Genomic DNA, 115,343 nt, shown 5'->3' with positions numbered 1-115,343 from the left:
GCCATTCGCGCAGGCGTGATTGTTCACCCACGTGTTTTTCCCGAGCGCATACCCACCTAATGCTCAACCAAGAAATTCGAAGGAAGCGCATTTCAACAGAGCAGCCGGTTCGAGTCAGCGCGAATGCTCCGCACGAAAACAACAGCCGTTCGGAGCACGACCATGACTGGATTCAGGACCTTTGTTATTGCAGCGATGATGTCGATTGGCGCGATAAGCTCTGCAAGCGCCCAGTGCCCATTGTGGGCGACTCAACATCCAGATTTGTTTCAGGCGCAATATCCCGATCGGGATGTGTTGAACGACTGCGAATTGACGCCAGCAGGCAGAATGGGCCTGGAACGCCCTGGCGGCGCGGCTCCCTTGTTTGGGCCCAACAGGGCCTACCAGACAACGCCTGGCGTTGCCCAGCACCGGGGCTTTCACCACCGATCGCGGTGAGTATCTGAAAATGGATCCGGATGGTCGGATTCCGGCGGAGAAACCGTAGCGCGCCAAGTCGAATGATCAGAAATCAATCCGCGCACCTTCGGTACGCGACCGTTTTCAGCGATTCCTGAGTGCTGTCGGGACCAATCAAATGCGAGTCGATTAAGTCATTGGTTTCGCGTCCGTCGCCAAAAGATCGCGAGTCGTTTTAGGTCAATTCCAAAGATCTGCTAGTCGAATGGGTGATGACGCTAGATCTTGGGTTGGATGCCGCGATTTGTTGTCCAGATGTCGTGGTCTTGTGGAGCTGGGTGCTGCGAGCGCGGCCCGCAATGAACAACCTGCTCGAGGAAAACCGTCGGGGCGAATTTAGTACAAGTCGTCTGAAGCGGTGGAACGCTATCGAGAGACCGATGTGCGATCGTCGAGCGCCGCGCCGGTCGAGGCTTTATAGTCGGAACGGGCGCACGGGAGCACGCAACAGCCTCCTCGATCGCGAGAGATGACCGAGGTTCCGCCTTAGCTATTCTGCGGTCGCGCAGACCACACGGCAGCGATTAGGCCGCCTTGCAGAAGTGCACGGAAGCACAGCGCGGGCAGCGCACCTCGGAAGAAGGAGGCGATGCTCACGAGCTTGCCGCAGGACGTGCTTGACGTGGCCAGGCGCGAATAGAACGACGCACTTCATCGACTCTATCCTCGACGCGAACGGCAATGCGTCCACGCTGCTCCAGACCAATGGTTGCTGAGTGTGGGGTTAGCTGCAGCTCAGCGGTAACGGCAGGTCGGGATGCAACTCGTACCAGTCGTAGCAATCTGGATAGGCGCCGTAGAATCCATAGCCGCCTCGGCGGAAGTGGTGAAACGCGTGCTGGCGCAGGCCTCCGTCATGACCACCGAAGCCAAGGTGCTCGCCGCCGAACCGGGCGCCGCCGGCAAAATCTCCCTCATGGCCCATGCCGCCGAAATGCGCGCCGCCGCCGAAGGCCGCATGTCCAGCGCCGAAGCCTGCATGTCCGCCGCCAAAGCCGCCACCGCCAAAACCACCGCCGTGGCCACCGCCACCACCGCCGCCATGGGCATTGGCCGCGCCAACGGCGAGCGTCGAGGCGAGTGCTGCTGTCGCCAGAATCATGATTGCACGTTTCATGGATGACTCCTCTTGTTGCGCTGTCCGGCCATGTTCCGCGCGAGGTTGCCGATGGCCGGGTCAGTGATGAGGGAGAGGTAGGTCCGGTACGAGGCGATCCAACTGAATTCGATGTCAGAATATCAGGCAAGCCGCTCGCGAAGAGCGTCTCGCGGATCGGCGCGACGCACGCGTAGGAGCGGGCCGACCAGCGCAGTCCGCTTCTCGTTATTGCAAAACGCGGCGAAGCTATAGGGCAGGCCGCGTCACCCAATCAGTACTAGCTGCCTGTGCCCGGCTCGCACGGTACGTTGTTGCCGGTCCACGGCGCGGTGGCAAAGGCGCCGACGCGCGGCGCCGGAACGCAGGCGCGCTCGCCCGGATAATGGAACGGCGTGGTCGCCGCGACTGTATCGGCGCCTACGTCGGGCCGCTGCGCGGCGCGCTGGTGCTCGCGCGCCATGACTGGGCCACCCAGCATTGCGGCCGCGATCAATCCTATCGACAATAGTTTGGACGTGGTCATTAGCTCTCTCCTCTGACGACATCAGGCCGATCAAGCCGGCTCAGCGACGATGTGTGAACGATCGGCCACGTTTCCAACGCACGTTTTGCTCACTGCATTTCAACCGCCCGAGAGCCGCTGCGGTGTCGCAACCACGATCGTGCGAATGCATAACATCCGTGGTCCCTGAGACGACGGCACGTGCGTTGACGGCATATGTTCGATCCAGTCGGTTGGCAGCGGAGCGCGGAAGATGATCATTGCATTTGTAACACGCGTGGTGCGGGTCCTCGTGCCGTTGGCGGCACGCACAGCCGACAACATGAACCGCAATTTAGTGGCGCGGTGCGCGCGGCAGAGCTACCTCATAGCGCAGCGGGCGACCGGCAACAGGCGGCATCAGCGACGCGCGTCCGACGTACGCGGGCACTGAGCATGACACGGCCCGACGCCGTACCCGTGCTGCCCAACCGCGCGTCGAGACGCCGTGGGAATTATGGTACGAGGCTCATGACCCGGATTCTCCTGATTGAGGACGACACTGAAACCGCCGAGGCGATCCTCGCCGAACTCGGCGATCGCGGCTTCGAGGTGCAGTGGGCCGGCAACGGCGTCGACGGTCTCGAGCGCGCGCGTGCGTCGAGCCCCGATGCCATGATCGTCGATCGCATGCTCCCGGGAGTTGACGGGCTGACCGTCATCGAGGTGCTGCGCAAGGAGCAGGTGAGGACGCCTGTGCTGGTGTTGAGTGCGCTTGGCGCCGTGAATGACCGGGTGCGCGGGTTGCGCATGGGCGGCGACGACTATCTCACAAAGCCGTTCGCGCTCATCGAACTGGTTGCGCGAATCGAGGCGCTGCTGCGCCGGCCGAGCGACAGCCGCGAAACCATCCTGCATGTCGGGCCCCTCGAGCTCGATCTGATCGAGCGCACCGCGCGACGCGGCGAGCGCAGGCTCGACCTGTTGCCGCGCGAATTCCGCTTGCTCGAGTACATGATGCGCCGGAGCGATCAGCTCTTGACGCGCGCGATGCTGCTCGAGGAGGTCTGGAACTACAAGTTCGTTCCGGCGACCACCAACTTGATCGACGTGCATATGGGCCGGCTTCGTCACAAGGTGGACGGTCCCGGGGAGACACAGCTCATCCACAATGTCCGAGGCTCCGGCTTCGTCCTTCGCTCGCGGTAGGAGAGACGGGCGATGCAGCAGACACAGTTGATCCGCTCCAGCACATTTCTCTGGGCTCTGGCCGTGGCGGCGTCCTTTGCGCTGTTCGTGGTCGCCTTGTTCGCCTTCATCTACTGGAAGCTCGATGCCTATCTGGTCGCGCGGTCCGATCGCATGATCACCACGCAGATCCACTTCGTCGCGGAATTGTCCCCGGCCCGCCGCGTCAGCGCCATCGCGGATCACCTCGCGCAGGATTCCAGGGGCGTTCAGTACGCGGGACTGTTCGATGCTGCCGGCAAAAGGCTGGCCGGGAATATCGACCGCCTGCCGCGCGAACTCGGGCTCGATGGGGCGGCGCAGGGCGTGCAACTCGATCTGCTGGAGAAGCCGACGGCGCATGGTCCCGTCGTCAGGGTGGTCGGCAGCCGTCTCGAGGACGGCGATGTCTTGGTGATGGGACGGAACGTCGACGAGACGCGCGAGATATCGAGCGTGGTGGGCCAGGCCCTGGCCCTGGGTCTGCTGCCGGCCTTCAGCCTCTGCCTGCTTGCGGGTGCCTGGCTGAGCTTGCGCGCCCAGCGACGCGTAGAGGAGGTCAACCAGCGGGTCCAGCGCATCGTGGCCGGCGAGCTGCGCGAGCGGCTTCCGGAGGGCGGGACGGACGACCCGTTTGCGCGGCTGGCCAGGATCGTCAACGGCATGCTCGACGAGATGGAGACGATGATCAATGCGCTCGCCGGCGTCGGCAACGACATCGCTCATGATCTCAGGACGCCGCTGACCCGCGTCCGTCTGGCGCTGGAGCGCGGCCGGACCCATGCGGCGACGCTGGAACAGCTGCAGGACGTTGCGGACAAGGCCATCGCCGGCATCGACCAGTCGCTCGCGATCGTCACGGCCTTGCTGCGCCTGACAGAGATCGAGAACAACCGCCGTATGGCCGGGTTTGGCGACGTCGCGCTCGACGAGATTCTGCGGGAGGTGTGCGACGTCTACGACCCGATCGCCGAGGACAAGCATGTCGGGCTCGGCGTCGTCACCGAGTGCAATGTGCAGGTGTGGGGTGACCGCGACCTGCTGTTCGAGGCAGTCGCCAACCTCGTCGACAACGCCATCAAGTTCACGCCGTCCGGCGGGCGGGTGGACCTCGCCCTGCAGGCGGAGGACGAGACCGCGCTGGTGCGCGTTAGCGATACCGGGCCCGGCATCAGCGAGCAGGAGCGCGAAGCAGTGCTGCGGCGGTTCTACCGCTCCGACAAGATGCGCAATACGCCGGGCGTCGGGCTTGGACTGAGCCTGGTGGCGGCGATCGTCAAGCTGCACGGCTTCCGGCTGATCATTGGCCCGGCTCCCGGTGGGCGGATCGAGATCCTCGCCTGGACCGGGAGTGCGGGCAGGCCCATCGCGCGCCGGTCACGCGCATTGCTGCACGCAGAGGCCGGCCAGATGGGATGAGCCAAATGACGTGCGGTGCCTCCGAGATCAATCAGCCGGCCCGGACTATAGGAGTGACAAATGCAGACGAGCCATGAGGTGGTGTGCCGCGATCCTGTTGCCGTGCCGATCGCAGCGGTGTCGACGCCGTTCCTCACCGCCTATTCCGCCGCAATCCGGCGCTACGAGCTACTTGAATCAGGTCAGGAGCAGCAGCTGGCGCGTCGCTGGCAGGAAACGCGGGACCGGCGCGCCGCGGATGCGCTCGTCACCAGCCATCTTCGGCTCGCCGCCAAGTTGGCGAGGGGTTACAAGGGATACGGTCTGCCGCTGGTCGATCTGATCGCGGAAGCGAACCTCGGCCTCGTGATCGCGGCGTCGCGCTTCGAGCCCGGGCACGGCGCCCGATTCTCCAGCTATGCGATCTGGTGGATCAAGGCCACCATTCACGACTACATCCTGCGATCGTGGTCCCTGGTCAAGATCGGGACGACGGCTGCGCAGAAGAAGCTGTTTTTCAAACTCCGCGGCGAGATCAGGAAAGCCACCAGCAGTGCGATGGCCGGGCTCACACCCGACGTCGCCGAATTGATCGCCGGGAAGCTCGAGGTGACGGCGCGCGAGGTGATCGAGATGGACGCGCGACTCCACCGCGACATGTCGCTGAACGCGCGCGTCGGTGACGAGGACGGTGGAACCGAGCTGGAGGCCCTGCTGGTCGATGGTGCGGTCGACGCCGAGACGATGCTTGCCGATCACGACCAGACGGAGCAGCGCAGCAGGGCTTTGCGCGCTGCACTGGACGGGCTCGCGCCGCGGGAGCGTCATATCTTCGAGGCGCGGCGCCTGAAGGAATGTCCTGTTACGCGCGATCAGCTCGCCCGAGAGCTGTCCATATCCAGCGAGCGGGTTCGGCAGATCGAGATCCGTACCTTCGCCAAAGTCAAACGGGCCGTCGTGAACGCCGCGCATGATGTGTCACACGCCGCCGCGTGCAGCGACTGAATTCGTTTTCATTTGAACGGAGGCGCGGCCGCCCTCACTTGTCCGACGATCCTGCGTAACCCTGTTTCAGGCAGACCAATCATGGGAATTGTTCGCTTCGCGCTGCGGCTTCCGCATACTTTCTACGTGCTTGCGGCGTTGATCCTGTTCCTCGGCGGCATCGCAATTCGCTCGATGCCGACAGACATCTTTCCGGAGATCCGGATTCCCGTCGTCACTGTCATCTGGAGCTACACCGGCCTTTCCACGCCGGAGATGGAACAGCGCGTCAGCACCTACAGCCAGTATTCGATCAGCGCCAATGTCAGCGGTATCAAGAATATCGAGGCGCAGACCCTCAACGGCTTGTCGGTTCAGAAGATCTACTTTCAGCCGGACGTCAATCTCGATCTCGCGATCTCGCAGATCGTCTCGGCGACCAACGCCATCCGCGCCCTGATGCCTCCCGGCATCCAGCCGCCGATCATCGTGCAGTTCAATGCCTCAAGCGTGCCGGTGCTCCAGCTCAGCCTCGAATCGAACAACCTGAATGAGCAGCAGCTCTACGATTTCGGCATCTACCGGGTCCGCCAGCAACTGGCTCCCGTTCCAGGCGTGACCCTGCCCACGCCTACCGGCGGCAAATACCGCCAGATCATGGTTGACCTCGATCCGAACAAGCTGCTGGCGCGCGGATTGACACCGCTCGACATCGTCAACGCAGTGAACACGCAGAACCTGACGCTGCCGACCGGCACGACCAAGATCGGCGACACCCAGTACACCGTTCGTACCAACGCGACGCCGGCGACGATCCAGGATCTCAACATGATCCCGGTGAAGTTCGCGAACGGGGCGACGATCTTCCTGAAGGACGTCGCCCAGGTCCGCGACGGCGCCCAGGTTCAGCAGAACATTGTGCGCGAGGATGGCCACCGCGCCGTCCTGCTCAGCGTCATCAAGAACGGCAATGCCTCCACGCTGGCCGTCGTCAACGGCGTGAAAGCGGCCTTGACGTCGATCCGCGCGTCGGCGCCCGCGGGGCTGAAGGTGAACGAGCTGTTCGACCAGTCAATCTTCGTCACACACTCGGTCGATGGTGTGCTGCGCGAAGGCGCGATCGCGGCGGGCCTGACGGCATTGATGATTCTGGTGTTCCTGGGATCGTGGCGATCGACGCTCGTCGTCCTGATCTCGATCCCGCTGGCGATGCTGTCCTCGCTGATCGTCCTCTATTTCCTCGGCGAGACCCTCAACACCATGACGCTCGGCGGCCTTGCTCTTGCCGTCGGTATTCTCGTCGACGATTCGACGGTGACGATCGAGAACACGCACCGGCTCTGGACCGAGGAAGGCATGCCGCTGCCGGACGCGACTCTGCACGGAGCCGCCGAAATCGCCATTCCGACGCTGGTCTCGACGCTCGCGATCAGTTGCGTGTTCATCTCGGTCGTATTCCTCGAGGGCCCGGCCAAATATCTGTTCACGCCACTTGGCCTTGCCGTGGTGTTCGCGATGCTGGCGTCTTATGGCCTGTCGCGGACGCTGACGCCGATCACCATTGGCCTGCTCCTGAAGGGCGAGCAACGTCATGGCGAGGGCAATCGGCCGTCAAACATCCTCGCACGCGCCTCCGCGGCATTCGAGCGCGGTTTCGAACGCCTGCGCGACGGCTATTCCGATCTGCTGCTGAAACTGCTGCGGCACCGCGCAGTGATACCCGTCGTCGCCCTGCTGGTGCTGGCGCTCGGTGCCACGATGTTCGCCTATGTCGGCCAGGACTTCTATCCCCTGATCGACGGCGGCCAGATCCAGCTCCATGTTCGCGCCCCCGCGGGCACGCGGATCGAGCGGACGGAAGCGATCTTCCAGGCAGTTGAGGACAAGATCCGCGAGGTCATTCCCGAGCACGACCGGGCGCTGATCGTCGATAATATCGGCCTGCCGGCGCGGCCCTATAACCTTGCTTTCACGGACGGTTCCACCATCGGGGTGAACGACGGCACCATTCTCGTGTCGTTGAAGGAAGGGCACCAGCCGACGGCGGATTACATCAGGAGGCTGCGGCAGGTGCTGCCGAGGGCACTCCCGGAGGACACGTTCTATTTCCAGGCGGCCGATATCGTCACGCAGATCCTGAACTTCGGTCTCCCGGCGCAGATCGATGTCCGCACGGTCGGTTACGGCAACAACAATCTCGCCGTCGCCAAGGAACTGCAAAAGAGTCTCGCCGCGATCCCCGGCGTGGTCGATGCACATCTGCAGCAGGAGGTCGATGCTCCCGCATTCTACGCCGACATCGACCGCACCCGCGCCGCGCAACTCGGTCTCAATGCGAGCACGGTGGCAACCAACATCAATGTCAGCCTCTCATCGTCCGCGCAGGTCTCGCCGAACTTCTGGACGGATCCGACTTCCGGCATTCCCTATTACCTGGCTGTGCAGACGCCAGAGTACAGGACCAATTCGCTGAACGCGCTGGGCAATACGCCGGTTTCGGCCTCGCTTGCCGCAAGCGGGCAGACGGTACCGGGCCTGCTCAGCAATATTGCGACCTTCAAGCGGGGCACCGTTCCGACCAACTCGAACCAAGCCAATGTGCAGCCGGTTTACGATGTCTATGCGAGCGTGCAGGGCCGTGATCTCGGCAGCGTCGCGGCTGACATCGAGAAGGTGACGTCCACGCTGCAGAAGCAACTCCAGCCGGGCAACTCGATCCAGGTTCTCGGCCAGATCCAGAGCATGCACCAATCGTTCCGCGATCTCTCCCTTGGACTGCTGTTCGCGGCCATCCTCGTCTACCTGCTGATGGTCGTGAACTACCAGAATTTTGGCGATCCCTTTGTCGTCATCCTGGCACTGCCGGCGACATTCTGCGGCATCGTGACGATGCTGTTTATCACCGGGACGACGCTGAACGTGCCTTCGCTGATGGGAGCCATCATGGCGATCGGCGTAGCCTCCGCGAACTCCATCCTGCTCGTGACATTCGCACGCGACGAGCAATTGAAGGGGCATTCGGCATTCCAGGCGGCGCTGAGCGCAGGCCGGACGCGAATCCGGCCCGTGCTGATGACCGCGGCGGCGATGATCGTCGGCATGATCCCGATGGCGATCGGCGGGCCCGGCGAGGAGCAGAATGCAGCGCTCGCGCGGGCGGTCATCGGCGGTCTGCTGTTTGCAACACCGACCACCCTGCTGATGGTGCCTTATCTCTTCGCCATGCTGCGCAAAGGCAACGACGGCAAGCCTCATCATGGGGTATTCGAGGAGCAACCGGAATGAGTGACGTTCGCGCAAGGACCGATGACGACGGGGCGACACACCGCCCGGGGGCGGAGAGCCTCCGGATTGTGGAACTGCCGGGAAAGGGCCCTCGATCCGGACGCCGTTACGGCGGCGCGCTGCTCGGCGGAGGCGTGCTCCTCATGCTTGCGTGCGGTCTCGGCATCGGCGGCTGGCGGCACTATGAGGCCATGCGTGGCGTTGCCGCTGTGGCAGAGCAGGCTCGAACCAACCTTCCCGAGGTTCGGGTCGCGACGGTGAAGCCCGGAGGCGACATCATGAAGGTGAGCCTGCCGGCGACGACGACCGCGTTCGAGGCGGCCAACATCTTCGCGCGGACCAGCGGCTACATCGAGAAGCGCTACGTCGATATCGGCGATCGGGTCAAGAAGGGCGAGCTGCTCGTGGAAATCACTGCGCCCGAGCTCGACCAGCAAATCGCGCAGGCCCAAGCGACGCTCGCGCAGGACCAGGCCGCGCTTCAGCAGGCGGAGGCAAGCCGGGAACTGGCCGACGTGACCAACTCGCGCGACAGCAATCTCGTCAAGCAGGGCTGGTTGACGGCACAACAGGGCGACAACGATCGTCTCACCCTGCGCGCGCAGCAAGGCGCGGTGGGTGTCGCCCAGTCGAATATCACGGCGCAGGAAGCGCAGATCCGAGTTCTTCAGCAGGAGAAGTCCTATCAGCGTGTAGTGGCGCCATTCGACGGCGTGGTCACGCAGCGTAACGTGGACAACGGCAGCCTGGTATCAGCCGGGTCCACCTTCATGTTCACGCTGATGCATTCCGACGTGATCCGAACCCAGGTGTTCGTGCCACAGGACGAAGCGTTCGGCGTTGGCCCGGGCGTCGATGCGGATATCCGCGTCCCCGAGATTCCGGGGCGGACGTTTGCGGGCAAGGTCACGCGGATCGCAACCGCGCTGCAGCCGGGAAGCCGGACGCTGCTAACCGAGATCGACGTGCCCAATCCGGATGGCCTGCTCAGTCCGGGCATATATTGCACGGTCGAACTATCGATCCCGCGCAGGACAGCATCGACGACGATCCCATCCGATGCGCTCGTCTTCGACCAGAACGGCCTCCATGTCGTGGTTATGCGCAGCAACACGGTCCATTTTCAGCAGGTCTCGATCACCCGGGATTTCGGCACCACGGTGGAAGTGCGCGACGGCGTGCAGCCCGGCGACCAGGTCGTGCTCAATCCCGCGGTCAATCTGGCGGAGGGAAGCAAGGTCACCGTTCGCAAGAGCGAGGCGAGCTAGGACGCGAAAGATGATGCGAATTGTACTCGCAGCGGCGACGGCGTTGCTGCTCGGAAGCTCTGCTGGTCAGGCACAGGTCGCAACGACCGGCACTACTGCAATGGATCTGCCGACGGTGCCGGGCGCGATCGTGGTCTCACCGCTCAACAGTCCCGGGCCGTTTTCCGCAATGACCGTGTCAGGTGCTCCGGACACGACGCTGGCGCCGGTTCCGCTCGCGTCGGATCCGACGACGCCGGGGACGGTGGTCGTCTGCGCTCCGCCGTCGTCATCGCCGACGCCGGTGCCGGCGACGCCGACCGTATCGCCGACAGGCCTTGCACCACCGGACATCGCGGCGCCGTTGCTGCCGGTGATAAGGCGGAACAGCAGCGCCACCGGTACGATCTCCTCAGCTGTGCCCTCAGGAACAGGTACGACGGTCGGATGCAGCTCGACGCCGGGGGGAGAGGTGACGAGCGCTGCGTCCCTGCCATTGTCGATCCCGCAAGTGGCTACAAGCCCCGCACCTGGTACGATTCAGGCGGAAGCCAGTGGTGCCGGTGGGACGGGTATAGACCCGAACGCTGCGGTTGTGCCCAGCCCGAACAGCTCGGCTTGCATGGAAGGCGTCTCGATCAATCTCGGCTCGCCTGCGACTGTGCTGCCGGCGAACGCTTCAGGCGCAGCACCAACGCCCGGCGTGTCGCCGGTGCTGCCGCCCGGATGCTGAAGTCGGACGCAGATCGAACCCCTAGCGGCAGGTGCAAGACGCAACAAGCATCGCACTGAAATTCATCAAGAAGGCTCGGCGCGATCCCGGCCCGTGTGTGGCCTATTGTTCGATGAGTGCTGTTTATGCATGGAGAAGGCTCCACCTGATTGCATTGACATTAGAAACCTGCGCTCGGGCGGGTATTTCCAGAACGCACGTCCTGCTCCCACGGCTGCACGACCGCGTTGCGCGCATCGCCTTGCCTTCGACCCTTGAGCGGCATTTGCTATCTCAGGACGGCCCGCGCGCGTGCGATCTCCCGGCTGCACGCGTCGATGTCGCCGCTGCGATCGGCGGCGCGGGCGCGGTCGAGCGAATCAAGCGCGTCCGTGAAGCCGATGCCGTTGTCGCCCTCGGCTTTTGCGAGTGAGCGGGGGATGCCCACTTCCTGGCCGGGTATACGGGTGCGGACCTCGATCTGAAGTCCGCGATGGACGAGCAGCGGCTGCTTCCGTTGCCCGGCACCAACGCCGTCCTGGAAAGATCAGGTGGCTCGTCGTGATTGATGTGACTGTCTAGGACCGCCTCGCATTGCTGGATATGCCGCCGGCCTACTGGAATAACCGAGGGCAGCGCCGATGGTTCGGGCTGCCTCCATCACGTGAACCGAATATTCTTTTATCTGCTTGCGCTTGATGCGGCTGTCGGGCCCGGACATGCCAATCGCTCCCACGAGTTCGCCGGAACGACCGAGGATGGCACAAGCGCAGGCCGCGATGCCTTCGCGCCACTCGCCGTGCAGCACGGAGGAGTAGCCCTGCGCGCGTGCCAGCTCGATGTCCTCCCGCAGCTCCTCGATCGTCGTTCGCGTCGTTTCCGTGTAGCGCCTCAGATGCGGACGGAACCGTTCCAGGTAGTCATCAGGCATATGTGCGAGCATCGCTTTGCCTGTCGCCATGGTGAAAGCGGGTGCGCGCATGCCCACGCTTGTATGGGCACGGATATGGTGAGCGCTTTCGATCTTGTCGACGTAGACCACGTCGGTGTCCTCGAGCACCGACAGGTGAATGGTTTCGCCGGTGATCTCGGCAAGCTTCGTCATTGCCGGTCGCGCGACGTTGATGAGATCCATCCGATGGATGACATGGCTGCCGAGCGCCCAGATCTTGGTCGTGAGCTCGTAGGTGCTGTGCGGGGGGATCTGGCGCACATAGCCTTGAGACTGCAAAGTCATCAGCAGCCGATGCACGTTGCTCTTGGTGAGCTTCAGCTCGCTCGCGAGGTCAGTGACGCCGCGGGGCTGCTCGCTCAGAGCAAGTGCTTCCAGGAGACGCAGTCCCTTGGTAAAAGCCTTATCCATCCACCAGCCAAAATAGAATGATATTTCACTCGATCTAGCATGGCCGCGCGAACGGCAATAGCCCGGGTGTGGAATTAACCCCGATCCTTTCGGATCGGGGCTGATCAGCCTGCTTACTGGGCCAGCAAGGCGTTGAGCTTCTCCTGCCCGTACTCTTCATTGGTGGAATTTCCAGCCGGCGAAGTCGCGCCCCAATAATCCGGGCTCCATTCGATCGCTTTCGAGACGTTGTCCGGGTTGTTGGCCCAGTAGCGCGCGAGCTTCTTGTCGGTTGCGGCCTCGAACACGACCTGGGAGGGAAGGGCGACCGGGAAGGTCGAGGTGAGCTGCGCCGCGCGCTTGGGCTCGAGCCGCCAGGACAGCAGTTTCAGCGCGTTGTCGTAGTTCGGCGCTCCCTTGGGAATCGAGAAGAAGTCGTAGTAGATGAAGCCCTGATTGAAAGTCAGCTCGATCGGGGCGCCCTCCAGCGCGAGCTTGCTCATCGAACCGGTGTAGGCCATGCACATGTCGGCCTCGCCGTCGAGCAGGAGCTGCGGCGGCTGTGCGGATGTCGTCCACCATTTGGCAATGTGTGGCTTGATCTCCTTGACCTTCTTCAGCGCCCGCTCCATGTCGATCGGGTAGAGCTTGCTCTTCTCTACGCCGTCGGCCATCAGCGCCGCCTCGAAGACGAAACGCGGCCAGGCGGGCATGCAGCGCCGGCCAGGGAATTTCTTCACGTCCCAAAAGTCGGCCCAGCTGGTCGGCACGTTCTCGCCCTTGTACTTGTCCTTGTTGTAGACGAGGCCGACGCCGATCACCTGCAGCGCCACGCCCTTCTTGCGCTTCAGATTGTCCGGCATGGCCGCCAGCGTCTGCTTGGCCGCGTCGGACAGCTTGGAATAGTCGATGTCGGCGAGACAACAGTCGCCGAGCAGCTTGGTCTCCTGGTCGAAGATGAACGTCAGGTCCCATTGAGCTTTGCCGGCCTCGGCCTGAGCCTTGATGCGTGGGCCGCTACGCGCCTCCTGGACGGTGACCACCTTGATGCCGGTCGCCTTCTCGAACGGATCGTACATGACCTTGCGCAATGCATCGCCATATCCGCCGCCCGGGTCCTGCATGATCACGACGTTGCTCTGAGCCTGAGCCAGGCCCGTCCCCATCGCGATGCACAGGGCCGAGGCCAATACGGAAACCGACAGTCGCCAGCGTTTCATTCCCAGCATTTTCTCTTTCCTCCAGTTGAAATTGATCTGTGTCACGTTGCCTTCCGCGACGTGGCGAGAACGGGCCGTGCAAAGACGAGCCCTGCGACCACCAGCAGCACCTCCAGCGTCGAGACCACGGCCAGCACCGGATTGAGCCGGTAATTGATGTCGCCCCACAGCATGAGCGGGAGCGTCTTCAGCTCCGCGCTCGACAGGAACAGCGTCAGCACCAGCTCGTCGAACGAGTGCAGGAAGGCGAAGAATGTCGCGGCAGCGAGGCCCGGCATGATGGCCGGCAGCGTCACCAGGCGGAACACGGTCAGGGACGATGCGCCATGGACGGAAGCTGCCTGTTCGAGCCTGGTATCGACGCCTTGAAGCGATGCGGACAGGATCACCACGACGAGCGGAAGGCCGCCGATCGCATGCGCCGCGGCAAGGCCGAAGACGGAGCCGACCAGGTCGAAACGCAGGAACAGGCTGTAGAGCGACAGGCCGAGCACGACCGGAGGCACGATGATCGGACTTACGAGCAGCAGCATGATGGTGGACTTGCCGCGAATGCTGCTCCTGACGATGCCGAGGGCGGCCGACGCGCCCAGCACGATCGCGATTCCGGCCGACATCGCCGCGACGACCAAGGATGTCCAGAACGCCCGCATCCAGTTCGAATCGGAGAAGAACTGCTCATACCAGCGAAATGAGAAGCCCGGCGGCGGGAAGGTCAGATAGCTTGCGCTGCTGAAGGAAATGATCATCACCACGATGATCGGCAGGATGAGAACGGTAATGACCAGTCCGCCCAGAAGGCGAACTGTCCAGGTCCCGAAGCTCGCCGGCAGCCGCCCGAAAAGTCTCAGAAGCGGCCAGCCTATCAAGTCGGCAGCTGAGGCGCCGAAACTACGGCGGCCGTCATCGGCGGCGTAGCGGTTAGTCGTCGTCGGTGCGGCCTCGGTCAGCTTGCGGCCGCCCCAAATGAACTCGAAGCCGAGGAAGCGTCCGGCCACCGCGACCACCGCCAGCGTGATCGTCAGCAGCACCACGCCCAAGGCCTGCAGGAATCCCTCCGATGTGACCGAGTCCGCCTGCTGCGTGATATGCATGGCAAACATCTGGTCGCCGGGTCCCCCGAGCAGCGTGGGCGTAATGAAGAACCCGATCGCTGCGACGAAGACCAGCAGGAAGCCGGCGCCCATCCCGGGTAGGGTCAGCGGCAGCAACACGCGCCAGAACGCCGCAATGGGCCCGGCGCCGCTGGCCAGCGCCGCGCGCGTCAGGCTTTGATCGAGGCGCGCCACGCTGGAATAGATCGTCAGCACCATCAGCGGCAGAAGCACCGCGGTCATGCCGAGAAGCACCGTGCCGCGATTGAAGAGGAGCTGCACCGGCTCGCTCAATATTCCGACCGAAACCAGCAGCTTGTTGACCGGCCCGTTGCGGCCGAGCAGGACCATCCAGGCGTAGGTTCGGATCAGGATGGCGATGAAATAGGGCAGCACGATCGCGGTCGCGATCAGGGCCTGGGTCATGCCGCGGCTGCGGTGAATGAGCAGCGCCGTCGGATATCCGAACAGCAGGCACAGTCCGGCGACGGTGACCGAGATCTGCATCGTGCGGACGAGCGAATCCCAATAGAGCGGTATGGCGAATACCCGCTCGAAATAGGTCGACCACGACGGCCCGCTCACGCTGATGCGGATGAGATCGATCAGCGGGAGCAGATAGATGAAGGCCAGAAACGCGAGCGCGGGCAGGAGCAGCAGCGCCGGATCCTTCAACCTCCTGACGAGATCGAGATCCGCAGGACGGCCTGCCTGGGCGCCGATCGATGCCGCGGTCATGCAAGCACCCAGCAGTCCGCGGCGCCCCAGCTCACGTGCAGACGATCGCCGACGGCCGGCAGCGGCCGGTCGGCCATGTCGGTGCAGCGGATCAGGAGCGGATCTCCGCCCTCCATTTGCGCCTCGATCCGCAGGATCTCGCCGAGGAAGATGGCAGACGTGACGCTGACGGGCGTGGAATTCGCAGCCGGCTCGTTCGACACGGCGATGCGTTCCGGACGCACGAGCACAGTTGCGCGTCCGACGTCGATCGTGTCCCGGCTTTCGGCGCTGAACACGTATCCTGCACGGTTCTTCATCGTCAGTGTCGATCCGCGCTTCTGCAGGATCTCGGCCTCGATCAGATTGCTCTCGCCGACGAACGAGGCGACGAAGCGATCTGTCGGATGCCGGTAGATGTCCAGGGGGCGGCCGATCTGAACGATCTTGCCGGCGTTGAGTACCGCGATGCGATCGCTCATCGTCAGGGCTTCGCCCTGGTCATGGGTGACGAACAGGATCGTGCTGCCGATGGTCTGGTGAAGGTCGCGGATCTCGATCTGGATCTGCTCGCGCAACCGCCGGTCGAGGGCGCTGAGGGGCTCGTCCATCAGCACGACCTTGGGCTTCCTGACGATGGCGCGGGCAATCGCGACGCGCTGCTGCTGTCCACCCGACATTTGCGAGGGAGACTTCGTCGCATGCTCCGTCAGCCGCATGATCTCCAGCGTTTCGGCGACGCGCCGCTCCGCAGTCGCCCGGTCGACCCCCGCCATCCGAAGCGGAAACGCGACGTTCTGGCTGACCGTCATGTTCGGAAACAGCGCGTAGCTCTGGAACACCATGCCGAAGCCGCGCTTGTGCGTGGGTACGTTGTGGACCGGCTTGCCGTCGACGAGGATCTCGCCGCTGTCGAGGCTCTGGAATCCGGCGACAAGGTTGAGCAGCGTCGTTTTTCCGCTGCCGGATGGGCCAAGAAGCGTGATGAACTCGCCGGGCTCGATGTCGATGCTGATCCGGTCGACCGCATGAAAGTTGCCGTAAGCTTTCACCGCTTCACGGACGGCAATGCTCGATCCGAACGCGTCGCGGTCCCGGAGGCGGCCGGTCGGCAATGTCCGAACGTTCGCATCGCCAGAGCGCATCGCACGCTGAGCCGAAGGCTCGCCCATTCTATCCTCCCAGTATGTTCTATATTATAGAACGTCATTCCAATTATTGTTGGAGCAGCGCGTCGTCTTGTCAAGTCGCGCCGCCTGATCGCGGCGCAAAGGTGCGCTGCTGCGGCCGGCTGCGCGCGAAAGTCCTGGAAATGAAGGCTCCGCCGGCGAAGCCAGATTGACAGCATCGTCCAAATCCGCCTAACATAATTTGGAATTGCGTTCTACAATATAGAACAAAGCCGGGAGGATGAAGGTGTTGAGCGAGCCTCGCGTCATGGCGAAGCACATCGAGCCGGGCATGCGCGTCGCGCTGCCCGTCGATTACGCCGGCGTCTCCATGGCCATGACGCGTCCAATGATCGAGCATGGCGCGGGCGATCTCGATCTGGTCTGCGTGCCAACCGGCGGATTGCAGCTCGACCAGCTTGTCGGCGCAGGTCTGGTCCGGACGGTGGAGACCAGTGCGGCCTCGCTGGGCGAAGCAGGTGGAGCGCCCCGGTTCAACGCGGCGGTCAAGGAAGGCGCGGTTCGACTGAAGGACGCGACCTGTCCTGCCATCCATGCGGGCCTGATGGCGGCGCAGAAGGGCAGCCCCTTCATGCCCCTTCGCGGGCTGATCGGAACGGATCTGCTGCGCCACCGCGACGATTGGCGTGTCGTCGACAATCCGCTGGCGGATGGAGGCGATCCGATCGTGCTGATTCCCGCCATCAAGCCCGACGTCACGATCTTCCATGTGCCGATGGCTGATCGCTTCGGCAATGTCTGGATCGGGCGACGCCGCGAGCTTGCCGCAATGGCCTACGCTTCGCAGACAGTTCTCGTCACGGTGGAGCGCATCGTCGAGGAAAATCTGCTCGCCGACGAGATGAGCGCGGCCGGCGTGCTGCCGGCACTCTACGTCACGGCAGTCGCGCGCGCACCGAAGGGCGCATGGCCATACGGTTTATGGGGCGAGTATCCCGCCGATAGCGCGGAGATCGCGCGTTATGCGAAGGCCGCGCGAACGGCCGATGGCTTCTCGGCCTATATGGCGCAGGCGCAGATGGAGCCCGCGTGATGTCGGACGTTCTCCCTCGCGAAGTGCTGATTTGCACGATCGCGCGGCTGCTCGATGGCGTCAGGCATGTTGCCGTAGGCGCCTCCTCTCCGATTCCTGCCGCCGGCGCGATGCTGCTGCGTGCAATGAAGGAGGCGCGTGGCGCCGTTGGTCCACGCATCTCCATCCTCGGTTCTGTCGAGCATAATTTCTTCACCAACGGTTCGGCGGAGCTGTTCGATTGTGCAGGTCAGGGCCGGATCGACGCGTTCTTCCTCGGCGGCGGCCAGATCGACGGCCTTGGCAACGTGAACCTCGTCGGCACCGGTGACTATCCGCGCTCCAGCGTGCGCTGGCCCGGCTCGTTCGGGTCGGCCTATCTCTATTTCGTCGTGCCGCGGGTCATCCTGTTCCGCGAGGAGCATACGCCGCGCGTCTTCGTCGAGAAGGTCGACTTCATCAGTGCCCCCGGCGTCAGTCCCGAGGGAGTCTTCCGGAGCGGCGGCCCCGTGGCTCTCTTGACCGGCAAGGGACTCTTTCGATTCGACAAGACGCGGCCGGGGTTCGAGCTGGAGAGTGTTCACCCCGGGCACGATCTTGCGGAGATCAAGCAAGCGACCGGCTTTCGATTCGAGCATGAAGCCGAGCCGCGGCAGACCGCGCTGCCCGATCGATCGACACTCGATCTGCTCCGCGGCCGCGTGTTCGACGAACTCGCCGAGACCTATCCCGAATTCGCCGCGCAGATGCGGCGCGAACTTGGAGCGGTGGACGCATGAGCAGGATCAAACGGATCCCGCATTGCAGCCATTGGGGTGCGTACACGATCCTCGTCGAGGATAATCGCATCGTGGGCATCGAGCCGTTCCAGCACGATCCGGCGCCGTCCCCGATCATCCATTCTATTGCCGAATGGGCAAATCCCGAGCGGCGCGTGCTGCGGCCGATGGTCCGTTCCGGCTGGCTGGACAAGCGCGAAAAGAGCGATCGCCGCGGGCGTGGCCGAGAGAAGTTCGTTCCGGTCAGCTGGGACGAGGCGACGACGCTGGTTGCCGACGAAGTGCGCCGCGTCGCCGACGCGTTCGGGAACGCATCGATCTTTGCGGGCTCCTATGGTTGGACGAATTCGGGGCGCCTGCATCATGCCTCTTCGCTTCTGAAGCGCATGCTCAATCTGGTTGGCGGCTTCACCCGGCACGTCGATACCTATTCCATCGCGGCGGGTCCGGTGATCCTGCGCCACACGCTGGGCAACGACGACGCGTGTGGCGGCCGCGCCGATACGCTCGACACGATCGCGCAGCACACCGAGACGCTGGTGGTGTTCGGCGCTCTGTCGCCACGAACCGCGCAAAACGAGGCCGGAGGAATTGGCAGCCACCGCCTCGAGACTTATCTCAGGAAAATCGTCGAGCGTGGCGTCAAGGTCATCCACGTCTCACCGCTGAAGGACGATCTGCCGGACTGGGTCGATGCCGAATGGTGGCCGATCCGGCCTAACGCCGACACTGCGCTGATGCTCGGCCTCGCCGGCGAGATCGTGAAGGCCGGCCGGCACGACACGGATTTCCTTGCGCGCTGCACCAGCGGCGCGGATCGTCTTCTTCGCTATCTCGAAGGCAAGGCGGATGGCGGACGAAAGGACGCCTTGTGGGCCGCCGGCATCTGCGGGCTCGGTGCAGGCCAGATTGCCGAGCTCGCAAGGCGCCTGGTCGACACGCGGAGCATGTTGACGGTGAGCTGGAGTCTGCAGCGTGCCCATCACGGCGAACAGCCGTTCTGGGCGGCGCTCGGACTTGCCTCGATAATCGGCCAGATCGGGCTGCCGGGCGGCGGTGTCGGCTACGGCTATGCTTCGCTGGGAGGTGTCGGGGCCCCGCTCAATCTCGGCAAGTCTCCAGCCATTTCACAGCTGAAGAGGCCGATCGACAGCTTCATCCCGGTGGCGCGCATCAGCGACATGCTGCTCAATCCCGGTCGGCCATTCAGCTATGAAGGCGAGATCCGCTCCTATCCGGATACGAGGCTGGTCTATTGGGCGGGCGGCAATCCTTACCACCATCATCAGGATCTCAACCGCCTGTCGGAAGCCTGGACGAGGCCCGAAACGATCATCGTGCAGGACCCGATGTTCACCGCGACAGCCCAACGGGCCGACATCGTGCTGCCGGCAACCACGTCGATCGAGCGTAACGATCTTGCCGGCAACAGGCGCTCCGACTTCATCCTGGCCATGAAGAAGGCCATCGAGCCGCTGGGCGAAGCCCGCTCCGACTTCGATATCTTCAACGCGATTGCAGGCAAGCTCGGTGTGGCCGAGCGCTTCAACGAAGGCCGCGACGAAATGGGTTGGGTCCGGCATCTCTACGAAGCCTGCCGGGACGACGCTTCGAAGCGCTTTGGTTTCGCCATGCCGGAGTTCGATGCGTTCTGGGAATCCGGCTATGCCCACTGCCCGGTCAAGGCAGACCACACGTTCCTGGCCGACTTCCGCAACGAGCCCGAGGAACACCCGCTCAACACCGAAAGCGGAAAGATCGTACTCGGCAGCGAGATGCTTGCCAGGCTCGACTATCCCGACTGCCGCTCGCATCCTGCCTGGATCGAGCCCGCCGAATGGCTCGGCACTGCAGAAGCTGGCCAAATGCACCTCATCTCGCATCAGCCGGCTGGTCGTCTTCACAGCCAGCTTGAAACCGGCCCATCGAGCCGCGTCATGAAACGCAATGGCCGTGAACAGGCCCGTCTTCATCCTGACGACGCGGCTGCTCTCGGCATCGTCGACGGCCAGACGATCCGCATCTGGAACGACCGCGGGGAATGCCTTGCGACTGCTGAGGTCAGCGACGAGGTCCGCCGGTGCGTGCTTGTGCTCCCGACCGGCGCCTGGTTCACACCGACCGGCAATAGCGGCCTCGAGGTCGCCGGCAATCCGAACGTGCTCACGCTCGACATCGGCACGTCTGAATTCGGCCAGGGCTGCTCGGCCCATACCTGCCTGGTGCGGGTCGAGCCCTACGCCGCCGATCGGCGCGATGCGTTCGAGGCCTATCAGGAAACGCTCGTCGCGCTTGCGGCAGTCTAACAGGAGCTTGGAACATGTCTGCAACCGCGATCAGCCGCTTTCCCGTTCCCGATATCGCGACGCTGCCGGAGGATATCCGCGCACGGATCGAGGCCGTTCAGGAGAAGTCTGGATTCGTCCCGAACGTCTTCCTGACACTCGCGCATCGTCCGGACGAGTTCCGGGCGTTCTTCGCCTATCACGACGCTCTCATGGACAAGCCCGGGCCGATCACCAAGGCCGAGCGCGAGATGATCGTCGTCGCGACCAGCAGCGCCAACCAATGCCAGTACTGCGTGGTCGCGCACGGCGCCATCTTGCGCGTGCGCGCGAAGAATCCGCTGATTGCGGACCAGGTCGCCGTCAACTACCGCAAGGCCGATATCACCGCGCGGCAAAGGGCGATGCTCGATTTCGCGATGAAGGTCTCGGTGCGCGCCTATGAGGTGGACGATTCCGACCTCGTGGATCTCAAGGGACATGGATTCACCGAGGAGGACGTCTGGGACATCGCAGCCATCGCTGCATTCTTCGGCATGTCGAACCGCCTCGCCAACGTCACCAGCATGCGTCCGAACGACGAGTTCTTCGCGATGGGACGCTAAACGCCGCGAACGAGAGCTGCAATGGTATCGCTGGTCATCGACAGGCGCTTCCGGGGCCCACCCAGCTCCGGCAACGGCGGTTATGTATGCGGATGTCTCGCAAGGCACGTCAGTGGAGACGCCGAAGTGACGTTGCGCGCCCCGCCGCCGCTGGAGCGGTCGCTCGACGTGTTGACGGGGGCCGACGGCGGGATCGAGTTGCGCGAGAACGGCAAGCTGCTCGCGACGGTGCGTGCAACAGACATCGATGTGCCGGACGTTCCCAGGGTAAGCTACGAGGCGGCCGAAGAGGCGGCCGGCCGAACACCCTACGAAGAGCAGACCCATAACCTTCCGACTTGCTTTGTCTGTGGCCCCGCGCGTGGTCACGGCGATGGTCTGCGCATCTTCGCAGGCCCGCTGCAGGCGGGCGCTGTCCCGGGCAAGCCCGTCGTGTTCGCGGCCTCCTGGGTACCTCATGGGAGCCTGTCCGGTGCGGACGGCCATGTCGCGCCCGAATTCGTCTGGGCCGCTCTCGATTGCCCGACCGGCTATTGCAGTGTGGGCGCCCGCCATCTCGGATTGAATGGCGACGAGACGGTCCTGCTCGGACGCATGGCCGCACGGATCGAACGCCGGCCGCGTCCCGGAGATCGATGTGCGGTGGTGGCGTGGCCGACCGGGCGGGAAGGCCGCAAGTTGTTTGCCGAGAGTGCTTTGCTCGATGCCGAGCAGGAGGTGCTGGCGACCGCGCGAGCCACCTGGCTGTTGGTCGACCGTCAGGTCCAGCTCGGAGCAAGTGCATGAACCAGGGTGGAAGCAAGGTATGATCGGCCGCGAAGCAGAGCTCGAACTTCGTCAATCCATCATCGACGCGTGCCGCGAGATGGCGGCGCAAGGCATCAACCAGGGAACGTCCGGAAACATCAGCGTTCGAGCCGACGACGGCATCCTCCTGACGCCGTCCGGTCTTCCCTACGACCGCATGAAGCCCGAAGACATCGTGGCCATGAAGTGGGACGGCTCATGGACTGCATCGGCCGGCAATGTTCCGTCGACCGAATGGCGTTTTCACCTCGACATCCTCAAGTCGAAGCCGGAGGTTGGCGCCGTCGTTCACGCCCATCCGGTCTTTTGCACCATCATCGCGATCATGAATCGCTCGATCCCTGCGATTCACTACATGATTGCCGCGGCCGGCGGCAACGACATCCCCTGCGCGCCCTATGCGCAATATGGTACGGCCGAACTGTCGCAGGCGGCCCTGAACGCGCTTCGCTATCGCCGCGCCTGCCTCCTCGCACATCACGGGCTGATCGCCATCGGTCCCAACCTGCGCAAAGCCTTGTGGCTCGCGGTGGAGGTCGAGGTGCTCGCCAAGCAGTATCACGGCTGTCTTCAACTTGGCTCTCCTCCGCTGCTACCGGACGAGGAGATCGACAGCATCCTGAAGCGATGGGGGCATTACGGCCTGCGCGATAGCGAGGGCGCGCCCAAGATTACCCAGCTGTCGAGCTAGATCACGAATAATCCCCTGCCTTGCGAGAACTCATGGCCTACACTCACGACGTCAGCGTCTGCGGCACTTACATCCTGGATATTCTCGGGGTCCCCGTTACCGAGATCCCACCCGGAGGTGGCCGGTTGTTGATCGAGGAAATCCGGCTCGCGGTCGCCGGCACGGCCGGCGGAACGGTCGTTCCTTGCGCGCGGCTCGGCTTGAAGGCGCTCGCGGTTGGTGCCGTCGGCTCCGACGAGAAGGCTGATTGGATGCTGAACGCGCTGGAGCGCGAAGGCATCGATATCGCTCTGATGGAGCGAATGACCGGCGCTCCAACCTCTGCAACGATTTTGCCGATCCGGCCCGACGGCTCGCGTCCGGTCATGCATGCGAGGGGCGCCTCAGCCCGATGGCGGATCGCGCCCGAAACGCAAGTAGCCGCATGCCGGAGCAAAATTCTCCATCTCGGCGGGGTCGGCTCTCTGCTTGCGATGGATGGAGCGCCTTCCGTCGCATTGCTTCAGGACGCGAAAGCCGCTGGTTGCACGACGACGCTCGATCTCATCCAGGCGCGGCGTGAGACGCTGGCGCTGGTCGAGCCTCTGCTGCCTTACGTTGACTTCTTCATGCCGAGCATCGACGAGACCAACGCCATGGTGGGAACCGACGATCCCGCCGCATGCGCCCGGTTCTTCATCGACAAGGGAGCAGGGGCCTGCGCCATCTCTCTCGGCGCCGATGGTTCCTTCGTGATGACCCGCGACGGGCGCCAGTTCACGGTGCCGGCGTTCGACGTTGCCGTTCGCGATACGTCGGGATGCGGCGATTCCTATACGGGCGGCTTCATCGCGGGGCTGGCTCGCGACTGGGACCTGCTCGACTGCGCCAAGCTCGCGACCGCGACGGCCGCGATCGTCGCGACGGGGCTGGGTTCGGGCGCCAATCTCGTATCCTTCGAGGAAACCGTGAAGGCCATGAACACCTTGCCAGTCCGCAAGCCGGCTCGCGCCTGATCTTTTCAACGCCGGTAAAGAACCAACATTCATTGGAAATAACAGGGGAGAACGCAACATGGCCCGACATGCGATCGTGACGGGAGCAAGCCGCGGCATTGGCCGTGCAATAGCCATTGGGCTTGCAAGGCGAGGCTACGATCTCGCGCTGACCGACATCGCGGCCCAGGAGAAGGTTCTGCTCGAGACCGTCGCCGAGGTCGGCAAGCTTGGCGGCCGCTGCATCCCGGTGCTGGGCGACGTCAGCGATATCGGCGATTGCAGGCGTGCGGTGGCTGAAGCCGTCCAGGGTCTCGGGCACGTCGATGTCCTCGTCAACAATGCGGGCATCCTCAGGCTGGCGACGATCGACGAGCTGACGACCGAGACATGGGATCAGACCTTCGCCGTCAACACGCGCGGCGTCTTCCAGATGACCCAGGCCGTGGTGCCACATATGAAGGAGCGCAAATACGGGCGGATCGTCAACATCGCCTCGCTCGCCGCTCGAACGGGCGGTCCGGGACAGTCCCACTATGCTGCATCGAAGTCGGCGGTGGTCGGCTTCACCCGGGTGTCGTCCATGGAGTTCGGCGGCTACGGCATCACGGTCAATGCCGTATGCCCGGGCATCATCGTGACGGAGATGGGGATGAACAATCTCCGCGATCCCGAGCGTGTCGCCTATTTCGAGAAGGTCACGGACCTGCACCGGCTCGGGCAGCCGGAGGACGTCGTCGGGCCCGTTGCGTTCTTTGCGTCTGACGATTCTGCGTTTGTGACCGGCCAAGCCCTCAACGTCGACGGAGGCATCTTCTACAGCTAGCAACGGGGTCGATCCGCTCTAGCTAACCTATTTCGGCTCGATGCCGGCTGCCTTGATGATCCTTTCCCATTTGCCGATCTCAGCCTTGAGAAAGGCTTCAAGGGCTTCCGGCGTCGCGCGTTCGGGTTCAACCGGGGACATGCTGAGCTCACCAAACCGATTGATCAGGGCGGCATCCTTCAGCGCGGTCTGCAGCGCGCCGACGAGTTGGTCGACTACGGGCTTCGGCGTGCCGCGCGGGGCGTAGAGGCCATACCAGGTCGTCACGTCGAACGCGGGAAGGCCGGCCTCGGCCGAGGTCGGCACGTTCGGCAGCGTTGCGACCCGCTTCTTGCTCGTGATCGCGTAGCCCTTGATCGTGTTCGACTGAATATAAGGCGTCGGCCCGGTTGCAGGGTCGCAATAAACGTCGATGTGGCCGGCGATGACGTCGTTCAGCGCTGGGCCGCCGCCCTTGTAGTAGATCGGGGTGAGCTTGGTATCGGTGGTGCTCATGAACATCAAGCCGCAGAGCTGTGAGGCCGAGCCGAGACCGACATTGCCGAAGGTGATCTTGTCGCCGGCATTGCGGATCCGCGCAATGAGCTCGTTGAGATCCTTGGCAGGAAAGTTCGGCCGCGCCACGAGGATCATCGGGACGTCGGTGACGAGCCCGATCGGGGCGAAATCGCCGACCGGATCGAACGGCAGCTTGGCGTAGAGGGCCGGCGCGGTGGCCTGGCCGACATGCATCAGCAGCAGCGTGTAGCCGTCGGGGGCCGCCTTGGCGACACGGTTGGTGCCGAGCGTGCCGCCGGCGCCGACGACGTTTTCGATCACGATCGACTGTTTCAGCGTCGTACTCATGGCGCCGCCGAGGATGCGTGCGATCACGTCGCCGGGACCACCAGCTGAGAACGGCACGATCATCGTGACCGGGCGGGTGGGGTAGTCTTCCGCAATGGCTGCGCGGCAGGGATAGAGCAGGACAAGCAGGATCAGCGATCGTACGAGATACGTCATCGAACACTCCCTGGCGGCAATGTTTTAGTCGTCGGAAGGCGCCGCCTCCTTGGCTGCCGACGATTTTTCTATCATGTCGAGCGCGGCCACCGCAGCCGCATTGATGTGGTCGACGCAGCAGCGCTCGGCGAGGTCCGCATCGCCGTTCTGGATCGCGCGCCAGATCGCGGTAACCTCGCGCAAACTCTTGTTGATCCGCTTCGGCTGCGACATCGAGGTGATCCGCAACAGCTGGATTCGGTCATGCAGCGGCTTGAGCATGCGCTCGATGAACGCGTTGCGGCAGCCACCGATCAGAGCAGCGTAAAAGTCGGTCTTGGCTTCCAGGCATCCGACGAGGTCCTGCTTGGCTGCGGCTGCCTTCAGCCGGGTCAGGGCTTCCCCGATCCGGCGAGCCACTTCCGGGTCGTGAAGCCTGGCGCATTCACGGCCGGCGAAGCCTTCGAGCACCGCGCGGGCGGCGTAGAGCTGCCGGGCCTCCTCCAGGCTGATCGTGGAGACCACGGGGCCGCGGTGAGGGACCGTATTGACCAGCCCGTCGGCCTCGAGGGCGCGTAGCGCTTCCCGGATCGAGGGGCGGCTGACGCCCATCATCTCGCAGAGCTCGCGCTCGACCAGGCGCTGGCCCGGTTTCAACGTGCCGGACATGATCGCCTCGCGCAGCTTTTGCGCCACCATCGCTCGGACGGTCGGTACGTCATCGATGCGGAGTGTCGACTGCAATTCGCGGCGTCTTTCCATGTCCGGGCCTTGGTTGGAATGATTCAATACCGGTTTACAGGCAGAATCATCATTTCGGCAATTTGAACGTGGGCGGGCTGATCCAGGGCGAACACGATCGAGCGGGCGATGTCGGCCGGCTCGAGCGCCATCCTGAACTGGTCGAAATAGTCCTTTTCCTTCTGCTTGTCGCCGCGGTAGCGGGTCAGGATGATGTTGGTCCTGGTCAGGCCGGGCTGGAGCTCGGTGACCCGGATCGCGGTTTCCGCCAGTTCGCCCCGGAGGGTCTCGGTGAACATGTGCACGCCCGCCTTGCTGGTGCTGTAGGCCGCCATATCCGGGATTATACGGACGGCGTTGATGGAGCTGACGTTGACGATATGGCCGGCGTTGCGCTTGACCATGTCGGGGAGGATTGCGCGGGTGACGCGCATCAGGCCGATCAAGTTGGTCTGGATGATGCTGGACCAGTCATCCGCGGAGCCGACGTCGAAACGCGTCCGCCCGCCGATGTCATGGCCTGCATTGTTGATGAGAACATCGACCGGCTTGAAATGCGCCGGAAGGGACTCCGGCAGGCGGTCCACGGCCTTTGCATCGCTGACGTCGAGCTGAATCGGAAACACCTTGTCGCCGACGGTGGCCGCCAGCTGCTGAAGCGCCTTGGCGTCACGATCGACCAGCACGACGCGGCGGCCGCTGTCCAGCAGCGCCTTGGTGATGGCGCGTCCCATGCCGCCGGCAGCGCCGGTCAGGACGACGGTCTGGCCTGGTTGTTCGGTCATCTCAGCACTCCCATTCCAATGCTCTCATGCGATTGACCAGCCGCCGTCGATGGGCAGGCTGGCGCCGGTGATGTCATTTGCCGCGGTGCCGCAGAGAAAGATGACCATGGCGGCGACCGCATCCATTTCGACGAAGCGCTGCGTCGGCTGGCGCTCGCCAAGATATTCGCGGGTCACGTCATCGACGGGGCGTCCGCTATTCGCTGCCATCGTCGCGATCTTGTTCAGGATCGCCGGCGTCGGCAGCGTACCCGGGCAGAGCGCGTTGCAGGTGATTCCGCTGCGGGCGGTCTCGATGGCCACCGCGCGGGTCATTCCCAGAATTGCCGCTTTGGTCGTGACGTAGTCGATGCGATCTTCGACCGCGCGGCTCGAATAGATCGAGCCGATATTGATGATCCGGCCCCAGCCGCGCTGCTTCATCGCGGGCAGCGCAAGGCGGATCAGGTGGAACGGCGCCGACAGATTAACAGCGAGCGCCTGGTCCCAGCGATCGGGTGGAAACTGCTCGATCGTCGAGAAATGCCTGACAACGGCGTTGTTGACAAGGATGTCGATGGCTCCGCAGCGGTCGAGCAGGCCGACCATCATGCTCTCGATGTCGTCGCGCCCGGACAGATCGGCAGCGGCGGGGATGACCTCGACGCCGAAGCGGGCGCTGAGGTCGTCCGCGGGCTGCTTCGGCGCAACGAGGTCGTGCAGGACAATGTTGCAGCCCGCGCCGGCCAGGCCTTCCGCGATGGCGAGGCCAAGGCCTGCGGTCGCGCCGGTCACGAGTGCCCATTTGCCCTTCATCGCAGCCCGCCCGCCCTTATTTCTTGTCGAGCTCGGCGAAGACTTCCTTCGCGTTGCGGAACGCGTCCACGCCGGCCGGCACGCCGCAATAGATCGCGACCTGCATGAAGACCTCGCGGATCTCCTCTTTGGTCGCGCCATTGGCGAGGGCGCCGCGGACGTGGGTCTTCAGTTCGTGCGGACGGTTGAGCGCGCAGAGCATCGCCAGATTGAGGAAGCTGCGCGTCTTTCGCGTCAGCCCTTCGCGGCCCCAGACGTAACCCCAGCAATACTCGGTGGTCAGATCCTGCAGCGGGCGGTTGAACTCGTCGGCTGACGCGATCGCCTTGTCGACAAACTCGCTGCCGAGCACGCTCTTGCGGATTTCGAGGCCGCGGTCGTAGGTCGCCTTGTCCATTCTGTTCTCCGTTTCGCTTTCGAGCGGTATCAGGTCTTGGGCCAGAACGGCTTCGCCAGCGCAAGCTCAGGCGGGAACACCGTCACCGGCACGCCGGATTGCCACTGCACGATGGTCATGCCGGCGCCGACGCGGCGGCCTTTCTGGTCGAACTTGATCTCGCCCAGCGGGTAATATTTCGAGGGACCCGCATCCATGGTGCGCAGCGCTTCGCCGACGGCGACGCGGTCGGCCTTGCCGGCCTTCTCCAGCGCGTCCTTGATCACCCACATGTCGCCATAGGTGGAGATCGCATTCTGCGTCATCCACGGCTCCTTGTAGCGGGTCTTCAACTCGGCGATCAGCGCCTCGTGGCCCTTGGCGCCCCAGCTCGCAACGCAGGTCAGGACTCCCTGGAGCAGTTCCGGGCTCACGGTCTGCAGCATGTCAGGCTCGGCGATGGCGATGCCGAACGAGATGGTCGGCACCTTGCCCTGGCCGAGGCCGAACTCGTTCATCTTCTCGAGCAGCAGCTTGGCGTCGGAGATCACCGTCGGCAGGAAGAAGAGCAGGTCGGGCTTGGCCGAGCGAATCTTCTGAACCAGCGACGTCGCGTCCGCCAGCGGCGGCGTGAAGGTCTCGTCTACGATCAGCTGCAGCTGGTTCTCTGCCAGCAGGCCCTCGCGCATCGATTTCGCCGAGGCGATCGACGCGGCCGTGTTGTCGGTGAGGATCGCGACCGTCTTCGGCCGCTTGCCCGATGCCGTCTCGGCCAGCTTGATGATTTGCGGCAAGGCCTGACGGGCCTGTGAGCCTGCCGTGGCCGAGGTCTGGAACACGTATTTGAAGCCGCGATCCGTGATCAGGTCGGAATAGGAGAGGGTGAGGACGGGCAAGTTGGCGCGTTCCGTGACCTCGGTGACCGCGAGCGTGAAGGATGACAGGTAGGCGCCGCTTGCTGCGACCAGGTCGCTCTCCTGCGCCACCATACGCTGGGCGGCGTTCTTGGCCTTCTCAGTTGTGTCGCCGGAATCGAGCACCACGAGCTTCAGCTTGGCGCCGCCGAGCGCCTTGACTCCGCCTTGCGCGTTGATGTGCTCGACCGCCATCTCGGCGCCCTGCCGCATCACCGTTCCAGGACGGGCGTAGATGCCGGAGATCGGCACCAACAGGCCGACTTTCACCTCAGATGGCTGCTGGGCCCAGGCACGGGATGCGATCAGCGTGCCCGACGCGCCCGCAAGCAGTGTTCGACGGGTGATCCTGATCTTGCTCGTTGTTCTCATGACAATCCTCCTCCCTGAAAAGCGTGCGATGCTATTTCTTCGGCCAGAACGGCTGCGCCTGCGCGAGCTCGGGCGGATAGACGGTGACTGGCACGCCCGATTGCCATTGCACGATGACGACGCCAGCGCCGACCCTGCGGCCCTTCTCGTCGAACTTGAGCTGTCCGCCGGGATAGTATTTCGATGGTCCGGCATCCATGGTGCGGAAGGCCTGCGCGACCGCATTGCGGTCGGCCTTACCGGCCTTTTCCAACGCTTCCTTCATCAGCCACATGTCGCCATAGGTCGAGATGACGTTCTGCGTCATCCAGGGCTCCTTGTATTTCGCCTTGAGCTCGGCGATCAGCGCCTCGTGACCTTTCGAGCCCCAATTGGCGACGATGGTCATGATGCCCTGCACTGTCTCCGGGCTCACGCTCTGGAGCATGTCCGGCTCGGCGATGGTGATGCTGAAGGACACGGTCGGGATCTTGCCCTGGCCAAGGCCGAACTCGCTGATCTTCTCGAGCCCCAGCTTGGCGTCCGACACCGCATTCGGCATGAACAGCAGCAGATCGGGCTTGGCCGAGCGGACTTTCTGGATCAGCGGCGTCGCATCCGACAGCGGCGGGGTCCAGACTTCCTCGACGACGAGCTGGAGGCCTTCCTGTGCGAACAGCTTCTCCTTCAGAGCCTTGGCCGTGGCAACCGAAGTCGCGGTGTTGTCCATCAACATCGCGACCGTCTTCGGCTTCTTGCCCGAGGCGTTCTCCGCGAGCTTCATCAGAGTCGGCAAGCCGAGCTCGGACTGGCGGCTCGCGGTCGCGGCGGTCTGGAAGATGTATTTGAAACCGCGGTCGGTCAGAAGGTCCGAATAGGACAGCGTCAGCACCGGCAGCTCGGCACGCTCGGTCACCTCGGTGACCGCCAGCGTGAAGGACGACAGATAGGCGCCGGTGGCCGCGACGAGATCCGGCTCCTGCGCCACCATGCGTTGCGCCGCGTTCTTGGCCTTCTCGGTGGTGTCGCCGCAATCGATCACGACGAGCTTCAGCTTGGCGCCGCCGAGCGCCTTGATGCCGCCCTGCGCGTTGATGTGCTCGATACCCATCTCGGCGCCCATCTTCATCACCTGGCCGGGGCGGGTGTAGATGCCCGACAGCGGCACGATCAGCCCGACCTTGATCTCGGCCGGTGTCTGCGCGCGTGCCACGCCGGCAAGGCCCACGGCGGCGGCGCCGGACAGCACGGTCCGTCGCGAGAGTCCCTCCGATGTCTTGTTCATTTTGTTTGCTCCCTGGTCTTTTTATGGTTGTCACATGCCGAGATAGGCCTTGCGCACGCGGTCGTCGGCGCGCAGCGTGTCGTTGTTGCCTTCGAGCACGACATGGCCGGCTTCGAGGACGTAGCCGTGGTCCGCGGATTCCAGCGCTTCCGCCACGCGCTGCTCGACCAGCAGCATGGTCAGCCCGGACTGGCGGCGAATCTCGATCAGCCGATCGAAGATGAAGTCGGCGGTTGAGGGCGCCAGCCCCATCGAGGGTTCGTCCAGCATCAAGAGTTTCGGCGAGGAGGCGAGGCCGCGGCCGATCGCGAGCATCTGCTGCTGGCCGCCTGACATCGTGCCCGCGAACTGGCTGCGACGCTCCTTCAGCACCGGAAGCCATTCGAAGATGCGCTCGATGTTGCTCTGCCAGTCGCGTCGACCGCTCTCCGTCATCGCACCCATCTCCAGATTCTCCATCACGGTCAGTGACGGGAAGACTTGGCGGCCCTCGGGGACGTGGGCGATGCCGAGATGGGCGCGCTGTGGCGGCGGCACTGCGAGGAGGTCGACGCCGTCGAAGGTGATGGCCCCGCCGCTCGGCTTGACGATGCCGGAGATGGTCTTGAACAGCGTGGTCTTGCCGGCGCCGTTTGGCCCGACGATGGCGACGAACTGGCCGGCGCCGACATTGATCGAGATGTCGTTCAGCACGGGTTTGGCGGAATAGCCCGCGCTCAATCCCTCAATTCGCAGCATGGCCCACCCATTTCTTGCCGAGATAGGCCTCGATCACCCGGTTGTCGCGCGTCACCACTTCCGGCAGGCCTTCGGTGATGACGGCGCCGTGGTCGAGTACGACGAACCTGTCGACCAGCCGGACCATCGCCTGCATCGTGTGCTCGATGATCGCGATGGTCATGCCGTCGCGCGCGAGCTGCTGGATCACGGCGACGACCTCGTCCGCCTCGCCGTGGCCGAGGCCCGCGAGGGTCTCGTCGAGCAGCAGGATGCGTGGCTGGCCGGCGATCGCGCGGGCAAGCTCCATCAGCCGCAGCTCCTTGGTCGAAAGCTCGCCGGCGACACGGTCGGCGACGGCAGAGAGCCCGACACGGGCAACTGCATCGGCGGCAAGCTTGCGGGCTTCGTCGTCGGACCGCGCGCGCACATAGGCACCGACCACGACATTGTCGAGGATCGACATGCGCAGGAATGGTCGCATCACCTGGAAGGTGCGGCCGATGCCGGCCTCGCAGATCACGTGCGGCCGTTGGCCGGACATGTTGCGGCCATCGATCAAGACCTCGCCCTCGCTCGGTTTCAGGAAGCCGTTGAGGAGATTGAACAGCGTGGTCTTGCCGGCGCCATTGGGGCCGATGATGCCGAGGATCTCGTTCTGGTGCAGCTTGAAGCTGACATCCTGCACGGCCTTGAGGCCGCCGAAGGACCGCGACAGGTTCTTGACTTCGAGCATGACTTCCCCGGTGGCAGCCCGCTGTCGCGGTGCGGGCTTCAGCGTGGTGACGTTGGCAGCCGATGTTTCGGGCAGGTCGGAGGCAGGCGCCTTAGGCGCGATCCGTTTGCGCAGGAGATCGCGCAGCTTCCAGAACAGGCCTTCCGGGGCCAGCAGGATGACGCAGACGATGGCGAAGCCGAAGATCACGCCCTGGATGCCGGGGAAGCGCGCGCCGGCTTCGGCATGCAGTATCTCGGCGAGCGGGATCAGGATCACCGAGCCGATCACCGGCCCCCAGACCGTGCCGACGCCGCCGAACATCGCGACCGTCAGCGCCTGGGCCGACACCAGCATGCCGAACACCGATTGCGGCGTCACGACCAACAACACCTGCGCGTAAAAGCCGCCGATCGCCGCGGCAATGGCCCCGCTAAGCGTGATCGTGCGCAGCTTCCAGGCGAGCGTATTGATCCCGGCTGCCTCGGCGGCGGCCTCGTTCTGCTTGATTGCGAGCAGTGCCATGCCGAAGCGGGAGCGCTCGATGAATTGCGTCAGCACGATGGTGGCAAGCATGATTGCGAGTCCCAGCAGCGTGTAGATGCGCGGATCGGCGAATTGCATGTAGGCGACCGGCGCGTCGCGCTTGATCGGAAGCGTCACCTCCTGGAAGCCGAGCCACTCGAACACGTAGAGGATGGCAAGCGGGTAGGCGAGCATCGCCAGGGCGAAATAGTGGCCCTGGAGGCGGAAGGTGGGAAATCCGATCAGCAGCCCGGCGATGCCGCCGAGCACGGCGGCGATGGGGATCAGCAGCCAGGGCGATATGTCGAAATAGATCTGGCCAAGCGCGGTGGCATAGGCGCCAATGCCGAAGAAGGCGGCATGGCCGAACGAGATCAGTCCGGTGTAGCCGCTAAGCAGGTTCCAGGACAGGCCGAACACCGCCCACACCGGCACCAGCGTCAGGATCAGCTGGTAATAGGAATTGGTGACGCCGAGCGACAGCGCGGCATAGGCGATGGTGAAGAGCAGGGGAGGAAGAAAGGAGCGTATCCGGAGCATGATCACGTCCTCTCCACCATCCGTCCGAAGAAGCCTTGCGGTCGAAAGAAGATGATGAGGAGGAAGACGGCGAAGATCGCGGCGTTCTGCAGTTGCGTCGGCAGGATCAGCGTCGACATCTGCTGCACGAGCCCGATCGTCATGCCGCCCCAGAACGCGCCGATGATGCTGCCCATGCCGCCGAGCACGACGCCCGCATACATGACGATGACGTATTCGAGGCCGACGAACGGGTGGAACGGATAGTTCGTAGCGAGGAGGCCGCCGGCGATCGCCGTGATGCCGCAGCCGAGCGCGAAGGCGGTTCGGTGCGCGCGGTCGACGTCGATGCCCATATAGGTCGCGGCGGTCGGATTATCGGCAGCGGCGCGGAGCGATTTGCCGATCCGCGTGCGCGTGATCAGCAGCGAAAGCAGGATCATCATGATCAGCGAAACGATCATGTCGATGCTGCGGGCCTTGTTGAGAAAGATGCTCATGTCGAAGAAGGGGCCGAGCTCCCAGGCCGAGCTCGACAGCGGCGTGCGGATCGAGGCCAGCACCGAGCCGAACACGATGAGGCCGCCGTTCTGCAGGATCAGCGCGATGCCGAGCGTGAGGATCAGCTGGGCGTAGTGTCCCTCGCCTTCGAGCGAGGCGGTGCGCGTCCCCGAGACGTGCGAGATCAGTGCCCGGTGGACGAAGTAGCCGAATACGGCAAGCACCGGGCCGGCCAGCAGGATGGAGACGAACGGTCCGACGGCATTGCCGAAGAACGACTGAACGCCGGCGGCGGTGAACAGATAGAAGGCAGTGTACATGCCGAGCATCATGAAATCGCCATGGGCGAAGTTGATGACGCGCATGACGCCGAAGATCAGGCCGAGCCCGACGCACATCAGGCCGTAGACGGCGCCGATCAGAAGGCCCGCGGCGAGCGCTTGCAGAAATCCTTCCATCAGCTTCGCCTCCGCGCGGCTGACGAACCTAAGCGGGTCTCGAAGTCGACCATGTTTCCCCCGTACTCTCCGGCACTTCTTATGATGCCGATCGTAAAACCCGTTCCGCCGTGTCCAGGCGGCATAGTGCTGCGATATCGCCGGCGTTGCCGAGCCGTTCGCAGCTCTCGATGAGTTGCTCCAACCGGCACGCGCGGTCCTCACCGAGGACTCCCTGAGCGGCCGTGCGAAAGCGCGTGCGAATATCTGAAGGCGTTGCGGCGATGACGTCGGGTAGCGCGTGCCGGATCGTCCGGCCGCTCTGCAGATGCACGGTCACATCCGCGCCCTGCTTGTCGGGGAACGCGGTGGTGAAGCCGACATCCGGCTCAAGCTTCGTGATCGCAACCAGGCGGATGATATCGACATCATCGAGTTCGGCGTAGTTGCCTTCCTCGATCTCGCCCCTCACGAGGGTGGCCGCGACGCTGAAGGGAATGCTCATCTTGGCCTGGAGCGCGTTCCGATACGGGCCGGTGGAGGCGCACCCAGGATAGCGCACGGCGGCATCGGGAGCGCGAACGACGACGCGGTCGATCTCCTCGGTGCCGGCGAGTTCGTGCGAGACGCGAAGGGCCGCTTGCGCGGCGGTCTGCGCGAAATTGCAGGCCGGGACCGGCTTGTTGTAGACCGCCATGATCTCGCATTCGCCATTCGGGAACAGCGCGATGCTGTCGGGCGCGGCCCGGCGACCATAGGCGGCGAACAGGCCCGCTTCGCCTTCGAGGATCGTTTCGGAGCCGAAAGCGCCGGCTGCGGCGAGGCCGATTGCCTTGATCGCATTGCTGGCGGCGAAGCCCGGATGAAAATACATGTCGGAGCCGCCTGCATGCGGCCACTCGTTGAGACCGCTGGACGTGTTGGCTGCGATCGCGATGGCGCTGGTCGCTGCGTCTTCGGACAGGTTGAGCGCGAAACTTCCGGCGAGCGCCGCGCCCAGAGGGGCCACGAGGCCGGTCGGACGATAGAGCCGGGCGAGATCGGAGGTCAGCAACGCGCGGCCGATCCGCGCGCCGGTCTCATAGCCGATTATCGCGGCTGCGAGCAGCCTTGAGCCGTGCAGCTGCGACTGTTCAGACAGCGCGAGCAATGTGGGCCAGATCACCACGCCGTGGTGCGCAATGCTGGCGGCATGCATGTCTTCCCGCACGAGTCCGTGCCCCATCACGGCATTGGCGAAGGCGGCATCGGCCGGCAAGGAGAGTCGCGACATTCCGACGATGGTTGCGCTGCCGCCACCTTGTGCGATCGCGATTGCCTGACGACTCCAGGGATGATGGCCCGCCTCGAAGGCGCAGGACAGGAAGTCGAGCAGGCAGAGCTTGGCCTTGGCGACCACTTCAGGCCCGAAATCTCCGAGATCAACGGCAAGTGCGCTCCGCGCCATCTGGCGCGCGAGCGATACCTTGCCTGATCCGGTCGGGCTGTTCGTCATCGCAAGTGTTTCTCCCAAAGGCTCTTGCGCTCAGCCGCGCATCTCGACCCCGGCCCACTCCTCGAGCACCTTGGCGATCGAGGTGAAATCGGATGACGGGCCGTATTTGGCGTTGGTGATCGCCAGCATCTGCCGTACCACTGCGCCGCAGACCATCGGCACGCCCATGGCCTCGGCCTCGTCCACGCAGAGACGGACGTCCTTGTAGGAAAGGCCGGTGGCGAATCCGAAATCGAACGTGCCCGGCAGCACCGAACGGGGAAATTTGTCTTCGGAGGCGCTGTTGCGGCCGCTGCTGGCGTTGATGATATCGATCAGCACCTTGGCGTTGACGCCGCCCTTGACGCCCATGGCGACCGCTTCCGACGTGATCACCAGCGCCGCCGCCGCCATCAGATTGTTGGCTAGCTTGGCGGTCTGCGCCACGCCGGGCTTGTCGCCGGTGTAGAACAGCTTGCCGAAATTCTTCAGGATCGGCTGCACGATGTCGTAAGTCGCTTGCGGGCACGATACCATAACGGCGAGCGTGCCGTTCACGGCGCCCTTGATGCCGCCGCTGACGGGCGCATCGACCAGCGTCATGCCTTTGGCTTTCAGCCCTTCCGCAACGAGCTTCGCCGCGCCGGGACCAGAGGTCGAGAGATCAACGACGATCTTGGCGCGGTTGCCGCTGCTGATGCCGTCCTCGCCGAGAGTGACGGCCTTGACGATGTCGGGCGTCGGCAGACTGGCGAGCACGATGTCGGCGCGCGAGGCGACGTCGGCCGGCGACTTGCCGACCAAGGCGCCGCGCTTGACCAGCGGCTGCGTCGCGTCGGTCTGCGTGTCGTAGACGACGAGCGAATAGCCCGCGTCCATCAACCGCCCCGCCATGGGGCCGCCCATGCGGCCCGTTCCGATCACACCGAGCGTCTCTCCCGCCATCGTTAACTCCCTGTCGCGCGATCCCACGCGGGGCGCGCCGTCTTGATCTTGTCGTTGTCAGTTCGCCGGCCGGCCCTGACGACGCCGTCGTTGCGGCGGCGGGTTCCCGTGCCAGCGTGCCGGATTGTTATGATTGTCAGACAAGCTGTCAAGCATAACATTTGGGGTCGACAGTTTGCCGCGGATCGGCATAAGGTCCGAAAAACGAGGAAGACGCCCCGCGTGCCGCAAGACCCAATTCCCAGCGTGAGCAGGACGCTCGCCGATTTCGTCGCGGCGACATCGTGGGCGGACGTGGAGGCGCAGAGCGGCGAGGCGCGACGCTCGATACTGAATTTCTTCGCCACGGCACTCGGCTCCGCACGCGATCCGGTGGTGATGGCGGCGATGCGAACCCTGTCGCCGTTCAGCGGCGCCGCGACCGCGACGGTCATCGGTCATTCGCAGCCGATGGACGCGATGTGCGCATCGTTTCTCAACGCCATCTCGGCCAACCTGCTCGATTTCGACGACACCCATCCCGAGACGATCATTCATCCGGCGGCACCGGTCGCAGCTCCAGTCCTCGCACTCGCGGAGACGCATAAATTGTCTGGACGCGAATTGTTGACGGCGTTCATCCTCGGTGTGGACGTCGAATGCCGCATCGGCGCCGCCGTTTCGCCGCGCCATTATGCGCGCGGCTGGCACATCACTTCGACCTGCGGGATCTTTGGCGCCGCGGCGGCTTGCGCCAAACTAATGGGTCTGCCCGCGGAGGGCATTGCGAATGCGATCGGGCTCGCGGCGAGCCAGTCGGCAGGCAATGTCGAGAACCTGCCCAGTGCCGCGAAGAATGTCAGCGTCGGCAACGCGGCGCGCAACGGTTTGTTTGCGGCGCTGCTTGCAGAGCAGGGTTATGAGGCGGCCCCCCACGCCATTGAAGGCCCGCTTGGTTGGGCACGCACCATGGGTGACGAGCCGGATATTGCCCGCTTGCTTGATGGTCTCGGCAAGACCTTTGAGATCGCCAAGAACACCTACAAGCCCTACCCCGCCGGCATCGTTTTTCATGCGGTCATTGATGCCTGCCTTCAGTTGCGAGAGCAGATCGGTCGGCGATTCGACCAGATTGACACCGTGACCGTTCAAGGCTCGACGCTGCTGCTTGCGCGCGGCGACCGCCCCGTCAACAACGAGCGCGATGCGCGCGTCAGCATCCATCATTGCGTGGCGTGCGGATTGCTGCTCGGCAGAGCCGGCGTCGCCGAGTTTGCACGCGAGACGGTCGTCCGGCCCGATATTGTGCAGCTGCGGCAGAAGGTGAGGGCGGAGTGGGATGACGGGATGCCGGATGGTGCGGCACGCGTGACCGTGCGCCTGTCGTCCGGCGAGGTTTTCACCGAGACCGTCATCTCGCCGCGCGGCAGCCGGGCAGCGCCGCTTGAAGATCGCGATCTCGAGGCCAAGCTGCGCGAAAGCGTGCGAACGGGCCAGAGCAATTGGGACGCGGACGGTGTCATCGACGCCGTCTGGCGTCTCGATGCGGTGGCTGACGTCGCCGAACTGCTGCGATCGTTGCGGCCGCCCTCGGCGATGCGCCGAACAACTTCCAACTAGACTCTCGCAAGACCTGAAAGGGACGATCATGACCAAGACCGAACTGTTCGAAAAGGGCCTCAAAGTCCGCAAGGAGGTGCTCGGCGAGGACTACGTCAACAAATCGATCGCCGGTGCCGACGAGTTCACGCGCACGATGGCGGAATGGTCCACCGAATTCTGCTGGGGCGCGCTGTGGACGCGGCCCGGCGTCGACCGTCGCACGCGCTCGATCGTCAATTTGGCGATGCTCGGCGCACTGAACCGGCCGCACGAGCTGAAGCTGCACGTGAAGGGCGCGTTGAAGAACGGGCTGACCAAGGAGGAGATCAAGGAGATCCTGCTCCAGGTCGCGGTCTATTGCGGCGTGCCCGCCGGCATCGACGCTTTCCGCAATGCGCGCGAGGCCTTCAACGAGGTCGACGCGGCCGGCTCCTGAGCAAATCCATGGCTGACCCGATCTACGAACTCTTCGCCATCCGCTACGCAACGCGGGATGCGCAGCGGAGCGACCACTTCATCGGCGGTGATCCGCATGACGGACCGATGCCGATGGACTATTTCATGTGGCTGGCGCGGGGAGGTGGGCGCACCTTCGTCATCGATACCGGGTTCAACGCCGAAATTGCGGAGCAGCGCAGGCGGACATTCCTGCGCTGCCCGGTGGAGGCTCTTGGGGCGTTCGATATCGAGCCGGCCGAAATCGAGGACGTGATCCTCACGCATCTGCACTACGACCATGCCGGCAATTTCGACCGCTTTCCGAACGCACGATTTCATCTCCAGGAGCGCGAGCTTGCCTACGCCACCGGCCGCTACATGCAATATCCGAGGTTGTCGCATTCTTTCGAGGTCGAGGACGTCTGCGGCATCGTGCGGCTGAACTATGCGCGCCGAGTCCTGTTCTACGATGGCGATGCTGAGATCGCTCCCGGGCTAACGGTCCATGCGGCGGGCGGACATTCCGCCGGGCTTCAATTCGTCCGGGTCAACACGCGCCGCGGTCCGGTCGTGCTCGCTTCCGACGTCAGTCATTTCTACGAAAACCTGACCAGCGAGCGTCCTTTTACGACGGCGTTTCATGTCGGCGACATGCTGGCGGGGTTCGACAAACTGCGCGCCGCAGCGCCGGATGCGGACCACATCGTTCCAGGTCACGATCCGCTCGTCATGATGCATTATCCAGCGCCGACCCCGGATCTGGACGGGATCGCGGTCCGCTTGGACGTGGCGCCGTCCGGGCCTGCTCACTCCTAGGGCGGCGAGAGGACCACGCACCGCATCCTTGTCGAGCTTCCGCATCTTCAACTCTGGCACGATCTGCGGCCGATCGGAGACGGCTGACTATCCTGCCAGAAAGCCGCCATCGATGGCGACGACGGTGCCCGTTGCATATTGCGACGCCGGCATGCAGAGGAACGCAACCGCGCAGCATCTAGATCATGATGCGGTCAGGTTGGAGGCGCCAAGCGGATTGGAACGAAAGGTCTTCGCCAAGCATCGCTACATCGGCTCGATGCCGATCTTCTTGATGATCCCGGCGCACTTCGTGGACTCGGAGATCATGAAGTCGGTCAGGCCCTTGGAGTCGATCAATCTCGGCTTACCCAAGCGAAAGGTCTGCGCTGGTTGTTGAAATATCCGGTTTGATGTCCGTCAGGCAGGGTGATAGGCCATCACTATCGGTCACAGGCGCAGCCGTGAGAATAGGTCACTTGGGATTGGTGTCTTTGTAGATGATCCCGTCCTTCATGATGACGACAAGCCTATTTGCAGGGTCCTCGATAAGGCGAATGTCTTCCAGCGGATTGCCATCGACGAGCAGGAGATCGGCCAATGCGCCTTCCTCGACCACTCCGATCCTGCCGGGATAAGGATTCCGCGCACCGGAAAGCGCGAGCAGCTCTCCATTGGTTGAGGTCGCCATCGTCAGCGCTTCCGCCGGCGTGAACCACCGCGTGAGGTCTACGATGCCCTGACCCTGATGCTCGGCCAGTGGCTTCGAGAAGAGGATATCTGTTCCAAAGGCAGTCTTGATCCCAAACTTCTTGACGAACCCGTACACGGTGTCCGTTCCCGCAACAACCTGGCGCATCTGCGCCTGTTGGGCGGGGGGGAGCATGGCTGCGCCGCCGAGGTCTACGAACGGCTGAGTGCTCAGCCAGATTTGCTTTTCGGCGATGAGGCGTGCAGTCGGTTCATCCATGAGATGACCATGTTCGATCACTTTGACGCCCGCGGCGATGGAACGTCGAATTGCGCTCGGTGTATATGCGTGTGTTGCAACATACGTCCCCCAATCGGTGGCGGTTTCGACGGCCGCGCGCAAGTCCGCTTCGCTGAATGTGGTCACATCAAGTGGGCTGAAAGGCGAGGCGACGCCTCCCCCTGCCGTCAGCTTGACCTGGGACGCGCCCTGCATGAGCTGTTCGCGCACGCGCTTGCGGACCTCGTCGGGATCATCCGCGATGATGCTTCCGCCGAGCTGTTCGACGCGGCTTGCTCCGCCCTGACTTTGCGGCAGCTCCCAAAGCTCGCGGAAGTCTCCATGGCCGCCGGAGACCGTGATGACGGCTCCCGATGGATAGATGCGGGGACCCGGGACGAGACCTTCATCGATCGCGCGTTTGAGTGAGAAGGTGGGGCCGCCCATGTCCCTGACTGTCGTGAATCCGCGCATCAGTGTCGCTGTCGCTTCCGCGCTCGCCAGCAGGGTCGTATATCCGAGGTCGCTCGACAGCATCTGCGCGGGTGTTGGACGGACCATCATCGCGTGCCAGTGCATGTCGCTGAGCCCGGGCATCAGCACGCGTCCACCGCCTTGTATGACGCGGGCGTCCACGCGACGATCGGTTGGAATGGGCGCGGTCACGATCCGCTCGATGATGTTTCCGCGGATGACGACATTCGATGGGACGGAAAGCGTCTCGCTCTTCCCGTCAAAGATGCGCACGTTCTCGAAGACGGTGACTGCAATCCGCTCTTGCGGCTCTGCCGGCGTGAGAAAGGTGCACGTCGCAACAATGATCGTGGCACACTCGGCTATCCGCATTTGCAGTGTTCCTTCCTAGCATGTTGTGTTCTCTCGCCAGCGGCGCGGAGCCCGGCAGAAGTTGTCGCGCCGCACACGAGTTCGTTCCGATTCGCTCGACCGACAACCATCGGGCCGTGACCATTTGGCGAGAGCCATCCATCAGAACACTCGTGGCAAGGTCGGGTCCCTATGCTGCTACATTCGACTTGCGCCAGCTTCCGCTTGATGTGAGCTCCGTTGCACCAAAGGACCCGCATAGAAGTACGTCCCGCGGATTGAGCGGGGTCCCCGAGCCTTCCAGTCCGCCAGCTTAGAGACGCCGTCTGTCCCGTACATTAGGGATTCTCTGTACACCGGCGGAGCAGGAATCGGGGTGCCAACTGTGGAAATAGCGCTCTATGAAAGCTCTACCCGGGTAAACTTGGTTCAATTTTCTGCGCAGCTTACTAATAATCTCTCGTAATCCGGCAGCGTACTCCTCAATCATCGAAGTAGCTCATCTAAGCCAGACGACATTCTTTCGTTACGTTCTATGTTTTTGTTAGGATCGGGCATTCTTAGCCGCTTTTGATTGTGCCTTTCGCGCGCTCCCGTATGCGCTGGAAGGTGACGTAGAGCATCGGCACCAGGAAGATCCCGATCGAGCTTGCTGCGAGCATACCAGCGAAGACAGCGGTGCCCACTGCTCTGCGGCTCAGCGCGGCAGCTCCGGTCGCAATGACCAGCGGCAGAAGGCCGAGGATGAACGCAAGTGACGTCATCATGACCGCACGAAAACGCATATAGGCACCCTGAACCGCGGCCTCACAGATCGGGATACCCGCCTCCCGCTGTTCCCTCGCAAACTCGACGATCAGGATGCCGTTCTTGGCGGCAAGAGCGATCAGCACAACGAGGCCGATCTGGCCATAGAGGTCGAGATTGAGGCGCGCAGTCATGATGCCGAGATAAGATCCGAGCACACCGACGACCACCGACAGCAGCACCGGGATCGGGATCACCGTGCTCTCGTAAAGTGCGACCAGGAACAGATAGGCGAACATCACGGCCAGCGCGAGCACGATTCCGGTCTGACCTGCCGCTCCCTGCTCCTGAAAGGCGGTGCCGGTCCAGGCGAAGTCGTAGCCGGACGGCAGCACGGTGTCGGAGATCTGCGCCATCGCGGATAGCGCGGTGCCCGAAGAGGTCCCCGGCGCAGGGCTGCCGTTCACCGTCACGGAACGATGATTGTTGTAGCGAGTGATGACCTGCGGCCCGGTTACGACCATGACGTCGGCCAGCGCCCGCATCGGCACCATCTCGCCGTTGTTGTTGCGCACGTAGATCCGCCAGATATCCGAGACGTGGGCGCGATCGGATGCGTCGCCCTGAACGTTGACCTGCCAGGTGCGTCCGAACAGGTTGAAGTTGTTGACGTAGACGCCGCCGAGCGTCGCCTGCAGCGCCATGAAGATGTCATTGACCGCGACGCCCAGCGCTTGGGCCTTTCGCCGGTCGACGTCGAGATAGAGCGACGGATTGGTCGCGGTGAAGGTCGAGAACACCCGCGTGAGCCGCGAATCGGCGTTGGCGGCGCCGATCAGGGCGTTTGTCACGCTCGAAATCGCGGCTGGGCCCTGTCCTTCCAGAGCTTGAAGCTGGTACTCGAATCCGCCGCCGGTGGAGAGGCCGATGATCGGCGGCAGGTTGAACGGCAGCACATTGGCTTGTCGTACCTGGGCACCGGCTGCGAATGTCCTGGAGATTAGCGCCTGCGCCGAGTCTGCGGCCGCCGTCCGGTCGGAAAATGGCTTGAGCCGCGCCACCACCAGTGCGCTGTTCGATTGGGAGACGCCATCGAGCATTGAAAAGCCGATCACCGCGAGCACGTGATCGACGGCCGGCATCTGTTTCAGGACGTCTTCGATCTCGCGCGTAACCTGGCTGGTGCGCGCGACCGACGCGCCGTCGGGCAGTTGTACGGAGGTGAAGAAGGCGCCCTGGTCCTCCTCCGGCAGGAAGCCGGTCGGAGTTAGCAGTGAGACACCGAAGATGCCGGCGGCGAATACCGCAACCAGCAGCAGCGAGAGGGCGGCCCGGCGCACGAGGTAGCGGACGCCGTTGCCGTAGCGCTCGCGCAACCAGTCGATGCCGCCGAGTACACGGCCGATGATGCCGCGGGGCCGTCTGCCGTGACGCATCAGCAGCGCGCACAGTGCAGGGGATAGCGTCAGGGCGTTCAGCGCCGAAATCAACATTGCGGCGCTGATCGTCACGGCGAACTGACGGAACAACGTGCCCGAAATGCCGGGAATGAACGCGATCGGCACGAAGACCGAGAGCAGCACCAGCGTGATCGCGATGATCGGCGCGGTGATCTGGGTCATGGCTTTCTTGGTGGCCTCGGCTGGAGCCAGGCTTGGTTCCGCCGCCATGACGCGCTCGACATTCTCCACCACGACGATGGCATCGTCGACGACGATGCCGATGGCGAGGACCATCGCGAGCAGCGATACCGTATTGGCCGAATAGCCGAACGCGAGCAGAACTGCGAACGTGCCGATCAGGCTCACCGGTACTGCGATGGCCGGGATCACCGTCGCACGGAGACTACCGAGGAAGATATAGACGACTAGCATCACGAGGACGAAGGCTTCGGCCAGTGTCCGCAAGACCTCCGCGATCGTGTCCCGAACGAAGCTCGTGGAATCGTATTGGACGAGATAGCTCAGTCCAGGCGGAAATCGCATTGACAGCCGTTGCATCGTCTCGGCCACCGCTCGCGCCGTGGTCACCGCGTTCGCTCCCGGCGCAAGGTAGACTGCGATCGGAACGGCGGCGCGCCCGTCGATCCGCGCCTCGCTGTCGACGTTTTGCGCACCGATCTCGACGCGCGCGACGTCTTTCACCAGCAGCGAGGATCCGTCGGGATTGGCGCGTAGCACGATGTTGGCGAATTGATCGGCGCTGGCGAGTCGGCCGAGGGTCTGCACGTTGAATTGGAACTGCTGATCGTCGCTGATCGGCCGCGCGCCGATGCGGCCGACGGCAGCTTGGACGCTCTGCGCGCGGATCGCGGCAATCACGTCCGAGGGGGTCAAGCTGAGGCTGGTGAGCCGCTGCGAATCGAACCAGATTCGCATCGAATAGTTCATCTTTGCGAACAGGTTCGCTTGGCCGACACCCGGCGTGCTCGCGATCGCGTCCAGCGCGTTGATGATGGCGTAGTTGGTGATGAAGAGGGGATCCTGCTGGCCGTCGGCGCTGTAGAGCACGAGGAACTGCAGGATCGACGAGGATCGCTTCTGCACCCTCACGCCTTGCTGCTGCACCTCCGTCGGCAACTGCGACAGGGCGCTCTGCACGCGATTATTGACGTTGACCGTGTTGATGTCGGCATTGGTGCCATGCGCGAACGAAATGGTGAGCGTGTAGCTGCCGTCATTGCCGCTTGTCGATTTCATGTAGAGCGCGCGGTCGACGCCGATCACCTGCGCTTCGAGAGGCTGGGCGACGCTGCTTTCCACGACCTCGGCGGACGCGCCTGGGAAGGTCGCGGAGACGGTCACCTGCGGCGGCACGATATCCGGAAATTGCGCCACGGGAATTTGCGTGAGTGCCAACGCGCCGGCAATGGTGATGAGAAGTGCGATCACTATCGCAAGGCGCGGACGATCGACGAAGACGCCCGATATCATGGAGTGCGGTCCGCGGCGTGGGGCCGGATCGGAGTGCCGCGGCCGCTCCGCGGTGGCGCCTCGCTCGCTGCGCCGTCCATGCTCGACCGCAGGAGTGCGCTTGCTGCATCCGGAGCGACGGTCTGACCCGCGCGAACCCGCTGCAACCCTTCGGCGATCACCTTGTCGCCGGCAGCAAGCCCGCCGATGACGGCGGCAATTGTTGCGGTCGATTGTCCGAGCTGAACGCGCCGCTCCTCTGCCTTATTGTCCTTGCCGACGACGAGAACATAGTCGCCGCGCTGGTCGGACAACACCGCCGCGCGTGGGATCGCAAGTACTTCGATCGGCTGGACGCCTTCGAGCAGAACGGTGACGAACTCGCCGTCGGTCAGCTCGTGCGCGGTCACGCCTGCGGCAGACGGGGCGCGCAAGATCGGGTTGGCAATCTCGCCGCGGACCATGATCGTGTCGGTATTCTGGGCGATGCTGTTGTCGACGAAGTTCAGTCTGCCGGACTGACCGTACATACGGCCGTCCGGCAGCCGCAGCCTGATCGTCACCGCCTCGAGACCGCCTTGTGGGAGGTACCGCTCGCGCAGCTCGAGCCCCTCTCGCAGCGGCACCGGGAACGTGACGTGCATCGGGTCCTGGCTGACGATCGTGGTCAGCACGCCGGAGGAGGGCCCGACGATGTTGCCTTCGGTTAGCGCCGTGCGACCGATCTTGCCGTCGATCGGAGCATTGATGACGGTGTAGTCGAGATTGATTTGCGAGGCCTGGACCTGCGCCTGGGCAGCCTGGACCTGGGCCTGTAAGCTGCGCTGGGTGGCGAGCGCGGCGTCATAGGTCGATTGCTGCCCGGCCGGCCCGCCGAGAAGGGTGCGGGCACGCTCCGTCGTCAGCCTGGCGTTTTCCAGCATCGCCTCGAGTTGCGCCACCTGCGCCTGCTTGGCTGCGAGATCGGCCTCGAATGGGCCGCGCTCCAGCCGATAGAGCTGGTCGCCCTTTTTGATCTCGGCACCCTCGTTGAACAGCCGCTGCTCCAGAGTGGCGGTGACACGGGCCGTCACGTTGACCCGGTTGACCGCCTCAACTCGGCCGAGGAACTCGTTGCTTTCGGTGATCAGCCGGCGCGTTGCCTCCACAACGCCGACGGCAGGCGTGGAAGGCGTCGGCTGGGTCCGGACAGTCCCGCCGATCGAGACCGTAACCAATCCTGCCGCCAGTAATCTGGTCGCGACGTCAGCAAGGTTCATGGTCCGCTCCGTGTTCCAGAGCTCCGAACGCCGACGTCACTTCGTTCGGCATCTGGCGGACTGCATTACTCGCGCTGCGTCCTGTTGCTGCGGGCTGGTTCGTCGTAACCTTTGCGATGGCTGTAGAACATCAGCGCGATCAGGCCGCAGCCTAGGATCAGGATGAGAATCACGGCTCCGGTCAGGATGACGTTTCCATAGAGGGGCATCGGCGTCGATCGCCAGACCGACACGCAAAACCAGCTCGCCCCGACCAGCAGACCGGCCAGCAAGGCGGCGATCGCCCATTGGTTCCTGTCGCGCATCGTTACCTCCATCAGCTTCGCAAGGCTTCGGAGACCCGCCTAGACCCAACGCCAACCGCAGCGACGTCGGCCGCGATGCCACCAGCAGACCCAGCGCCGGTGGCGGCGACGGCGCGGTGGAGGGCCCCAGCCGGGTCGCGGAGGCGGTCCCCACTGCGTTTTGATCAGTTCTGACGACGTGGTGGCGCGTCGCGGATCTGGATCGATCGGCCGCGCTTCGGCAACGTCGATCAAGCGGACGCCGGTGGCGCCGAGCGCGGCAGCGGCAAGAGCGCTCGTTGCGAAGCCTAGGAAGGCTCGGCGGCTGGAATCAACCATGTGTCGTCCTCCTCTGTCACGCAGTCGATCGCAGCGATTGCAGGGCGTAGAGCAGCCATGCGAGGCCGTGTGAGATCAGGTCGACGCCGAGCAGGAAGCCGAGCGCCCAGACGCTAATATCCGGGAAGCCAAACAGGATGAGCACGCCGGCGGCCATGGCGAAGACGCCAGAGATCAGCATCATCCAGCCGTTCTGTCGCCAATAGGCGAAACTCAGCACGCATCGAACGACGCCAGATGCGAATAGCAGCGCGCCGAGGAAATAGGTCAGGATCAGTGCACCCGACGCCGGCTGGGTAAGAAGGATCAGGCCGAATGCGAGGTAGAGCGCACCGAGAATGATCCGCCACAGGAAACTGCCCCAACCCTTTGTCCAGAACGCATGCGCGATCTCGAAGGCGCCGGCAGCGATTGCGGTGAGCCCAATGAACTTGACACTGATGATCGTGGCGAAGGCGAGATCGCCGAGGGCGAGGAGGCCGGCGGCGATCAGGACAATTCCGAGGAGAGCGCAAGCCATAGCGGTGGGGCACCCAGCGTGTTGAGATCGCCGCGGCTGTCGTACACGGTCATGCGAACCTCCTGGGTGCTCACGCTCCGATCGACGCGCCTTCGATCCTAGACTTGAACCAGCAGGTCCAACATCGGACGAAACCCGGAGTTGAGGGGCGGGAATATTCTCATTCCAACTTGTTGCGACCTTTCCTGAGCGGACACGGCTCATCGCGGTCCGCGCGGGCCCAGTGTCAGATGGGTCACGCCGGCCGCGAGATTGAGCCCGATCGAGCGTTCGATCGAGATTGGCTGGAGCATGATGCTCCTGCGCGAGCCGCCAATCAGGACGTTGGCGCCGAGGCCGGGGCCTAGAGCGAAATTGCCACTCGCGCCCACATAGCTGCCGCGCAAAGTGCCGGCACCAATCCGCGAACTCCTTGCGAAAACGGCCCAGGACAGCGTGCCGGCGCTGGTCACGCCGAGATCAAGGCCGAGGCGTCTGATCCGTCCCTCGTAGACGTAGCGGCGGGCAGGGCGCACCCCATCGAACACGCAGCGCAGCGACTGCGTCGATCCGAGCACCAGCCCGACGCGCGGCTCCGAGAAGCATAGCAGCCTGCCTATTCTGAATCTCTCGGCACCTGCGGGCGATGGAATCGTCAACAGCACCGCCACTGCGCTGATGGCCGCGAGATATGGCAATTGTCGCATTCAAGCCTCCGCCTGGTGCTTTGTTTCGGTCGGGGCCCGCGGCGGGCCGCCGTCCCGGCGCAGCCAGAACGAAATGGCCAGCCCGATCAGCAGCACGGCGCCAAGCAGGAAGAAGAAGATGGATTGCTTCAGCCACGAGATTGCCGGGACGGCTGCGCCCATTGCAAGGCCGAGAAAAGCGATCTGCAATGACAACAGGCTGATGCCTGCGAGGAATGTGCCGAGCGCGAGCAGCGTCAGCAGGACGAGACCGGTTGCCGGCGTCGGGAGCAGTTGCTGAACGCCGGAGACCAGGATGATGTTCATCGTGATCAGGACGGCGATCCAGTGCAGCGCCTGGGTCCAGATCAGACGAATCTGGCCCTCCCTGCCTTCGATCTCCGGCCATTTGGTGATGACGCAGACCACCCCGATCGCCAGCGCCAGGAATTCCCAATAGCCGATCAGCGGCTGGTGCGAGACGTTGGTATAGGCAACTCCTGCGATGGCGAGCAGCAGCGCGACGGCGTACGGAAGCTGCTGCCAGACAAGACGCCCCATTCCCGAGCGCGCCTGTTGAGGCACGTGGTCTTCACGCTGCTGTGCATCCGTTTCGCTCATGGCTGCTCACCCAGGATTGGGGGATCGGTCGTTGCCGGTTCGATCCTGTCTCCGAGATAATCCTCGACATACAACCTGATGATCGCCACCCGTCCGACCGCGACGAGCGGCATCGCGAGCGCAATGCCCATGACGCCGAACAAGGCGCCCAGCAGGACGATGGCGACCAGGGTCCAGGCTGGCGGGGTCTCGACCGCATGCCGCTGAATCAGCGGGCCGATGACGTAACCTTCGATCGACTGGATGATGGTGTAGACCGCGACCGCCCAGATCAGCGGCGAGGCTCCGAGCGGCATCGCAACGAGCGCGATCGGGATCGCGGCGACGATTGGCCCAAGATAGGGGATGAAGTTCGACAATCCTGCCTGCAATCCGAGAACGAATGGGCCAGGCAGGCCGATGAGATAAAGGGCAAGCCAGACGAAGAGCGTCATCAGGATGATGCGGATCAACTGGCCGACGAACCACAGTCGCATCACGGTGCCCATCTCGTCCATCACCTCGCGCGCGCGGGCCCGGTAAGATTGCCTGACCAGCACGACCACGCTGTCGCGGTAGCTGATGGGATCGAAGGCGAAGAGAATGCCGAGGAACAAGATCACGAGCACGGCGGTCAAAAGGCTCGAGGCGCCGCCGAGCAGGAATTGCGCATGGCTGAGGAACCGACCCTGGTCGGCGAACAGCCACTGCGCGAAGTCACGCCCCCATTCCGGGCCGAGCAGATCCACGCCATAAGACAACAAATGCTCTTGCAGGATGTCGACCTGGGCATCCATGACTTTCAGCAGCACACGCGTCTGCTCCGGCAGCTTACCGGTCCCCCAGGCCAGCCCGAAGCCTGCCAGCGCCGACAGCAGCAGGAGAACGAGCGTCAGACGCCAGACGCGGCTGAGAGGAAGAACCGGCGCCAGAGCCCGGGCTGCGGCATCGAGAAAGGCTGCGAAAAGCACGCCTGCGAACACGACCAAGAGACTCGACACCGTTTGCCAGACCAGGAAGAGGGCCACGGCCACGACGAGCACAGTGAGGCCGATCGCAAGCAGGCTCGGTCGTCCGGATTGGACCGAATCGTCGATCGGGCTCTCATTCCGAACGAGGCCGCGGACCCGCTCGGATCCGACCCTGGCGTCGCTCATCGATCGGTCCGCCGTCATGTGGTCACGCCTCACGAGCGGACGCGGCGGCTGCCAAAATGCGGATGCTTGCCGCCGCGATGACGCCAATAGCGATGCTTGAATGGATTCGTGTTGGTGTTGATGTTGGGCCTCGCATCGCCCGGGGCGGCCGTGCCGGTTTGCTTCGGCGCGGCCACGGTATCGTCCTTCGGCTGAGCCGGGGAAATGCTTGACGGCAGAGTGGCGGCTACGACTGCGGTGAGGAACAGGGTACGATAGTTGATCCACATCTTCATCCTCGCCTCCATGCGGTCAGCGATAATCGGTCAGATCGCGATGGCTCCGACAGCCAGGCCGTAGATTCCGATCCCCGCGGCGATGGCCACCGCGCCGAACAGGACGGACTCGACCGGCCTGAAAAGCCGCTCCTTGCGTTCGCGCTTGGCGATCAGGAACAGCAGCGTTCCCGGCGCGTAGAGGATCGCGGATAGCAGGAGAAATTTCGCCCCGCCGGCGTAGATCATTCCCGCCGCGTAGAGCGTCGCGACAGCCGCGAAGATCCCCTCGCTGGTGCGGGCGCGCTCGCCGGAAGCATAAGCGTCACCAGTCCATGCGAGCTTCAGGCCGTAAGCCGCCACGAGGAAATACGGGACCAGTGTCATTGCGCTCGTCATCTTGAGGGCGAGCGTGAAGGCATATTCGGCGAACCAGCTCACAAGAAGCAACGCCTGGATCACGCAGTTGGTGAGCCAGAGCGCGCCGACAGGGACCTTGTGAACGTTCTCGCGCGCCAGAAAGGCCGGCATCGTGCGCTGAATGGCCGCTGAGTGCAGGATCTCGGCCGCAAGGAGGGACCATGACAGGTAATTGCCGAGGATCGAGATCAGCAATGCGATACTGATGAACACACCGCCCCAGCGGCCGACCATGGCCTCCATCACGCCTGCCATCGATGGTGTCGGCAGGTCCGCGAGCCCGCTCCGCGGCAGGATGCCGTAGGACAGGAGTGTCACGAGCACGAGAAGGCAGAGAACGGTCAGAAAGCCGGTGACCGTCGCGATACCGATGTCGTCGCGCCTTCGTGCGTAACGCGAATACACGCTCGCGCCCTCGATTCCGACGAAGACGAACACCGTGAGCAGCATCGTGCTGCGGACCTGGCTCAACACCTGCCCGGCGTCGGGCTCGGTCGTTCCCCAGAAATTGTCGGAGAAAAGCCCGCGGTTCAGGGCGACCGCAGCCACCACGATGAACAGCACGATGGGAATGATCTTCGCGAAAGTTGTGACCGTGTTGAGCGCGGCAGCCCCCTTGATGCCGCGCAGCACCAGAATATGGACGCTCCAAAGCAGCACGGAGGCCGAAGCGATGGCTACCGGCGTGGTGCCGTCGCCGAACATGGGGAAGAATTGGCCGAGCGTGGCCTTGATCAGGATGAGGCAGGCGACGTCGGCTAGACAACAGCCGATCCAGTAGCCGGCGGCGGACGCAAAGCCGATGTAATCACCGAAACCGGCTTTGGCATAGGCGTAGATGCCCGCATCGAGCTCCGGCTTGCGCCGGGATAGCGATTGGAACACGAAGGCCAGAGTCAACATGCCGGTGCCAGCAATCATCCAGGCAATGATCGCTCCCAAAGCGCCGGTGGTGCGCCCGAACTGAGCCGGCAATGCGAAGATGCCGGAGCCGACCATCGACCCGATCACCAGGGCGATCAGCGCATTGCGCGAAAGCTTCTGATCGGCCTCGCTTGTCGAAGCAGCCATGATGGATGCCTTCCGATCCGAGGCGGCTGCATTCGCGGCCTCCCTCCCGGAAGCTTAGAGCCACCTCCCGCGTGCGCACATCAGGGATTGTCTGTAGGAAGAGAGGCAGGAAATCGGTGGCCGCCGATTCAGATATCGCCACGGGAAGCGGCGGTGTCGTCCTCGCCCTTGTGCCAGGACGTCGGCAACGTATCCCGCGCGACCAGCACGACGCTGCCACGGAAGAACTCGCCGGACTTGGCGAGTTCGGCGGCCAGGCGCCTGGCATGTAGGACGGCCGCATCCTGCTCGCTAAGATCGCATCCGATCGTGTCGGGCGAGACGCCGTATCGATCGGTGATATGGAAGAAGAAGCGCATGCCTCCGGTTAGGTCATGGCGCCTCCGGTCTCCAGTGACAAAAGCGCAAGGTGCCTCAGTCAAAAGTCTTACGACCTGCGAAGCAGGTTCCAGTCTTACGGATCGGCAATCAGCGCCCTGCCGTCCCCATTCGGGCAAGAGTGGTTTTCACCTGATGTCTTCGGGTGATTGTCCGATGTTGTTCCGTCGAAGCAGAGCCTAGCGTGGTCGCGCTTTAGGGGGTTGCACAGGAGGATGCGATGTCGAATCTCGATCAGAACTTGGCGGCGACAGACGTCGTCGGCGGCCGGATCACCGTGGATGCCGGACTGCGCCAGTACATGTTGCGGATCTATGGCTACATGGCCGCTGGTGTCGCCCTGACCGCCGTCGCCGCCGGCCTGACCTATCAGGTCACCGGCCCCGCGCTGCTGCAGAGCCCGCTGATGTGGGTTTTCATCCTGGCGCCGCTTGGGTTGGTGTTCTTTCTCAGCTCGCGCATCGAGACATTGTCGGTGCCAACTGCGCGCCTGCTGTTCTTCCTCTATGCTGCCCTGGTCGGTATCTCGCTCTCGATCCTACTACACATCTACACCAGTTCGTCGATAACCCGCGTCTTCGTCATCGCTGCTGCAATGTTCGGCGGGCTCAGCGTCTTCGGCTACACGACCCGGCGCGACCTTTCGGGATTGGGTACCTTCCTGTTCATGGGGCTGATTGGGATCATCTTCGCGAGCGTCGTCAACCTGTTCCTGTGGTCGACTGCGCTCGACTGGCTGATCTCGATCGTAGGAGTCGGCGTGTTTGCCGGCTTGACGGCCTATGACACGCAACGGATCAAGGCGATGTACGACAGCGCGGATGACCAAACCGCTTCGGGGCGAAAGTCGGTCCTTGCCGCGCTGTCGCTCTATCTCAATTTCCTCAACCTGTTCCTGATGCTGCTGCGTCTTGCGGGCGGCCGCCGTTGAGAAGGGAAGGGCGGCGGCTCAGGCCGCCGGCCGCTCCACCGTGCTGGCGAGGGCATCGCGCAACGCCTTTTCCTTCGTCTCGTCGAGGGAGGTCTTGAGTACGACGCCGCCCGCGTCCTTGATCTCCTTGATCACCTTGTCGGCGGTCATGTGCTTGATCAGGACGAACAGGGCGGCGTTGCCGGGCTGAAGGCTGGCGGAGAGACTCTTCATAAAGGCATCGTCGATTCCGACGTCCGAAAGAGCGCCGCCGAGTGCACCCGACGCTGCGCCTACGGCAACTCCGAGGATCGGATTGAGAAAGAGGACACCGATTAAAAGGCCCCAGAAGCTTCCCGTCACCGCGCCCATGGCGGTCGTGTTGACGAGTTGGTTGAGCTTGATGCTGCCCTGGTCCGTCTTTACGGCGATCACGGCGTCACTGATCGTGATCAGATATTCCTTCTGCAGCCTGAGCAATTGCTGACGCACTTCTTCGGCTTTCGCCTCCGACGGATATACGATGGCGACCAGATCTGACATGAAGACCTCCCGTTGGAGCATGCAAGCGGACCCGAGGAAGCTACCGCGCGAGAGCTGCCTCAGGGGATCGGAGAAAACCCTCGGTCCCGGTGGGGAATGTTCCGAATGAGATTGGACGCTGTAGACTGCGTCCCGAAGGGGCGGCGCAAAGTGAAATTGCTGGCGCCGCCCGATCGATGCTACCTCGGCGATCAATTGCGGCATCTAGCGGCGCGGATTGGGGACGCAGGTGCCGGACCGCCCGCTCACCGACGCGCGGCATTGGGCGCGAGTGTCATACATACAGGTCAGCGTTCCCCTGAACTTTCTGCACCATGCCAGATCCTGCGCTTGTCCTGGCGTCCACGAGCCCATGGCACTGAGCGCAATGAAGACGGCAGCGGAGAGCAAAGCCAGCTTTGTCATCTTGGTTTCTCCTTGTCGTTGAGCAATCACGTCGAGCCGCGGATCGCAGGCTCGTCAAACCCGCCGCGGCTTTGACGAAGGGGTCGCATGCGCCGCAACGGCGGCAGCTGCAGGCTTATGCACCGTCTGCGCGCTTGGGCTGTCGGGTGATCGCCTGACTTCGCTGCCGGAATCTTTCGGCTCCGCCGGATGTTCGTTCACGATTGCACCCGCGGATGCTCAGTAGATTTACCGATACAAGCGGGATGAATTCTCCGCAAAATCCTCAGCGGCACGGATGGGTCAATTCATGCAGCTGCGGTCAATGAGTACGACGCTTGTTGCAGGGGTTTCTGCGCTGTTGCTGGTCGCCTGTGAGAGGGAGGCGGCGACGGACTCCCTTCCGGCGCCGGCGCGTCCCGTCCGCACCATGACAGTCGAGAAGCGGGATCAACTCACGCCCCTCACATTTTCCGGCCGCATCGAAGCCGAAGACGAAGTGAATCTGGCATTTCGAATTTCCGGTCGGCTGCACTCGAGCGACATCCGGCTCGGTGAGCGCGTCGAGGCCGGCCAGCTGTTGGCGCAGCTTGAATCGCAGGACCAACTCAGCGCGTTGCGGCAGGCGCAGGCCGCTCTTGCCGCAGCTCAGGGCCAGCTCACTCAGGCACGCAATCATTTCGAACGCCAGCAGACTCTGTTGGCGCAGGGATGGACCACGCGCGCCAACTTCGAGGCCGCGACGCAGGCGCAACAGACTGCGCAATCGAATGTTGAAATGGCCGAAGCTCAGTTGAATTCCGCCCACGACCAGGTCAGCTTCACCGAGCTGCGGGCCGATGCACCGGGCAAGATAACCGAAACGGGGCCCGCCGCCGGAGAGGTCGTCCAGGCCGGACAGACGATTGCGCGGATCGCGCGGCAGGATGGCCGAGACGCGGTCTTCGACATGCCGGCTCAATTCGTCCGCGCGGCACCGTCCAATCTGCAGGTGAGCGTCAGTCTGACCGACGATCCAGCGGTGACTGCGGAAGGGCGTATCCGGCAGGTTGCCGCGCAGGCCAATCCGGTCACGCGAACCTTTGAGATCAAGATAGGACTTCGCGATCCCCCTGCCGCGATGCGGCTGGGGGCGACTGTCACGGGGCGCGTCGAGATGAGCGCCGGACCAATGATCGACATTCCGGCAACGGCGCTGACCAGGATGAATCGCCAGCCGGCGGTCTGGATCCTGGATCCCGCGACGAAGACGGTCGCCATCCGCAATGTCGACGTCTTGAGGTTCGATCAGGCGCAGGTGATCATCTCGCAAGGTTTGGACATAGGCGAGGTCGTGGTGACCGCGGGCGTCCAGGCACTTCATCCGGGTCAGCGGGTGCGCGTCCTTGGGTCGGAGCCATGACCGGGCTCAACCTCTCGGAATGGGCGCTCGGGCGCCGTTCGCTCGTCATTTATCTGATGATTGCCGCCGTCATCGCCGGCGTGCTGTCCTATCTGCGGCTGGGCCGGAACGAAGATCCTGCATTCACCATCAGGACTATGGTTGTTCAAGCGGCCTGGCCTGGAGCGACGGCCGAAGAGACGATGAAGCAGGTGACCGAACGGCTCGAGCGGCGGTTGCAAGAGACGCCACATCTGGACTTCCTGCGCAGCTTCACTCGGGCCGGTCTCACCACTATCTTCGTGAACTTGAAGGGGAGCGCGAACGCAAGGGACGTCTCCGATACCTGGTACCAGGTGAGGAAATCCATCGGGGACATCCGTCACACGCTGCCGGCGGGCATCGTGGGACCTGCGTTCAATGACGATTTCGGCGACACGTTCGGGATCATCTATGGATTCACCAGTGATGGATTTACCCAGCGCGAGCTGCGTGACCGGGTCGAGGCGGTCCGCTCGCGTCTTCTAGACGTGCCCGATGTCGCGAAGATCGAACTGCTGGGTGCGCAGGACGAAGTGATCTTCGTCGAGTTCTCGAAACGGCAACTCGCAAGTCTCGGGGTCGATCGCACGGCTCTGATCGCCGCCCTGCAGGCACAGAATGTCGTGAGCCCGGCCGGCACCATCCAGACCGGGACCGAGCGAATTTCGTTTCGGGTGTCCGGGGCGTTCCAGTCGGAGCAGGACATTGCCGACATCAACTTCAGCGCGGGCGGTCGCACGCTACGTCTGAGCGATCTCGCGACGGTACGGCGAGGCTATGCCGATCCGCCGCAACCGCTGTTCCGGGTCGGCGGTCGTCCAGCGATCGGGCTCGCGATCGCGATGCGCGAGGGCGGCGATATTCTCGTTCTCGGCAGGAACATCAAGGCGGCGATGGCAGAGATCACGGCCGATCTGCCGATCGGAATCGAACCGAGCCTCGTGGCCGACCAGGCCGTCGTGGTGGACAAAGCGATCCGCGAGTTCATGACCTCGCTGGTGCAGGCGATCGCGATCATCCTCGTCGTGAGCTTCATCAGCCTCGGCGTTCGGCCGGGCCTCATCATCGCACTGGCTATTCCGCTCACGCTTGCGATCGTGTTCCCGACGATGGAGTTTCTTCGCATCGATATGCAGCGAATTTCCCTCGGCGCTCTCATCATCGCGCTCGCGCTGCTGGTCGACGACGCCATGACGACGACGGACGCCACGCTTAATCGGTTGGCGCTGGGCGACGGCAAGATCGCGGCCGCGGCCTACGCCTTTCGCACGCATGCAGTCGCCATGCTCACGGGCACACTCGTAACGATCGCCGGGTTCATTCCGGTGGGCTTTGCAGCCAGCGCGGCCGGCGAATACACGTTCTCGCTGTTTGTGGTGGTTACGATCGCTCTCCTGGCGTCGTGGTTCGTCGCCGTCATCTTCACGCCGCTGCTCGGCGTCGCTATCCTCGCGCCGCCCAAGACCACAGCCGATGCGCCGGGAATGGCCTTTCGCTTGTACCGGCGCTTTCTGGTCCTGGCGATCCGCGCCAAATGGCTGACGATCGGCGCGACGGTTGCGCTTTTTCTCGCTTCCGTGCTCGCGCTTCCGCTGGTTCCGCAGCAGTTCTTTCCATTGTCCGACCGGCCGGAACTTCTCGTGGACATCGGCCTGCCGCAGAATGCATCGATTTACGCCAGCGAGGCGGCGGCCAAGCGCCTCGATCAAGTACTGACCGGTGATCCCGACGTTGGTCATTGGAGTACCAATGTCGGGCGCGGTGCGATCCGCTTCTATCTGCCGCTCAGCGTCGAGCTGCCGAATGACTTCTTCACCCAGGCGGTCGTTGTGGCCAAAGACGTCGCGGCACGCGAGCGCCTGCATGCCAAGCTGGAACGGTTCCTTGTGGAAGAATTCCCGAACGCCATCTCCTCGGTTTCGCCGCTTGGGCTCGGTCCCCCCGTGGGATGGCCGCTGCAGTATCGCGTCAGCGGTCCCGACGTCGAGCTCGTGCGTGACATCGCGGTCGAAGTCGCGCGGATCGTCGGCTCCGATCCGAGGGCCAAGAGCCTCAATTTCGACTGGATGGAGCCGGATCGCCAGATCCGCGTTCGCGTCAACCAGGATGAGGCGCGCCGTCTCGGCCTGAGCTCGCAGGCGATCTCAATCGTTCTGAACACCGTGATCTCCGGCCTGCCCGTGACCCAGGTGCGGGACGATATCTACCTCGTCGATGTGCTGGCCCGCGCAACGGACGAGCAGCGCGTCTCGCTGCCGAGCTTGCGGACGCTGCAGGTGCCGATCCCGGGAGGGCAGACCGTTCCGCTGAGCCAGTTTGCCACCTTCGAATACGGTCAGGAGTTTCCGCTGATCTGGCGGCGCGATCGCATGCCGACCCTGACGGTGCGGGCCGCCGTTCCCGACGAGATGCCGCCGGAGACGGTGGTCAATCGGCTGGCTCCCGCTATCGCCAAGCTGAAGGCCACTCTGCCGCGTTCCTACGATGTCGTGATCGGCGGCACGGTGGAGGAGAGCCGAAATTCGAGGTCGTCCGTGATGGCAGTCGTACCGATGATGTTGTTCGTCATGTTTACGGTGCTGATGGTGCAGCTGCAGAGCTTCCCGCGATTATTGATGGTCGTTAGCGTCGCGCCGCTCGGCCTGATCGGCGTCGTCGCGGCGCTGCTCGTGTCCGGGCGGCCGCTGGGCTTCGTCGCCATCCTCGGCGTGTTGGCGCTGCTTGGCATGATTAGCAAGAACGCGGTGATCCTGATCGGGCAAATCGAGGCGGAGCGCTTGCAAGGGAAGGGGCCCTGGCAGGCGGCAGTGGATGCAAGCAGCTCCCGCTTTCGTCCGATCATGCTGACGGCCGTCTCAACCGTACTCGGCATGATCCCGATAGCGCCGACCGTCTTCTGGGGGCCGATGGCCTTTGCGATCATGGGCGGCCTGCTCGTCGCAACCGTTCTAACTCTGGTGCTGCTGCCGACCTTGTATGTCGCCTGGTTCGGCGGGAAAGAAATGGCGCCAGCTTCCGATGCTTCCAGCCCGGCGCGAGGGTAATCCCGGACAGCGACTAGGTAATCACCTGATGGGCCGGGCCGAGGCCACGGCGCATGGTTCGATCTCGCAATAAGGAGGTCGGCAACGCATCGTTCGAGACATCGATGACGGCGTCGGTCTTCGCTCGCTCTTCGAGGCCATTCAATGACTGCGACGACATCGGCCCAGAAGCTCTCATTGTTCGCACTGACGGGAATGGTCGTCGGCTCCATGGTCGGCTCCGGCATCTTCTCGCTGCCCAGAACCTTCGGCACCGCAACCGGTCCCTTCGGCGCCATCCTCGCCTGGTGCATCGCAGGCGGTGGCATGTACACCATGGCGCGCGTGTTCCAGTCTCTGGCCGAGCGCAAGCCTGGTCTGGATGCCGGTGTTTATGCCTATGCGAAAGAGGGCTTTGGCGACTATCCCGGCTTCCTGTCGGCGCTCGGTTACTGGATGGGAAGTTGCATCGGCAACGTGTCCTACTGGGTCCTCATCAAATCGACCCTGGGCGCGTTCTTTCCCGTGTTCGGCGACGGCAATACGGTCATCGCGATCGTCGTAGCCTCGATCGGGATCTGGCTGTTCCACTTCATGATCCTGCGCGGGGTGCAGCAGGCCGCCGCGATCAATACGATCGTCACCATCGCCAAGATCGTGCCGATCCTGATCTTCATCGTCATCCTGATCCTTGCCTTCAAGGCCGACCTGTTCCGTGCCAATTTCTGGGGCGGCGAGGGCATGCCGGACACGGGACTCTTCGAGCAGATCCGCGCGACCATGCTGGTCACGGTGTTCGTCTTTCTCGGGATCGAGGGGGCCAGCGTCTATTCCCGCTACGCCAAGGAGCGGTCCGACGTCGGCGCGGCGACGATCATGGGCTTCCTGGTCGTCACGAGCCTGATGGTGCTCGTCACCATGCTGCCTTATGCCGTGCTGCCGCGTGCGGAGATTGCAGACATGCGGCAACCGTCAATGGCCACGGTGCTGGAGGCAGTGGTCGGACATTGGGGTGCCGTCTTCGTCAGCATCGGGCTCCTGGTCTCGGTGCTCGGCGCCTATCTCGCCTGGTCGCTGATCTGCGCCGAAGTGCTCTCCGCGGCCGGTCGGACCCGGGACATGCCGCGCGTGTTCGGTACCGAAAACGCCAACAAGGTACCGGCTGCCGCGCTCTGGCTGACCAATATCGTGGTGCAGCTCTTCGTCATCAGCACCTACTGGTCCCGTGATGCCTTCTCGCTGATGCTCAATCTCACGAGCGTCATGAACCTCATTCCGTTCTTCCTGGTCGCCGCCTACGGATTGCTGCTGGTGAAGCGCGGCGAGACGTACGAGAAGAGCGCGGGCGAGCACAGACGAGATCTGATCTTCACCGGCATCGCCGTCATCTACACACTCTTCCTGATCTACGCGGCCGGAATGAAATACCTGCTGCTATCCGCGCTGCTCTACGTGCCCGGCACGGCGCTGTATGTCTGGGCGCGGGTCCAACAGAAGGCGCGGATTTTTGCACCGGTGGAGTGGGGCATCTTCATCGTGGCTGCGATCGGCGCGGCCGTCGGCATTCACGGCCTCGCCACCGGCTACATCACGATCTAGGCGGATCGATTGCGGAGGTTGCGCTCATGACACAACAGACATCAAACGGAGCGCTTCCTTTTGGCGTTCATTCGGAAGTCGGTCAGTTGCGCAAGGTAATGGTCTGCTCGCCGGGCCGCGCTCACCAGCGTCTCACTCCGACCAATTGCGACACGCTGCTGTTCGACGACGTCCTGTGGGTCGACAATGCCAAGCGCGACCATTTCGACTTCGTGCAGAAGATGCGCGACCGCGGCATCGAGGTCGTCGAGATGCACAATCTGCTCGCGGACACCGTCGCCATCCCGGAGGCGAGGCGATGGATCCTCGACAATCAGGTGGTCCCAAACCAGGTCGGTCTCGGCCTGATTGACGAGCTCCGCGGCTATCTGGAAAGCCTCGCCCCCCGCGCGCTGGCGGAAACCCTGATCGGCGGATTGTCGACCCACGATTTCCCCGACGCACATGGCGGTGAAATGCTCCGGCTGATCCGGGAGGCGGCCGGCATGACCGAGTATCTGCTGCCGCCACTTCCGAACACGCTGTACACGCGCGATACCACCTGCTGGATCTATGGCGGCGTGACGTTGAATTCGCTGTTCTGGCCGGCGCGTCACGAGGAGCCGATCCTCGCCGCCGCCATTTACAAGTTCCATCCGGATTTCGCCGGCAAGGTCCACGTCTGGTGGGGCGATCCGACTCAGGATCACGGCCTTGCCACTCTGGAAGGTGGCGATGTGATGCCGATCGGGAAGGGAAACGTCCTGATCGGATTGAGCGAACGGACATCGAGACAGGCGATCAGCCAGCTTGCCGCCGCTCTTTTCAGGAAAAAGGCCGCCGAGCGCGTCATCGTGGCGGCCATGCCCAAGCTGCGTGCGGCGATGCATCTCGACACGGTCTTCACGTTCGCCGATCGGGATTGCGTGCTGCTTTACCCCGATATCGTCAATAACATCACGGCGTACTCCTACCGGCCGGCGGACAATTCCGCTGGTATCGAGCTGCGGAAGGACGAGAAGCCTTTCGTGGACGTCGTAGCTGAAGCGCTCGGCCTGAAGAAGCTCCGCGTCGTGGAGACCGGCGGCAACGCCTATCTGCGAGAGCGAACTCAGTGGGACAGCGGTGCCAATCTGGTCTGCGCCTCTCCAGGCGTCGTCTTCGCCTACGATCGCAACACCTACACCAATACGCTGCTGCGCAAGGAGGGAATCGAAGTGATTACCATCGTCGGCGCGGAGCTCGGCCGCGGCCGCGGCGGTGGTCACTGCATGACCTGCCCGATTACCAGGGATCCGGTCGACTACTAGCCGGCGGAGGAATCGACCCAGATCAACCTGTGATTTATCATCTGAACATTAACACGCCACAATCGGCGCGCAGTGTGACACGAATCCCGGTGTCCGGCTGCAGCATCGGAGGGGACCTATGCGACCGTCTGGATTTTTTCTGCCGGTTGCCGCACTGCTCGGCAGTAGTACGGCTTGGGCGGCGGACCTCGATCTCACTGACTTCAAATCGAGCGGAGCCGCTACATCCTCCTACGCGGTTCCTTATTACCAAGCCCCGTCCTGGAGCGTCGTTGGTTCCATCTCGCCGACTTTCACCGACAACGCGCTCTTCACCCGCGATAACCGCAGGTCCGACGTCTATTACGCGCCAGACGTGAGCGTCAGGCTTGACGGGAACCTCACCAACGATCTGTCATACCGGCTCTATGCGCGGGCTCAATACGAAGCCTTTTCGCGGGAAAAGGACGGCAATTTCGCCGTCGCGCGTATGGGCGCGCGTCTGACCGAGAACTGGGACGGCTGGCGCTTGTCTGGCATTTACGAAAATCGATATGATTTCGATGGCATCTACCGCGATCTCGCCTTCACGTCCCACGACGTGATGGGCTCAGTCGCGCGCGATTTCCGCGTTGGCAACGCGACGTTCTCGCCACTAGTGCTTTTGACCTACCGTTTCTCCGATCTGGCCGAGGCGCGCCGCTGGCGCTTTGACGCCGTGCTCGGAATCGAGGTCAAGCTTGATCCCAGATGGTCGATCGTCAGTACGCCCCTGTTCGAAGCCTATTGGTTCACCGATGGACTCAATACCGGTCGCCAGGATCAGCTCTATTCGGTTGACCTCGGCCTGAAGTACAACGTTGCCAACAACGTGTCGCTCACGACGACCGTGCTCTACGAGGCACGAACCTCGAACGTCCCGCTGCGGCGATACAGGGACGTTCGGATCGGGCCTCGCCTGGACTTTGCCTTTTAGAGGTGCTCGAGAGATGCCGGCAAGACGCCTTCTAATGCTGACCTGCCTCATCATCTCAAGCATGATGACGACGGTCGTGCTGGCCGATCCTCGCGATGCGGTCGATCGTAGCCATCGACTCGATACCGATGCACTTCGGGATGATGCCGCGACGCGCCGTCTGGAGCAACCATCTCACCCGCTCGCAATTGCGCCGGCCCCGGCGGCACCGCCCGCGAAGGCGACCAGAAAGAAGAAGTCGGACACGAGCAGTAGCCGATAGCCCTGGCGAACCTGTCAGCGCATTAGGCGGGGGAACGGTGGAGGACGCCCGGCGACCACGGAATGGCGGCGCGACGATGCCATTCGGGCTCGTTCGCCGCGCATCGCCATTTTTACTCTCTATTGCATCGGATTTGAGATTCGGCGGCCCTTGACGAAGGCCAAGATTTCAATCCCTCACGAATACTACCTCATGTTGAATGAGCGGTTCGCTGGGTGTATAGTTGATTGACCCCGCAGGTGCGCTATTCCGAATTCGGTGGAGGATTTCTCGCCGGCAGGGTGGGGAGAGACCCCGCTATTGTCGTCGTGGCCAATATCGGGAGTCGCCGGAATAGAGTGAGTAGTACAGTGAAGCCACATGGCTCCCCCGCCAGAGAGTCGAGGCAAACCAGTCCCAAGCGCTGGCTGCGCGTAGGTTTGCAACCATCGACCGAGGAGCTTTACTGGAACTCTTCTGCAGATCTCCTCTTCGTCGCGCGCCCCTCCTTTTGCGGACATTTCGTCTACGAGAGCATCAATCCGGCATTCGAGTCCCGGCTCGGCGTATCGTCGCGAGACGTGCTCGACATGGATGTATCCGATTGCCTGAGCGCGGATGACGCGAGATCTGTCTGCGAAGCACTTCGGGCGAGCCTCGCGGAGAAGGCTGAGATCAGGATCCGGCAGCGGCTGGCGTTTGGTGGTTCATCCCGCACGAAGGAAACGACGGTCACGCCGATCCTGGATCCCGCGACCCGCGGTGTCGTCCGGTTGATCGGCTGCCATCGCGAGGCGCGCGACGTTCGCTTCGAGGACCCCACCACATGGGGGAACGGGCTGGATGTCGAAGCTGGCCTGCTGTCGCTTCAGGAGAGCATTCAGCAGCGGATCGCTTCCGATCTCCACGATTCGACCTGTCAACATCTGATTGCCGCGAGTCTCGGCTTGATGCGGATCCGCGGCCAGCTTGACGGCACACAAGCCGCCGAACGGATCTGCGACGAAATCGACGCGTCGATTGATGAAGCGCTCCGGGAGCTCCGGGCTTTTGCCTATCTGCTGCATCCGCGGGATCTGACGGGTGACGGATTGAAGGCCACGATCGAAGGCTACGCGGAAGGGTTCGCGGCGCGCACCTCGTTGCATGTGAGGGTGAACATCGTGCCGGAGGTCGATGGGTTACCTTATGAGGCCCAACGCTCGCTGCTGCGCGTTGTTCAGGAGGCTCTGACGAACGTCTTCCGTCACGCAAAAGCGACGGAGGTGGCAATCGTCATCGATGTTGTCGACAGTCGTTTCCAATTGATGATCAGCGACAATGGACGCGGTCTTCCCCACCCTGGCAGGCCGGGTGCCGGGACGCTATCGAGCGGCGTCGGAATTCCCGCGATGCGAGCAAGACTGCACGGGATCGGAGGTACGTTGGCCATCCAGTCCAGCGGGATGGCGCCGCATTCCGGTACCGTTCTGTCCGCGGTCTTCCCGCACGTCCTTGCAGTGAATCGGCGCAATCGACGAAGGACCACGACCAATACGAGGGCCGATACCGGCACACAATCAGCGAAAGAACACTAGCCAGCGGCGGCGGGTCGAAAGTGTGACCCGAACCGCCGTCAAGAATAGGGAGTGTGCTGCATGAAACGTATCCTCATAGCCGACGATCACGAAGCGGTGCGATCGGGTTTGCGGGCGGTCCTCGAACAGCGGGCGGACTGGGAAGTGGTGGCCGAGGCCACTGACGGAGGCAAGGCGGTCGCCGCGGCGATCCAGAGCCAGCCCCACGTCGCCATCCTGGATTTCTCGATGCCGAGGATGACCGGCGTGGAGGTGGCGCGGCGTATGAGGGACTATCGGCTGCAAACCGAGATCCTGATCTTCACCGTGCACAATTCGGGTCTGATAGCGCAGCAGGCGTTCGAGGCCGGCGCCCGCGCTTTCTTGGTGAAGTCTGATGCGAACAAGCTGCTGCTGGCGGCTGTCGAGTCGCTGCTGATGCATAGGCCGTTCTTCTGTACGAATAGCATTGTCGAATACGACGGCGAGCCGGGCCCCCACGGCGAACGACACCACCATGGGCTGACCGCGCGCGAGCAGCTCGTCGTCAAGCTGGTTGCCGAGGGCTACAGCAACAAGGGAATTAGCGCGATCCTCGACCTGAGCGTTAAGACGACGGAGGCACATCGTGCAGCGGCGATGCGCAAGCTGGAGGTAAACTCGACGGCGGGCCTCGTGCGATACGCGGTGCGGAGCGGACTCGTCGAGGCCTGATCGCAAGCCGTGGCGATCCGTGGCTGTCAGTACCTTCGCCTGCATCTCTCAGGGTTTTGCTGGATAACCGTTCTTGTGGGACGCCGTATGATCGTTCGACCTGACGGCCGATGACCGCTCTAGTCCACCTGGCTTGGCCGAGGGTAGGCAAACGGGAACGACCCGTGAAACGCATCTTGATTGCGGACGACCATGAAATCGTGCGTTCCGGACTTCGTGCGATTGTTGAAACGCGGTCCAACTGGATCGTGAGCGGCGAGGCGACCAATGGTGAGCAGGCGGTCACGCTTGCGCTGGAAACCAGGCCAGACATCGTGATCGTCGATTATTCCATGCCGATCATCAACGGCCTGGAGGTCAGCCGCCGCCTCAGAGCGCTTCACGTTCAAACCGAGGTGCTTATCCTCACGATGCATGAAAGCGAGGAGTTGCTGACAGAGGCCATTCTGGCCGGAATCCGCGGCTTCCTGTTCAAGTCCGACGCTCGCAACCATCTCATTTCCGCGGTCGAAGCGCTGCTCGACGGCAGACCCTACTTCACGAGTGTTCTGCTGGAGAAGCTGCTCCGCGACTACCAGGCGAACAAGCAGAACCGGGCCGACATGCTGCTGACCTCGCGCGAGGAGAGCGTGGTCCAGCTGATCGCAGAGGGGCACACCAACAGGTCGATAAGCGCGATCCTGAATCTGAGCGTCAAGACGGTCGAGACCCACCGCGCCTCGGCCATGCGCAAGCTCAGGATGTCCTCCACCGCCGAGCTGGTTCGGTATGCTGTCCGCAAGCGGCTGGTTTCACCTTGAACGAGCGGGGAGCGCTTTCGACTGCTCGCGAAAGATCGAGAGTGCACCATCGAATGAACGGACGCGCAATCGATCCCTTCGTGGATCCCGAAAGGCCGATGCAGACCGACCGTGACGACTCAAGGACCTCTCAGCGCCGAAAGTTGGTGTTCGGGCTTGATAGCGGCGCCGCAGCCAGCAGGCGTGTCGGAAGCTTGCAATGGTTCGCCTCGCGATGGTGGTGCTCAGCTCCGGCTCGTGATCTGACTTTCTCGCTTGGCCGTTGTTCATCGGAGCGGACAATTGTGAGTCGTGACGATAAAGACTCCACGACGCATCCGCTTCGAAGCAACGATTTCGCAACTTGATCCGACGTGGCGGAGCCATTCCGAAACTCCGCCGTCTTGGGTGAGGTTATCGCTCGGGTTCGAGACGAGGTAAGCGTCGTTCTCCATGCCTGCCATCCCCCAGCTTTCCCAATCCAGCACAACCGAGTCCCTGTCGGCGAACGCTCGCAGTGCGTCGTTGTGAGTGAGAGACCAAGTCAGAAACCGAAGTTCATCCTTCGCCGACGGCACTGCCCAAAATGTTCCGCCGATCAGCGCGAGCATGACCACCAGCGAGAGTACGATCGGACGCGCTCGGGGTGATTTCCTCTCGACTCCTGCCCAGATGCAAAGGCCGAGGCCAACTAATGCCACCGCAGGCAAGTAGACTGAGATGACAAACAGAAACGTGCCGAAGTTCTTACTGTCCCAAGCAAGGGGGGTCGCAGTCGTAACCGTGGCGATAGCTGCAATAAGGGGCAGCCACCGTAGCCTACGAGCCGCTTTCTCCGGGGCTTCAGCAAAGGTGGTCATGGTCGCGAATTTATCGAGAAGGTCCTTGGAGTTGCAAGCACGAACGGCTTTCGACCGTCAGCTCCGGGGCGGCAGCCTTCGCATGCTTACTTTGATCTGTAGCGTTGGCCTGCTTGGCCGAACTCGCCTCAACAGTCCGTCTTCGCTTCCGCTGCGCTCAGCTACGCCGGACACCACGCTTCGCCCTTCGGGCCGCTGCTCGGCTGCGCCACGCGTAGCCCGCAGGGCGAAGCGTGGTGGGCCCGGCAGGACTCGAACCTGCAACCAGACCGTTATGAGCGGCGGGATAGCGATTGGCTTCGTTGATTTTGCTGGCTATTTGTTTGAATCTGATCGCGTTCGTTGTGCTTTGGCTGGGTCGTTTCTGGTGCGAAACTGGTGCGGTAACGCCTGCTTATGCAAACGAGCCGGGCCTGACGTCCGTAAGCTCCATCGCAGGACTCTCAACGATGATGATCATCAAGCGGATCGACTTTACCCTCTCAAGGCTGAAACAGGGGTTCGATTCCCCTAGGGAGCGCCAGAAATTTCAAAGACTTACAGCTTGGCCCGAAAAGTCGTCGAATATCCGTCGAATAAGCGCCAGCGAACATCGGCGAACTCCGCCACACTAAATCAGTGATCCGATTAGCTCTCTGTTCTAGCCAACGTGACGCGCAGAGCGAATCGCGGTCAGAAAGTGCGAGAGTTGGCTCTGAGACTATTCTTGGTTCGAATTCGCTGCTGCGATCGGATGCCAATGTACCCCGCTTTCGCTTTCGTTCTCGGGCGTGACCAACATGTGGTCGGGCAGTGGCCAATGCGTTCGATGATGTCCGATCTTGTATGGCACCATCGTCTCAGTGATCGCCCACGTCTCGTTCTCTCGCGTGGTTGCTTCCGGAACAAAATAGTTTGCGTAAACCCATCTGAGGCGTGAGGTCGCCGGCGCAAAAGTTCTGGCTTGCATCGTGTTGAAGAAGTGACGAGCGAAATCAACTTCCGGTCCCGCCGAGCTCTCGACGCCAACGTGAATTACCCCCGGACGGTCGCTCGGAAGCTGACGCTCTGCGTTGGCGATGGTGCTACGAAAGTGACGCGCCTTTTGACGTACGGCAACTTCGGATTCACTGACCCAGCTGACCACGCTCGCTTGGTAAACAGCGTCGGCATATGTGGGCCTCAAAGGCGCCGGACGCCATTTGGCTGCCATGCTGTGATCGGCCGAATGATCATAGTGTCCGGCCAGAAGTTCGATCATCCGACTTCCATCAAAATAGACGTAGTCTTTTGCGAGAATTCGCCGAAGCAACGTCCAGTTTATGGGTCGCACTCTTCCGGTCGCCACCTCGTCCTTCCAAGGTGCCAGCGATCGCCGCTCGATGGTCTGTCTCACGTGTCGCACGAGATAGTCGTCCGCGACTTCGCGCAGCTCGACTTGGTACTTCACCTCGACAATGACGGATTCGCCTAGCTCCAGGCATAGTTGATGGATGGGTTGTGCAAGCCGCGTGCCCCGCAACTTCTCGTTCGCGGCGTAGGTTGAAGGCATCAGGCGCTTGCACTCTGCCGCCCAGCGGCTTCCTGTCCTGAAAACGTGCAGGTCCGGGGTTCGTCCGCGCCCGGGAGTTTCCGGCACGAACTCGACCCGTCTCCAACCTCTGCGTCGGTAGGCAAGGGCGACGAGCATCTCGAAAATGCTGCTGTCAGGTTGGCGTCTCTCCTGTAACATCATGCGAGCCGCTCGCTCTTCGACCCCCTTCACGCTGAGCAGAAGTTTCAGCTCTTTGCCGATGCGCGTAAGGAAGGGCACAACTCGCATTGTGCCCTCAGGCGTCCACAGGGCCCGGTCGGTGGCAAAGGTCTCTGCCTGCAGTATGTACCAAGCGGCCGTATCTACCGGGTCATACAACGGTCCCATTATGCCGGCGCGCATGCGGTCTTGGGCAGCAAGAAGATTGGTCTTCGCGACGTCCAGCCTCTGCTCCATCTCTTTGCGAGGAACGAACGACTTCAGCCAGGCAACTGCCAGCATCAATTCGTCATCGCGCCAATCCTGGTTAGTGCGCGGCGCGGTCCAATCTGGATTGTTCGCTTTCATGCTGGGAAATTCGACATTGCCACTAGGCTAAGACCGACCATTGTGTGGCAACTGTGACCGGGCAAATCGCGTGGCTTTTCGTGATCCGAACGCGGGGATTCCTGGAGCGATACTTATTGTACGTTTAGTTTACAATGATCCGGTCATTGGAGGCGAGCAATGGATTTTGGTGGGGGTACGAAGAGAGATATAGCCGTCCATGAGGCCGGCCATGCAGTTGCCCGCGTTTTATCGATAGGTCGCGTAGGCGTCACCAATGAAAACGCGATCCGGTGGATCGAAATGGAGGAGGGCACTCCACACTGCTCCGTGTTCGAGCTGCCCCTTAATATGCCGGGCCTTAAGGAGTTCGGGGAGCGCGCAGGCATAAGGGAAGGCACCCGGTGGACGGTGGAGCAATGGCGCAAGCTATTTTCGTATATGGGCATCGATCCATTGGAATGGGCGAGCGTGCGAGTTTTTGAGCTTACTGCTGGGGCGGCGGCACAAGCGAAATTTATAGACGCTTCCTTTCATTTGGTTTGGCATGATTACGGGTGCAGCGATGACCGTCAGACCGTCATCGAGACTTGTCAAAGGATCGGCTTGAACGGATCAGAGGCAACAAGGCTCTTCGCAGAGCAAGCTGAACAAGCATGCATCGCAATGGATAACACCGACGTGTGGCGCGCAGTGCTAGCTTTAGCCGAACGATTGCCAACCACTGGCCGAATGCCGGGCAGCACGGTTATTTCGATCGTTCAAAATGCATTGCGGGCCTTGTGAGCAAGACGCATCGCGAGACAATCCTACTGGCAACCGATGCCTTCCTTGGCCCGTCGCACATTGCCGCGATTGCTCGAATGGGGACGGACAGTCCGGAGTGAGGTCTAGAATCCGGCAGAGTCGCAGAGCGAAGGTCTTCCTTGGAAGCGAATCCCGGACGAGCAAAGATCACGGGACAATTCGCGCTAATTGTTGAAAATTTCGGCGCACGGCTCTAGATTCGACTCATGCCGCCTCCGTCGGCTAGGCCGCTGCCCTGGCAAAGGACTTTTGGTCCAACGACTACTCAATCATCAGCTCTCGCGACCGCTTCCCCTCTTTCGGCCGATGAGACGAGCAGCGCGTCTTGACCCGGCCGAGATGAAGGACGCTCGCATGTTCTCGACGCTCGAAGGCGCAAAGAAATTCGCCAAGAATCTCAAATCGTTGTTTGACGATAGCGGGATCATTTTTCCGCTTAATCGCTGCCAGAAGGCCGCCGCGATCGCAGGCGGCTTTCGAGATTGGCACGACCTCAGCAGATCGTTGGCAGGGTCGGATCGACCCGTCGATCCTGGCGCGTTTCGCCGCAGGCTGATCGCGTTTCTGCCCCAGCCATGCTGGATACCCGTATTGTTTTGGTTGGATGATGGGAAACTGGAGACAATTGACGGCGAAGGACTCTCGCACAACTATTACCGCGCCGTCGCGCCCTACGTGTTTTCGTCGTCTGTCATTCACCGAACCAAGTCCGCTCTGCTTCGGCCCGGCTCCAGTCCCGGACAGCGGTTGCGGGAATCGATGGTCGTCTCTCTCTTGCTCGGAGGAAGAGGCAGCAAGATATTGATCCCACAGCTCGAGCCGGACACCTTAGCGCTCGTCGTTTCCGGCGACACGGCAGATCTTTTCGGGGTCGATGCGGAGCATCCTCGGTTCGAGAAGGATTTCGCCTCTCTCGTGGCGGCCGGCATATTTGAATACCAAGATGGCATCCTGCGGGTCCTGCCGGCGGACAGAGACGAGGTCGCTGCGCACGCGGCCAGAGGGTTCACCGACCGCGCACAGTATTTCGCTGGCGTCGGAGACGAGGCAGTGGAAGCGCTCGCCGTGGCGCTCTCCGCAACCGGAATTGAGCAGCCCACGCGTGTAGCGGAAGCTGGCGCCGACAAAGGCTCGGAGACACAAATCACACCGCCTGGGCCAATCCTCGAACTGTTGTCCAAGCTTGCAGAGGATGGAGAACTGGTTGCCGTTTACCGAGCTTGGCGGGTGTTTGAAATGATCCATCCAGAGAGCGCCGACTTACTGCGCGACTCGGTGCCGGATAAGATCTTGTCACCCTATCTCGTCCGAAACCGCGGGATCGATGCCGGGAGGATGGTCGGATGGATGTCGACAAGATCAGAATGGACAGAAGCGGCGAAGGCCGCTCTGCATGATCCGGCACACTTTAAGAAGACGGTCGACGAGATGGCGGACGCGATAGCGGAGACGCGTTAGACGGCGGGAACTGCGTCGCCTTAAAGATTCGCGATTTCGGCAGCGATCGGGTATCGCTGCCTTCAGTCCGGCGATAGGGCGCGAAATGCTAATCCATACTGTAGTCGTCGATGGGCCTTTAGCACTGCGAATGCGGCGCCTTGATGCGGCTCGCGAAGGGGCCACGGGTCGGCAAGTCCTGACGCTGCCGCTTCTCGCCGCACGCCTTGCCGGCGGCTTCGTTTCGCCAGCCTCGCACGAGGTCTTGTACCTGGCTATCAGGCAGGGGCTCGAGGTGGGCGGATACGAGGACATTGGCAAGGTTGCCGAACTGCCGGGGATGCCCGCGGCTGCGCTATCGGCGCTCCGGGACTGGTGGGACATGGAGGCCCCGGCTTCTTTGCCCGACAATGCCCGCCTTAGGGACTTTGTGTTGCTCGAACGCCGCGTCCGAGAGGAACTGCCGTCTGGAATGCTGACGCCTCCCGATTTGGTCAGAGCTGCCTTGGCGCGAATTCGTTTCGCTCCCAAAGTACTCGGCGCCGTCACTATTCAAGACGTCGCTAATATCCAGGCCGTTTGGTATCCGCTCATCCATGCGCTTTGCGATGTCGTACCGGTGCGATGGATTGCATCGCAGCACAGCCGGCGCGACTGGTTCTCTGGGGACATCCAAACGCGTCCATCCGGCACAGCATTGCTTGGCTCTGCAGACCTCTGTGCCGATCCGCGAAACGAAGTGCGGGAATCTTTGCGTTGGGCGCGCGCGCTTGTGGCGGACGGAAAAGCCGCGCCCCACGAGGTCGCCATTTCGGCTGCCTCGCCGTCGGCTTGGGACGATGCGTTTCTGGTTCTCTCGCGTGAGGCAGGGATGCCCGTGCATTTCACGCACGGCATTCCGGCGCTAGCGACCCGTGAAGGGCAGGCCTGCGCTGCACTCGCGGACATCCTGCTACGCGGGCTGTCTCAGGAACGTGTGAGGCTCCTATTTGCCCGGCTGCCGCGCGGCCCAGCCAAGGATAAGTTGCCCAGTGACTGGGCTAAGGGCTTGCGGCGAAGCGCGGCGCTGACAAGTCCGACGCTTTGGCGTCATGCTCTGGAGCAAACTCGAGACGAACGGGCAAATGGTGACCTTACGGAACGGACATTGTTGCCGATTCTCGAAGACTTGGCCGGCGGGATTGCATTGTCAGAGGGAGTAGGGCGCCGTCTTTTGAAGGGGCAGGCGCTGAGCCTGTGGCGGGATGCTTTGCGCATGGCGCCCCCACAGGCAATCGAGCTCTCCCTGCAGGCTCTGCGCGTTGCCGACGGACGCGAGCCGGGAAATTCTATCGCGTGGGGACCCGCCCGTCACTTGGCGGCGGCCCCGCGCGCATATATTCGCCTCGTCGGGCTGGATGCGAACGCGTGGCCCAGACGGTCGAACGAGAACCCGTTGCTACCACAACATCTGCTTGGGCAATTACGACTTCCGTCCGCTGAAGCAGCAGAAATGGACCGGATGATGCATGACATCATCGTCGGCCAATCGACCAACTACTCGCTGTCACGCGCCTATAGGAGTGCGACTGGATCGCTGCAAGCAGCCAGTACGTTGTGGCCGAGAAAAGCAGAGCGCATCATCGGGCGGAGCGCGATACCCCCGCATGCTTTCAGCGAAAGCGATCGGCTCTACGCCCGGCCCGTCGATGCGGGCAAGGATCCCCAAGTGCGTGCAAGTCGTGCCTGTTGGCGCGCATGGTGGGATGGTGAGCAACACACGGCTCATGACGGGAAGGTTCGTGCCAACCACCCGCTCGTTGTCGATGCCCTTGCTGAAGTCCAATCCACGACCTCTCTCCATCGACTTCTATGCGATCCGTTGGGGTTCGTCTGGGAGTACGCCCTGCACTGGCGTGAGCCGAATCTAGACCCCCAGCCCCTCGCTCTAACCCATCGCGCTTTCGGCGAGCTCGTTCACGCTCTTATTGCGGGCGTGTTGCGGATTGGCGCGCCCAAAAATATCGATGAGATTGAGATTGCCCTAGATCGAGAGGTGGACAGTCTTACCGAAAGCTGGCCTCTCACCAGAGCCGTTCCACCGGGCCTTCTCTGGCGCCACACAGTGGAGATGGCACGCGAGAGAGCGCTGCGAGGACTCAAAGATGCAATCGACGAACCGCGCGGCAGGAGCTGGACCGAGCTTTCGTTTGGCGAGCCCGATAAAGGAGCTCATCCGTGGACCACGCTCTCGCCGGTCCAGATCGGAAAGACCGGAATTGTCTTCCGTGGACGAATTGATCGACTTGATGAAGACGCGGCACGCGGCGCGGCAGTCGTCACGGACTATAAGGTTGGGGCGGCGCCGGAGCGGAAGAAGCCAGTCGTGTTCGATCGTGGCGCAGAACTCCAGCGCGTCTTTTACGGCCTCGCCGTGCGGTCTCTCCTTGCTGATGTTCGGAGCGTGAGCTCGCAGCTGACTTATCTAAAGCACGAGCCGGCGCGGACGCTAAGCCTTACGAACGAGGAACTTGAGAAGGCGATTGACCAGGCGGTTGCATTCACGGCCTCAGGCGTTCAACTGCAACGCAACGGCCAGATTGCGCCAGGACCTGCGCCTGTATTCTTTGATCCGCTTGCTATCGCCCTGCCAGCTGAGCTTGATGCTTACCGTCGCGTAAAGCGTCGTCTATTTGCTGGGGTGAACAGCGCGCTAGACAAACTTTGGAGTAGCCCGTGAGCGTACCTGATCTCGATGCCCGCAGACGCGCGCTCACTGATTTTGAGACCAACATGCTGGTCGAGGCTGCGGCGGGCACTGGCAAGACGTCATTGATGGCCGCGCGCGTCGCGATGATGATCGCAAGCGGGGTTGATCCTTCAAAAATTGCAGCCATCACCTTCACCGAACCGGCGGCGAGCGAGTTGGAGGCACGGATACGCTGGACGGTCGAGGAGCTTCGCCATGGAAGGACGCCGCCCGCACTCGCCGGAATTCTCTCACTGCCGTTAGACCTAGCGGAGCGCGCGCATCTTGATGAGGCCGCGCCACGCATCGGAGAAATCACTGCCACGACCATCCATGGGTTTTGCCAAGGAATTCTTCGTTCGCACGGGATAGAAGTGGGCCTCGATCCTGGTTCGCGTGTTGTGGACGCGATCATTGCCAATGCACTCTTTGACGAAGTGCTCGCGACTTGGCTGAAGGAGAGGTTGGTGCCTGACGAAACAGACGGCGGTCCCATCGGTGTCCTTGCCAAGGATGACCCGTTGGGGGTAGTCGAGCGGGTCCGCGAACTTGCCATCCTCCGGCGAGAGCATCGCAGCGCGACCGTGCCGGCGCCGGATTTCTCAACTCGCCCGGACAAAACGTTCGCGGAAGCCGTCTCTGCCTTTGCCCGCTGGCATGTCGCGGGACCAGGAGATACGTGGACGGCAGGTCTCATCGCGGATCTTGAACGTCTTTCTTCGTTCTTCGCCGGCGATCACGCCACCGCGGGCTTCTCCGCGTTGTGGCGCCTGACCCAGCCGCCCCGTATCGGCATGATGCGGCAAAGAAGCATCGACTTGCTGGCTTATGACAGGATGCGCGCTTGGAAGCAGAGTCTTGGCGAGACGGATGGACGGCGTCGCGCAAATGAAGCGGTCGAACACTTCGAGACGGTTCGCGCCGCGTATCGAACGTTGATTGGCTGCATTGCGCAAGGTCTGGCGCATGAACTGGATGCGCATCTAACCGGGGTGATCGAGGCCTACGACCGGCGCAAGCGAGAAGCGGCCGTTCTCGATTTCGACGACTTGCTACGTCAGGCGCGGGCGCTTGTTTGCGAGAACCCCGAAATTCGCGCTTGGCTCGCCGGCCGGTATGCCTACCTGCTCGTCGATGAATTCCAGGATACCGATCCCGTGCAGGCGGAAATCGTTTTCTGCCTCGCTGCGCGTTCGCAGCCGGCGACTTGGAGCAGCGCAAGCTTGCGGCCAGGAGCGCTCTTTTTGGTAGGAGACCCCAAACAAGCAATCTATCGATTTCGCGGTGCTGACGTTGAGTCTTACGCCCTCGCGAAGTCCGTACTTGGAACAGCCGGCAACGGCTGCGTACTTTCTATCACCGCGAACTTCAGATCCCGGCCGGACGTCATCACGCACGTCAACCACGTGTTCAGTGACGTTCTTGGAGGGGCGGGACAACCGGGTTTCGTCCCGCTCGCGCCGACCCTTATGCTCCCGCCACTGCCGATCAGTGCGGCGGCGAAGCTGACGATCCATGTTCCGCGTGATGCCAACGCGGAGGAACAGCGCGAAGCGGAGGCGGAAGCTGTTGCCAGCCTGTGCGCGCGCCTGATCGGCGCCCTGAAGATCCATCATCCGGATGGAACTGAGCGATACTTGCGTGCAGGCGACATAGCGCTGCTTGCTCCTACACACACCGATCTCTGGCGTTACGAACGCGCTCTCGAAGCGCACCGCATCGCGGTCGCCTCCCAGGCAGGTCACGCGCTCTTCCGGCGCCAGGAGCTTCAGGACATGCTCGTCCTGGTTCGCGCGCTGTCGGATCCGCTCGACACTCTGGCTTTCGGCGCGCTAATGCGAGGTCCGGCTGTCGGACTCACCGATGAAGACTTGCTTGATATTACGGCGGCTCTCTCACCCGACCAAGATGGGCGCCGGCGCTTTCAGTTGCGGACCTCAGCGGACGAGGTCGTCAACCCCCTCGCAAAGGATGTTCTGTTGAAGCTCCAGGCGCTGCATCGCCTTGCCGCCGAACTCACGCCGATGCAGCTCATCGCCTTCGCAATCGAGCGCCTGAAACTGAGAGTGATCATGGCGGCTAGGCATGGCCAGCGCAACGCGCGCGCGCTCGCAAACCTTGATGCCATCGTCGAACTCGCCAGACCCTACAATGTTGCCGGACTGCGCGCGTTCGCGCTCGATCTCCAGCGAGGATGGCAGAGCAAGCGCCGGCATTCAGAAGGGAGAGTCGATGCGTCCGAGGACTCGGTGGAGATCGTCACCATGCACAGCGCCAAGGGGCTGGAATGGCCCGTGGTGATCACCGTGAATTCGTCGACGCAGTTCAAGCCCCAGGATCAGTTCGTCTATAGGCAATCAGACGATACAATTCACTGGATCGTCGGAGGGATCGAGCCGCCCGAACTGGTTACCGCCCGTGAAGAGGAGGAATTTCGCGAAGCGCGGCAACGCGAGCGGCTCTGGTACGTCGCAACGACGCGCGCCCGAGATCTCTTGGTGATCCCTGATCTGCCTGGCGCTCCCTCGCGATCGTGGTCGCGGGTGATGAATCTGGGGCAGAAGCGACTTTCCGAGATCCGAGCTGACGCGTTGCCCGAGCCTGTTATGAGCGCGTCGCAATCCATGGCCAACGATCAGACAGTGGCGATATTTGCAGCAGAAAACCAGCGATTGGTGGCTGCTTCGCCGCCGATTGTATGGGACCGTCCGAGCGACCGCGATGCTGATCGCAGCGCCGACCTTGTTGATGCATTCGTAGTCGATCCGGCGACCGACGTGACGGCGCGGATTGTAGGAGCGGGCGCCCTCCGGGGTACGATCCTGCACAAGCTTATGGAAGAGCTACTCACGGGGGAACTTGAGCAAGTTCGTGAAGGGGCTACTCTTCGCGCGACCGAGTTGCTTGCTCAACTACAATCCGATGACGCGACGGATGCCGAAAGGCCAGACGCGGTCGAGATGGCCGAGGTGGCGCTGCGCACATTGGCCCTGCCGGAGCTCGCGCCCTTCCTCGCGCTACTGGTGCCCGAAGTTCCGCTCTGGGCGGCAAACCCGCCGCGTTATCTTGCGGGTCGTGCGGATGCTGCCGCAATCGAGGGAGAGCGCATCGCACTCGTCATCGACTGGAAGTCCGACGTAAACCCCACGGCGGCGGCACACAGTGCACATGTGGCGCAACTGCGCGACTATCTGAGCGTCACAGGGGCCGAGCGAGGCGCTATCGTCTACATGTCCGCAGCACAAGTTTCGTGGGTCGAACCTCCGTAGCGCGGCTTACCAGGGCGGATTGAGAATTGGCGATGGAGAGCAAACCACGACTCGGCGCGAGCCACGGCTCATTGCGACGTAGAGATTGCGCGCGTTGAGAGCGCTCCCATTGAGAATGACCGAGATGTCGGCTTCGAGACCTTTGAGTAGCAAGGTACTTCCGACGGAACGCTTGGCGAGCGGCCGGCCGATGAGCCGAGAGTATTCTCGGATCGTCACCGTCGCCTCTCGAAACGATGGCCCGTCGGGAGAGGTTGCAAGTTGCAGAGCCCGCTGTGCGGCCGCCAGCACTGCAGGACGGTAACATCGAACTCCACCGGCGCGATTGATGGCGGAAAGGAGATCTGCGACATCTGCAAGCGACCGCGACGCTTCAAAACTCATGCCCGCTTGCTCGATACCGGACAGAGGTCGTCCCAGATTCCCGGTACGGGCTGCCGCAACCGACCGTACTAGGTCGTCTGCGGAAAAGGCGCTCATCAAGCTCTCCGCAAAATGGGCCACGGTGGAGAGCGCTTCGGGTCTCGCAAGGTCGAGGGCACTCCCAAAATCCGTAAGGTCGCGCAGGTCCACAGCCTCGACCGTCACGGCTCCTTCGACTTGGCGGGCGAAACGTTGCTGTCCCCGAGGGTCCGTGCTGTCGCCGATGATCAAAACCTTCGTGTCGCCTGGCGCGGCGACCGCGGCCGCAGCCTGCCGCAGGGCATCGTCCTGGCGGCCATCGAGCTGAACCCACTGCACGCTGCCGGGTGCGTTCCGAAGATCGATTGGTTTGCCTGCCGCAAGGTCGGGTCGTATCGATAGCAACCATTGACCCAGATCGTGCGCGCCTGCGTTGTTCCACCTCCACGGCGTGGCAAGTTCTCGCACTTTCGGAAAGAACGAGAGTACGTCCTTCTGCCAATCTGCCAGCGGATCAGCGCCGAATCCAAAGATGGCCTGGAACGGATCTCCAACGATGGCTGTGGGCAGACTTTGAGCCAACCAGGTTACAAGGGCGTGCTGGCGGATCGAGCAGTCCTGGTACTCATCTACAAATAGTTGCGCGAAACTGGCCGCGAGAATGTCATAAAGATGCCCGGCAGCAACAAGCCGCGCTGCCGCGTCACGAATGGCTTCATAATTCGGCCGGGCGGCTGTTACGATTCGCGGATCGTGCCCGGCTCGCTGAGGAAACGTCGAAATGAGCCGGATCGCGAAGCCGTCGAGCGTTGCAGCCCGGTAGGAGCTTGGCTTTACACCTGCTCTATCGAGGCGGCCGCGGAGCGCTGCGACCCCCGCATTGGTGTGTGTCAGCACCAAGATTGGCTTTGGCCCGTCATGCCTTGCCAGAGCATCGCTGATGAGCTGGGTCTTGCCGCAGCCGGCCGGGGCTATCACCAGCCCACGGCCTATCGTGCGCAGGTCGATTTCAGCGGCCGTCATCTGCGACCCAGTCGAGAACGCCATCCATGACGTTTGTAAGGCTGGCATCGGCCTCATCGTAGGCGGGACCGACAATACGCTGCCCCGCCGTTTCCATCGTGGTGATGGTCTTTAGCCAACCGAAGCGCGCCGCCGCGTCCCCGAGAAGGGCACGGCTGGCGGGGCTGAGGCTGCCAAAGAGCGCCTCGGTTTCCAGATCGTGGAGCGTCCTTGTGCCGCTGGAAATTGTTTTGACATGCGCTTCAATCAACGCGCGGTCTTTCACCTCAATGGCGAGATTCAGGAGTTGGCTCGCGGGCCCGTTCGGGAGTGCGGCGAACAGTTCCTGTTCGAGGGCACGACCGCCGCCCCATGCGAACACCTTGCCGCCGCCAGCAACAAAGGCAGCTTCGGCACCCGGTGGGGCGGGTTTGTCGCTGTCTCGCAGGATCGCTGTTCGGTAGCCCAGAGACTGCAGAGCGATGGCGCGGCTGAAGGTTTCATCGCCGTTGCCGTTCACCAAAGTTGCACCACAAGCTGCATGCGATTTTTCGCCGGCAGCAGTGAAGTGCTGATCCAGACCGCGCATCAAGCCGATTTCGCTTCCGCCCTCGCACACCACAATCGAGGAGGCGAGCAGCGCATGGGCGTGGGCGCGGATCGTGCCCTGTACGTTCCCGGCGTCGCTGGCACAGCGGACGGTATGCTGCCCGCCATTCCTGCGGACGATATGAAGCTGGTGGGCGTTGAGCTCGGTCACGGCAATCGGCGAGTGGCTTGTGGCAAAAACCTGTAGCGGGGGCAAGTCTTCCTTTGCGCCCAGCGCGCCGAGCAGGCGAATGATTCGGTGCGGCTCGAGCCCATATTCCAGTTCGTCGATCAGAAACGTCGTCGCCATCTCGGCCGCCTTCCGCTGCAGGGCGGCGATCAGCAGCCGCGACGAACCAAGCCCGAGAGCCCGTAGCGGCACACCCCCTTCATCATGAAGCGAGATGGTGCCGCCTGTGAAAGTGACCGAACCGGCATCGATCAACGCCTGCACGGCCTTTCCGACGGGGACGCCCATATCGCCTGCCGCTGCCGTGACGAGTTTGAGAGGCTCCGCGAGCTCTTCGAGTTCCTTTTGGTCAAAGGCGTCGCGCATCTCACGAGCTGCCCGTGTCAGCTCCTTTGATGCGTCCGCCTTGCCGTCTGTCAGCTTGGTCAGCACAGACCCTCTCCGCCACGTCAGATGCATGCCCCCCGTGACGCCGAGTCTGGCTGGAGCTATATGCGTGCGATCGGCCCAGTTAAGATTGCGGACCCGACCTGAAGCCTGGGCACGCGGCGAGACAAGCGTCCATTCCGGCTCGAGGTCGTCCTGAACTGTGAGCTGGAGGGTCAGGGCGGTTTCGAGCCCGGCACCGGGTTCCGGTTCCACCAACCCGGTGGCTGCATCGAAGCCCACGAGGAAGTCGCCATACGCGTCCATGTTCTTCAGGGGGTCATCGAGAGCGCCAAGTGTCACCGCAATGCGGATCGCGCGGCCGAAATCAAGAGCGTGGAAATCGGCGTCAGTGAAGGAAAGCGATCGGCGCGCGCCGAGGCAAAGATCGATGGCATCAAGAATCGTCGACTTGCCGCTGTCGCCTGGTCCGATCAGGCAATTTATCCCAGGACCAGGTACCCAGCGAAGCGTCTTCACCGCTCGAAAATTCTCAATCTCAAGCACACGGATCAGCGCCATTGGGCGTTCTTTCTGCTCGTTCGTCAGGGGAATACGCACCGAACGGGCAGAATTCCGCCGCCGTCGGCCAGCCACACCAGCCGAGATGAACTTGACTTACAATGCAAATGCATTACATCGGATGATATTGAGATGCAAGGAGCGGGTCATGGCCAAGACGGCTGAAATCCTCGAAATCCCCGCCACCATCACCGAGCGCGGCCAGACGACTGTGCCGGCCGCTATCCGTAAGATGCTGGCTCTCGGCAAGCGTGACCAGGTCGTGTTCCGTGGCCTCGCTGACGGCACTGTCGTCATCGCGAAGAAGCAGAGGCGTGAAGCCGAAGCCGACCCTGTGATAGGCACGTTCCTCGAATTCTTGGCACGTGACATGGCTCATGAGCCAGCGCGAATTCGATCGGTGCCGAAGTCGCTGGTTGCGCGAGGAAAGGGCTTGGTCAAGGGTGTCAAGGTCGATCTCGACGCAACGCTCCCGGATGACGAAGGGTGAGCGACGACACCGTCGAAATCAATGGTTGGAAAATCTATGCGCACCCGCTTTTCCTCGATCAACTCGAGGCGATGATCGAAAAAGTCGAGCGAGCGCGCAAAAAGGATCCAAAGGACTATAAGAAGAAGCGCGCCGCAAAGCTCCTTGCGGCGGTGCTGAAGGTCGCATTCGAGGATATTCCCGGCGATCCAACCCGGGACATCTATCGTCAGGGCGCCACGCTGGGCGATGAACATAAGCACTGGTTCCGTGCGAAATTTCTGCAGCAGTATCGACTATTTTTTCGCTACCAGCGATCCGCTGACGCCAAGGTCATTGTGCTGGCTTGGGTCAATGATGACTCGACGCTGCGCGCCTACGAGAGCGCCAATGATGCCTACGCCGTGTTCCGGAAGATGCTGAAGCGCGGCAACCCGCCGGACGATTGGACGAAACTTAGCGAATCAGCTCGAGCGCCCGACGCCAAGCACCGTCTTCGGAACACAGCGGGATCGCAGAAGTAACAGCTTCGGATTGCCGTCGCTCGACGAGCGGGCTGAAACCCTGGGACTGCCAGGCGGCGGACAAATTGGGGGATGTCGTGAAACTGAGTCTAAGAGAGATTCATCCAGGATGCATCGCAGTCCATTGCGAAGCCGATCCTGGCATTTACCAATCTCTCAAGCCGGATGAGCCGGTCCCGAACCCGCTGCCCAGCAAGGATGTCATTTGGTTCGATGCCACTAAGTCGACAATTATCATTCGACCCATTATCACATATCCGTCCGAGCGATATTTTGAAGCGAAGTACGGCCAGCTTGAAGAGATCGTCCTGGAAGGTTTTGATTTCGAGCTACCCGAGGATGAACACGCCATACACGATGTGCTCTTCCAACTTCCTACCGGCTTGATCAAGAATATCGAAGCTGGCCTTGGATTTCCAAAAGAATATAGTTCAATCGTTGACAGTATCGAGGAGCTCGACGACGTCACAAGCCTAATCATCACAAAGCGAGGGGTGACCCGCCTCGACGGCGCGTGTTTTCATCTCGCTTACCGCGAATTCGAAACACTGCGCTTATCGTTGGCGCGTATCACACGAGGGTATCAACGCGAGGGACGAATAGACAGGGCGATCAAATCCCATAATGCCCTGTTGACAACGCTGGACCCTGAGCGATTCCCGGAAAAGCGGCGAGCGCTCAAGAAAGACACAATCTCCAATTTGCTGGTTGGTCGCGATTACTCTAAGTCCGAGCTCTCAAAACGCGATCGGGTCGGCATGGTCGCTGCAATTCGCTCGAGCGCTCCGACGATCGCGACCGAAACGCCCGATGTGTTGTATGGACTTCAACGCGATATCGAGCTCGTTAGCCTCGATGTTCTAATCGAGCGGTTTCGGGAAATGATCGACAAGAAGCTGCCCGAGAGCGCTTGGCAGAAGCTATTTGCTTCGAACCCGTTCATATTGTCGTTGCTGTTTGGCTATCCGATCGTGGAGGTGCTTGGACAGGCTCATGTGGGAGGGGCGGCTTTGACTGGACGAGGCGGAAAGATCGCCGACTTTCTCGTCAAGAATGAAGGAACCAACAATGTGGCGTTGGTCGAAATCAAGACACCGCACACTCAGCTGCTCGGAAGGGAATTTCGCGGCGGCGTCTATCCAGCTTCGGGCGATCTTGTGGGTTCGGTTGCCCAAGTTCTCGACCAACGCTATCAATTCCAAAAGAATATCGCGCAGATCAAGGATGCAAGTGAGATCGCCAACATAGTATCTTACTCCGTTGATTGCGTGGTTGTTGCGGGGAAAACCCCGGAAGGAAAAGCCGAGCAGAAGTGTTTGGAATTATTCCGCCGTAGCATGAAGGACGTTCAGATTTACGCGTTCGACGAGCTCTTGCAGAAGCTGGTTCAGCTTCGCGACTTTCTCGCCAGCGACGAAGCCACTGAACGATAAGTCGAGAAAAAGCAACTCGCTGCAATTAATGGCGACGCCATGGATCCGTTGGCTGCATTGTCCAAAATTGGCCACGCCTTCTTCGCCCGCGACGGCGTGAGGCTTGCCTTTGGCAAGCGGTGGGACGGGGAGATCATTCACATTTCGCAGGCATCGCGTGGCTCGTCATGTGGGTGTCAGTGTCCGGCCAAAAATTGCGGTCGAAAGCTCGTCGCGCGAAAGCCTGACGGTGACATCGCCCATCACTTCGCGCATGCGCCACTCACGGCGGCGGAGCGGGCTGCAGGTATCGCCCCTAGCTGCAAGCACGGCAATATGACGGCGCTTCACCACTATGCTGAGCAACTGCTCAATAGCCGCAAAAGCCTCGTCCTTCCTCCCGTGCAGGCCACGTACGGCGCGCGCACCAGGACAATTCGTCAAGCAAAGACTTTCGTCTTTGACTCAGCTATGCTGGAGACCATGGACGGCGAAACCATTCCGGACGTAATCCTGCGAAAAGGCGATGATCGAATGCAGGTCGAGGTCTATGTGACGCATCGCTGTGGCCCGGAGAAGCGAACGAAGATCGCGGCTGCGGGCATCTCGGCAGTCGAAATTGATCTGTCCGCGCTGTCCCGAGACACGACGATAGCTGGCCTCGACGAGGCAATTCTAACATCGGCTCCGCGCGAATGGATCTACAATCGCAGGGCCGCTCACGTTAGAAATGAACTGGAGCGAATAGCTGGACAGGAAGCAGCTGCGGCGGAAGAGAGGCGTCGAAACCAGATCGAGAAGGTCAAAGCAGCCTACGCTTCCGCCCGACGAAAGGCATTAGGCTATGCCTGGCAGCACTCGCCCCAAGTACGAGCTGTTGCTGCGGCGGGAGATGCCGAGCTCCTCGACGGACCGTCCGTGGGAGAGGGATATTTCACGGTTCATCCCAAGGTATGGCAGGCTGGCATCCTTTGTGACATGGTGCCGCGTTTCGGTGGCGTCACCCCGTTCTCCGTGATCGGAGAATTCCGTACGCGCGGTTGGATCACGGAAGAGTTCGCTAGCCGCAGCCAGAACGAGGACTCGCTTCTGGTGGACGCTAACCTTCCTAAGGGCGGTGCCGAACGGGCCGTGGTCAAGTTCCTGCGATATCTTGCTGTCAAGGGAGTAGTCGAAGATACGGGCTGGGCATGGAAGCAGACGCAGCGGCGATCCGCCGAATTGCATCAGCGCCGTATTGAGCAAGATCGTGCCGATCGAGAGGCTGCACAGCTGGCGGCTCGGCTAGCATCTCTGAAAGGTCTCGGCGAAAGCATAGCCCTCCTTGGATCCGATGTTGAGCGACAGGGCTTCGAAGTCGCATCCTGGATGGAGCACGCGCCGGATGGCCAGCAATCCCTGAAGCAAATCGCTATCAAGGGCGATGCTGCTTGGCAGGCGTTGAAAGGAGCTCTCGCGACCACGCTTGCAGTTCTCAAAGATGAATCTGAGCAGGAGGCCCACGATCTTGGGCTGCCGGTTCGCGGCGTGCTTAAGACGATGCGCTCGATCCACGACAGCCGGGCCGCCCAGCGCAAGGCCCAAGAGGAGGAAGCAGAGCGACTGCAGCGTTTGGAGCGGCTGGAGACAATCACGGCTCTTTCAATATCGTGGATCGGCGATGCCCATTCGAATTGGCTAGAGGCACCACACTCGAACCTCGACGGGATGTCGCCGCGCGAAGCCGCTGCACGATCTGGAGGGTATCTCGAAATTGCAACCCGTCTGCTGCGCAGCTTTCAAGCAGAGTTGATCAAGAAAGCGAAATGGGTGGATGAGCTGGAGCGAGAAGCATCCAAGCTGCTTCCGCGGCCCGATATGCTTCGCCTCTACATGACAGCCGGCGATCCCGAGCTGCCCGGCCTAGTCTCTCCGACCGTCCACACAAAGGACGAGCAAACGATGCGGCAATGTTTGGCGCTCTTGAGGCGTCGTTACGGCAAGCGGTAGTGTCGGTATGCACTGCATCGAGCTCAAGAAGTTTCGCTGGATTGCGCGCCATCGCATTGCCAGCTTCGAGATTTGCCATAATCCTTCAAGGCGCCCAATACGGTTAGGGCGAGTGAAAACGGCTGCAGCCAGCCTGGAAGTTCAGCAACTTGATAACGGCCGTCTTGGCGGCAGAAAAACGAGCGGTTCATTACGGAGAGCCGCCGCGGCTTCCAAATCACGAAGGCCCGGCTGCTGCGGTGACATGTCGATCAAGAACATCAGACCAAGGATCGTTACGCTAAACACCGGAAAATCACGTCCGTCTTTTGCGATCGGAGTGGACGCACTCGTAACAGGTCCCAAGGTTTGAGTTGTGTCCCTCGCCGCACGCGGTGCTGGCGCGTCAGGTCGGCCCCATACAAACACACGAATATGTTCGTATCGTGTGTCAGCTGCTTCGGCTACGCCATAGTGCCTTGCGATAAGGTTGAGCCCGATCTTGTAAAGCGCACGCACAAAACGAGGGTCATTCCCGAACTGCTGCCTGAATCCGAGCCGGCCGGCCTCCGGCTCTATCCACGTGTCAAAAATACCGTTGGACTTGGCCGCTGGCGCAGGCGCTTTCCCTCTGCTTCCACAGTTTGAGGCCCAGCGTTGAGAAAAATATCTGTCCAGTCGCCGAGTGTTTGCTGCTGATGGCGCGCCAGCTGTCAATTGTAGGTCTACGCCCGCCCTTTCGGGGCACACCATAGACGACAGTCACCACCTCGAACTGCTTTAATAGGGCCTGATCCAGCGTCCCCAAAGCGTTGTTGCAGTTTACGCACATCACGTCGCGCAAGACCAAGTCTTCCGGGCAGCCGAGAGCCTCAGGGATGCCGTGCTCAGTCGAAAGGCGTTCAAATTTGTTTCGGCACCAGATACAGATCATTGCGCGTACAAAGTTGATATAACCCGTCGTATGGGTCGATCAGTCCCCGAGCTGTCCCTCGAATTTCGCCAAGAGGGAAGTAGCCAGGCCTTCCCCTTCCAGATGCAGGCCAATCTCGTCGAGAGGATTGTCGGGCGAACCGGTCTGAGAGCCCCAATTCATCGTGCTCACGACGACATCATCATTGCCCCAGAGCAGGAATTTCGCGTGGACTTGCGGATCCTCCACGGCAATCAAATCGACGACGCCGTTTAGTCGATCGCGGTGGGCCCTGACATGCCGCCGCTTGATGGGTCCAGACGGGCGCGAAAAATAGACACGGACGTCGTCGAGGCGCCGGCCCGCGATTTCGGCCGGGTTGAAGAGCCCAGGCACCATGGGCGCGCCGACCTTGTTGCTGCAGCAAACGAAACGTTCATCGGCCTCGTGCGCCACCTGCCGGAGCAATCGCTCGTGATCGTCAGCCTGCAGGAAAGTCATCCGAACCGGTACACGGTGACCGGTGTCGGTGGTGGGTGATAAGGGGCTTCTGGCGCGCCTCAAATCCGATGCCATGAACTGAAGCGTTTCGATCGAACGACTTGCGCTCGAAAGAGGCGAGATGATCGAACGCAGAAGATCCAGGCCGGCCGCTGCAGCCCGATTTTCGGTGAGCTCGACAGAAAGCTCCACGGCCGAAAAAGGCGACGACAGCCAATTGGAGGAGCCGAGCAAGACGACAGCGCCTCCATGACCGTCATCTGCGGCGAGACATTTCACGTGGCTTCGAACCGAGTCGCGGTGTGCAAGCACAAAACCACGCGCGTGGCGCGCCGAGGAGAGCCGGACGTTCAGCTCTTGCATTGCGATTGCATTTTTTCTCTCGGCGTCAAGCACGGTGCCATAGAACAAATGGCAACGCACGCCACGTCGACATGCCCGCTCGAGCGCGATGCGGACACGTTCGTGGCGCTCCGTGTATTTTCCTTCGTGCGGCGTGATGAAGGTCGAAAGTACAAAGACGTCTTCCTCGGCCTGGCCGACGATGCGCTCGAAGGTCTCCAGATGCTGGTTGCCACCAATGATCAAGTCGTCGGTGGATATCATCGTATCGATGGTCGGTGACCGGTCCGGTTGTGGATCGCTGGCTTCAGGAAGGATGCCGGTTTTGATCGTTGCTCGAAGGGCGCCAATTAGGTCCTGACTGGCTCCCTCGGGGAGCAGACCGTTTTTCACATCATTGAGTTCGATGGCGAGGTATTTCCTTTCGAGGACGGAATTGACGGTTTGCACGCCGCGCAACCATTCGCCTGGGCGAAGCATGTTCGTCACAAACTGAGTGACGCGAACTGCCATCGTGTCATCGGTCTCATCGGGCCCCGCAGGAAAGTTAACCTTGTGATCCGCATGGGACAATCGATGGAGCGGGGCGGTTTCGACGTCGCGGTTGCGAAAGACGGAGTGCCCGACCTTCTCCAGCACAAGACTGATGTGAATCTCGCGATCTTCGGTTCGCTCTGGCAAAGCGCCCCCCAACCTGATGAAGTCGTGACCGACAGTGCTTGTTGCCAGTTGGGGAACAGGTGACAGCCGAATCTCGACCAGGCCGAACTGCATCAGCCGCGCGATGGTCGAGCCGGCGACCTGGACAGGAATTCCGAGCGACGCAGCAACACCCTCGATCGTGTCCGGGGTGCGATCGAGCGCGAGCAAGATCATTTCCTCAATTGGGCTCCATCCCCAGGTGCGTTGGACGATGGCACGCGCACGATAGTGCCAGGCGGGAAGGTAGATTTTCACGCGGGAAATCTCCCGTTCTCATCGACCGTGATGATGGAAGCACCCTTGACCTTGCCGGTGGTGCCGTCCTTTCTGATGAGGTCGTAATCAGTTCCGGCCAGCGTCGCGAACTCCTTCAGCATCTTGCGAAGGAACTCGAGCTCATCTTTGTTTCCATCGGGATCTATTCCGTCCACCACGTCGCGAATGAAGTCTTGGCTTGTGGCAAGAACAAGCTTTTGCTTGGCGCGGCTGAGCAGCACGTTCATGCGTTGCGGGCTCTTAACGAAGCCGAGCGCGCGCGATCCGACCATGACATTGTTGCGCGTGAGGCTGGCGGCGACGACGTCGGCCTCGCCGCCCTGGAAGCTGTCGCTCGTAAAGATAAACTCTCCGTTGCTGCGCGGGCTGGCGAAGCCAAACAAGGTCTTGTCTTTCTTGATCCGTTGGTTAAGCAGGTGCTTAAACCAATTAACCTGCGCCAGATACGGCGAAAGGATCACCAGCGTGGGCCGGCGGCCATCGCCGCCAACGACGGCCTGCAGGCCTTTCAAAGCTGCTATCAAAAGCTGAGCTTCAAGGTCGTTGCGGTACGATCGCTTCACTTTCGTTTCGAAATTGCGCCGTTTCGTCACACTGAGCGGCGGAAAATCGAGGAGAACGATCGGCGCGGCGAGGTGAGGTGCGGTCGATGTAACAGTCAGTGCGCGACGCTTGACGCGATCGGAGGGAACGAGCCTTCTGTTGTAGAAAGTATTCGAGACAAGGTCCCCGATGGCGGGGTGCATGCGGCTCTGCTCGAGGAGAGTGTTGACGATCGTACTCGGCCGTCTCGAGTCCTTTTCCCGCTGCTCTTCGCGCTCTGCGATTGATCGGAAGGGCTCTTCAAGACGCGCTGCTGTCGCGAGCACTTCCTTCAGCAGAAGCTCGTTCGACTTGATAGTATCGAGCGCCTCGTTCACTTCTGGCGGCAGATCGGAGATGGTTTCAAGCTGCTCTTTCGCGCCTCGCAGCAGCTCCGACGCGCGTTCAGCATCGTAGAACTTTTGCCGCTGCGCGGCATCGAATGGAGACAGCTGGTTATGGTCTCCAACCACGATCCTCCTGTTGCCCAGCAACAGTGCGCCGATCAGTTCCGCGCCATTGGCGCGGGCAGCCTCCTCCACGATGACCCAGTCGAACTGGTCGCCGTCGGCTATCATTTCTTCGATAATGTGGGACGACGTCGTGGCAAGCGTCACATCGGATGATCGTAGCAACAGATTTTCGGTATCGCGAAACACGCGGTCGGCAACCACCGTTTCCGACGGATCCACGGGTCGAAGGGCCTGTTTGATTTGGTGGCGTTGATTGACCATCGCAGCTTCAGCCGCGTGGCCTGCCACTGAGACCGACTGGAGCAGACCAATGGAGCTCGTTCGCAGGGAGGTTACTTCGTCGGTCGGTCGTGTGCGGTCGACACGAACCACGATCTCCGGACCGCCCGCCAGAGTCTTTTTGAGTTCGTCCTCCATCTGAATCAAGGTTTCGTGGTTTTGGGCCGAGACCAGCAGCCTGGCGTCCCGTGTCTTTCCCAAAATACTCTTGACGAGATGCGAGATCAGGAAGGTCTTGCCGACGCCAGGGGGGCCGATAACGACATTGATGGATCTACCGGCCACAATCGCGTCCCATGCGGACTTTTTCGATGCATCCATATCGTCTGGCGGCGTGCTGCCGGGAGCTGCAATATCGCGTAGCGCATCGTCCAGCGCGACCTGTGCCGGATCGTCGATCGCTCTTAAGAGTTCAATATTGGTCCGGGCCGCCACGATATTTTGAAGGCGGCGGCGGATAGCGCGCTCGAATCCGCTATCGCGTCGAGGACGAAGATAGAGAGTCTGTCCTGGCACGACCGCTTCACTGGTCGCGAATGTGTAAGTCAGGCGCCCCTCGACGATGCCGCCCGTTCCTTCATAACTGAGCTCGGGCAGCCTCTCGCGATCGCCGGCGAGCGCATCAAGGCGAGACAGCGTCCAATTCGGCTTGCCATCGTCGTACCTCAACTCGTGGCCCAAGGCGTCGTATGCCGGACGTAGTCCCATCATTTTGCGCCGGATGTCGCGCTCGTCATCCTCGCGGCATGCGATCCAGGCCAAATCGGTATCTCCGTCCGATGGCGGATGAAGCACTTCGACGGGATAGATGCGAAACTGTTCGCGCAACCATGTAAAGGCTTCGAGGAGGATGAGGGCGTACCAGGTCGGAATATCGTCGGGTCGTTGAGCCGCGCGGCTATTGCCACTGGCGTCGATCCACTGCTTGGCACCGGGACCAAGCTTGCGCACCCGTTCTTCAGCGCTCTTCCGGGTTCGCGCGAGGTATACCCTGTGAGAAACCTCGACGGCATCGAAGATGTGATCATCAGGCCGCCGTTTGTTGGCATTCTCGATCATGCCAACACAATCATCGACGACTTTCACGCCATAGGCAGCAAGATCAGTGATGACACGCACAAAGGCCTGATCCACAGCAACAGTACGTACCGTTGGTCCGCTCAGATCGTCTTCGACAAACCGGAGGACTGCATCCCGGTCATCTGCCTGTATCGTGCCCGACGTGAGAGCCGGAAGGTCGCTTTGGATGACTTGAGGCGAGGGATAGAGAACGAGCTCGCCCTCGGCGCTCGATCCTGACCGCTCAAGATCGGCCACGATCTCCGTCAGCTCGCTCAGGACAATATTGCCGTCGAAAAGCTGATGGTGCGGTGGATTGGCAAGGCGATTGAGCATGCGCCGTTCGATCGGCAGCAGGGAAGGTCCACCGCCGTCCTCGGTAAGGCCAAGGATACGGGACGCCGTCTGCCCCAGATCGCTCCAGTCCTGCCGGAACGATACGGTGCCCGAGGGCCGCAGGAGATGTCCCGCGCCGCCCATATCGCCGTCGGCGATGTGCACGCACGCCTCGTAGCCGCCGAGTCGGAAATCCTCCTTCTCATCGCTATGCGAGAAGATCGCATGTTCGCTGATAGCGCCATGCACAATTCCCGCATCATGACAAAGCGCGAGTCCTTCGGCTACGCGCAGGATATTGCGCCAAAACACCTTGCGACCGGCCGTCGTAAGCAGCCGGCCTTCTCGCGCTCGAACCCTGTGCAACGACCCGGAGATCGGACTACCCGGATCGACCATTAAGATGCCGATCTCATCCTGGTCCTCGACGATTTCAAGAACCTCAACCAACAGCTGTCGTGCACGGCGTGACGACAGGACGCGCCGGACACGCCTGAGACCGTGCGTGATGAGTCGTTTCAGGTCTTCGTCGAGCGCAGATCCGGTCTTCTTAAACAGACGGAGGAGATAGTCTTCGCCGTCGGCGATGCCGGTGGCAAAACGAAGTTGAGAATGCCAGCCATCGACGCCGCTGGAAAACGCGGTGTCGGCAAACGTAAACCGTGCGTCGAGCGTGGCCTTTCCTAGCTTCGGACCTCGCGCCATGGCGACGTAATCCTTTGGACAGAGTGCAACAGCGTGATTCGTATGCGGAGGATAACTATATGATCTGAAGTGAAGTTATCGACCCAAAAATTGCAGGATATGTCAGTGTCGCGCGATCGTCTGATTCGCCAAGGATTGGACGGGGTCGCGGCCGTTTGGTCGTCGGCCTCGTCAGTCACGACGCCAAGCCGAGGGGGTCTTCTTTGAGGCCGCGGGCGACGATCCGAAGATTGCTGTCGGGAAGTGGCCGCTGTAGCTTCAGGGCCTCGTCCGGAGGAGCCGTCATCCAGGCCTCTACCTCGTCCGGCGTCGTTAGGATCACGGGCATCGCCTTCGGATGGATGGCGGCGACCTCGGTGTTTGGCTCCGTCGTGAGGAACGCGAAGAGGTCGTTGGTGGTCTCGCCTTCCTTGACCTTCCGGACTGACGTCCAGTTGGTCCAGATGCCGGCGAAGCAGGCGAGGGGACGGCTCTCATCGAGCGCGAACCAGATATCGCCGCCCTCGGCCTTGTTGAACTCGCTGAACGAGTTGAACGGCACCACGCAGCGGTTTTCGACGCCGAGCCAGCGAGTCCAGTGCTTGCTCGTCACGTTACGGATATTGGTCGTTCCACTGTCCGGCTCCATTCTGAGCAATTCCTTGAAATCCACTGCCTTGCCCTTGGCCTGCAGTTTCTCGACTCGCTTCTTCGTGGCGTCCATCAGCGCTTTTGACGACGACGGCATTCCCCACCGCGCAGTGGTGAGTTCGCGGCCCTCGGCCCCGTTACGCACGATCGGCGCCTTGTAGTCGGGAAAAACTCCCGGCATCGGCGCCAGATTACCAACGTAGCGGTTCACGACACGAAACAGCGCGCTGATCGCGGCTTGGTTGGTCGTGATCGAATAAAGATTACACATCGGTCAGGATTCGGTTCGAGGGTGGCGCGGCTGCCACGTCAACTGTAGCAGAGTCGCGGATGGACGCCGGCCCACCTTGGCGCATTTGCGGCAGCGCAGCCGGCTGGCGAGATCGTGCACGAAGGTGGTCGGCGGGTGCTTCATCGCCGCGAGGTCCACGTCGCTCGGCGTCTTGCAGCGCGCGCATCTGATCTCCAGCCAGGGGAAGCCTCCGTTCACGGCTTGATCGATGGTCGGCGACGGATCGATCGGTTCGCCGTCACTCCACATCCGCTCGTTCCAGCTTTCGCAAAGCAGCCTATCGGCTTGCTGGATCATCGCCTCGCCCTTGGCCCGCGTCTCCGCCGATTGGGTAGCCAGGATGTTGGCCATAGCGCGCGCCTTGCCGAGCTCTTTTGCCAGAGCCTTGCGATCGCCGCCCGACAGGGGCGTAGGGTGATACTTCGGGGCCATCCGGACATCCAGGCGCAAAGATCGGATCGGCAAATGCAGAGCGGCTACGGCGTCTCGAATGCTGGCCAGCACCCGTCTTCTTCATGCCTGCCGGTGCGCTGCTGGCAGGTGTTGTCGAGCAACCGCTGCGCGACGTCCTTCCAGAGCGCGTTGCCGCCATACAATCGCACTGCATCGACAGTCTGGATTTCCACGATTCGCTGGCAACGGCGGCAGGAGACGCGAAGTACGTGGCGCTCAAATTCGGAGAGACGTCGCTGCCGCATGTGGGCCTCGGTCGTGCCGGCGCGAGGGTCTTTGAGGACTGAGTCCCAGTATTCGGCCGGGAGCGGCGCATCTGGAGCCGCGACGGGGGGAATAGGCCTCCGCGCCGCGTCAGCTGCCAGTCTTTCCATCTGCTTTGGGGTCATGCGCCAGCTTGCGGGTCGGTCGGTCATTCCTCGATTAGGACATAAAGTGAACAAAAGTCGAGTCAGTCCAAGGGCCCAGGGAGAAAAATCGGCCTGTCGGACGGATCGGGATGTCGGAACCAAGGCAAGCCGTTCGTCTTGAATCCGGCATCAATAATGGAGTTCCCCCGCGATGGCCCCACGCGCCAACTGGAAAGGCTTCCTTCGTCTCTCCCTCGTCACTTGTCCGGTCGCGCTCTATCCAGCCACGTCGGAATCCGAAAAGGTCTCATTCAACCAGCTGAACCGAAAGACCGGCCATCGGATCAAGTACGCCAAGGTCGACGCCGACACCGGCGAGGAGGTCGACAACGAGGACATCGTCAAGGGCTACAAGGTTGATACCGATACCTTCATCGAGGTGACCAAGGAGGAGCTTGAGAACGTCGCGCTGGAATCGACGCGCACCATCGAGATCGACGAGTTCGTCGACCGCAGCGAGATCGATCCGCGCTATCTCATTCGCCCCTACTACCTGCGTCCTGACGGTAAAGTCGGGCACGATGCCTTCGCCGTCATTCGGGAAACCATCCGCGAGATGAACAAGGTCGCAATCGGCCGTGTGGTGCTGACCAATCGCGAGCATATCATCGCGCTCGAGCCGCTCGATAAGGGGCTGATGGGCACGCTGCTGCGCTATCCCTACGAAGTCCGTTCCGCGGATGAGTATTTCGATGACATTCAGGATGTCAAAGTTACCAAGGACATGCTTGATCTCGCGAAGCACATCGTCAATCAAAAGGCGGGCCATTTTGAGCCGGACAAGTTCGAAGACCAGTACGAAACCGCCCTCATCGATCTGATCAACCAGAAGCGCGCCGGCAAACCCATTAGAGCGAAAGAGCGTCCTCGAGGTGAGAACGTCGTGGACTTGATGGACGCGCTGCGCAAGAGCATCGGACGGGACGCGACGAGCCCGACAGAGGCTCCGAAGAAGAGGGCCAAGAAGCCGCGCAAGGCAGCGGCTGGGCAGAAGGAAATGCTGATGCCGATCACCGGCAAAAAAACGGCGAAGGAGGGCGCGGCCAAGAAGCCGGCTGCAAAGCCGCAGCGAAAGTCGGCCTAGACTATCGTGAAGCACCAGTCACGCCAGACGGTCACTCCTTCGTCATCCGCGCAGGCCCTGGCGGATGGTAAATCCCATCTCGACGAGGTCGCGTGAGACTATCGCGCTGACCGGCAGAAAGGCGACAGCCGCGAGGCCGAACCAACGGCGCATAGAGCCGTCGACCTCGCGATTTGCAATGAGAGGGGACACTTTGCGCGCTGCAGGCCGCGCCACTGCGGAAGTTTATCAAGTTGCGTGATTTGCGCTGGGGAGAGTGTTTGGGCAGCGTAGTCTTTCAGCCTAATCAGTTCGGTTTTGGGGGCTTCGGCCAGCGAGCCGATCCATTGGGGGCCGAGACGCAGCTATGGGTGCAGTGCACCGTCCGCAAAGTTTAACATGCTTGAATCCCCAAGCGGGCGAAACTGCGCTAGGATTAGATTTTCCCTTTAGGGGGCAGCTTATGTTCGACACGGCAACCACCGCGCTTTTGCGCGCGGTTCTCGATGAAGTCTGTGAAAGCGTCTCGCACCGCGAGATCGGGGCACGTACCCACGTCGCGTCGAAAATCCTAGAGGCTGCGACGAGAGGCGAGATCTCTCCCGAAGGTCTCAAACAGATTGGTCGCGACGCCCTCTCGCATGCGCCGACAATGTGGCGCTGATCGCGGGGGCCGGCGTGAACTTCCAGGTCACCGTCCTGAAGATTTTGGTAGCCTATCCGGACGGCTTTGCCGTGATGGAGGACCTCAAGAGGGATATGGCCATCCTGGCGACGAGTGGCCGCGACTGGGCGGACCGGACCAGGCGCCTCGCGGCCAGAGTGCCCGACCTCGACATCTTCTCACAAGGATTGGTCGAACGGATCAGCGGAGGATGGAAGATCACGTCCAAAGGACGGGCGTTGCTCGAATTGATGGAAGCGCGGCCAACGGCCCTGGAAAGGGCCGAGGCGCCTCCAGTTCTGGAGACGAGTGCGACCTCGCCGGCGCCTGTTCCTCCGCTGCGGCAGCCCGCCGATCGTGCCAAGCGACGGCGCGAAAGACGTGAACGTCGGCGCGAGGCGCGCGAACGGGCAAGAGCAAACGCCTCTTGAGGTAGCGACTGAGGGAAGAAAAATCCGCCAAATGGGAGCAGCGTTTGATAGTCCCGGACTGTCGATTTGCCTCCCCAGTCCCAAGCGTACCGCCGTTACCTTGTTTGCGGCCATGCCGGCCCCGATCTACTCGGGACGGCGACTGAGCACGGGTCCTTCTACCGAGCCGGCGAGCGACAATGTAGCGAGGAAATGAAGGCCGAACCCGCGCGGGAGAGCTGGCCGGGTTCCTTTTGAGAGGGCGTTGCGCGGTCGGTGAGGCGGTATAGCTACTTCAGACAATCGCCATAAAGTTCACTGACATGCTCCCCAACAGTCAATCTTCACGAAGGCCTTAATGTCCCAGTACTCACTCGATGTATTGCGTCAGCGCTATGTCGTCGAGAAAAGACCGCTCGAGGCCGGCGTCGAGCAGATCTTGCGGGCCGACACCCGCGCCGGAGCGCGTGCCATCCTGGCTTCAATCGATAAACGCCGCTTCGAAAATAGGTCGGAAGGGCAGCGCCTCCGCAAGATGCTCCGCTTCGAGACCTCTCTGTGGGAAACAGGCCATCACGCCGTGGCAGGCGTGGACGAGGCTGGAATGAGCCCTCTCGCCGGGCCGGTCTCTGCTGGCGCCGTGATCCTGAAACCGGGCACGCGGATAGTCGGAATCGACGACTCGAAAAAACTCGACGCCGCGGCTCGCGAAGAACTCGCGAAGGAGATCATGGAAAAGGCGGAGTGTTGGTCTGTGGCGTTCGTCGAGGTCGAGGAGATCGACGCGATCAACATCTATTGGGCGGGCATTCAGGCTATGCAGCGTGCGGTCCGGGGGCTGGGATTGACGCCGCAACACTTGCTGATCGATGCGAAACGGCTGAAGGAAATCGACATCCCTCAGCAGGCAATCATCAAAGGCGACGCCAAGTCCGCCAGCATCGCGGCCGCCTCCATCCTCGCGAAAGTCGAGCGCGATGCCGTCATGCGGACGCTCGACGTGCGACACCCCGGCTATGGCTTCGCGGATCACAAGGGCTACCCGGTGCCGGCTCATTATGAAGCGCTCGCCAGGCTTGGCGCATGCGCAGCTCACCGGCGGTCGTTCGGACCGGTACGTAAGGCTCTCGGGTTGCCGCCCTTGCCGCCATGGCCTTCGGCATCTGAGCGCGACGCCGGCTGAACAGGTCTACGCTTCGTCTCGGCGGCGCTATTTTCGCGGCCAGCTCTTTTCGCGTACGACGTCCTTCGCGTTTTTGTCGGACCGCAGCCCGAGATAGACCGGCTGGCGCAGCTCGCCGTTGCTGGTCCACTCCGCGAACTTCACTTCTGCGACCAACGCAGGACGCACCCAGGTCGTGACCTGCTCATCCTTCACCTTGGCAGGGAACGGTGACTTGGCGGTTTTGAGCTTCATGAGCTTGCCGTGAAGCTCTTCGAGAACTTGGTGGCTGAAGCCGGTGCCAACGTGGCCTATGTACCGCCATGCATCCCCTTCGCGTACCGCGAGGACGAGAGCGCCGAAGAAAGGCCGGGTTCGCCTCGGCGCCGTGAAGCCGGCGATCACGACCTCTTGCCGCTGCGCGGTCTTCACCTTCAGCCAGTCGGCGGTCCGGCGTCCGGACGTGTACGGGCTATCGGCGCGCTTGGCCATGATGCCTTCGAGATGTCTCCGCTCGGCATCTGCGAAGAACTTCGTTCCCTTGCCTTTGCGGTGGTTGCTGAACGCGACGAGCTTGTGGCGCGGAAGGATGGCCTTGAGCCGCTTCTTGCGCTCGAGGAGCGGCAGCGCACGCAGGTCCTCACCGTCTGCGAACATGAGGTCGAAGGCGCAATACAGGAGCTTCGCCTCATGGCGCAGCGCGTTTTGAAGCAACTGGAAATGCGAGACGCCGTCCTTTCCGATCGCGACGAGCTCCCCGTCGATCACGGCATCGCCCTTCACGCCCTCAAGTGCTTTGGCGACCTCGATATAGCTGCGGCTGATGATCTTGCCATTTCGGCTGTAGAGCGCAACCTTGCCTCGCCGGATTTCCGCGATCATCCGGAAGCCGTCATACTTGTCCTCGAAAACCCAGCCGGGATCGTCGAACGGCGCGTCGGTGAGCGTTGCGAGCATCGGCTGCAGGCGCTTGGGCAGGGTCGACGTCCGGCTCATTCGAGGCCAATCCTTAAGAGCACGTTGCGAAATGCATGGACGTCCTTCAAGGATTAGGGAACGCTTCGGGGCCGCGTCTTGTTCCGCAGGCTCCGTGGCATGCGTGACGTTGACGCTCGATTGAGGAGGGCGGACCGGACCGATGGCGAGAAAACTCAAAACCTACCAGACTTCTTTGGGCTTCTTCGATCTGGCGATCGCCGCCTTCCTCCTCCATGAAAGCGGCCCTCGAAGCCTGGGGCGCCGACAGCAATCTCTTCCACCAAGGCGCGGCGAAGGAAAGCGACGATCCGGACGTCATCGCTGCGGCCATGAAGAAGCCGGGCGTCGTTCTCAGGCGCCCGGTCGGATCCAACCGATCCTTCAGCGAGCAAGCTGAACTGCCCTCCGATCACGGCGGGGACAGAAGAACGACGAACGCCCCGCGCAAATCGAAGGGCCAAATTGCGAAGAAGCCTTCCTCACGTCCCGTCGACAAGACGGCCGAGCGGAAGGCTGCGCTTGCCTACGAACGGGAGGAGAGGCGCCAGGAGAGTGAACGGGCGAGGGAGGAGGCCGCCAGGCAGAGAGAACGTGAGCGCCGTCAGCAGGCGGTCGACAAGGCGCAGGCTGCGCTGGACAAGGCGGAGCAGGAGCACGCGAAGCGGGCTGCCGCCATCCAGGCCGAGGTTTGAGGCTCTCGCGAAGAGATCGCAAACCGAAGACGATCGCTGGAATAAGGAGAGGGAGCGATTGGAAGCTGCGCTGCGGCGCGCACGGAGTTAGTTTCTTGGCAGTTCTTGCTCGGCGGCACCGAGGGAAGGCAAAGGGTTGCCGTCAAGCGATCATCGTTCGGGGTCTGGTGAGCGCGCTGCGGCTCGGTTCACCGTGGTGCGTTCCGCTCGGTCCTCGGGAGCGAGCTCCATGACCGCTTGATGCAGCTCGGCCGGAATCGTCAGCGGACTTTCCGCGGGCTTGTTCGCCCACTGCCAGAAGCGGTCAAAGGCATCCATTACAGATCCTCCCGAAGCCCCCTAAAAAACGGGTGGCGAACCTTTCCCTCGGCCGACTTCGCGCGATACTCGATCTCGGCCAGAAGCTTGGGTTCGATCCAGATGCCCTTGTGACCAATGCGCTTGGTATAAGGCTGGGTCTTTCGGATGAGGGGTTTAAGCCGCTTCTGCAGATCGGCGGCCGAGACCTTGTCGAAGCCGTGGTCGACTTTGCCGGCATAGACCAGATCGTCGCCCCTGCGCCGGCCGACGTAGATTCCGTCCCACTTCGTCCCATCGAGTGCGAAGCCGGCAATCGTCAGCGTCTCACGCTGTACGCAGGTCTTTTTGACCCAATCATTCGTGCGTCCCGCCGGATAGGCGCTGCCCCGGACCTTCGAAACGACGCCTTCGAGGCCGAGCTTGCAGGCGTGCGCGAACATCTCGCGGCCATCTATCTCGAAGCTTTCGCTGAACTGGATGTCGGTGCCGCCTAGGATCTTCTTGAGTTCGGCTTTGCGCTGAAAGAGCGGTAGCTTCCGGATATCTCGGCCGTTCAGATAGAGCAGATCGAACGCGACGAGCACGATGCTCTTCGATTTGCCCTTGAGCTCGTTCTGCAGGACCGAGAAGTCAGTCGTGCCGTCGGCGGCCGGTACCACGATCTCGCCGTCCACCACCGCCGAGTTCGCCTTGATCCGCCAGGCGTCATGAGCGACCTTCTTGAAGCGATGCGTCCAATCGTGGCCGCGCCGGGTGAAGATCTTCGCCGTCTCGTTGGCCAGATGGACCTGAACACGGTAGCCGTCGAACTTGATTTCGTGAATCCAGCGCTCTCCGGACGGCACCTTCTCGATCGAGGTGGCCAAGGCCGGGTCGATGAAGCCGGGGAAGGGCGTTTTGACGCCGATAGCCGCCGGCTTTTTACGCTGAAACGCCACTGAAGAACTCCACGCTACAGGCGATTCAAATTGGCACAGTTCGAATCGTTCCGGAACCGGCGAATCCTTGTTGCGCTGCCTCGACGCCACGAACAGGAGGTATCCATGGCGGCAGCGAAAAAGTCGAAGACGTCCCGCGGACGCAAGCAGGACCGGGCACGGGTGGCCGGCGGGCAGGACTACGAAGTGCGGTACGAGGCGAAGAAGACAGGTAAGTCGGCGCCGGCGGTGAAGAAGGCTGTCAAAAAGGTCGGCAATACGCGGAAGCGCGTGGAAAGGCGGCTAGGCCGCTGAGTAGGAGACGGATTGGCATCGGTGCTTAGCGTCGGTCCTCCTCGTCAGGGGGGCATTCTGGGCAGGTATCACCAATCGAGTCCAGCAGGTCGCGAACCGCGGCCTCCGCTGCGTCACGGGATACGTCTGCTGGCGGGTCCTGATGGGCGATATCGAAGGCGCGCTCTCGTGCATGCGGATCGGCGCGGTCCTGCATCCAACCGTGCTCCTCGCACTCGCGGATGGCGCCGGCTTCGTTCAGCACGTTGATCGCCCAACCGCGCAGGGTGCGGATCGCCGGCCGTCTCTGCTTGGTCATCAGCATTGAAAGGTTCTCCCACGCTGAGACGAATCGTTTAGTCCCGCAGACGTTCCCCATCGCTAACACACGACTGGGATTCGAGATCGTGGGATCTCGTGGTTTTTCGAAGGCGGAATATTCAGCTTGGCGAGGTGCTAGGGTGGGCAAGAACGAACTAGAGAAACCGTTTTCCGACACTTCAGACGTCCGAGCTCAGTTAGTTGCTCCTTGTCGTTTTGCGCGTGCGGCTGTCGCCCGCACCGGGCTCTCGTGAACCGAGCCGCGCAGCGTCTCGGCCATGCGGCTTCGATCCCTTGCGCACGACCAGATCACGCCCTCGCGGGGCAGAAACGAAAAACCAGACCTTTATGCAGCAGCCACCTGCACAAAGGTCCGGCCTTATCTCAGCTTGCCGCGATACCAAACGGCTGCAAAGGACGCTTCATATCCTTTGGGAGGTCTCGCTTCTCATCCGGGTTTCGACCCGGAGGCGGCAATAGATCAGTCCGATATGACTACTTCTTTTTCTTTGAAGTCTTCTTTGCCACCTTCTTGGTAGCTGCCTTCGCGGTCTTCTTTGCCTTCTTTGCTTTCTTGGCCATGTCGTCCTCTGTAAGAATTGGCTCTCAGTGAACATGCCCACACCGTGCATAGACATGCGCACGAGTGAGACGATACCACAAAAGCAAAATTGATACCAAGGAGACGCAAATCCGCATTGAGCCGCTCGCCGGAGGCACTCGCTCTCGGGTCCCGCCGTCATCGCATTCCGGCGTCGCTATCACTGCCCCGAGCTCGGGTCCTTTTTAACCGGTCTCGCGACTGCACTCGGTCCCGCGTGCCGCCTTCGGCGTCGTTATGCTCACGCTCCTGCGGGTACCAATTCTCTTAAGGCGATGCGCCTCCGGCGCACCGCCCAAACGTGAACGAGCAAGGTCGATCGATACGGGACAGCCGATCAGTGATCCCTTTCAACTCTTTGCCCCGATGATGGCTCGGCTTGTGGCCACGGCTGGAAACTTCAGAGCACGACGCGCCATCATCTTGCCAGGCGAGGGCGAGCAGCAATTCTGAACGGCGTCAGTCCTGAAACATCAGAACGCGTAAGCCTGATTGCGACACGATCGCGCCCTTCTGTTCCGGGAGCCATCCGCCTGAGATACAATCGTTTTGCGCAGGGTACAGATGACGCTCTTGTCGCTAACGCCTCGATAAATTTGCAGCGCATGTGTGTATGTGGCTCTGAGTTGGTCGCCGATATCGCTCCATCGATGTGACTGCAAACCAGAAAGATGGGGTTTGTCAGTCGCGGAGTTTATCGTTCCGCGCCGTGATGCATTTCCAACAAAAATCAATTATCCGGCGGCACGAATTGAAACAGGCATTCTTATTTTTCCTGCGTGGTTGACGCTGGTCGGCTCCTCAACAATGTTGAAGCGCCATGACGCGCTCATGGCTACCGAAGATTGAGAAGAGTGCGATGACGTTTTTGAGCTTCCGGCTTACCACTACCCGTGGCGGATATATCGCGTGATGACGTCGCCGCTTGGACGTGAGCTTCACCTTGGCCTGAACCTGCATGGCGCTGGGGGACATGCAGCAGCGTGGCGGTGGCCCGGAAATCCTCCTGGGGCATTCTACGATATTGAGCATTACGTGCGAGCCGCAAAGCTCGCCGAGCGTGGAAAGGTCGACGCGGTCTTCCTCGCCGACACGCCAGCGCTCAATCCGGCAATCGACAAAAGCCCACCCCTCAATGGCATCGAGCCGACGATTACGCTTGCCAGCATCGCACGAGAAACAAGATTTGTCGGTCTGATCGGCTCGGCATCCACCACGTACAACGAGCCTTATAACCTCGCGCGCCGATTCCAGTCGCTTGACGTTGTCAGTGGCGGCCGCGCGGCCTGGAACGCAGTTACGACATCCAATGTCTATACGACGAGGAGCTTCGGCGGCCACGAGCAATCCCGTGATGACCGTTATCGCCGCGCTGAAGAATTCGTGGAGGCCGTGCGAACCCTTTGGCATAGCTGGGGAGAAGGCGCCCTTATTCTGGACCAAGCGTCCGGGCGGTTTGGTGATCCGAGCAGGCTGCGGACGACGAGGCATGCCGGCGAGTTCTTCGACATCAGCGGGCCCCTGACACATCCGGGCTCAAGGCAGGGGCAGCCGGTTATTTTCCAGGCCGGCGGATCGGATCAAGGGCTTCAGTTCGCGGCCCGAAGCGCCGATGCCGTGTTCTCATCGACAGGCAATTTGGAAATCGCCTTGCGGGAGGCCGATCGCCTCAGGTCGTTTGCTTCTCAACATGGACGAAGGGCGCCCCTCGTCCTGCCGGGCGTCGTCACGTTCGTCGGCGGAACGGAAAAGGAAGCGATCACGCGCAAGGCGGAACTTGATGACCTTCTCAACTTCGACGTTGCCGTTGATGGGCTGGCCAGTCGTTTCGGTATTCCTGCCGAAAGGCTGAAGATCGACGAACCAATCGACCTCAATTGGCTGCCGCGACATGCGGACGCGGCTTTTTCCATCGGCCAGTATCGCACTGTGGAAGCGCTCGTGCGCTCCGGCAAAACAGTCCGCCAGATCATCGTCGAGGCGCCTGCTTACGGTCACCGGGTGCTGGTTGGATCGCCGGAGCAGATTGCCGCTTCCTTCGAAGAGTGGTTCCGGGCTGGCGCAGTGGACGGGTTCAACGTCATACCGGATGTTCTATCCGACGGCACTGCTGCGTTCGTCGATCATGTCGTGCCCGTTCTCCGGCGGCGCGGCTTGTTCCGCTCGGATTATCGAGGCGAAACGCTGCGCGAGCACCTCGGCATTCCACTGCAGGGCGAGCCCACCGACCAGGTCTCCGCCGCCTGAGTGCTTCTCCTTTATCGCAATCGGAGCTTATCATGTCTAAGCCGGCTGCCGTTCGTTCGGCGTTTCTTCTCAAAAATCTGAACCGTCGTTTGACGTCTCACGCCGCAATCATCGCCGTCGCGATGTCTGGCCTTACCATAGCGGATGCCGTGAAGGCGGAAGATGCTTCTGCTGGCAAGCCACAATCGGGCGGGATCATCCGGTACGGTCACTTCCAGGAACCGCCGTGCCTCTATGGTGGCTGGGTGCAGCAATGGTACCTGCAGCGTCAATTCAGCGACAATCTGGTCGCCAGGGCTGAAGACGGAAGGATCCTGCCTTGGCTTGCGACCGCCTGGAGCGTTTCGGATGACCGAAAAACCTACACCTTCCAGATCAAGCCCGACATCAAATTCACGGACGGGACGCCTCTGGACGCCCAGGCGGTCGTCGATAACATTAATGGATGGCTGAGCGACAATCCGGAGCTGGAGAACCCCACAGCCAGCCCTTATCTCAAGGGCGTCTTCGAATCCGCGGTGGTGACCGGGCCGCTGACGCTCAAGATCACCTTGAAGACGCCATTCGAGCCGCTGCTGAATGTCTTTACGCAGTCCTCGCAAGGTATCCTGTCGCCGACGGCGCTGAAGCGCGGCAAGGCCGTGAACTGCGAAAGCCCGGTGGGTTCAGGTCCGTTCATCGTGGAGAAATGGAATCGCGGCAAGAACGTCATATTCCGTCGAAATCCCAACTATAATTCGGCGCCGGCGACGGCCAGGCATCAAGGCCCAGCCTATGTGGAAGGCATCGAGTGGCGTTTTCTTGCTGACCCCACGATACGCTACGGCTCACTTCTGACCGGCGAATCCGACGTTGTCTATCATATCCCGGCCGTCAATTGGCAGGAGGCCAATTCGCGGTTCAAGATCGTGCGTCACCTCACGGGCGGAACGCCGCTTCGGCTTGCATTGTACTCGGAGAGACCGCCGTTCGACGACCTGCGTGTCAGGCAGGCTTTTGCTTACGCCTCCGACCGGCGTGCTGCCGTGCAAGCGGCGTTTCTCGGCTCGCTGCCCTATGAGGGCAATTTCGCTTTGAGCCAAAGTTCCCCGGAATATGTCAGCGACCTCTCAAAATCCTATTCCTATGACATCGAGAAGGCGAACAAGCTGCTCGATGAGGCCGGCTGGACGGAGCGCGATGCAAACGGCATCCGAGCTAAGAACGGCAAAGCGCTGATCATACGCATCACCTACACCAACGCCTTTTCGCCTCCGGATGGCGATCAGGTCCTGCAGATCATCCAGCAGCAAGCGAAGGCTGCAGGGTTCGACGTGCGCCTCCAGCCCACCAACCAAGCTGATTTCTGGGCCGGAAAGAATTTTGGTCCAAATGACTATGAGATCGTTCCCCTGTATTGGGTTGCGCCCGGCGCCGAGATCTATCGGATTTCGTACAAGCCGGACCTGAATGGTGTGCGCAATCCCTTCAATCCATCCCGCTATCAGGATCTGCCGCTGTGGGACATCATCCAGAAGGCCGAACAGGCCGCTGACAAGGAGCAGCGCATCGCGCTTTATCAGCAGGCCGAACGGCGGATCGTCGAGAACGCGCCGTCCCTGAGTTACACGGTTTTGGATGTCACCCTCGCTTTGGCCAATAATGTGAAGGACATCTGGCTCGACAGCGGGTCGGTGGGCGAGCCCGTTTTCTCGGACGCATATTTCACCGGCAAGAAATGAATGCGGTGAAGACGATAGGCAATCGAAGCTTTTGGCTGGTGCGGCGGCTCTTGTCCGGCCTGATTGTGGTCTGGGCCGCGGCAACGTTCACCTTCTTTGTGCAGTTTCTGATGCCCGGCGAACGCGCCCAGATCATCTTCAATGCAAATACCGGAAACGTGGGAGAGATTCCTCGGGACCAGCTGCTTGCCATCAACGCCAGATATGGCTTCGATCAACCCGTCATCGCGCAATACGGAAAGTATATAAGGGACGTGATGCACGGAGATCTTGGGCAGTCTTACGTTCAATATCAACCTGTCACGGACCTGATTGCGCGCCAGATCGGACCGACGATTGCACTCGCCTTTGCCGCGATGTTGACGGCCTGGATCATCACGATCACGACAACGGTTCTTTTCGCCGGGCGTGACAACATATGGTCCAAGGCGCTAGGCGGCTTTCAGGTCTTCCTCGCAACACTGCCGCCCTATTGGCTGGGGACAATCCTGCTGGTCGTTTTCGCGATCCAGCTTCGCTTGTTCCCTGTCGTCGGCGGCAACACGCTCATGGGCCTCGTTCTGCCGACGATGGCCCTGGCCCTGGAAATCTACGGTTTCCTTGGTCAAGCGGTCCTGAGTGAATTCACACGGGTTCTTGATCAGCCTTTCATCACATCATCGAGAATGCGCGGCACGGGAGATTTCAGTGTCCGTTTGCGTCACGCTCTGCGCCATGCTGCCTTGCCGGGGATCACGCTTTCCGGCTGGATCATAGGGAAGCTGCTCTCCGGCGCGGTATTGATCGAAGCGGTCTTCGGCCGCCAGGGGCTGGGCGGCGTCCTTGTTGCAGCAACCTCGACACGGGATGTCCCGGTCGTCTCGGGGGTGGTTCTGGTTTCAGCAGCGCTGTTTGTCGCTACCAGCTTGATCGTGGATTTCACGGTGCAGCTCGTCGATCCCAGGATGAAAGAGGCATGAGTTTCGCCACTAGCTCCGCCGGACATGCAAAGGCGTTCATAACTGCAAGAGTGCTGACGGGCGCCCGTAGGTTTCCGGTTCGGGTCTATGTCGCGGCTTTGTTTATGGCGTTCTTCCTCATCGCGGCGATTGCGCCGAAACTGCTTCAGACGCATGATCCTTTAGTGCTGAGCCTGACGTCACCTCTCAAGGCCCCTTCCTTGACGCATTGGCTGGGGACGGACCAGTCCGGACGGGATCTCTATTCCCGCATCGTGGCGGGGACACGTCAGTCTCTCTCGATTGGGCTAGGTGCGACTGCGCTCAGCCTTGCCCTCGCGCTTGCACTCGGCGTGACGGCGGGCCTGTCTGGCGGCTGGATCGACAATGTGCTCAGCCGGCTGTTCGACGCCTTGTTCGCTCTCCCCACTCTGTTTCTTGCGCTTCTCTTCGTTTCGTTGTTGGGCACCTCGGTCCCGACGCTGGTCATCGCAGTCGGCCTTGGAACATCGCCCGGATATGCGCGGATGGTGAGGGTGCAGGTTCTGAGCGTTAAAGCGACCGGTTATGTTGAGGCGGCAAAGGCGCTAGGCCACTCGCCGAGACGCATCCTGTTCAAGCATATTCTCCCCAACGCAATCAGCCCGCTTGCGACAATGTTCACGCTCGGTGTCGGGCAAGCGATCATTTGGGCATCCGGTCTTTCCTTTCTAGGCTTGGGAGTTGCGCCCCCCTCATCGGAATGGGGCGCGCTGCTCAATGCCGGGCGTAACTACGTGATCTATGCCTGGTGGCTCGAGGTCATGCCCGGTATCGCCATCGCTGCCTTTGCGCTCTCCGTGACTGTCATCGGCCAGTACGTTCAGCAACGCTTGGAAGGAAGGATCGAGCTTTCATGAATGTGACCTATCCCGCAGCCTCCTTCCGGCAAGACGCCACACTGCCGCCCGCTAGCGACCCGTTGCTCACGATACAAAATCTCAACGTTTCCTTCGGGCCGGCCCATTCGCGGCGAGCTGTGGTAAAGGGGGTCTCTTTTACGGTTGAGGAAGGCCGGTGCGTTGCGATCGTCGGTGAATCTGGTTCAGGCAAGAGCGTTACGGCCCGGACGCTGGTTGGTCTTACGGGGGCGTGTTCTCATGTCCAAGCTGACCGCCTGACTTTTCAAGGGAAGAGTATCGGTCACCTGGGTGACACGGAATGGAGAGCCCTGCGCGGCAAGCGTATCGGCTTCGTGTTACAGGACGCACTGGTGTCGCTCGATCCGCTAAGACCGGTTGGCAAGGAGATCGGTGAAGCCCTGACTGTTCACCGCGCAATCAGGACAGGCGCAGAGTTGACAGAACGGGTGCTTGAGCTTCTGAAGCTCGTCGGCGTGCCCGAGCCGGCGGTGAAGGCGCGGCAGCTTCCACATGAGCTGTCAGGCGGACAACGACAACGAGCCTTGATTGCGACGGCGATCGCTCTCGATCCAGCTCTCTTGATCGCAGATGAGCCCACGACGGCGCTGGACGTTACGATCCAGGCGCAAATCCTGGATCTGCTCAGCGAGACCCGCGAACGCGGGAAGGCCATGATCCTCATCAGCCACAATCTTGCCGTGGTATCGCAGATGGCCGACGAAGTCATCGTAATGCGACACGGTGAAATCGTCGAGCATGGTTCATCAGAACAGATTTTTGGCAATCCAAGACACGATTATACCAGAAGCCTTCTTAAGGCGATCCCATCCGTCCGGTCACGCGGCAGCCGTCTTTCGTCCTCTAAGGCGCCGCGCTTCATCTCGGCTGAACGCGACGTGACCAAAGCGCTGGCCCAATCGGATATCGCACAGCGTAGTAGACCGCTGCTTGAAGCGGAAGGGCTCGTCAAGCGCTTTCGTGGACCGGACGGCAAGCTGCGTACCGTTGTCAATGATGTCTCGTTTCGCCTCGGCGCTGGAGAGACGCTTGGTATCGTCGGCGAGTCAGGGTCTGGGAAGACGACCGTGGCACGCATGGCGCTCGCGCTCGAAAGGCCAGACCTGGGAGAGGTGACGCTCGAAGGTGCGCCGTGGACTGCAGCGACTGAGAAAGAGCGCCGCCAGCGGCGATCGGATATCTCGGTCATCTACCAGGACCCACTAAGTTCATTCGATCCGCGCTGGAGCATCGAGCGCGTCATTGATGATGCCTTGGCGAGGCGCCGCGGAGATCCCCTCGACAGAGCCAGTCGACGATCCGAGGTCAGCGAGTTGCTCGATCTTGTGGGGCTGTCACCAAGCTTCAGAACCAGGCGGCTACTCGAACTGTCGGGCGGTCAACGCCAGCGGGTTGCGATCGCCCGCGCGATTGCTCCGCGCCCCAAGATCATCGTATGTGACGAGCCGGTCGCGGCACTTGATGTATCCATCCAGGCGCAAATTCTCGATCTGCTTGGCGATCTCAAGTCTCACTTGCGCGTCAGCTATCTATTCATCTCACATGATCTCGGCGTCGTGCACCACCTGAGCGACCGTGTTCTTGTCATGAATCACGGCGTGACCGTCGAAGCCGGCGGAGCCGACGACGTATTTTTACGGCCTCGGCAAGCCTATACGAGGAAGCTGGTTGCAGCCGTTCCACAATTGCACTTCCAGGCGGCTTAAAGTCTCAAGGCCAGCCACTCCGCGGCGGCTCAGCGCACGGAGCAGGCGCTGTGCAAGGCAGTGAGATCGGGCCGTGGCTCTCCCATGCATGCATCCGCGCCAGCGGAAGCCCGTCTGCCTATTCGGACGATGCAAATGCCCGTCCTTAAAGGGGGTTCACTGCCAGAGGGAAGTCCACAAGATGCGATGGGCGATCACCACACCGGCGCAGGTGGGTCTAGTGCCAACCCGACCAAGCCCTGTAGAGGCCGACAAGCACGATCTAGCGGCGGAGAACGTCTGGCGCACGGTGCGCGAAGCGGCTAAAGACGCTCCAATCGCGCTCGAGCCGGCGAAGGCTGAGGGGGGGCGGCAACGCCGGCCGAAACCATCGTGATTGCAAGGAAGCGGAGGACCATAACTGAGTCGAGGTCAACTGCTCCAACCAGATGCAAAGCAGGAGCACGGTGATCGCGGTCGGGCACGGGATCAGGCGACAATTGGGAGTCGGTTTCGTTCGTTGGCCCACGGGTCGCGCCGTCTCCAAATGGCTCTAAGCCGAGTGAGATGACGGGCCTGCCGGCGATTCCCTGCTGAACGCATCCAGCAAGGGCTATTACATCTGCGTCGTGCGGCAGCTCTCGGGCGCGCAGAGCAGCGAGGCTGCCGCGGCGATCATGTCGGCATGCCGCGCGTCCAATCCGCTTTGATCCCCCGCTCAAGCCGCATTCAGGGCCTGGGCGAGGTCGGCGATCAGATCCGACGGGTTCTCGATCCCGATCGACAGCCGGATGGTGGAATCGAGCACGCCGATCTTTTGGCGGATGTCGGCGGGAACGCCGGAATGGGTCATGGTCGCGGGCAGGCTCGCGAGCGACTCGGTGCCGCCGAGGCTCACCGCCAGCTTGAGGATCTGCAGCGCATTGAGGAATTTCACGGCCGCCTCCTTGCCGCCGACGATGTCGAACGAGAAGGTCGATCCCGCGCCCAGGCATTGTCTCGCGAACACCCGCCCCGAGGGCGAGGCCTGCTCGTGATGACCGAGATAATGAACCCTGGCGACCTTGGGGTGGTCGCGCAGATAGCTCGCGACCAGGCGCGCATTCGCATCGGCCTTTTCCATGCGCAGGCTCAGCGTCTCCAATGAGCGGTTGATCATCCAGCAGGAATGCGGATCGAGCTGGGTGCCGATGGCGCCGCGCAGCGCCTTGATGCCCTTCATGATCGCCTTCGATCCGAGTGCGGCGCCCGCGATCAGGTCGGAGTGGCCGCCGACATACTTCGTCAGCGAATACAGCGACAGGTCCGCGCCGTGCTCGATCGGCCGCTGAAACACCGGGCCGAGCAGCGTGTTGTCGCAGGCGATGATCGGCGTGTGTCCCTGGGCCTTGCCGACGGAATCGGCGATGCGGCGGATCATCGCGATGTCGACGAGGCCGTTGGTCGGATTGGCCGGGGTCTCGATCAGGATCATCGAAACCCGCCCCCTCCCCGTCGCCTCCTCCGCGGCCTGCCTGACGGAGGCCTCATCGATGCCGTCGGCAACGCCGACCGCGCCGATCGACAGGCGCGCCAGCGTGTTCGTCAGCAGCGTTTCCGTGCCGCCATAGAGCGGCTGGGAGTGCAGGATGACGTCGCCGGGCCGGACGAAGGCGAGGATCGTGGTCGCGATCGCCGCCATGCCCGAGGAGAACAGCGCACAGCTCTCGGTGCGCTCGTAGACCGCGAGCCTGTCCTCGACGATCTCGCTGTTGGGGTGGTTGAAGCGCGAATAGACCAGGCCCGCGCCCATGCCTTCTGGCGGCTCACGCCGGCCGGCGACGTAATCGAAGAAGTCCTGGCCGTCTTCGGCGGTCTTGAACACGAAGGTCGAGGTCAGGAACACCGGCGGCTTGATGGCGCCTTCCGACAATTGCGGATCATAGCCATAGGTCAGCATCAGGGTTTCCGGATGCAGCATATGGTTGCCGATATGGGTCTTCGACGGGAACGGTTTTGCCATGGCTGCCTCGCTGTTCTGATGCTCGCCGCGCGTGGCGGGCCGAATCGGTGGTACACCGCGGTGGTCACGAAATCGAGCCTGTATGCAGGTTCGTCAGCACCTGCTCCGGCAGCGGATCTCCAGACACATCTAACTCGGCACCAGTGCTCAAATGCGTCAGTAGGTTCTCGGGTAGGCTGGTTAGCTGGCTATGGTTAGCGAGGAGGAGCACGAGCCCGGGCGGAAGCGCCTCAGGTAAGCTGGTTAGCTGGTTGCCCCTAACGGCGAAAGTATGGAGCATAGCGGGGAAGCCCTCCGGCAGACTCGTCAATTGATTGTCGCTGAGCTCGAGATACTGGAGCGAATCAGGGAGGATCTCCGCTCCTGCCCCCTTTTGTTCGTTCGAAGAGATCCCATCGGCGCGCAGAATCTGTCCTGCCTCAAAAGGATCCATTCCATACTCCCTTGCCAGGACTGAGTAGACTTAGTCCATACGATACGTTGTAACCTCTGAAGCACTTACCTGTCGGTAAGCTGACGAAGAAGCTATCGCCAGGTGGCGACCATAGGAGTTGGAAACGCGGTGATCGTTGCGCCTGCCCGAAGCTGCTCGACCATTTCAGCACTACCATCATATGACAGGGACGTATCCGCGTGGAGGCGTCTGATTTCCACCTCGCCGTCCCACCGTGCCACCGCCGCCTTGCTCTGCGCGGCCGTCCCCTGTCGCTGCCTGAACTGTTCGGCTGCCCGCGCCGCACACATCGCGCGCTGGCTCTCGGCGGGCGCAGTGGGACGGAGTGCTCACAGTCTATGACGTGGCAGATTCAGCTCATGCGGAGGATGACGTAGACCAGAGGGTTGAAAATTGGGCTGCCGAACGGGACGTGGGCCCGCTCGAATTCGAGAAGAAGCCCTAACGCGATTAAATCTCTCCGAGAGAGAGCAACATCTCGATCTCGGATCGTTGTCGGTGTCGACGCTTCAAATTCAGGCTGATGACGTATCCCAGCGGATCGTCACCGTAATAGTTGCGCGTCGGGCAATCGGCGCCGGTCTCGACGGCGGCGCGACAGCGATTGCGGCCGTCGAGGATATTTCTCTTGAACACGCCGACCGCTTCGCGCACGCCGTTTTCGCTGACGTCGGACAAGAACTCGGCATAGGCGTCGCCCTCGATCCGCGCGAAAATGGCAGCGATGGGATCCGGCTCAAGCTGGGTCATGCCGCAAACCCAATGAGCGGTTATGCTAGCGCTCAGCCGCCGGAATTCGTGGCCGCCGCCCTGGAGGGGCAAGTCCTCGACGGATCTCGTCGAAGCATTCCAGCTCGCTGCGCACGCCATAGGGTAGCGCAGCAGAGTGCCGACAAGGCCTTTGTCCATCGGCTCGAGCGCAATGATATGCTCGCGGTTGGTCAGCACCACCCGACCGATGGCGACCTTGTCCATCTCTCGAATGTTCTCACGGATCACGGCCAAGGCGTCGTGGCCGACCTAGCCGTCCGGGCGCTGGCAGTAGGGGCGGATCAGGTAGCGGGGATCGATGTCGGGCCGGTCGACGAACTCGTCGATCTCGATGGTACGTGTCGATTCGAGCGCGATCTCCTCGAGCTCCTCTTTCGAGACCTAGATGTACTGACCCTTCTCGAGCGCGTAACCCCGGCGATGTCTTCGTTCGGCACCTCGTCGCCGGTGTCGGCATCGACCTTCACGTACTTGATGCGGTGTCCCGTCTGGCGGTTGAAGGCGATACTGTGTTTCCCAAAAAGGCCAGGCCTTCTTCCTCAGCTCGCGAGGCTGCCGTCTGTCGGCGATCGGCCTGCAGAGCGCCAGCAAAGATTGCGTGAGCCAGCCACCACGATTCCACGGCGTGGCCAAAATGACTGCGAGCGACGATAGCCGACCCATACGCTACTCAGAAGGAGGCAATCCGCGCCGCGGTCGATGCCGTCCACGCGAGCGGAAAGGCAGGGCACGACGCTTAGGTTCTCGTTCAAAGGGAGAACCACCAATTTGGAATCGAGTGGACACACGGCCACGACCCATACCCCCACCAGCTGCCTAATCGCGGACCACATGAGATCGGCGCCAACCAATCCTGGTAGGTACCTTGCAGTCCTTCTCCGCGATAATTAGCAGCACCCTTTGGGAGTTCAGCCTCTGGGGGGCCGAGGTGGCCAGCCTTGCTAACTCCGAGGGCGACGGCTGGTGGTAGAGACAGTGCTTTCGGGGGCGTGAGCGCCGAATCACCCCTGCGCTGGCCGTTTTTCGGAGCGGTAAGCCGCTTGAAGTCCCCGCCTTTCCGCTGAATCTTCACCAACGGTGCGAGCTGGAATCACTGCTTCCAACCACAGTCCAAAGGAGACGTGATATGATCCCCATTGAGGAGTCCTTTATTCGAGCGATAACGTTGCTTGACGGACCAAAACCGACCGAGCAACGGGCTGAAATCGTCGCCCACCTGGATACTATTGTAGACTATGCACGTGACGATGCCGAGGAGCGCCTAGCCCATAGCTTCAAAACGATGGCCCTGAACCACCTCGACAGTATCGGTCGAGATACGTCGACCATTGTTAAGGAAAAAATGGAGCTGGCTCTGATCGCCACTGAAAAATTGATTATAGCTATCGTCGAGCGCAACTGGCGGGGAATAAGATCCGAGCGATGTCCATACAGGAACGTTGCAACTAGCCAATACGCCGGCCGCTGGTCGCGATCAGATAAGCATGACCGATGACGACCTCCACCAAAGACATGCACGCAGCGCAGCCCGACGGGAATATAGTGCACTGCGTAAGGCTGCGCTGGTGAGGAGGCGGCTAAGCAGCGAGCGCAGCAATTAGCCGAGACCAACACGGTCGAACTTGGCAGCTCACTCGCAAGATTGCGAGCTATCCGTCGCGCGCGAACTGAGGCGCTTAGTTTGTGCAATTCTCGCCCTTACCCCTTTGCCATCGCGTTTGTCCCACAGATACGATCCCGGTCGCCCGGCGCCGGCGCTTCAGGTCTTCCTGGTAAAACTTCACCGCAGTTTAGCAATGCTCCAAGCCTCATACTCGGATCGGCGGCTCTGACGCGTTCGTCTCAAATGTAATCGAGTCGGCCCCGGTTTCTGCGAAACGATAATAGGCCAAGTCATCGCCTCCGACATTGCGCAATGGGAGCCGGAGGCCGAAGCCTCAGGCGTCGGATTGATCGCATGGCGTCACCTGCTGCAAAGGCGACCGTCGGCGACACGCTGAAGGGAGGACGGATCCTCTCGTTCTATGCGATGAGGGGAACGCCGGCCTCCCACGGGCGGCGCGCGCCGAAGGCGGAACGGGGCAGTGATGGCGATCGCCGAGAGGCGAGCCCCTTTCCCTTAGTGCCGCTACCGGGCGCCCCGATTTACGGGCTTCGATGTTCGACGAAGAAGTCTTTTAACGCGGCAGTTAGGAGCTGGGGCAGCTTGTCAAGCGCATTGCTAGGCATTGCTTCAGTCTCCGCAGCCCATGCGCATGGAATTTAAATCCCGATCGTCGGCCCGGCGGCGTCGGGACTGCAACTAGCCTCAGCGGCGCTCATGCAAGTCATTGTGATTACAAGCGGTGCCAGCAGTTGGATGATCCACCGTCTGCTCAGTTTTGATATTCTCATCTGGAGATCCCGTTGTCGTTGTTCACAAACCATGAACAAGGCTGCAATGTCAGCGATGCTCCCCGACGATGATGGTTATCGGGACGCGACCCGACGATCTTGTCTATATGAATACCAAGCCCGTCAGCAATGATCTAGCAACGCAGTATCAGAGATTCTTGTAGAAGAAGGTCGTCGAGCGATAGGTTCCGTCAGAGGCGAGCACACAACCCGGTATGATACCCCACCCGCTGCCATCCTTCGCTGGCGTAAAGACGCTCGGCAGCAGAACTTGTGGTCGTGCTGAGCGTCAACAATATCTTTCCCAGCCGACAGCAGCCAGCGCCCGATACCGCGACGGCGTGCACTTCTTCCAACCAGCAGTTTGACGACTTGAGCGCTATGCATCTGGCTCTCAGAGCCGGCAGGTACCATCTGGACTGTGCCAAAAATCTGACCTGTGCTATCTTCCGCAGCTAGCAACACACGCGTTCATTGCAAATGAACGCGTCCGCAAGGCTACGCCAGTACACCAGCGCCCGTCGTCGAGATAACGGTGACAGAAAGCTGACTGAGGCGAACAGAACTGGATCTTCACTTTGAGGTCACAGTCCAGTTATTGAACTTGAAGTCCATTCCGCCTGGGGACGAGGTGATCTCGACGCCGTATTGGACGCTACCGACGTTTATGTCGCCGAAGTAGCCTTTCGACTTGATCCACTCTAGGATGCCCTTGATGTCCACTGTCCCGCTATTGCTCTTCGAAGTGGGCACGAGCGAGATGACGTTGTGACCATTGTTCCCTTGAAACACGTTCCAGGTCGTCCCTCCCACCTCGACGTTAGTGTAGACGGGGATCGCCGCCCCGGAGGGATCCTGCCGATAATGATAAGAAATCGGCTTAACGTTGCCGCTACCGTCCGAGTTTCCGGTGTAGTTTGTCCAGATCATGATCTCATGCTGGTTTGAGCTGTCCCAAATATCATAGGCGGTGTCCCAAGCGCCGCTGTTAGGAACGTCCTGATTGAAGGTCGAGCTCAAGGTGTTGATTGCACTGAGCGGCTTCCCGATATGGACGGCCTCATGCGGATAGCTCTTGATGCCACCAGTTCGAGGCTGGTTCGACCACACGCTCCACCGGTTCGGTCCATACACTGAAATGGTCTGAGGCCCGGCACCACTGCCCCACACATCGTTGTTCCAGGAGTAGCCATCGCGTGCAAAGTTCCCGTATGGAGCGCTCGAACTCCAAATCGGGGGCTTTGCCGGTACAGCGGCGAGCGGCCGCCCGACGTCGTTTACAGCTTGTCTGAAAAGCTCATGATCCTCCTGTGAGCGGGCGTACCCCGTTGGGAACTCTGGCAAGCCGGCACCGTTTATCCGATTGGAATCCATTATGCTCTCCCTTGCTCCTATGAGAACAAAGCCTCTTCGGTTGGCCCTTAAAGATCGGCTTCGAATTTTAGGACGGTTGGCTTTCGAGAAGCTGACTAGTGCGAGAGTGCACGGTGCGCGCCTGTCCGCTACTTTTCCAACCCACGCACGTGGCGCAACAAGGATACTCTCGCCCTTGCGGTAGGGAGGGTACGTCCACCGATACCCGCACCGTCGCCGCATTCAAGGACGGCCGGGGCTCAGCGCGCCTTGTATCTCCAGTGCCCATTTGGGCACGGCGAAGCGTCAATCCACATGGTGCGCCGATCACCGCGCTCGGGGAGTGGGACTAGCGCGGTTTGGCGACTCACGTTACCCATCATTTTAAGCCCTTCACTACGCAATGGGAATGAAATGGTTGCAGCTACCCGTGAACCGCCGGCCTCTGGTTACGCACTCGAAGTGGATGGCCGACTCAAAGCCGAATTTGCAACCAGAGACGGCGCCAGGGCAGGTGGAGAAGAACTAAAGAAACGTTTTCCCATGCTTCAAATCAGGATCTATGATGCGCAGACGCATGCGCGCGAGGACATCTAGATCTTCAGACTAGCGGATTTTTCCGCTTTGCGCGTGCGGCTTCCGCCGCACCGGGGTCTCGTGAACCGAGCCGCTTTGCGTCTCGGCCATCCGGCTTCGATCCCTCGCGCAAGGCCTGCGGAGTTTCTCGCCGGGGGCACTCGGGAAAGCGGCTCGCCTCTCGGCGATCGCTATCACTGCCCCGTTCCCGGGTGCCGCTATTGAACCGGTCTCGTCGCCGCACTCGGACCCGCGTGCCCCTTCGGGTCGCTATGCTCACGCTCTCCGGGTGCCATTTTGCGTTGAGGCGATGCGCCGTTGGCCCACGCCTGGTGGGGCCTGCGGCCCTAAAGCACCGCGAGGCCATCCCGAAGAATGGAACGAAAGACGGAGTGCGTCGCAGATTTCGCATTCTGTCATTTGTGTGGGTGAGGAGCTCTCGCAAATCACGCGGCCTCGATTTCGCCTGAAGAAGGTTAAAGTGAGAGTGCCGGCCGGGTTTTGCCGTGACGGGTTACAGGCTGCGAGAGAGGCTCGCGGCGCCCGTCGCGGAGATCCGTTATGTCCAGACACTATCTTCGGGCACGCGCCGGCGAGGACCGAACCAGCCTTTATGACGAAATCACCAACAAAATTATCGGCGAGCTTGAAGCCGGCCGCGTCCCGTGGGTACAGCCTTGGGGTTCGGCGGCGGCGGCGGCGTCATTGGCCATGCCGGAAAGCGCCGCCACTGGCCGTCAATACAGCGGCATCAACGTCCTAATCCTTTGGGGGGCTGCCACCGAACACGCATTCACCAGTCAGAGCTGGCTCACCTTCCGTCAGGCGCTCTCGCTCGGCGGTCACGTCCGCAAGGGTGAGCGCGGCACGAGCGTCGTCTATGCCGACCGGTTTGTGCCGGCCGACGAAAAGCGGCGCGCCAGCGAAACAGGTGACGAAGCGCAGGCCATCCCGTTCCTCAAGCGGTTCACGGTCTTCAATATCGATCAGTGCGAAGGCTTGCCTTCGGAGATCGCAACGACGCCACCTCCGCCACCTGGCCTTATCGAGCCAAAGATTGAATACCTGATCAAGGCGACCGGGATCGACTTCCGCATTGGCGGCAACCGCGCCTTCTACATGCCGGCAGAAGATT

Annotated in this window: 99 protein-coding genes and 3 pseudogenes (1 of these 102 only partly in view); 49 read left to right on the top strand and 53 right to left on the bottom strand. The window is 61.8% G+C overall.

All coding sequences use genetic code 11. The features are described 5' to 3' along the window. Nucleotides 1-1,186: 1,186 nt before the first annotated feature. Together ACTEK7_RS23035 and ACTEK7_RS23030 are read right to left on the bottom strand one after the other, a co-directional pair. Nucleotides 1,187-1,579: a hypothetical protein gene (locus ACTEK7_RS23035; RefSeq protein ID WP_225147745.1), complete on the bottom strand. Its 393-nt coding sequence runs from the start codon at nt 1,577-1,579 to the stop codon at nt 1,187-1,189. Nucleotides 1,580-1,838: 259 nt separating this feature from the next. Next, complete coding sequence (locus tag ACTEK7_RS23030; RefSeq protein ID WP_225147744.1) at nt 1,839-2,084, bottom strand: hypothetical protein; 246 nt, start codon at nt 2,082-2,084, stop codon at nt 1,839-1,841. A gap of 489 nt (nt 2,085-2,573) precedes the next feature. On the opposite strand from ACTEK7_RS23030, the gene ACTEK7_RS23025 reads away from it, so the two are divergent. From ACTEK7_RS23025 to ACTEK7_RS23005, 5 genes are all read left to right on the top strand, one after another. Beyond that, complete coding sequence (locus tag ACTEK7_RS23025; RefSeq protein WP_192893334.1) at nt 2,574-3,251, top strand: response regulator transcription factor; 678 nt, start codon at nt 2,574-2,576, stop codon at nt 3,249-3,251. Nucleotides 3,252-3,263: 12 nt separating this feature from the next. Then, a complete protein-coding gene (locus ACTEK7_RS23020) occupies nt 3,264-4,688 on the top strand; it encodes an ATP-binding protein (RefSeq protein ID WP_225144704.1) in 1,425 nt (474 codons plus the stop codon). 60 nt (nt 4,689-4,748) lie between these two features. Beyond that, complete coding sequence (gene rpoH / locus ACTEK7_RS23015; RefSeq protein ID WP_036011601.1) at nt 4,749-5,672, top strand: RNA polymerase sigma factor RpoH; 924 nt, start codon at nt 4,749-4,751, stop codon at nt 5,670-5,672. 81 nt (nt 5,673-5,753) lie between these two features. Then, nucleotides 5,754-8,936 (top strand): efflux RND transporter permease subunit, encoded by a 3,183-nt coding sequence (locus tag ACTEK7_RS23010; RefSeq protein WP_225147743.1) that lies wholly within the window; start codon nt 5,754-5,756, stop codon nt 8,934-8,936. Next, nucleotides 8,933-10,204 carry an efflux RND transporter periplasmic adaptor subunit gene (locus tag ACTEK7_RS23005; RefSeq protein WP_225147742.1) on the top strand — a complete coding sequence of 424 codons (1,272 nt, stop codon included), beginning with the start codon at nt 8,933-8,935 and terminating at the stop codon, nt 10,202-10,204. The genes ACTEK7_RS23010 and ACTEK7_RS23005 overlap by 4 nt, the downstream gene beginning before the upstream one ends. Before the next feature lie 66 nt (nt 10,205-10,270). Here the strand turns inward: ACTEK7_RS23005 and ACTEK7_RS23000 are convergent, their stop codons facing one another. Then, nucleotides 10,271-10,582 carry a hypothetical protein gene (locus ACTEK7_RS23000; protein WP_225128728.1) on the bottom strand — a complete coding sequence of 104 codons (312 nt, stop codon included), beginning with the start codon at nt 10,580-10,582 and terminating at the stop codon, nt 10,271-10,273. A 365-nt stretch (nt 10,583-10,947) separates the two neighbouring features. On the opposite strand from ACTEK7_RS23000, the gene ACTEK7_RS22995 reads away from it, so the two are divergent. After that, nucleotides 10,948-11,328 carry a hypothetical protein gene (locus tag ACTEK7_RS22995; RefSeq protein WP_225147741.1) on the top strand — a complete coding sequence of 127 codons (381 nt, stop codon included), beginning with the start codon at nt 10,948-10,950 and terminating at the stop codon, nt 11,326-11,328. A 114-nt stretch (nt 11,329-11,442) separates the two neighbouring features. Here ACTEK7_RS22995 and ACTEK7_RS22990 read toward each other — a convergent pair whose 3' ends face one another. From ACTEK7_RS22990 to ACTEK7_RS22975, 4 genes are all read right to left on the bottom strand, one after another. After that, a complete protein-coding gene (locus ACTEK7_RS22990) occupies nt 11,443-12,258 on the bottom strand; it encodes an IclR family transcriptional regulator (protein WP_036011591.1) in 816 nt (271 codons plus the stop codon). Nucleotides 12,259-12,371: 113 nt separating this feature from the next. Then, nucleotides 12,372-13,466, bottom strand: a complete 1,095-nt coding sequence (locus ACTEK7_RS22985) for an extracellular solute-binding protein (RefSeq protein WP_057026117.1) — start codon at nt 13,464-13,466, stop codon at nt 12,372-12,374. 32 nt (nt 13,467-13,498) lie between these two features. Further along, nucleotides 13,499-15,289 carry an ABC transporter permease subunit gene (locus ACTEK7_RS22980; RefSeq protein ID WP_225147740.1) on the bottom strand — a complete coding sequence of 597 codons (1,791 nt, stop codon included), beginning with the start codon at nt 15,287-15,289 and terminating at the stop codon, nt 13,499-13,501. Further along, nucleotides 15,286-16,440 (bottom strand): ABC transporter ATP-binding protein, encoded by a 1,155-nt coding sequence (locus ACTEK7_RS22975; RefSeq protein WP_225124506.1) that lies wholly within the window; start codon nt 16,438-16,440, stop codon nt 15,286-15,288. Before ACTEK7_RS22975 ends, ACTEK7_RS22980 begins: the two co-directional genes overlap by 4 nt. A gap of 238 nt (nt 16,441-16,678) precedes the next feature. On the opposite strand from ACTEK7_RS22975, the gene ACTEK7_RS22970 reads away from it, so the two are divergent. The 8 genes from ACTEK7_RS22970 to ACTEK7_RS22935 all read left to right on the top strand — a co-directional run bounded on the left by ACTEK7_RS22970 (nt 16,679) and on the right by ACTEK7_RS22935 (nt 24,437). Further along, the gene (locus ACTEK7_RS22970) at nt 16,679-17,491 is read left to right on the top strand and encodes a CoA transferase subunit A (RefSeq protein WP_225147739.1); all 813 of its coding nucleotides are present in this window, start codon (nt 16,679-16,681) and stop codon (nt 17,489-17,491) included. After that, nucleotides 17,491-18,249 carry a CoA transferase gene (locus tag ACTEK7_RS22965; RefSeq protein WP_036026691.1) on the top strand — a complete coding sequence of 253 codons (759 nt, stop codon included), beginning with the start codon at nt 17,491-17,493 and terminating at the stop codon, nt 18,247-18,249. Before ACTEK7_RS22970 ends, ACTEK7_RS22965 begins: the two co-directional genes overlap by 1 nt. Continuing rightward, on the top strand, nt 18,246-20,555 hold the full coding sequence (locus ACTEK7_RS22960) for a molybdopterin-dependent oxidoreductase (protein ID WP_225147738.1): 2,310 nt from the start codon (nt 18,246-18,248) through the stop codon (nt 20,553-20,555). Before ACTEK7_RS22965 ends, ACTEK7_RS22960 begins: the two co-directional genes overlap by 4 nt. A 14-nt stretch (nt 20,556-20,569) precedes the next feature. Further along, entirely contained in the window at nt 20,570-21,139 is a 570-nt protein-coding gene (locus ACTEK7_RS22955) for a peroxidase-related enzyme (protein ID WP_036026687.1), read from the top strand. A gap of 126 nt (nt 21,140-21,265) precedes the next feature. Further along, a complete protein-coding gene (locus tag ACTEK7_RS22950) occupies nt 21,266-21,925 on the top strand; it encodes a hypothetical protein (protein WP_345944110.1) in 660 nt (219 codons plus the stop codon). Nucleotides 21,926-21,944: 19 nt separating this feature from the next. Next, nucleotides 21,945-22,637 (top strand): L-fuculose-phosphate aldolase, encoded by a 693-nt coding sequence (locus ACTEK7_RS22945; protein ID WP_225147736.1) that lies wholly within the window; start codon nt 21,945-21,947, stop codon nt 22,635-22,637. A 32-nt stretch (nt 22,638-22,669) separates the two neighbouring features. Continuing rightward, nucleotides 22,670-23,632 (top strand): carbohydrate kinase family protein, encoded by a 963-nt coding sequence (locus tag ACTEK7_RS22940; RefSeq protein ID WP_225147735.1) that lies wholly within the window; start codon nt 22,670-22,672, stop codon nt 23,630-23,632. Between the two features lie 58 nt (nt 23,633-23,690). Continuing rightward, complete coding sequence (locus ACTEK7_RS22935) at nt 23,691-24,437, top strand: SDR family NAD(P)-dependent oxidoreductase (RefSeq protein WP_057026125.1); 747 nt, start codon at nt 23,691-23,693, stop codon at nt 24,435-24,437. Between the two features lie 27 nt (nt 24,438-24,464). Here the strand turns inward: ACTEK7_RS22935 and ACTEK7_RS22930 are convergent, their stop codons facing one another. The 12 genes from ACTEK7_RS22930 to ACTEK7_RS22875 all read right to left on the bottom strand — a co-directional run bounded on the left by ACTEK7_RS22930 (nt 24,465) and on the right by ACTEK7_RS22875 (nt 36,525). After that, complete coding sequence (locus tag ACTEK7_RS22930; RefSeq protein WP_225147734.1) at nt 24,465-25,439, bottom strand: tripartite tricarboxylate transporter substrate-binding protein; 975 nt, start codon at nt 25,437-25,439, stop codon at nt 24,465-24,467. Between the two features lie 24 nt (nt 25,440-25,463). Then, entirely contained in the window at nt 25,464-26,180 is a 717-nt protein-coding gene (locus tag ACTEK7_RS22925; protein ID WP_050991723.1) for a GntR family transcriptional regulator, read from the bottom strand. A gap of 23 nt (nt 26,181-26,203) precedes the next feature. Then, complete coding sequence (locus tag ACTEK7_RS22920) at nt 26,204-26,944, bottom strand: SDR family oxidoreductase (protein WP_225147733.1); 741 nt, start codon at nt 26,942-26,944, stop codon at nt 26,204-26,206. A gap of 24 nt (nt 26,945-26,968) precedes the next feature. Then, nucleotides 26,969-27,739, bottom strand: coding sequence for an SDR family oxidoreductase (locus tag ACTEK7_RS22915; protein ID WP_225147732.1), 771 nt, complete (start codon nt 27,737-27,739; stop codon nt 26,969-26,971). Between the two features lie 16 nt (nt 27,740-27,755). After that, complete coding sequence (locus tag ACTEK7_RS22910; protein ID WP_225147731.1) at nt 27,756-28,136, bottom strand: carboxymuconolactone decarboxylase family protein; 381 nt, start codon at nt 28,134-28,136, stop codon at nt 27,756-27,758. Nucleotides 28,137-28,165: 29 nt separating this feature from the next. Continuing rightward, nucleotides 28,166-29,401 (bottom strand): ABC transporter substrate-binding protein, encoded by a 1,236-nt coding sequence (locus tag ACTEK7_RS22905; RefSeq protein ID WP_225147730.1) that lies wholly within the window; start codon nt 29,399-29,401, stop codon nt 28,166-28,168. A gap of 31 nt (nt 29,402-29,432) precedes the next feature. Continuing rightward, nucleotides 29,433-30,665, bottom strand: a complete 1,233-nt coding sequence (locus tag ACTEK7_RS22900; protein ID WP_036026676.1) for an ABC transporter substrate-binding protein — start codon at nt 30,663-30,665, stop codon at nt 29,433-29,435. A 30-nt stretch (nt 30,666-30,695) separates the two neighbouring features. Further along, nucleotides 30,696-31,403 carry an ABC transporter ATP-binding protein gene (locus ACTEK7_RS22895; protein ID WP_036011537.1) on the bottom strand — a complete coding sequence of 236 codons (708 nt, stop codon included), beginning with the start codon at nt 31,401-31,403 and terminating at the stop codon, nt 30,696-30,698. Continuing rightward, a complete protein-coding gene (locus tag ACTEK7_RS22890) occupies nt 31,390-33,162 on the bottom strand; it encodes a branched-chain amino acid ABC transporter ATP-binding protein/permease (protein ID WP_225147729.1) in 1,773 nt (590 codons plus the stop codon). Before ACTEK7_RS22890 ends, ACTEK7_RS22895 begins: the two co-directional genes overlap by 14 nt. Nucleotides 33,163-33,164: 2 nt before the next feature. Beyond that, the gene (locus ACTEK7_RS22885) at nt 33,165-34,100 is read right to left on the bottom strand and encodes a branched-chain amino acid ABC transporter permease (protein WP_036011532.1); all 936 of its coding nucleotides are present in this window, start codon (nt 34,098-34,100) and stop codon (nt 33,165-33,167) included. Nucleotides 34,101-34,179: 79 nt separating this feature from the next. After that, on the bottom strand, nt 34,180-35,574 hold the full coding sequence (locus ACTEK7_RS22880; RefSeq protein WP_225147728.1) for an MmgE/PrpD family protein: 1,395 nt from the start codon (nt 35,572-35,574) through the stop codon (nt 34,180-34,182). Between the two features lie 30 nt (nt 35,575-35,604). Continuing rightward, nucleotides 35,605-36,525: an NAD(P)-dependent oxidoreductase gene (locus ACTEK7_RS22875; protein WP_345944109.1), complete on the bottom strand. Its 921-nt coding sequence runs from the start codon at nt 36,523-36,525 to the stop codon at nt 35,605-35,607. A 219-nt stretch (nt 36,526-36,744) separates the two neighbouring features. On the opposite strand from ACTEK7_RS22875, the gene ACTEK7_RS22870 reads away from it, so the two are divergent. Genes ACTEK7_RS22870 through ACTEK7_RS22860 form a run of 3 tightly spaced genes read left to right on the top strand, consistent with a single transcriptional unit; the run spans nt 36,745 to nt 39,333 of the window. Further along, entirely contained in the window at nt 36,745-38,097 is a 1,353-nt protein-coding gene (locus tag ACTEK7_RS22870; RefSeq protein ID WP_225147726.1) for an MmgE/PrpD family protein, read from the top strand. Between the two features lie 28 nt (nt 38,098-38,125). Beyond that, nucleotides 38,126-38,515 (top strand): carboxymuconolactone decarboxylase family protein, encoded by a 390-nt coding sequence (locus tag ACTEK7_RS22865; protein WP_036011521.1) that lies wholly within the window; start codon nt 38,126-38,128, stop codon nt 38,513-38,515. Nucleotides 38,516-38,523: 8 nt separating this feature from the next. Continuing rightward, nucleotides 38,524-39,333 (top strand): N-acyl homoserine lactonase family protein, encoded by an 810-nt coding sequence (locus ACTEK7_RS22860; RefSeq protein ID WP_225112288.1) that lies wholly within the window; start codon nt 38,524-38,526, stop codon nt 39,331-39,333. A 454-nt stretch (nt 39,334-39,787) separates the two neighbouring features. Here the strand turns inward: ACTEK7_RS22860 and ACTEK7_RS22855 are convergent, their stop codons facing one another. The 12 genes from ACTEK7_RS22855 to ACTEK7_RS22800 form a co-directional block, all read right to left on the bottom strand. Next, entirely contained in the window at nt 39,788-41,128 is a 1,341-nt protein-coding gene (locus tag ACTEK7_RS22855; RefSeq protein ID WP_225147725.1) for a metal-dependent hydrolase family protein, read from the bottom strand. A gap of 539 nt (nt 41,129-41,667) precedes the next feature. Next, nucleotides 41,668-44,787 (bottom strand): efflux RND transporter permease subunit, encoded by a 3,120-nt coding sequence (locus ACTEK7_RS22850; RefSeq protein ID WP_225147724.1) that lies wholly within the window; start codon nt 44,785-44,787, stop codon nt 41,668-41,670. After that, nucleotides 44,784-46,025: an efflux RND transporter periplasmic adaptor subunit gene (locus tag ACTEK7_RS22845; RefSeq protein ID WP_225147723.1), complete on the bottom strand. Its 1,242-nt coding sequence runs from the start codon at nt 46,023-46,025 to the stop codon at nt 44,784-44,786. Before ACTEK7_RS22845 ends, ACTEK7_RS22850 begins: the two co-directional genes overlap by 4 nt. A 65-nt stretch (nt 46,026-46,090) precedes the next feature. Further along, nucleotides 46,091-46,330, bottom strand: coding sequence for a hypothetical protein (locus ACTEK7_RS22840; RefSeq protein ID WP_063822473.1), 240 nt, complete (start codon nt 46,328-46,330; stop codon nt 46,091-46,093). A gap of 39 nt (nt 46,331-46,369) precedes the next feature. After that, the gene (locus tag ACTEK7_RS22835; RefSeq protein ID WP_225147722.1) at nt 46,370-46,648 is read right to left on the bottom strand and encodes a twin-arginine translocation signal domain-containing protein; all 279 of its coding nucleotides are present in this window, start codon (nt 46,646-46,648) and stop codon (nt 46,370-46,372) included. A gap of 16 nt (nt 46,649-46,664) precedes the next feature. Beyond that, a complete protein-coding gene (locus ACTEK7_RS22830) occupies nt 46,665-47,168 on the bottom strand; it encodes an HdeD family acid-resistance protein (RefSeq protein WP_346347577.1) in 504 nt (167 codons plus the stop codon). Between the two features lie 200 nt (nt 47,169-47,368). Then, a complete protein-coding gene (locus ACTEK7_RS22825; protein WP_225147721.1) occupies nt 47,369-47,854 on the bottom strand; it encodes a DUF992 domain-containing protein in 486 nt (161 codons plus the stop codon). Beyond that, a complete protein-coding gene (locus ACTEK7_RS22820) occupies nt 47,855-48,454 on the bottom strand; it encodes a hypothetical protein (RefSeq protein WP_036035737.1) in 600 nt (199 codons plus the stop codon). After that, nucleotides 48,451-49,590, bottom strand: a complete 1,140-nt coding sequence (locus tag ACTEK7_RS22815; protein ID WP_225147720.1) for an AI-2E family transporter — start codon at nt 49,588-49,590, stop codon at nt 48,451-48,453. Before ACTEK7_RS22815 ends, ACTEK7_RS22820 begins: the two co-directional genes overlap by 4 nt. 29 nt (nt 49,591-49,619) lie before the next feature. Beyond that, nucleotides 49,620-49,865 carry a hypothetical protein gene (locus ACTEK7_RS22810; RefSeq protein ID WP_036026659.1) on the bottom strand — a complete coding sequence of 82 codons (246 nt, stop codon included), beginning with the start codon at nt 49,863-49,865 and terminating at the stop codon, nt 49,620-49,622. A 30-nt stretch (nt 49,866-49,895) separates the two neighbouring features. Continuing rightward, on the bottom strand, nt 49,896-51,335 hold the full coding sequence (locus ACTEK7_RS22805) for a basic amino acid/polyamine antiporter (protein WP_225147719.1): 1,440 nt from the start codon (nt 51,333-51,335) through the stop codon (nt 49,896-49,898). A 128-nt stretch (nt 51,336-51,463) separates the two neighbouring features. Continuing rightward, entirely contained in the window at nt 51,464-51,694 is a 231-nt protein-coding gene (locus ACTEK7_RS22800; RefSeq protein WP_036026643.1) for a DUF6894 family protein, read from the bottom strand. A gap of 239 nt (nt 51,695-51,933) precedes the next feature. Here ACTEK7_RS22800 and ACTEK7_RS22795 point away from each other — a divergent pair, with 239 nt between their 5' ends. Further along, nucleotides 51,934-52,644, top strand: a complete 711-nt coding sequence (locus tag ACTEK7_RS22795) for a Bax inhibitor-1/YccA family protein (RefSeq protein ID WP_225147718.1) — start codon at nt 51,934-51,936, stop codon at nt 52,642-52,644. Between the two features lie 18 nt (nt 52,645-52,662). On the opposite strand, the gene ACTEK7_RS22790 is transcribed toward ACTEK7_RS22795, so the two are convergent. Continuing rightward, nucleotides 52,663-53,166: a DUF1269 domain-containing protein gene (locus ACTEK7_RS22790; protein ID WP_057026468.1), complete on the bottom strand. Its 504-nt coding sequence runs from the start codon at nt 53,164-53,166 to the stop codon at nt 52,663-52,665. Nucleotides 53,167-53,370: 204 nt separating this feature from the next. Beyond that, complete coding sequence (locus ACTEK7_RS22785) at nt 53,371-53,571, bottom strand: DUF3551 domain-containing protein (protein WP_081494582.1); 201 nt, start codon at nt 53,569-53,571, stop codon at nt 53,371-53,373. A gap of 304 nt (nt 53,572-53,875) precedes the next feature. On the opposite strand from ACTEK7_RS22785, the gene ACTEK7_RS22780 reads away from it, so the two are divergent. The 9 genes from ACTEK7_RS22780 to ACTEK7_RS22740 all read left to right on the top strand — a co-directional run bounded on the left by ACTEK7_RS22780 (nt 53,876) and on the right by ACTEK7_RS22740 (nt 65,150). Continuing rightward, nucleotides 53,876-54,952, top strand: coding sequence for an efflux RND transporter periplasmic adaptor subunit (locus ACTEK7_RS22780; RefSeq protein WP_225147717.1), 1,077 nt, complete (start codon nt 53,876-53,878; stop codon nt 54,950-54,952). Beyond that, the gene (locus ACTEK7_RS22775; protein ID WP_225147716.1) at nt 54,949-58,017 is read left to right on the top strand and encodes an efflux RND transporter permease subunit; all 3,069 of its coding nucleotides are present in this window, start codon (nt 54,949-54,951) and stop codon (nt 58,015-58,017) included. Before ACTEK7_RS22780 ends, ACTEK7_RS22775 begins: the two co-directional genes overlap by 4 nt. 144 nt (nt 58,018-58,161) lie before the next feature. Further along, on the top strand, nt 58,162-59,595 hold the full coding sequence (locus ACTEK7_RS22770) for a basic amino acid/polyamine antiporter (RefSeq protein ID WP_036011479.1): 1,434 nt from the start codon (nt 58,162-58,164) through the stop codon (nt 59,593-59,595). A gap of 26 nt (nt 59,596-59,621) precedes the next feature. Further along, on the top strand, nt 59,622-60,884 hold the full coding sequence (arcA, locus tag ACTEK7_RS22765; RefSeq protein ID WP_225144728.1) for an arginine deiminase: 1,263 nt from the start codon (nt 59,622-59,624) through the stop codon (nt 60,882-60,884). Between the two features lie 118 nt (nt 60,885-61,002). After that, the gene (locus tag ACTEK7_RS22760; protein ID WP_036011475.1) at nt 61,003-61,839 is read left to right on the top strand and encodes an outer membrane beta-barrel protein; all 837 of its coding nucleotides are present in this window, start codon (nt 61,003-61,005) and stop codon (nt 61,837-61,839) included. Nucleotides 61,840-61,873: 34 nt separating this feature from the next. Continuing rightward, on the top strand, nt 61,874-62,101 hold the full coding sequence (locus ACTEK7_RS22755; protein ID WP_141697668.1) for a hypothetical protein: 228 nt from the start codon (nt 61,874-61,876) through the stop codon (nt 62,099-62,101). Nucleotides 62,102-62,520: 419 nt separating this feature from the next. Then, entirely contained in the window at nt 62,521-63,657 is a 1,137-nt protein-coding gene (locus tag ACTEK7_RS22750) for a sensor histidine kinase (RefSeq protein WP_225144729.1), read from the top strand. Nucleotides 63,658-63,717: 60 nt separating this feature from the next. Continuing rightward, nucleotides 63,718-64,350 (top strand): response regulator, encoded by a 633-nt coding sequence (locus ACTEK7_RS22745; RefSeq protein ID WP_057026149.1) that lies wholly within the window; start codon nt 63,718-63,720, stop codon nt 64,348-64,350. Nucleotides 64,351-64,514: 164 nt separating this feature from the next. Continuing rightward, a complete protein-coding gene (locus tag ACTEK7_RS22740; RefSeq protein WP_036035698.1) occupies nt 64,515-65,150 on the top strand; it encodes a response regulator in 636 nt (211 codons plus the stop codon). 266 nt (nt 65,151-65,416) lie between these two features. Here the strand turns inward: ACTEK7_RS22740 and ACTEK7_RS22735 are convergent, their stop codons facing one another. Further along, nucleotides 65,417-65,989 carry a hypothetical protein gene (locus ACTEK7_RS22735; RefSeq protein WP_225144730.1) on the bottom strand — a complete coding sequence of 191 codons (573 nt, stop codon included), beginning with the start codon at nt 65,987-65,989 and terminating at the stop codon, nt 65,417-65,419. A gap of 700 nt (nt 65,990-66,689) precedes the next feature. Continuing rightward, nucleotides 66,690-68,069, bottom strand: coding sequence for a hypothetical protein (locus tag ACTEK7_RS22730; RefSeq protein WP_225128674.1), 1,380 nt, complete (start codon nt 68,067-68,069; stop codon nt 66,690-66,692). Between the two features lie 159 nt (nt 68,070-68,228). Here ACTEK7_RS22730 and ACTEK7_RS22725 point away from each other — a divergent pair, with 159 nt between their 5' ends. The 4 genes from ACTEK7_RS22725 (at nt 68,229) to ACTEK7_RS22710 (ending at nt 76,289) form a co-directional block, all read left to right on the top strand. Beyond that, nucleotides 68,229-68,834 (top strand): hypothetical protein, encoded by a 606-nt coding sequence (locus ACTEK7_RS22725; RefSeq protein WP_225128673.1) that lies wholly within the window; start codon nt 68,229-68,231, stop codon nt 68,832-68,834. A gap of 375 nt (nt 68,835-69,209) precedes the next feature. Beyond that, the gene (locus ACTEK7_RS22720) at nt 69,210-70,313 is read left to right on the top strand and encodes a hypothetical protein (protein ID WP_225128672.1); all 1,104 of its coding nucleotides are present in this window, start codon (nt 69,210-69,212) and stop codon (nt 70,311-70,313) included. 244 nt (nt 70,314-70,557) lie between these two features. Then, nucleotides 70,558-73,011, top strand: a complete 2,454-nt coding sequence (locus ACTEK7_RS22715; RefSeq protein WP_225128671.1) for a PD-(D/E)XK nuclease family protein — start codon at nt 70,558-70,560, stop codon at nt 73,009-73,011. Beyond that, complete coding sequence (locus ACTEK7_RS22710; protein WP_225128670.1) at nt 73,008-76,289, top strand: UvrD-helicase domain-containing protein; 3,282 nt, start codon at nt 73,008-73,010, stop codon at nt 76,287-76,289. Before ACTEK7_RS22715 ends, ACTEK7_RS22710 begins: the two co-directional genes overlap by 4 nt. 6 nt (nt 76,290-76,295) lie before the next feature. Here the strand turns inward: ACTEK7_RS22710 and ACTEK7_RS22705 are convergent, their stop codons facing one another. After that, complete coding sequence (locus ACTEK7_RS22705) at nt 76,296-77,714, bottom strand: UvrD-helicase domain-containing protein (protein WP_225128669.1); 1,419 nt, start codon at nt 77,712-77,714, stop codon at nt 76,296-76,298. Next, nucleotides 77,701-79,419, bottom strand: a complete 1,719-nt coding sequence (locus tag ACTEK7_RS22700) for an ATP-dependent nuclease (RefSeq protein WP_225128667.1) — start codon at nt 79,417-79,419, stop codon at nt 77,701-77,703. Before ACTEK7_RS22700 ends, ACTEK7_RS22705 begins: the two co-directional genes overlap by 14 nt. Nucleotides 79,420-79,567: 148 nt before the next feature. Between ACTEK7_RS22700 and ACTEK7_RS22695 the strand changes: the two genes are divergently transcribed. The 4 genes from ACTEK7_RS22695 to ACTEK7_RS22680 all read left to right on the top strand — a co-directional run bounded on the left by ACTEK7_RS22695 (nt 79,568) and on the right by ACTEK7_RS22680 (nt 83,813). Continuing rightward, a complete protein-coding gene (locus ACTEK7_RS22695) occupies nt 79,568-79,909 on the top strand; it encodes a type II toxin-antitoxin system PrlF family antitoxin (RefSeq protein WP_225128665.1) in 342 nt (113 codons plus the stop codon). Then, nucleotides 79,906-80,412, top strand: coding sequence for a type II toxin-antitoxin system YhaV family toxin (locus ACTEK7_RS22690; protein WP_225128664.1), 507 nt, complete (start codon nt 79,906-79,908; stop codon nt 80,410-80,412). The genes ACTEK7_RS22695 and ACTEK7_RS22690 overlap by 4 nt, the downstream gene beginning before the upstream one ends. Nucleotides 80,413-80,489: 77 nt before the next feature. Further along, nucleotides 80,490-81,845 carry a Shedu immune nuclease family protein gene (locus ACTEK7_RS22685; RefSeq protein ID WP_225128663.1) on the top strand — a complete coding sequence of 452 codons (1,356 nt, stop codon included), beginning with the start codon at nt 80,490-80,492 and terminating at the stop codon, nt 81,843-81,845. A 39-nt stretch (nt 81,846-81,884) separates the two neighbouring features. After that, nucleotides 81,885-83,813: a hypothetical protein gene (locus tag ACTEK7_RS22680; RefSeq protein WP_225128662.1), complete on the top strand. Its 1,929-nt coding sequence runs from the start codon at nt 81,885-81,887 to the stop codon at nt 83,811-83,813. 952 nt (nt 83,814-84,765) lie between these two features. On the opposite strand, the gene ACTEK7_RS22675 is transcribed toward ACTEK7_RS22680, so the two are convergent. The 5 genes from ACTEK7_RS22675 to ACTEK7_RS22655 all read right to left on the bottom strand — a co-directional run bounded on the left by ACTEK7_RS22675 (nt 84,766) and on the right by ACTEK7_RS22655 (nt 91,751). Next, nucleotides 84,766-86,505 carry a phospholipase D-like domain-containing protein gene (locus ACTEK7_RS22675; RefSeq protein WP_225128660.1) on the bottom strand — a complete coding sequence of 580 codons (1,740 nt, stop codon included), beginning with the start codon at nt 86,503-86,505 and terminating at the stop codon, nt 84,766-84,768. After that, nucleotides 86,502-89,960 carry a DEAD/DEAH box helicase gene (locus ACTEK7_RS22670; protein ID WP_225128659.1) on the bottom strand — a complete coding sequence of 1,153 codons (3,459 nt, stop codon included), beginning with the start codon at nt 89,958-89,960 and terminating at the stop codon, nt 86,502-86,504. The genes ACTEK7_RS22675 and ACTEK7_RS22670 overlap by 4 nt, the downstream gene beginning before the upstream one ends. A gap of 175 nt (nt 89,961-90,135) precedes the next feature. Continuing rightward, complete coding sequence (locus ACTEK7_RS22665; RefSeq protein WP_225128658.1) at nt 90,136-90,861, bottom strand: SOS response-associated peptidase; 726 nt, start codon at nt 90,859-90,861, stop codon at nt 90,136-90,138. A gap of 3 nt (nt 90,862-90,864) precedes the next feature. After that, entirely contained in the window at nt 90,865-91,314 is a 450-nt protein-coding gene (locus tag ACTEK7_RS22660; protein WP_225128797.1) for a hypothetical protein, read from the bottom strand. A gap of 44 nt (nt 91,315-91,358) precedes the next feature. After that, nucleotides 91,359-91,751, bottom strand: a complete 393-nt coding sequence (locus ACTEK7_RS22655; RefSeq protein ID WP_225128657.1) for a hypothetical protein — start codon at nt 91,749-91,751, stop codon at nt 91,359-91,361. Nucleotides 91,752-91,896: 145 nt separating this feature from the next. Between ACTEK7_RS22655 and ku the strand changes: the two genes are divergently transcribed. The 4 genes from ku (at nt 91,897) to ACTEK7_RS22635 (ending at nt 95,065) form a co-directional block, all read left to right on the top strand. Continuing rightward, on the top strand, nt 91,897-92,829 hold the full coding sequence (gene ku, locus ACTEK7_RS22650; protein ID WP_225128656.1) for a non-homologous end joining protein Ku: 933 nt from the start codon (nt 91,897-91,899) through the stop codon (nt 92,827-92,829). A 442-nt stretch (nt 92,830-93,271) separates the two neighbouring features. Then, nucleotides 93,272-93,472, top strand: a complete 201-nt coding sequence (locus ACTEK7_RS22645) for a hypothetical protein (protein WP_092220504.1) — start codon at nt 93,272-93,274, stop codon at nt 93,470-93,472. Nucleotides 93,473-93,486: 14 nt separating this feature from the next. Continuing rightward, on the top strand, nt 93,487-93,903 hold the full coding sequence (locus ACTEK7_RS22640) for a hypothetical protein (protein WP_225128655.1): 417 nt from the start codon (nt 93,487-93,489) through the stop codon (nt 93,901-93,903). A 337-nt stretch (nt 93,904-94,240) separates the two neighbouring features. Further along, complete coding sequence (locus ACTEK7_RS22635; RefSeq protein WP_225128654.1) at nt 94,241-95,065, top strand: ribonuclease HII; 825 nt, start codon at nt 94,241-94,243, stop codon at nt 95,063-95,065. A 27-nt stretch (nt 95,066-95,092) separates the two neighbouring features. Here the strand turns inward: ACTEK7_RS22635 and ligD (ACTEK7_RS22630) are convergent, their stop codons facing one another. Next, nucleotides 95,093-96,040 carry a non-homologous end-joining DNA ligase gene (gene ligD, locus ACTEK7_RS22630; protein WP_225128795.1) on the bottom strand — a complete coding sequence of 316 codons (948 nt, stop codon included), beginning with the start codon at nt 96,038-96,040 and terminating at the stop codon, nt 95,093-95,095. A gap of 142 nt (nt 96,041-96,182) precedes the next feature. On the opposite strand from ligD (ACTEK7_RS22630), the pseudogene ACTEK7_RS22625 reads away from it, so the two are divergent. Then, nucleotides 96,183-96,805 (top strand): annotated as a pseudogene (locus ACTEK7_RS22625) (cell envelope biogenesis protein TolA). Between the two features lie 59 nt (nt 96,806-96,864). Here ACTEK7_RS22625 and ACTEK7_RS22620 read toward each other — a convergent pair. After that, the gene (locus ACTEK7_RS22620) at nt 96,865-97,032 is read right to left on the bottom strand and encodes a hypothetical protein (protein WP_225128652.1); all 168 of its coding nucleotides are present in this window, start codon (nt 97,030-97,032) and stop codon (nt 96,865-96,867) included. After that, a complete protein-coding gene (ligD, locus tag ACTEK7_RS22615) occupies nt 97,032-97,952 on the bottom strand; it encodes a non-homologous end-joining DNA ligase (RefSeq protein WP_225128793.1) in 921 nt (306 codons plus the stop codon). Before ligD (ACTEK7_RS22615) ends, ACTEK7_RS22620 begins: the two co-directional genes overlap by 1 nt. Nucleotides 97,953-98,057: 105 nt before the next feature. Between ligD (ACTEK7_RS22615) and ACTEK7_RS22610 the strand changes: the two genes are divergently transcribed. After that, the gene (locus tag ACTEK7_RS22610) at nt 98,058-98,246 is read left to right on the top strand and encodes a DUF3606 domain-containing protein (protein WP_225128651.1); all 189 of its coding nucleotides are present in this window, start codon (nt 98,058-98,060) and stop codon (nt 98,244-98,246) included. Between the two features lie 25 nt (nt 98,247-98,271). On the opposite strand, the gene ACTEK7_RS22605 is transcribed toward ACTEK7_RS22610, so the two are convergent. After that, nucleotides 98,272-98,550 carry a hypothetical protein gene (locus tag ACTEK7_RS22605; RefSeq protein ID WP_225128650.1) on the bottom strand — a complete coding sequence of 93 codons (279 nt, stop codon included), beginning with the start codon at nt 98,548-98,550 and terminating at the stop codon, nt 98,272-98,274. A gap of 1,275 nt (nt 98,551-99,825) precedes the next feature. Here ACTEK7_RS22605 and ACTEK7_RS22600 point away from each other — a divergent pair. From ACTEK7_RS22600 to ACTEK7_RS22575, 6 genes are all read left to right on the top strand, one after another. Beyond that, a complete protein-coding gene (locus tag ACTEK7_RS22600; RefSeq protein WP_225128649.1) occupies nt 99,826-99,996 on the top strand; it encodes a hypothetical protein in 171 nt (56 codons plus the stop codon). 63 nt (nt 99,997-100,059) lie between these two features. Then, nucleotides 100,060-101,394: an NtaA/DmoA family FMN-dependent monooxygenase gene (locus ACTEK7_RS22595; RefSeq protein WP_225128648.1), complete on the top strand. Its 1,335-nt coding sequence runs from the start codon at nt 100,060-100,062 to the stop codon at nt 101,392-101,394. A gap of 32 nt (nt 101,395-101,426) precedes the next feature. Beyond that, a complete protein-coding gene (locus ACTEK7_RS22590) occupies nt 101,427-103,115 on the top strand; it encodes an ABC transporter substrate-binding protein (protein ID WP_225128647.1) in 1,689 nt (562 codons plus the stop codon). Then, nucleotides 103,112-104,074: an ABC transporter permease gene (locus tag ACTEK7_RS22585; protein ID WP_225128646.1), complete on the top strand. Its 963-nt coding sequence runs from the start codon at nt 103,112-103,114 to the stop codon at nt 104,072-104,074. The genes ACTEK7_RS22590 and ACTEK7_RS22585 overlap by 4 nt, the downstream gene beginning before the upstream one ends. Next, the gene (locus tag ACTEK7_RS22580) at nt 104,071-104,952 is read left to right on the top strand and encodes an ABC transporter permease (protein WP_225128645.1); all 882 of its coding nucleotides are present in this window, start codon (nt 104,071-104,073) and stop codon (nt 104,950-104,952) included. Before ACTEK7_RS22585 ends, ACTEK7_RS22580 begins: the two co-directional genes overlap by 4 nt. Further along, entirely contained in the window at nt 104,949-106,679 is a 1,731-nt protein-coding gene (locus tag ACTEK7_RS22575) for a dipeptide ABC transporter ATP-binding protein (RefSeq protein ID WP_225128644.1), read from the top strand. The genes ACTEK7_RS22580 and ACTEK7_RS22575 overlap by 4 nt, the downstream gene beginning before the upstream one ends. Before the next feature lie 262 nt (nt 106,680-106,941). On the opposite strand, the pseudogene ACTEK7_RS22570 reads toward ACTEK7_RS22575, so the two are convergent. The 5 genes and pseudogenes from ACTEK7_RS22570 to ACTEK7_RS22550 form a co-directional block, all read right to left on the bottom strand. Continuing rightward, nucleotides 106,942-107,151, bottom strand: a pseudogene (locus ACTEK7_RS22570) (nickel/cobalt efflux protein RcnA); the annotation flags it as partial. A gap of 225 nt (nt 107,152-107,376) precedes the next feature. Continuing rightward, the gene (locus ACTEK7_RS22565) at nt 107,377-108,660 is read right to left on the bottom strand and encodes a cystathionine gamma-synthase family protein (protein ID WP_225128643.1); all 1,284 of its coding nucleotides are present in this window, start codon (nt 108,658-108,660) and stop codon (nt 107,377-107,379) included. A 64-nt stretch (nt 108,661-108,724) separates the two neighbouring features. Further along, on the bottom strand, nt 108,725-109,093 hold the full coding sequence (locus tag ACTEK7_RS22560) for a hypothetical protein (protein WP_225128641.1): 369 nt from the start codon (nt 109,091-109,093) through the stop codon (nt 108,725-108,727). A 471-nt stretch (nt 109,094-109,564) separates the two neighbouring features. After that, a complete protein-coding gene (locus ACTEK7_RS22555; RefSeq protein ID WP_225128638.1) occupies nt 109,565-109,864 on the bottom strand; it encodes a ParB N-terminal domain-containing protein in 300 nt (99 codons plus the stop codon). Nucleotides 109,865-109,943: 79 nt separating this feature from the next. Next, nucleotides 109,944-110,382: pseudogene (locus ACTEK7_RS22550) on the bottom strand (Ku protein); the annotation flags it as partial. A 629-nt stretch (nt 110,383-111,011) separates the two neighbouring features. Here ACTEK7_RS22550 and ACTEK7_RS22545 point away from each other — a divergent pair. Beyond that, nucleotides 111,012-111,380: a hypothetical protein gene (locus ACTEK7_RS22545; protein WP_225147715.1), complete on the top strand. Its 369-nt coding sequence runs from the start codon at nt 111,012-111,014 to the stop codon at nt 111,378-111,380. A 1,022-nt stretch (nt 111,381-112,402) separates the two neighbouring features. Here the strand turns inward: ACTEK7_RS22545 and ACTEK7_RS22540 are convergent. Both ACTEK7_RS22540 and ACTEK7_RS22535 read right to left on the bottom strand, forming a co-directional pair. Further along, complete coding sequence (locus ACTEK7_RS22540; RefSeq protein WP_368736795.1) at nt 112,403-112,744, bottom strand: hypothetical protein; 342 nt, start codon at nt 112,742-112,744, stop codon at nt 112,403-112,405. Between the two features lie 108 nt (nt 112,745-112,852). Next, nucleotides 112,853-113,653: a GH12 family glycosyl hydrolase domain-containing protein gene (locus ACTEK7_RS22535; protein ID WP_225128634.1), complete on the bottom strand. Its 801-nt coding sequence runs from the start codon at nt 113,651-113,653 to the stop codon at nt 112,853-112,855. Between the two features lie 1,116 nt (nt 113,654-114,769). On the opposite strand from ACTEK7_RS22535, the gene ACTEK7_RS22530 reads away from it, so the two are divergent. Further along, nucleotides 114,770-115,343 carry the 5' portion of an ArdC family protein gene (locus ACTEK7_RS22530; RefSeq protein ID WP_225128631.1) on the top strand. It continues 380 nt past the right edge of the window, so 574 of the gene's 954 nt are visible here — the first part of the coding sequence; the start codon lies at nt 114,770-114,772; its stop codon lies beyond the right edge, outside the window.

The sequence above is a fragment of the Bradyrhizobium sp. JHI2711 genome (genome assembly GCF_056156565.1).
This window is presented reverse-complemented; position numbering and strand designations above follow the sequence as displayed.

Coding starts and splice junctions, on each gene's coding strand:
- ACTEK7_RS22820 (WP_036035737.1), bottom strand. CDS start 48,454: ATGAGCGAAACGGATGCACAGCAGCGTGAAGACCACGTGCCTCAACAG.
- ACTEK7_RS22865 (WP_036011521.1), top strand. CDS start 38,126: ATGACCAAGACCGAACTGTTCGAAAAGGGCCTCAAAGTCCGCAAGGAG.
- ACTEK7_RS22960 (WP_225147738.1), top strand. CDS start 18,246: ATGAGCAGGATCAAACGGATCCCGCATTGCAGCCATTGGGGTGCGTAC.
- ACTEK7_RS22735 (WP_225144730.1), bottom strand. CDS start 65,989: ATGACCACCTTTGCTGAAGCCCCGGAGAAAGCGGCTCGTAGGCTACGG.
- ACTEK7_RS22800 (WP_036026643.1), bottom strand. CDS start 51,694: ATGCGCTTCTTCTTCCATATCACCGATCGATACGGCGTCTCGCCCGAC.
- ACTEK7_RS22670 (WP_225128659.1), bottom strand. CDS start 89,960: ATGGCGCGAGGTCCGAAGCTAGGAAAGGCCACGCTCGACGCACGGTTT.
- ACTEK7_RS22620 (WP_225128652.1), bottom strand. CDS start 97,032: ATGGATGCCTTTGACCGCTTCTGGCAGTGGGCGAACAAGCCCGCGGAA.
- ku (WP_225128656.1), top strand. CDS start 91,897: ATGGCCCCACGCGCCAACTGGAAAGGCTTCCTTCGTCTCTCCCTCGTC.
- ACTEK7_RS22915 (WP_225147732.1), bottom strand. CDS start 27,739: ATGAAGGGCAAATGGGCACTCGTGACCGGCGCGACCGCAGGCCTTGGC.
- ACTEK7_RS22705 (WP_225128669.1), bottom strand. CDS start 77,714: ATGACGGCCGCTGAAATCGACCTGCGCACGATAGGCCGTGGGCTGGTG.
- ACTEK7_RS22780 (WP_225147717.1), top strand. CDS start 53,876: ATGAGTACGACGCTTGTTGCAGGGGTTTCTGCGCTGTTGCTGGTCGCC.
- ACTEK7_RS22660 (WP_225128797.1), bottom strand. CDS start 91,314: ATGGCCCCGAAGTATCACCCTACGCCCCTGTCGGGCGGCGATCGCAAG.
- ACTEK7_RS22805 (WP_225147719.1), bottom strand. CDS start 51,335: ATGGCTGCTTCGACAAGCGAGGCCGATCAGAAGCTTTCGCGCAATGCG.
- ACTEK7_RS22745 (WP_057026149.1), top strand. CDS start 63,718: ATGAAACGTATCCTCATAGCCGACGATCACGAAGCGGTGCGATCGGGT.
- ACTEK7_RS22770 (WP_036011479.1), top strand. CDS start 58,162: ATGACTGCGACGACATCGGCCCAGAAGCTCTCATTGTTCGCACTGACG.
- ACTEK7_RS22985 (WP_057026117.1), bottom strand. CDS start 13,466: ATGCTGGGAATGAAACGCTGGCGACTGTCGGTTTCCGTATTGGCCTCG.
- ACTEK7_RS22965 (WP_036026691.1), top strand. CDS start 17,491: ATGTCGGACGTTCTCCCTCGCGAAGTGCTGATTTGCACGATCGCGCGG.
- ACTEK7_RS22845 (WP_225147723.1), bottom strand. CDS start 46,025: ATGAACCTTGCTGACGTCGCGACCAGATTACTGGCGGCAGGATTGGTT.
- ACTEK7_RS22775 (WP_225147716.1), top strand. CDS start 54,949: ATGACCGGGCTCAACCTCTCGGAATGGGCGCTCGGGCGCCGTTCGCTC.
- ACTEK7_RS22880 (WP_225147728.1), bottom strand. CDS start 35,574: ATGACGAACAGCCCGACCGGATCAGGCAAGGTATCGCTCGCGCGCCAG.
- ACTEK7_RS22560 (WP_225128641.1), bottom strand. CDS start 109,093: ATGGATCCTTTTGAGGCAGGACAGATTCTGCGCGCCGATGGGATCTCT.
- ACTEK7_RS22990 (WP_036011591.1), bottom strand. CDS start 12,258: ATGGATAAGGCTTTTACCAAGGGACTGCGTCTCCTGGAAGCACTTGCT.
- ACTEK7_RS22940 (WP_225147735.1), top strand. CDS start 22,670: ATGGCCTACACTCACGACGTCAGCGTCTGCGGCACTTACATCCTGGAT.
- ACTEK7_RS22535 (WP_225128634.1), bottom strand. CDS start 113,653: ATGGATTCCAATCGGATAAACGGTGCCGGCTTGCCAGAGTTCCCAACG.
- ACTEK7_RS23020 (WP_225144704.1), top strand. CDS start 3,264: ATGCAGCAGACACAGTTGATCCGCTCCAGCACATTTCTCTGGGCTCTG.
- ACTEK7_RS22555 (WP_225128638.1), bottom strand. CDS start 109,864: ATGACCCAGCTTGAGCCGGATCCCATCGCTGCCATTTTCGCGCGGATC.
- ACTEK7_RS22645 (WP_092220504.1), top strand. CDS start 93,272: ATGTTCGACACGGCAACCACCGCGCTTTTGCGCGCGGTTCTCGATGAA.
- arcA (WP_225144728.1), top strand. CDS start 59,622: ATGACACAACAGACATCAAACGGAGCGCTTCCTTTTGGCGTTCATTCG.
- ACTEK7_RS22920 (WP_225147733.1), bottom strand. CDS start 26,944: ATGACCGAACAACCAGGCCAGACCGTCGTCCTGACCGGCGCTGCCGGC.
- ACTEK7_RS22980 (WP_225147740.1), bottom strand. CDS start 15,289: ATGACCGCGGCATCGATCGGCGCCCAGGCAGGCCGTCCTGCGGATCTC.
- ACTEK7_RS22890 (WP_225147729.1), bottom strand. CDS start 33,162: ATGCTCCGGATACGCTCCTTTCTTCCTCCCCTGCTCTTCACCATCGCC.
- ACTEK7_RS22635 (WP_225128654.1), top strand. CDS start 94,241: ATGTCCCAGTACTCACTCGATGTATTGCGTCAGCGCTATGTCGTCGAG.
- ACTEK7_RS22945 (WP_225147736.1), top strand. CDS start 21,945: ATGATCGGCCGCGAAGCAGAGCTCGAACTTCGTCAATCCATCATCGAC.
- ACTEK7_RS22955 (WP_036026687.1), top strand. CDS start 20,570: ATGTCTGCAACCGCGATCAGCCGCTTTCCCGTTCCCGATATCGCGACG.
- ACTEK7_RS22575 (WP_225128644.1), top strand. CDS start 104,949: ATGAATGTGACCTATCCCGCAGCCTCCTTCCGGCAAGACGCCACACTG.
- ACTEK7_RS22720 (WP_225128672.1), top strand. CDS start 69,210: ATGTTCTCGACGCTCGAAGGCGCAAAGAAATTCGCCAAGAATCTCAAA.
- rpoH (WP_036011601.1), top strand. CDS start 4,749: ATGCAGACGAGCCATGAGGTGGTGTGCCGCGATCCTGTTGCCGTGCCG.
- ACTEK7_RS22930 (WP_225147734.1), bottom strand. CDS start 25,439: ATGACGTATCTCGTACGATCGCTGATCCTGCTTGTCCTGCTCTATCCC.
- ACTEK7_RS22610 (WP_225128651.1), top strand. CDS start 98,058: ATGGCGGCAGCGAAAAAGTCGAAGACGTCCCGCGGACGCAAGCAGGAC.
- ACTEK7_RS22545 (WP_225147715.1), top strand. CDS start 111,012: ATGATCCCCATTGAGGAGTCCTTTATTCGAGCGATAACGTTGCTTGAC.
- ACTEK7_RS22810 (WP_036026659.1), bottom strand. CDS start 49,865: ATGAAGATGTGGATCAACTATCGTACCCTGTTCCTCACCGCAGTCGTA.
- ACTEK7_RS22925 (WP_050991723.1), bottom strand. CDS start 26,180: ATGGAAAGACGCCGCGAATTGCAGTCGACACTCCGCATCGATGACGTA.
- ACTEK7_RS22825 (WP_225147721.1), bottom strand. CDS start 47,854: ATGCGACAATTGCCATATCTCGCGGCCATCAGCGCAGTGGCGGTGCTG.
- ACTEK7_RS22590 (WP_225128647.1), top strand. CDS start 101,427: ATGTCTAAGCCGGCTGCCGTTCGTTCGGCGTTTCTTCTCAAAAATCTG.
- ACTEK7_RS22655 (WP_225128657.1), bottom strand. CDS start 91,751: ATGACCGACCGACCCGCAAGCTGGCGCATGACCCCAAAGCAGATGGAA.
- ACTEK7_RS22910 (WP_225147731.1), bottom strand. CDS start 28,136: ATGGACAAGGCGACCTACGACCGCGGCCTCGAAATCCGCAAGAGCGTG.
- ACTEK7_RS22790 (WP_057026468.1), bottom strand. CDS start 53,166: ATGTCAGATCTGGTCGCCATCGTATATCCGTCGGAGGCGAAAGCCGAA.
- ACTEK7_RS22680 (WP_225128662.1), top strand. CDS start 81,885: ATGGATCCGTTGGCTGCATTGTCCAAAATTGGCCACGCCTTCTTCGCC.
- ACTEK7_RS22815 (WP_225147720.1), bottom strand. CDS start 49,590: ATGAGCGACGCCAGGGTCGGATCCGAGCGGGTCCGCGGCCTCGTTCGG.
- ACTEK7_RS22585 (WP_225128646.1), top strand. CDS start 103,112: ATGAATGCGGTGAAGACGATAGGCAATCGAAGCTTTTGGCTGGTGCGG.
- ACTEK7_RS22580 (WP_225128645.1), top strand. CDS start 104,071: ATGAGTTTCGCCACTAGCTCCGCCGGACATGCAAAGGCGTTCATAACT.
- ACTEK7_RS22855 (WP_225147725.1), bottom strand. CDS start 41,128: ATGCGGATAGCCGAGTGTGCCACGATCATTGTTGCGACGTGCACCTTT.
- ACTEK7_RS22935 (WP_057026125.1), top strand. CDS start 23,691: ATGGCCCGACATGCGATCGTGACGGGAGCAAGCCGCGGCATTGGCCGT.
- ACTEK7_RS22860 (WP_225112288.1), top strand. CDS start 38,524: ATGGCTGACCCGATCTACGAACTCTTCGCCATCCGCTACGCAACGCGG.
- ACTEK7_RS22700 (WP_225128667.1), bottom strand. CDS start 79,419: ATGGCGCTGATCCGTGTGCTTGAGATTGAGAATTTTCGAGCGGTGAAG.
- ACTEK7_RS22605 (WP_225128650.1), bottom strand. CDS start 98,550: ATGCTGATGACCAAGCAGAGACGGCCGGCGATCCGCACCCTGCGCGGT.
- ACTEK7_RS22975 (WP_225124506.1), bottom strand. CDS start 16,440: ATGGGCGAGCCTTCGGCTCAGCGTGCGATGCGCTCTGGCGATGCGAAC.
- ACTEK7_RS23025 (WP_192893334.1), top strand. CDS start 2,574: ATGACCCGGATTCTCCTGATTGAGGACGACACTGAAACCGCCGAGGCG.
- ACTEK7_RS23030 (WP_225147744.1), bottom strand. CDS start 2,084: ATGACCACGTCCAAACTATTGTCGATAGGATTGATCGCGGCCGCAATG.
- ACTEK7_RS22885 (WP_036011532.1), bottom strand. CDS start 34,100: ATGGAAGGATTTCTGCAAGCGCTCGCCGCGGGCCTTCTGATCGGCGCC.
- ACTEK7_RS22835 (WP_225147722.1), bottom strand. CDS start 46,648: ATGGTTGATTCCAGCCGCCGAGCCTTCCTAGGCTTCGCAACGAGCGCT.
- ACTEK7_RS22840 (WP_063822473.1), bottom strand. CDS start 46,330: ATGCGCGACAGGAACCAATGGGCGATCGCCGCCTTGCTGGCCGGTCTG.
- ACTEK7_RS22760 (WP_036011475.1), top strand. CDS start 61,003: ATGCGACCGTCTGGATTTTTTCTGCCGGTTGCCGCACTGCTCGGCAGT.
- ACTEK7_RS22850 (WP_225147724.1), bottom strand. CDS start 44,787: ATGATATCGGGCGTCTTCGTCGATCGTCCGCGCCTTGCGATAGTGATC.
- ACTEK7_RS22895 (WP_036011537.1), bottom strand. CDS start 31,403: ATGCTGCGAATTGAGGGATTGAGCGCGGGCTATTCCGCCAAACCCGTG.
- ACTEK7_RS22785 (WP_081494582.1), bottom strand. CDS start 53,571: ATGACAAAGCTGGCTTTGCTCTCCGCTGCCGTCTTCATTGCGCTCAGT.
- ACTEK7_RS23005 (WP_225147742.1), top strand. CDS start 8,933: ATGAGTGACGTTCGCGCAAGGACCGATGACGACGGGGCGACACACCGC.
- ACTEK7_RS22665 (WP_225128658.1), bottom strand. CDS start 90,861: ATGTGTAATCTTTATTCGATCACGACCAACCAAGCCGCGATCAGCGCG.
- ligD (WP_225128795.1), bottom strand. CDS start 96,040: ATGAGCCGGACGTCGACCCTGCCCAAGCGCCTGCAGCCGATGCTCGCA.
- ACTEK7_RS22755 (WP_141697668.1), top strand. CDS start 61,874: ATGCTGACCTGCCTCATCATCTCAAGCATGATGACGACGGTCGTGCTG.
- ACTEK7_RS23010 (WP_225147743.1), top strand. CDS start 5,754: ATGGGAATTGTTCGCTTCGCGCTGCGGCTTCCGCATACTTTCTACGTG.
- ACTEK7_RS22830 (WP_346347577.1), bottom strand. CDS start 47,168: ATGGCTTGCGCTCTCCTCGGAATTGTCCTGATCGCCGCCGGCCTCCTC.
- ACTEK7_RS22565 (WP_225128643.1), bottom strand. CDS start 108,660: ATGGCAAAACCGTTCCCGTCGAAGACCCATATCGGCAACCATATGCTG.
- ACTEK7_RS23035 (WP_225147745.1), bottom strand. CDS start 1,579: ATGAAACGTGCAATCATGATTCTGGCGACAGCAGCACTCGCCTCGACG.
- ACTEK7_RS22730 (WP_225128674.1), bottom strand. CDS start 68,069: ATGAAAGCGAACAATCCAGATTGGACCGCGCCGCGCACTAACCAGGAT.
- ACTEK7_RS22905 (WP_225147730.1), bottom strand. CDS start 29,401: ATGAGAACAACGAGCAAGATCAGGATCACCCGTCGAACACTGCTTGCG.
- ACTEK7_RS22900 (WP_036026676.1), bottom strand. CDS start 30,665: ATGAACAAGACATCGGAGGGACTCTCGCGACGGACCGTGCTGTCCGGC.
- ACTEK7_RS22695 (WP_225128665.1), top strand. CDS start 79,568: ATGGCCAAGACGGCTGAAATCCTCGAAATCCCCGCCACCATCACCGAG.
- ACTEK7_RS22725 (WP_225128673.1), top strand. CDS start 68,229: ATGGATTTTGGTGGGGGTACGAAGAGAGATATAGCCGTCCATGAGGCC.
- ACTEK7_RS22795 (WP_225147718.1), top strand. CDS start 51,934: ATGTCGAATCTCGATCAGAACTTGGCGGCGACAGACGTCGTCGGCGGC.
- ACTEK7_RS22595 (WP_225128648.1), top strand. CDS start 100,060: ATGACGTCGCCGCTTGGACGTGAGCTTCACCTTGGCCTGAACCTGCAT.
- ACTEK7_RS22970 (WP_225147739.1), top strand. CDS start 16,679: ATGAAGGTGTTGAGCGAGCCTCGCGTCATGGCGAAGCACATCGAGCCG.